This window comes from Gracilibacillus dipsosauri (genome assembly GCF_003176895.1).
GTDB lineage: Bacteria > Bacillota > Bacilli > Bacillales > Amphibacillaceae > Gracilibacillus > Gracilibacillus dipsosauri.
On the sequence record NZ_QGTD01000011.1, the window covers coordinates 115,343 to 230,685 of the forward strand.

Consider the following 115,343-nt stretch of genomic DNA (forward strand, 5'->3'; position numbering starts at 1 on the left):
TGACAAACGAATTAAATTTAAGAAAACGATACGAACTATTTTAATTTTGCCATGGGCCGTTCCTGGATTTGTCTCGATCTTAATTTTTGCAGCAATGTTCAACGATGAATTCGGAGCGATAAACCAGGATATCATTATTCCTTTGATAGGTGGCGAAGGTTTACCTTGGCTGACAGATCCTTTCTATACGAAAATTGTTTTAATTCTTATTCAAACATGGTTGGGATATCCTTTTGTTTTTGCATTATTTTCAGGTGTGCTTCAGAGTATATCCTCTGAATGGTATGAGGCAGCAGAGGTGGATGGAGCAACTCGTTGGCAAAAATTCCGTCACATTACCTTACCACATGTTTTATTTGCAACAGCACCACTATTAATTATTCAATATACAACGAATTTTAATAACTTTAATATTATTTATTTATTTAATGAAGGTGGACCAGCAGTGCAAGGTCAGAATGCCGGAGGAACGGACATTCTTATTTCATGGGTATATAAATTAACCTTTGAAACAAATGACTATAGTATGGCTGCAGCTATTTCCTTAATTATCGGTTTGATCGTTTCGATTTTTGCGATTTTCCAATTCAGAAGAACAAGCTCATTTAAAGAGGAGGGGAACATGTAATGAATCCAAAGGTAAAGTCAAAACTAGAAGTAGCAGGTATATATACGATTTTTGGCTTGATGGCTGTTATCATCATTTATCCCCTTGTTTGGGCATTTGGGATGTCTCTGAATCCAGGAAATAGTCTGTATTCTGCTTCCATCATTCCAGAGAATTGGTCACTCGAGCATTATAAATGGTTATTTACAGATCCAAATAGTGATTATTTACTTTGGTATAAAAATAGCATGATTGTTTCGGGATGTGCGGCACTATTTTCGGTGATTATGACTTCATTTGTTGCTTTTTCCTTTTCACGATATCAATTCGTTGGGAAAAAATCAGGACTCTACACTTTTTTAATATTACAGATGTTTCCGGTCATGATGGCGATGGTAGCCTTATATATCTTTTTACATCTAATTGGATTATTGGATACATTAACGGGATTAATTTTAATTTATATTGGAGGACAGATTCCGTTTAATGCATGGTTAGTAAAAGGTTACTTAGATACGATTCCAAGAGAACTAGATGAGGCAGCTAGAATTGATGGTGCAGGACATTTTACGGTTTTTGTTCGAATTATTCTACCACTTGCGAAGCCTATTCTGGCCGTAGTAGCACTGTTTAATTTTATGACACCATTGTTTGATTTTATCTTGCCATCAATCATATTAAATAGCCCAGAAAAATACACGATAGCATTAGGGTTATTTAATTTTATAAATGATCAATTTTCAAACAATTTTACTAGATTTTCAGCAGGGGCTATTTTAATAGCAGTACCAGTTGCGATTGTTTACTTATTCCTACAACGCTTCCTGATTTCAGGCTTAACTGCTGGTGGTACAAAAGGTTAAATAAAGCTTGGAGGAATAAATGATGACAGAAAAAAATAAAGAATTTCTAAAGGGTGTAGACCTATCCTTTGTCGATGAGGTAGAAAGTGAAGGTGGGGTTTATTACGAAAATGGTCATTCCGTTGATGTGATAGATTTATTACATCGATCTGGTGTGAATACGGTACGCCTTCGCTTATGGCATACACCTTCAGGGGGATATTGTAATATAGCGCGGACGATAAAAATGGCGCAACGGATAAAGGAATATAACATGCATTTTCTACTAGATTTCCATTATTCCGATTATTGGGCAGATCCAGGTAAACAAACGAAGCCAAAGGCATGGCAAGCTTTAACCTTTCCACAACTTACAGAGGAAGTGAAAAGGTATACCTATGATGTGATGCATGAATTGAGTCTTGCGAAGGCTTTACCAGACATGGTGCAGATTGGAAATGAAATAACAAATGGTATGCTCTGGGACGATGGGAAAATATATAAAGAAAAAAACGGAGTAGAAGTAGAAGAATGGGCAGGAATTATTGCCTTAATTAGGGCGGGGCTTGAAGGGGTCAAAGAAGCAACAAATGAGAAACAAGTAGAAACGATGATTCATATTGATCGAGGCGGAGACAATGAGGGGACTCGTAAATTTTTTGACAAGATGGTAGATGCATCTATGGAGTATGATGTTATCGGACTTTCCTATTATCCATGGTGGCATGGTCCTTATCAAGATTTCGTTACGAATTTAGAGGATGTTGCCAATAGATATCAAAAGGAAATTATCGTTGTAGAGGTCGCATATCCGTGGACGGTGCCAGCTGACTTGCCACAAGTAGATAATGAACCGGACATTCGAAAATATCTGGTAGATGGCTATCCTGCTACACCAGAAGGCCAAAAAGCCTATCTAACTAAATTAATCGAAACGATAAAAAACGTTCCTGGACAATTAGGTAGAGGTTTTTACTATTGGGAGCCATGTTGGATTCCTAGTAAAGAGAAGTGGTCAGTAGGACATGAAAACAATTGGTCCCACTTAACCTTATTCGATTACGAGGGAAATAAATTAATAGGCTTGGATGCCTTTTATGATAAAAATACAGAGAAGTAAGGTGATCATATGAAGAAATTCAATCCAGTGAGTGAGAAAATACCAAAAATGCTACATGGTGCTGATTATAACCCAGAGCAATGGGAAAAGTATCCAGAAGTTTTAGAAGAAGATATTCGTTTAATGAAGCTTGCTAATTGTAATGTGATGTCTGTGGGGATTTTCTCTTGGGCAAAGCTAGAACCAGAGGAAGGCAAGTTTAATTTTGAATGGATGGATCGATTATTAGATACTTTTCACGAAAACGGGATCTATGCCTTTTTAGCAACCCCGACAGGTGCAAGGCCTGCTTGGATGTCAGAGAAATACCCAGAAGTGCTTAGGGTAGGGGCTAATCGTGTCCGCAATCTCCATGGAATGCGCCATAACCATTGCTTCACTTCACCAGTATATCGTGAGAAAACTACGATGATGAACACAAAGCTCGCAGAAAGATATGCACATCATCCAGCTGTAATCGGTTGGCATATATCCAATGAATATGGTGGAGAATGTCATTGCTCTTACTGCCAAGATGCCTTTAGAGAATGGTTAAAAAAGAAATATCAAACTTTAGATGCACTCAATGATGCGTGGTGGACAACATTTTGGAGTCATACGTATACTAGCTGGTCCCAGGTAGAGTCTCCAGCACCTCATGGCGAAACAATGGTACATGGTCAGAACTTAGATTGGAAAAGGTTTGTAACAGATCAAACGCTAGATTTTTATCGCCATGAAATCAAGCCATTGAAAAAGGCGAATCCAGATCTACCTGCAACCGCCAATTTTATGGAGGCATTTGAAGGACTAAATTATGCGAAATTTGCGGATGATTTAGATATCGTATCATGGGATTCTTATCCAACCTGGCATGATGAGCAGGATGAATCGAATCTTGCAGCATGGACAGCAATGAATCATGATATGTTTCGCTCTCTGAAGGGTGGAAAGCCATTCCTATTAATGGAGAGTACACCAAGCTTAACGAACTGGCAGCCTATTAGTAAATTGAAGAAACCGGGAATGCATGTCCTTTCTTCTTTACAAGCTGTCGCACACGGATCGGATTCTGTTCAATATTTCCAATGGCGGAAAAGCAGAGGATCCAGTGAAAAATTTCATGGAGCTGTTGTAGATCATGCTGGACATGAAAATACACGTGTATTTCAAGAAGTATCGGAGCTTGGAGGGAATTTATCCAGACTTGATGAGATCGTAGGAACAACGGTGAATGCGGAAGTAGCGATTATATTTGACACAGAAAATCGTTGGGCAGTAAAGGATTCACAGGGCCCAAGAAATAGTGGTGTTCATTACGAAAAGACGGTTAGGGAGCACTATCAAGCATTTTGGGAGCAAGGAATTGCGGTAGACGTAATTGATATGGACAGAGATTTGTCAAAGTATAAACTTGTTATAGCGCCAATGCTTTATATGGTCAAGCAAGGTGTCGGTGAGAAAATAGAGAAATTTGTTCAAAATGGTGGAACCTTTGTCACGACGTATTGGTCTGGAATTGTAGATGAAAATGATCTCTGCTTCCTTGGCGGGTTTCCAGGTCCATTGCGTAAAACACTAGGCATATGGTCAGAGGAAATTGATAGTCTCTATGACAGTGAAGTGAACAAGGTGGAAACAATCGGAAATAATCGCTTCGGATTGGAAGGTGAGTTTGAGGCAAAAGAACTTTGTGACCTCATTCAACTAGAAGGCGCAGAAGCAATTGCACAATATACGAACGATTTTTATGCGGGTAAGCCCGCATTGACAGTGAATCAATTTGGAGAAGGTGAAGCGTATTATATTGCTTCAAGAAATAATTCGTCCTTCCACCAAGCCTTCTATAGTAATTTGGCGAAACAATTAGGATTGAAAAAAGCACTTGATGGTAGTTTACCAAAGGGTGTAAGTGCACAGGTTCGTACAGATGGAGAGAAGGAATTTATCTTTCTTATGAATTTTTCTAATCAAACTAAAAGTGTTGATCTAGCAGATAACAGGTATCAGGATCTGTTAAATGATCAAGAACTTACAGGGATAGTAACACTGGATGGCTTTAGTGTAAAGATATTAAAAAATTAGTTTATTTTAAAAGGGTACTCTCAATGTGAGGGTACTCTTTTTTTAAAGTTTGTTGAAAGAATTATGGTGAAGCTTGTTTTAAAAAGAACGCATTTTTAATGATCAACCAATACAATCAAATGTCGATAAAGAATATTTCAACATTTATGGGACTGATTCGAGGCAGATCCTCGTTGAACCGTCCTATATTTGAATATATTGGACAGAACGAAGCTAGGCGCACGTGGAAATGTCTGATATCGGATTAAATGGAACAGACAGAAGTCAGAAGAGTCAGAAGCACGCTGGAATGTCTATTGTATTGGGACTATAGAGAAACAACCTCCTCACATCATTAAGCTTGAAAAGTTTTCCTCCATTATAGGAAACACACGCTATGGAAAAGGTTTTCAAAAAGGTGTTGTAATAATAATAGGAATCTTTATACTATAAAAGGAGAACTAGAAAATAGGTAAAACTCCCTATTTTTATGAAAGGGGTTACAATATTGAGGAAATTATTATTCGTTTATCTCATTCTAATTGGTGTATTTGTCGTCTATGTCTATCAGTATCAATCAGAGAACACCTCCAATAATCAATGGTCAGAGCATGAATTACGAGGGACAATTGATGAAAATTATGTAATGGTCACCTTCCAATCAGGAATTGATTACTGGAAAAGGGCATTGAAAGGATTTGAGGATGCGGCAGAGGCATTGAATGTATCGGTAGAATATCGTGGTGCCACACAATATGATGTGAATGAACAAATAACCGTTTTAGAACAAGTTATTGCGAAAAAGCCTGCTGGTATTGCTGTTTCGGCAATGGATCCTGATGCATTAAATGATGTAATAAACAAAGCGGTTGAGGCAGGGATTCCAATTGTTGCATTTGATTCAAATGCACCTGAGAGTAAGGTGTTTTCCTTTTTAGGGACTGATAATTATTATGCTGGAGTGACGGCAGCCCATAAAATGGCGGAATTATTAAATGGCGCAGGAGAAATTGGAATTGTTACACATCCTAAACAATTAAATCATAAAGAACGAACAAAAGGGTTCCGAGAAACTATTGCAAAGGAATACCCAAAAATGAATATCGTTTCCATTCAAGATGGTAGAGGAGATCAAATGACTTCCAAAGAAGTAGTGGATGAAATGATCGGAAAGTTTCCTAATTTAAAAGGAGTCTTTGCCTCAGAAGCAAACGGAGGAGTCGGCGTTGGACAATCGATATTGGAGCAGCAAAAAAAAGGGGAAATACACATTATCAGCTTTGATACGGACAAGGGTACATTAGATATGGTGGATGAAGGGGTTATTTCTGCTACACTGGCACAGGGAACCTGGAAGATGGGATATTGGTCCTTGCAATACTTATTCCATCTGCAGCATGGCTTGGCAGAGAACATGGAGGTAGGTAGGAGCTTACCGCGTTATGTAGATACTGGTATCACGATTGTTACGCAGGAAAATGTAGAAGCATTTTATCCAAATGAATGATAGAGAATGGGTGAGGAAATTTTGAAAAAATGGACACAAATAAACAATATACCGATTCGATATAAGTTAATCACACATTTTTTATTAGTTGGTATTTTACCCATTCTTTGTCTAGGGTTACTCGTAAGCTGGACAGTTGAAAGGGTTCTAGAAGAACAGGCGAATGACAACACGATGCAACTAATTAGCAAGGTTAACCAAACGTTTGAATTCTACATTAATAACATGCAAAGCATTACCTATATGATTGCCTCCGATAACGAGATTCAACAGTTTTTCGATTCACCAGATGGTGCAGAGAATAAGTATGAGCTTCAACGTTATCTTCGTAGCTTTACGACTATCACTTCAGAGGTTGCAGGCATCATGGTAGTAAACAAAGATGGCGAGTATATTAGTAATGAGCTGTATGCTCCTTCGGTTATCGATTTAACCCAAAGCTTTTGGTATCAAGAGGCGGTAGAAAGTGATGGTATTTTCCATATCATCGGTAGACCGGATGGAAGAAGGCTTATTTCGATTGTGGATTATAAAAATGAGGATGTTGTATCTGTAGTTCGTGCGGTGATGGATCCTTTTACAAAAGAGGTAAAAGGAGTTATTCTTATTGATCTAAAATTACGTGTCATTGCCGAGACAGCACGAGATATTCAGCTTGGTAAAAGCGGTTATCTGATGGTAGTTGATAATAAAGGGAAGAATATTTATTTACCGAACCAGCCTATTGTTAAAGATATACCATTAGATTGGATTCATCGGCAAGCTTCTGGAAATTTTTCCAAGACGATAAACAAGGAAAAAATTCAATTTATTTATCAGCGTTCCCCTTTTGCAGACTGGACAACTGTTGGTGTTTTTCCTGCAGAGGAAACATTGTTTGAATTAAGGGAAATCCGATTTTATTTGATTGTCTTTATTTTTATCATTATGCTTTTCGGCATTCCAGTAAGCTATTATTTATCACGTTCTATCTCAAAGCCAATCGTTGATCTGATGAAATTTATGCGCAGGGCAGAAAGCGGAGATTTACACGTTCGCTACAAGGAAAAAAGGGAGGACGAAATCGGGCTGCTCGGCAGGAGCTTTAATACAATGCTTCAAAAAGTGCTGGAGCTCATGCGTGTTACAGAGAGACAGGAAAGACAAAAGCGTGATGCGGAATTTCGTAGTTTGCAGGCAAATATTAATCCACATTTTCTATACAATACATTGGACACCATTCAATGGATGGCACGTAAACAAAATGTAATAGATGTTGCAGAAGTGGTCGAGTCCTTAGCCAAGTTATTTAGAATTGGTCTAAGCAAAGGACGCGATATTATTACCGTATCAGCAGAGATGGAGCATATTGAGAGCTACTTAAAAATACAAAAAACACGTTATAGAGACAAACTAAATTATCAAATGAATATAGACCCACAAGTTCGGTCCTTTTATACATTGAAATTTATCCTACAGCCGATTGTGGAAAATGCGATTTATCATGGAATAAAGGAACGAAGAGGTCCTGGTACTGTCCTAATAAATGCTAGCATTGCGAGAGATGATCTTCTGATTATTATTGAAGATAATGGTGCAGGGATGACAATAGAACAGCTTCATGATATGAAGCAGGCGTTAGCAGAAGCTATGCAAAGGACAGAAAAGGTAGAGGATGGTCATAAGAAAAAGGGTTACGGCATATTAAATGTACAAGCAAGAATACAATTAACGTATGGAGAGAAGTATGGGCTATCGATCGATAGCGAAAAAGCCAAAGGGACAAGGGTAGAGATTCTGTTACCTGTTATTAGAGAGCAATATTCAGAAAAGGGGAAATCATCATGACAAAATGGAAAGTATTGATTGCCGATGATGAATTTATTATACGAGATGGTATTCGCACAGCAGTAGACTGGGCTAAATTTGATATGGAGGTCGTAGGAGAAGCAGAGGATGGAGAAGAAGCGGTTGAGATCGCCTTAGCCGATAGGATAGATATTTTGTTAATTGATTTGAATATGCCAATTTTAAATGGTATTGAGGCAATGAAAAAAATTAAAGCAGAAATAGATTGTCGAATGATTGTTATTTCTGGGTATGATGATTTTCAGTATGCGCAAGAAGCCATTCGTTTACAGGTAGAGGATTATATTCTTAAACCAGTAAACCCTGATAATTTGATCCATATATTACAAGGAGTTAAAAATGATTTAGAAAGGAGAGAAAAGCAAGAAGCTTATTTAGAGCAAGCCTCCAAGCAAATAAAGAAAAACCATTCGCAGCTCAAGGAACGATTCTTTTTTGATTGGATACACAATCGTCTCCAACCAAATGAAATACAATCACAGCTAGAGTTTCTGCAATTACCAACAGCAGTCCCAAAGCAGCTAGTATTACTTAAATGGTCGAATGATCAAGTAAATTATGATCTACTTTCCAACCAAGACCGAAAGATCTATTTGTCTGCTATTGAAAACATAGCAGAAGAAATTTTAGCAGACACCGTCAATGTTATCATCCATGATTCATCTCAATGGTTACAGATCTTTGTGTGGGAGGATGTGACAAAGGAGATAGCTGTTCCAATAGAGGAAGCAGTCAAACTATACTTGAACCAAACGGTCTATACTGGGATGGTGCGGGTGGAGGATGGTGACTATCAGCATTTAATCGTCGCCTATGAAAGGTGCAAAAACGAGATTAATAACTACATTCACCTCTCCCCTATTGTTAAACAAGCGTTAACGATTATGCGCCGAAATTACTGTAGGTCTGATTTAACACTAGAATTGGTTGCCGAAAACCTCCATGTTTCCACGGTTTATTTAAGCAAGATGATCAAACAAGAGCTCGGGCAATCATATGTTCAGATTGTTGCAAATATGCGAATACGTCGAGCAAAGGAGCTTCTGAAGGACTCCGATTTAAACATCCGAGACATCGCCGAAAAAGTAGGATTTGATTCTCAGCATTATTTCAGTACTGCCTTTAAGAAGAAGGAAGGTGTTTCTCCAAAACAATATAAAATGATCAAGTCATAGCAAACGTGATCGTACAATCAGCAGTAGGGTCTACTCATGAATAAAAACTATAATGTATTCGTGAGTAGATCCTATCATTCGTTTCATCTAGCCTCTTGGCCCCTCCTAAATCCTAAAAGAAGCTTCATCAAGTAATATATCAAAAGCCCAAGGAGAAAGGCTAAAATACACCCAAACCCGGTTGCTTCCGTAGAGAAGGTAGTTTCCTCTATTTCTATTATATACAAAGAGGATCCTAATAGAGTTGGCTTCGATACAATGTTGGAATATCCTAGTAACAACATAACGATTGGTGCAATGAAAACAGTTAGTACATATAAAAATAGAACACTTAGGCCAGTTGAAAATGCTTTTAAAAGCTGAGCCATGGTATTATTCCTCTCTTCCTTTATTAATAATTCTCAATGTATTATTGCTCCCCTGTTTCCTTCGTATGTCCCCCTAACAGATTTCCTTGAGTTTTTGTTTATTTAAACTGGAAAATTTTAACTAAATAAATCATGCCATATGATCAGAATGGAGTTCAATAAAGTTTTGAGGAACTTGTTTAAAATTTTATAAAAACTGTTTAAATAAGTGTAAAGCCTTTCCTTTTAATTATTGGTATATTAACGATTGTAACGATAATCCATTCTAATATTGAAAGGGGTTTCAATGATGAACAGAAAAAAATTAGGTTTTCTTGCAATTTTGTTTAGTCTTCTATTAGTACTAGCGGCATGTGGTGGAGGAGAGAAGTCCAGTGGTTCTGGAGAGGATGGTGAGTCATCCGAATCAGGTTTAATTGGAGTTGCGATGCCAACGAAATCATCCCAACGATGGGTAGATGATGGAAACAATATGGTCGAGCAATTAGAGGCACTTGGATATGAAACAGACCTTCAATATGCAGAAGATGATGTAGATAAACAAATCGAGCAAATAGAAAACATGATTGTAAAAGGTGCAAAGGTTTTAGTAGTCGCATCCATTGATGGTACTGCTCTTACCAATGTATTGCAAAAGGCAAATGATCAAGGAATAGAAGTAATAGCTTATGACCGTTTAATTATGGAATCAGAGCATGTGAGCTATTATGCTACCTTTGATAATTTTCAAGTAGGGGTGTTACAAGCATCCTATATAGAAGAAGCGTTGAATTTAAAAGAAGAAGCAGGTCCTTTTAATATTGAATTATTTGGCGGATCACCAGATGATAACAATGCCTATTTCTTCTGGGATGGTGCGATGAGTGTCCTTCAGCCATATATCGATGAAGGTAAATTGGTTGTTCAAAGTGGTCAAACAGACTTTGAGCAAGCAGCAACCATGCGTTGGGATGGAAATACAGCAAAATCACGAATGGAAAATATCCTAAGCAGCTCTTATTCTGGTGGAGAAACAGTGGATGCCGTGCTCTCACCATATGATGGTATTAGTCGAGGTGTCATTCAAGCCTTAAAAGGTGTAGGCTATGGATCTGGTGATCTATCATTACCAGTTATATCAGGACAAGATGCTGAACTTGCTTCCATCAAATCTATTATTGCGGGTGAACAAACCCAAACCGTTTTTAAGGATACTCGGGATCTAGCAGCTGTCGCAGTCAATATGACAGAATCTATTCTGAATGGTGAAGAAGCAGAAGTGAATGATACGGAAACATATGATAATGGAGTAAAAGTGGTTCCAACCTATCTAGTAGAACCAGTATCCGTGGATATAGACAATTACCAGGAAGTAGTCATTGATAGTGGTTATTACTCTGAAGAAGAGCTTCAATAAATAAGGAGATGAAGTGGTGAATTCGCCACTTCATTCCCCATGTTTTTTATGAAAGAGGTGATGGACATGTCTGCATATATATTGGAAATGGAGAGCATTACAAAGACCTTTCCTGGAGTTAAAGCATTGGACGATGTAAATTTACAAGTGGAGCAAGGTGAAATTCATGCACTTGTTGGTGAAAATGGAGCAGGAAAGTCAACACTGATGAAGGTGTTAAGTGGTGTATATCCATATGGAACGTATGATGGCAAAATCCTTTTCGAAGGTCAGGAATGCCAATTTAAAAATATCAAGCAAAGTGAGGAATTAGGCATCGTCATTATTCATCAGGAATTAGCGTTAAGTCCATTTCTGTCGATTGCAGAAAATATTTTTTTAGGAAATGAACGCCAATCCAAAAGTATGATTAAATGGCAGGAAACCTTTGCCCAATCCAAAAAGCTCCTAGAAAGAGTTGGCCTAAAGGAATCGCCAGAAACACCAGTAATGGAAATAGGGGTAGGGAAGCAGCAATTGGTAGAAATCGCCAAAGCATTATCAAAAAATGTTAAGCTTCTTATCTTAGACGAACCAACTGCAGCATTAAATGAAACCGATAGTGAGAATTTATTAAAACTATTACTTGAATTAAAAAATCAAGGCATTTCCTCTATTTTAATCTCCCATAAATTAAATGAGGTTTCAGCTGTGTCTGATTCGATTACCGTATTACGTGATGGTCAGACGATCGAAACAATAGATGCCACAAACGAGAAAATATCAGAAGATCGAATTATTAAAGGGATGGTTGGTCGTGAATTAACGAGCAGATTCCCAGAAAGAGTACCAAAGATTGGCGAAACCATCTTTGAAGTGAAAAATTGGAATGTTTATCATCCACAGCAGACAGATCGCAAGGTTATTCGGGATGTAAATATACATCTCCGCAGCGGGGAGATTGTAGGAATTGCTGGGCTTATGGGAGCAGGACGTACAGAATTTGCGATGAGTATCTTTGGAAAAAGCTATGGTAAAAAAATTAGTGGTGAATTATACAAAAATGGAAAACTGATTCAAGTGAACACAGTGAGTCAAGCAATAGATCATGGTATTGCTTATGTGTCAGAGGATCGTAAAACATATGGACTGAACTTAATTGAGGATATAAAGCGAAATATTACATTAGCCAATTTAACTAGGATCTCCAATGGATCGGTTGTTGATGAAAATAAAGAAATTATGGAAGCACAGCAATTACGAGAAAAGCTAAATATTAAAACACCAAGTGTAAAACAAATTGTAGGGAATTTAAGTGGTGGAAATCAACAAAAAGTAGTATTAAGTAAATGGATTTTCGCTGAACCAAATATATTAATTTTAGATGAACCAACTCGCGGTATCGATGTTGGTGCAAAATACGAAATTTATTCACAAATAAATGAACTCGCTGAGGAAGGCTTAGCGGTTTTAGTGATTTCATCAGAGCTACCCGAGGTTTTAGGATTATCTGATCGAATTTATGTGATGAATGAAGGTCGTATTACAGGAGAGTTAAGCAGTGCTCAAGCAAATCAAGAGAATGTTATGCATCTCATGACCGGAACAGGGGGGAACTAGTTCATGCAAACACTTATTCATTTATTTAGAAATAATATTCGCGAATACGGAATGGTTATTGCATTAGTATTTATTACCGCATTATTCTGGTTCTTAACAGATGGTGTGAATTTTAAACCATTAAATATAACGAACTTAATCTTGCAAAATGGTTTCATTCTTGTATTAGCCATTGGAATGGTACTTGTCATTATTACAGGTAATATCGATTTATCCGTTGGATCGATCGTTGCCTTTATTGGAGCAATAGCAGGTGTTTTAATTATTAACAATAATGTACCCGTTTGGCTAGCAGTAGCTATCGCTCTGTTAGCAGGCGCTCTGATTGGAGTATGGCAAGGCTTTTGGGTCGCCTATGTAGGGATACCATCGTTTATTGTAACCTTAGCAGGAATGCTTATATTTAGAGGATTAACCTTATATTTATTGGATGGTCAATCTCTCGCGCCATTCCCAGAATCCTTTCAAAAAATAAGTAGTGGTTTTATTCCAGATGTATTTGGTGGAGCATCCATTCATATTTTTACGTTAGTGTTATCCGCTGTCTTATCCATCGTTTTAATTTATTTGGATTTTCGAAAAAGAAAAATTCAGCTTCAATATAATTTTGAGGTGATTCCAATATGGATCACGATTGCAAAACTAGCATTATTGATTCTAGCAATCAATTGGTTTATGTATCAATTAGCATTAAATAAAGGTATTCCAACTGTTCTCGTTATCGTCATAGTGTTAATTATCGTCTACACATTTATTATGAAAAATACGATCATGGGTCGTCATATTTATGCAACAGGTGGAAACAAAAAAGCGGCGGATCTATCCGGTATTAAAACAAAGCGCGTCGTATTCTGGGTGTTCGTCAATAATGGGCTTCTAGCTGCGTTAGCTGGTCTAATGTTCGCAGCAAGGCTAAATTCTGCCACACCTGCTGCTGGTAACATGTTAGAATTAGATGCAATTGCTGCCGTATTTATCGGTGGTGCTTCCATGGCAGGTGGTGTTGGTACAGTCATTGGAGCAATCGTCGGTGGATTAGTAATGGGTGTGATGAATAATGGTATGTCCTTGATCGGTGTTGGTATCGACTGGCAACAAGCGATCAAAGGGATGGTTCTTTTAATTGCAGTTGGCTTTGATGTGTATAATAAAAATAAAGGTTAGAAAAGGCTCGCTTTGAAAGCGGGCTTTTTAGTGTGATGACGTAATTTTTACGAATAACTTTAGTAAAACTACAGATTTTTGTATTATCAAGCTTTCCCTTTTTATTTTGGCAATCTTCCCCCGGGAGAGCAAGATAACCAAGATATCAACTTATATCTTGGCGATCTCCCTACAAGAAAGCAAGATATCCTCCCCTCAGTCCGCCTGCATTAACCCTTCTTAAAAATTCATTTCCACTGGCAGAAAGCATGTATCTAATTCAAAGCCCAAAAATGTAAGCATTTAACGCGAAAAAGAGGAAAAAATGTAATCCTTTCCTTGATAAAATGAAGACAAGCTATAAAATTCATTAAGAAAGGGTGGTAATGGTAATATGAAAAAATTCATATTCATAATTACGCTATTGCTTACATTTTCCCTAATACTTGATGGAGTTTCCGTGCAGGCAATTAGCACAAGCGAAAATCCAGAAAACGTATTGGCCTTCCCTGGAGCGGAGGGGGGAGGGAAGTACACATCAGGTGGTAGAGGTCAGGATGTATATGAAGTTACAACAATAGAAGATTATGGAGAAGGAGAAGAACCGATTAAAGGTTCATTAAGAGATGCGGTTAGCCAAGATAATCGCACGATTGTCTTTCGGGTTTCTGGTACGATTCATTTGAAACAACCATTACGAATTAAACGAAAAAACATTACCATTGCAGGTCAAACTGCACCAGGAGCAGGGATTACAGTTGCGGGATATGGAACAGATATTGGTGGCTCGGAAAATATCATCGTCCGATATATGAGATTTAGACCAGGTAGCGACAATCTAGAAACGGAATTCGATGCATTTGGTGGGAGAGATATTAAGGATGCGATCATAGATCATGTTTCTGCAAGCTGGGGAATAGATGAAGCCTTTTCCTTCTATCGGAATGAAAATACAACGGTACAGTGGAGTATTATAAGCGAAAGTCTTTTAATATCTGGTCATTCTAAAGGCCGTCACGGATATGGTGGAATATGGGGTGGGGAAAATGCTACCTTTAGTAATAATTTAATTGCTACACATATTAGTAGAAACCCCGCTTTAGGTAATACGGGAAATGAAATGCACCCAGTTTCCCATGCAGACTTAGTGAATAATGTTATTTATAACTGGGGATTTAATTCCATGTATGGTGGGGAAAATCAACAAAATAATATTATCAACAATTATTATAAGCCTGGTCCAGCAACCTATGATCAAGTAAAACAAAGAATTATTAGTCCCGGAAGAGATGGAGAGCCAGGTTGGTTCTATATTGATGGCAATGTGATGCATGACAACGAAGAAGTTAGTAATAATAATTGGTTAGGCGTAGAGGATATTAAAGAGGATGTAACCTTTGGCGATAGTCCATATCCTGTATTAGGGCATGATACATTGAATATTAAACGAGCAGAAGAAGCCTATGATCTAGTATTAGAAAGAGCTGGTGCTACATTACCTCGAAGAGATGCAGTCGATGCTAGAGTCGTCCATGATGTAAAAAATGGAACAGGACGTATCATTAATAATGAGTGGGAGGTTGGAGGATTTCCAGAAATGGAGTCGGAGGAGCCTCCGACAGATTCTGATCATGATGGTATGCCGGATGAATGGGAAATAGCCAACAGTCTTGACCCGGATAACGCAGAGGATGGAAAACTAATAACAGAATCAGGGTATTCTAATCTTGAGCTTTATCTTCATTCCCTTGTAGATATGGAGCATGAAGCAGAAAATCCTTCTGTGGAATTAGTATCACCAAAAGCAAATAGTGTCCACAAAGCACATAAAAAAATCCAATTTAATGTAAAGCTTGAAGATAAGAAAAATATTGAAAAAGTAGAGTATTTTAAAAATGATGAAAAAATCGGAGAGGCGACAAGCGGTTCCTTCTCATTCACATGGGAGGATGCTCCTGATGGAACATGGTTTGTTTCAGCAAGGGCAACAGATAAGGAAGGAAATGCGACGCAAACAACCTCCACTGCCATTTATGTGAATAGTAAAAACCGAAGTGATTGGAAATCAAAGGATATTGGCTCTGTTGAGGTGAAGGGCAATGCAAGTATAAAGGATGGTTTATTAACGGTAAAAGGAACAGGAAGAATTATGGGGGAAAAGGATGCCTTTCAATTGGCCTATCAAAAGCTAGAAGGAGATGGATCGGTAACGGCTAAGGTGGAATCCATCACCAAACGAAACAATAATGCGATATCTGGTTTAATGATTAGAGATCAGTTAAGCCCAGATGCCAAAACGGCGATGATCAGTACTTCTGTCATAAAAGCAGATCGTCAGGATACATTATATGCGATACACTTTTCTTCAAGGGATACTAAAGGAGAAAGCATTGTGGCTCCTGGAGAGAATGATAGACCAGAGGAAAATGGTGTCCCGTCCTTATTAAATACAACTATTCCTTATTGGTTAAAAATTGAAAGAGAGGGAAATGAATTCATCGGTTATGCTTCTGCAAATGGAAATGAGTGGATCGAGGTAGGAAGAAAAGAGATAGACATGAAGAAGAAAGTTTATATCGGATTTGCCGTCGATGGGGCAAAGAATCCGAATGATCTTGTTCATTACACAACAGCAGCCTTCTCAAACATCCAATTGGAAGGTAATATTAAGTAACGTACTGCTCTCCATCCATTTAGCTGATGGAGAGATCTTTTTAATACTAGGAGTAACCCATTATGATCATTAACAATGCAGTAATCCAAACTGCTATCATTCCAACAGAAGAGATGACTTCTAGTTTCTTTAGCCCCTTCATTTTCCCTTTGAGTAACAGATACACGAGAAGTAAACTGGACATACACAATAGGGTAAGTAAGAGCGGATTATATTGTATTTCTATGCTCCAAAAAATGGTATAAAGTAATAACCATATGGCATTAAAAATGATGAGCTTTAAGCCTTCATACTTAGGACCGAATAAGTTGTGTATCCATCTCTTGTTCTCCAATCCACCATCCTCCTTTATGAAATGCTCCTACCGATTTTAGAACAAACAAAACCAACAAGTCCTCAACAAATTATTGATTATGCCTCGAAATAAGAATTGAATAGTAAATGTAGGAATGGTTGATTGTTTGTTAGATTAAGTTCACGATATGATTTTATCACAGTGATAGCTGTCTGCAACCTTCATTCTAAGATTAAATGAGGGATAACAGACGATAATATCCTGAAAAGTTTCGCTAACCATCGGTGGGAAACTATCAATCCTTTGACAAAAAGCCTAGTCCAACACTGGTGGGGGTCCCAATTTATCAGGATAGTTCACTGATCGAAAGTGAGGTTCAAAAAAGAGAAAGGGGGGAGTGCATGGAGGAGCATGTAGGAAATGAACAAGCTGTAATGAAAACAAATAGCCGGTTTGATCGATTGTTTCAAAATGGATTGATCAAAAATGTACGTAAATATTGGATGCTTTATTTAATGATTTTACCTGGTATTATTTATTATATTGTCTTTAAGTATATTCCGCTTATGGGTAGTGTAATAGCATTTCAAGATTATCAAATTTTCAATGGGATACTAGGTAGTCCATGGGTAGGTCTTGAAAATTTCAAGCATCTACTACATTATCAGGATTTTCATGAAGTATTGAGAAATACGGCATTGATTGCCTTATATCAATTGATATTTCAATTTCCAGCACCAATTATTTTAGCTTTACTATTCAATGAAGTAAGATTATTAATTGTGAAGAAAACTGTACAAAGCTTATTTTACCTTCCGCACTTCTTATCATGGGTTGTAGTTGGAGGTATTGTGTTTGAGCTTCTGGCAAGCCAAGGCTTAGTAAATGCAATAAGAGACCTTTTTGGACTGGAACCGATATTGTTTATGCAGGAGGAAGGTTATTTCCGATCGATTGTTATTATTTCTGGGATCTGGAAGGAAGTTGGTTGGGGTACCATTATATATCTAGCTGCCATAACTGGAATTAATCCAAGCCTATATGAAGCAGCAGTGATTGATGGAGCGAACCGATTTAAACAAACGATTTACATTACCCTTCCATTATTGTTACCAACGATTTCTGTCTTGTTCTTATTAAACATTGGTAATTTCTTAGAATTAGGCTTTGACCAGATCTTTAACTTATTAACACCGATGACGTACTCCGTTGGGGATATCATCGAAACTTATGTATATCGCGCAGGGGTTCTACAAGGACAATATAGTTTAACAACAGCCATTGGCCTGTTCCAATCGGTTATCGGTTTTGCGTTACTGTGGATATTTAACAGACTGGCAAGAAAATCAGAACAGGGGTTGTGGTAAATGAAACAATCAATTGGAGAAAGATTATTTCAAGTGTTTAACTACACGGTGCTTATCGTATTGGCATCCACGATGATTGCGCCTTTATTGCATTTATTGGCGGTTTCCTTTAGCTCCCCAATAGCCGCTGATTCGAAAAAAGTATTTTTAATACCGGTAGAATTTACACTAGCTACTTGGGAGCATATCCTTCAAAATGAAGTATTATGGAGAGCGTTCGGTGTCACGGTATTTATTACGATTGTCGGAACCTTACTAAGTATGCTGTTCACCATTTTGACAGCGTTTCCATTATCGAGGAAGGAATTTTTGCTTAGAAGACCGATTATGTTAATCATGGTGCTCACGATGATATTTAATGCACCGATGATTCCTTTTTTCTTGACCGTAAGAGAAGTGGGATTGATGGATTCGATATGGGCCTTAATTATACCAGGACTTGTTAGCACCTTTAATATGGTCATTGTTCGTACATTCTTTATGGGAATTCCAAAGGATATTGATGATGCAGCACGCATCGATGGCTGTAATGAATTTCGCTTATTGTTTCAAATTTATTTACAGTTATCCAAACCAGTATTGGCTACAATTGGCTTATTCTATGCTGTCGGGTATTGGAATACCTTTAAGACGGCGGTGCTTTTCTTAAGAAATCCAGAGCTTTGGCCATTGCAAATGCGTTTACGAGCATTTTTTACGTCAGAAGAGGAGCTTGCAGCTGTCGATTTAATAATGGGTGATTTTGATTTCAATACCACTACATTAAAAGCAGCTACGATTATATTTGCTACGATTCCCATTGTTTTAGTTTATCCCTATTTACAAAAATACTTTGTTAAAGGTGCGGTACTTGGGTCATTGAAAGAATAATGAAGGAGGAAAAGGGTATGAAAAAAAATCGTTATCATGTATTCCTGTTTTCTATAGTCGTGTTGTTCTTGTTGGTACTGACAGCTTGTTCTAGTAGCAATAATGAATCGACCAGTAAGGATGAAGGAAATAAAGAAGAAACAGCTGATGGATCTGCAACTGTAACGGTGTTTAAGAGTCATATGGGAAAAGGGACAATTCCTGGTAGTGATGATCCTCATGTTCAATATATAAAAGAAAAAACAGGTGTGGAATATCAATTGGAATCCACCCCTCCAGGCTCAGAACCAGCCGAATATATTAATCTAATGATTGCTTCAGAGGATTTCCCTGATATTTTAAGACCAATAGGCGGTGTGGAGCAAACGCTAATTAACCAAGGTGGAGCACTTGCATTAGATGAATTATTACCTAAACATGCACCAAATGTATGGGAGAGAATTCCTGAAGAAGCGTGGAATATCGTAAGATCTGCTTCTCCTGATGGGAAAATCTACTATGTGCCTAAAGTCTATTTAATCCCTGAGAGAGCTGCTTTATTACGACAAGACTGGCTAGACGCAGTAGGGATGGAGATGCCAAAAACACTAGATGAATATAAAGAAATGTTAATTGCTTTCCGCGATCAGGATCCGAACGGAAATGGAAAAAAGGATGAGCTACCGACAAGTGGTAGGGAGTTCGGTAGATGGATGGATCATTTATTCGCCATGTTCGGTGTAGCAATGTGGGAAGGCTATCCGGAATGGGATATTTATGATGGTGAAATCAACTATGCTGGGACTTCTGAAAACATGAAAGCAGCAATCGCATTTATACGTGAGCTTTATGCAGAAAAGTTACTCGATAATGAAACATTCTTGAACAAAGGGGATGTTTGGACAGCCAAAATTAATAACAATTTAGTTGGAAGCTGGTATCATCTCCCAGCAAACCTTCGTGAACGCTATGCGGCAATGAAGGAAGGAGCACCAGATGCCTATATTACAGGTATGCCTTTACCTGAGGTAGAAGGGTTTGATGGATTTATCACGCAAAAGAGTATGGGAGAACCTGAGTGGATGATCCCGAAAGCATCAGAAGATAATGCAATTAATGCACTGAAGCTTCTTGACTTTTTCTATGACCCGGAAAATGCAGAGTTTGTTCAGTATGGTATTGAGGGTGTTCAACACGAAGTAGTAGATGGCGAAAAAGTTCTTCTACCATCATCAGATGATAAACCACTTGCATTAGGAATGCTGAATTTAACGACAGATGAATCAATGAAGCTAAGAATCGAAAATTCCTTCGTTGAAGAGGAACAGCAGATGGTGAAGGATATTTTTGAAGTAAGTAAGGCAGATGCAAGAAGAATCGCAGGCGATGGATTACCAAGTACGGTTTATGAGGGCTATCCCGATATTCAATCACACAAGCTATTCCAAGAATATTTGACAAAAATTGTGATTGGTGAATGGGAGCTTGATAAGTTTGATGAATTCGTAGAAAAATGGAAGCAATCTGGTGGAGAGGAAGTAACGAAACAAGTACAAGAGTGGTATGAGAAAGTAAAATAAAGCTATAACTCCCCTGCCGTTGTGCAGGGGAGTAGAATCGTAAGATCCCACATCAAGATTTCGAGAGGTATAAAGCAACTATGTGGAGATCAGCCATTAAGTATTCTGATAGGTTCTGCTTGATAAAAATGCTTGGGGAGAGAAAAGCATGAAAAGAAATCATAATTATTTATTAACGGTTTGGATCTTATTTTTAGTGTTATTCACCGCATGCTCTACAAATGAGGAATCAACTAGTCAGAAGGATAATAATGAAGTAATAGAAAAAGACAATAAGGCCACTGTAACTGTCTTTAAAAGTCACTTAGGAAAAGGAACGATCCCTACTAGTGATGATCCACATGTGCAATATATTAAAGAAAAGACTGGAGTAGAGTATCAATTGGAAACAACACCGCCAGGATCAGAACCAGCAGAATACATTAACCTAATGATTGCTTCAGGAGAGTTTCCTGATATATTAAGACCAATTGGTGGTGTGGAACAAACATTGATCACCCAAGGCGGCGCACTAGCACTTGATGAATTATTGCCCAAATATGCACCAAATGTTTGGGAGAGAATTCCTAAAGAAGCTTGGGATATTGTTCGTACAGCTTCTCCTGATGGAAAAATCTATTATGTGCCCCAAGTATACATGGTGCCTTCACGTGCAGCATTATTACGTCAAGATTGGCTCGAAGCTGTTGGAATGGAAATGCCAAAGACGTTGGAAGAATATAAAGCTATGTTAATTGCTTTTCGAGATCAAGATCCGAACGGAAATGGAAAGCCAGATGAAATCCCAACAACTGGGAGAGAATTTGGAAGGTGGATGGATCACTTGTTTTCCATGTTTGGTGTGGCAATGTGGGAAGGTTATCCGGAGTGGGATATATATAATGGTGAAATCCATTATGCTGGTACTACGGAAAATATGAAAGCAGCTATTGGATTTCTTCGTGAATTATATGAGGAGAAATTACTTGATAATGAAACATTTCTGAATAAAGGAGATGTTTGGCAAGCAAAAATTAATAATAATTTAGTAGGAAGCTGGTATCACCTTCCAGCTAATTTGTTAGATAAGCTTAATGCCATGAGAGAAGAAGCACCTAATGCTTATGTGAGTGGAATGCCTTTGCCTGAGGTAGAAGGGTTTGATGGATTTATCACACAGAAAAGTATGGGACTTCCCGAATGGCTAATTCCTAAGGCTTCAGAGGCTAATGCTATCCATTCCCTGAAACTACTAGATTTCTTCTATGATCCAGCCAATGCTGATTTTATTCAATATGGCATAGAAGGTGCCCAGCATGAAGTGGTGGATGGTGAAAAAGTATTACTTCCAGCAACCGATGAGACACCATTGGCACTAGGAATGTTAAATTTCCAAACAAAGGAATCGATGGATATTCGTATCGAAAACTCTTTTCCAGAAGAAGATCAGCAAATGATAAAGGATATTTTTGACGTAGCTACTAGTGATGCAAGAAGAATCGCAGGCGATGGATTACCGAGTACGGTTTATGAGGGTTATCCCGATATTCAATCACATAAGCTATTCCAAGAATATTTGACGAAAATTGTAATTGGCGAATGGAAGCTTGATAAGTTCGATGAATTCATAGAAAAGTGGAAGCAATCTGGTGGAGAGGAAGTAACGCAACGAGTACAAGAGTGGTATGAGAAAGTAAAGTAATCATTGGGAGCTGTCGCTTCGCAGGACAGCCCCCCTAGAATAATCTTATCAAATGGTTGGACATATCATAGAATAAGGAGAAAAGGGAAGCAGGTGAATGTATGTCAAAGTTTTTTCCGTCAAGAATTAGGAATATGCTTCGAAAGAATCTTTCCGATACCCAGACAAGGTTGCTGCTCATATTAATGATACCTGTTCTTTTTATAATTTTAACGGTTGGTTTTTCTTCTTATTACACATCTAAGGATATTTTACAACAGGAATTAAACGAACCACAGCACCAAATGTTAAAAATTAATATGAATTATATTGATGAATATTTAGTTGAATCGGATAAAATAGCGGTTAAACTGGCGCTTGATCATAATATCAACCATTTTTTAACTAATCCATCCCCATTCTCGTATCAAAATATGAGGGAGATTTATGGTAAGCTGACAACCTTAACCCAAAACTCCTCCTTTATTAAGAGTATTTATATTTATAATATCGTAAAGGACAGCTTTGTAGCTATTCCTCAAGGCTATAGCTCAAGCAGTGCTAATTTTAATGATGCAAAATGGACTAATGTACTAGAGGAATTTAATGAAAAGTCGATGATCGTAAAATACCGAGAATTACCAGATGGGGCAAGACATAAAGGCTCTAACATTACTCTGTTTCGGAAAGTGAATGTAAAAGGAGAAACAAAAGGAATCATTGCGATTAATCTTAATCAAGGAGAGCTATTCTCCAAATTAAGGTCCTCGGATGATCCACAATCTAATAGCATGCAATATATTTTGGACCAAAACAATTCCATATTACATATGACAAGAAACCATACATTTGATGCAGATACCGTTCAATTTGTGAATGAGGAAGTTAGTAAAGGTAATCTTACTAATATTACGTATAACGATAAAATTTTATTAGCTAATCAAATCAAATCAGAATTTACTGGCTGGAAATATATTTCCGTAGTATCACAAGAGAGTATTCTCGCTAAATCAAAAACCATTCGTAATGTAGTATTTATCGTATCACTAGTTGCACTTATTATAGGCGGAATTGCCATTTTCTTTATCCATTCTGTTGAATTAAGGCCAATCAGACGTTTGAAGAAACTGTTCTTTGTTGATGATAACCAGCATTACAGACGGGATCTTCTTCATTTAGAAAATATTGTAGATGACCTAGTTAGTGACCATGCCCAGCTATCACGACTAATCCAGAAAATGAAGGTAGAGGCCAAATCTAAATTTCTATATGACATGTATATTGGAAAATTAGTGAACTCCTCCGAACAGAAGGAGAAGTGGCAAACCTATTTTGGGGAATGGAAGAGTGACCAGATTCAATTATTGGTCGTTTCAATCGATAACTACCCAGCCTGGAAGGAAAGTGTTACAGCTAATTACCGAGCAGTTGTAAAATCCGGAATGATTAATATTCTGACAGAGGTGCTATCCACCCATTATGAGGTAGAAGCGGTCGATATCGGTAAGGATAAAATGATGGTTATTATTCAACAATTAGAGGAAAAAGTACAGTTAGAAAACCATTTAAAGATAGCGCTTTCGAACATTGATAACATTCTAGGGTTTTCTGTTTCGATAGGTCTTCACCAAACGGGGGTGAAAGTACAAGACTTGAAAAATAAGATGAATGAAGCGGAGGAGGCACTGCAATATCGCCTTTTTGACGGTTACCGCAATATTTATACTAAGGTTCCAAAAGAAGAGGATAAGGATACGAAAAATATAGAGTTAATGGATCAAATCGTATCATCCATGACAATGGAGAACCCGATGCAAGCCATTGAGAATGTGTCGAAATTATTTCAATTAATAAAGAATAGTAGAATTAGTCCGAAATTATCTTTTTATTTTATCGAACAGGTGAGAAAGGTTATTTTCTCCAATGCTAATAATATGAATCCATCAACTTACTATTCATATGAAGAAATTCTAACAATGAATTTGGAGGATATCTACAAGCTGTTCCAAGATAGAATTTCCGAAAGAATAGAAAATATTAAGAAATTAAATGACACGAAAAGATATGTTCAATGTAGGAAAATGATTCAATATATGAATGATCATCTCGGTGAGCCGATTGGAATTCCAGAAATCGCTGAATCCGTTCAAGTGAGTGTTAGTCTCGCAAGTCAGTGGTTTAAGGATGAGATGGATGAGACGATTTATGGCTATTTTACTAGATTAAGAATGGAAAAGGCGCAGGAGCTTTTAACGAAAACAGATAAGAAAATTGCAGACATTGCCTCAGAGGTAGGCTATCAGCATGAGAATAGCTTTATTCGGAAGTTTCGCGAATATAAAGAAATGACACCAGGGAAGTACAGAAAATTAAACAAAGTATTAGAACACCCTGATGAAAACATTCGAGGAGGAGACTAATTTGAATAGAAAAAAAACCGTACAAAAGCATAATCCTAAAATACATGGTATCGAACCACTATCACCGTTGTCTATTGGAAACGGGGAATTTGGTTTTAGTGTTGATTTCACCGGCTTACAAACATTTCCCCATTTATATGAAACACCATTAGGAACTCAATCTAATTGGGGATGGCATGATAGTGGTGGCAAAGATTTATATACGGAGCAAGATATCGAATATCAAGCCTTTAATCATTATGGAAGAAAGATACCTTATCCAATGAAGCCTGGTGAACAAGCAAAAGCCTATCATTGGCTTAGACAAAATCCACATCGATTACAGTTGGGGCAAATTTCCTTTCAATTTCTGAACGATAAGGGAGAAGAAATAGATATAAATGAGATAAAAGAAATCGAGCAGGAGTTAGATCTATGGTCTGGAGTTATAAACAGTCGCTTCCTCGTCTGTGACGAAGAAGTAATCGTAACGACAATTTGTGATCCTGTTATGGATGCGATTGGAGTCAAGGTGGTGTCCAATCTCCTACAAAAAGGAAGGCTTCGAATTCTTCAATCATTTCCATCTCCTGATATTAGTCATAATAGTTGGGCGAAAGCAACAAAGCTTAACTGGGATCATCAAGATAGGCACGAATCGGAGCTAATTGATCAAAATGAGCAAGAAGCCCATATAAAACGAGTGATGGATGAGGACAGTTATTATGTGAAATGGGACATAAATGGTGCTAGCTTTACAAGGTTAGATAGGCATTTTTTTCAGCTCGTCCCACCAGCAAATGAAGAATATTCCTTCACAGTATCCTTTAGTCCGAAGAAAATTACAAATTCACATTCAGTAGAGGCAATAATTAAAGGCTCTGAGCGATACTGGGAAGATTTCTGGAAAAGTGGATCCTTTGTATCCTTTGAAGGTAGTACCGATACTCGAGCAACAGAATTAGAACGGAGAATCGTTCTTTCACAATATTTAACGAACATTCATAGTAGTGGATCGATCCCACCACAGGAAACGGGCTTGATGTATAATAGCTGGTTTGGTAAAGCACACCTAGAAATGCATTGGTGGCATGCAGCTCATTTTCCGTTATGGGGAAGATCGGAAAAGTTAGAGAAGAGTCTAGAATGGTATTCGAACATTCTACCACTAGCAAGAAAATTAGCTAGAGAACAAGGATTCGAGGGAGCAAGATGGCCTAAAATGGTTGGAATAGATGGAAGACAAAGTCCCTCTCCAGTGGCACCTGGACTTATATGGCAACAGCCCCATCCGATTATGCTACTAGAATTACTCTATAGGGCAAATCATGAAGAAGAGGTGATTAAACAGTATAAGGAGCTGGTATTTGAGACAGCAGATTTTATGGCAGATTTCGCAGAGTGGGATGAAGAGCAGGAAGTATATGTATTAGGGCCTCCTTTAATACCTGCACAGGAATGTCATCGTATGGAGGACTCCATTAATCCACCATATGAGGTCGAGTATTGGAAGTATGGCTTAGAAATATCGATCAAATGGTCAGAAAGGTTAGGAATCCATCCTAAAGAAAAATGGCTCCATGTTGCAGAAAATATAAAGGCTCCCCGTGTGAAGGATGACGTTTATTTAGCCCATGAGCGTTGTGACAATACCTTTACCGAAAAAAATCATGATCATCCTTCGATGGTGGCCGCCTTTGGTATTTTACCAGGATCATTGATTGATAAGGAAAAGATGAAACTTACACTAGATAAAGTGAAAAAGGAGTGGCAATGGGATACAGCATGGGGCTGGGATTTTCCGATGTGTGCCATGACAGCTGCTCGCTTAGGGGAGAAGGAATTAGCTGTTGAGTTCTTATTAATGGATGCCGTAAAAAATACTTATTTGCCGAATGGACATAATTACCAAAGACCTGGATTAACCGTATATCTTCCTGGTAATGGAGGCCTTTTAACTGCGATTGCAATGATGGTAGCAGGATCGGATGGAGTAGAGCAAAAGGAAGTAGTACCAGGCTTTCCTGACAATGGAAAGTGGAATATTCAAGCCGAAGGGTTCCAAGCCTATATCTAGTATAGGAAATGGGAGGAGGAGCATCATGTTTGACAATGTAGCAGATCGAAACAAGCTTGTACTTCAATACCCTGCCTCCTGGTGGAGAAATATGTGGCGTGAAGCATTGCCAGCAGGAAATGGTGAGATCGGTGCAGCTGTATATGGTGGAATAAAAAATGAAACAGTTTTAATCAATCATTCTCAATTATGGCATATGGGCGTGAAAGGGGAATTGCCAGATGTAAGCTATACTTTAAATGAAACAAGGGAACTTATGGATAAAGGGAATTTTCAAGAGGCTAATTGGCATTTAACAAAGGAAGTAAAAAAACGCGGTTACTTTTCCAAATTAGAAAGCCCCTTACCACTTGTTGATCTATGTCTTACAATGCCTTTCGAATCAGGATTTAGCCACTATAATAGAGGAATCAATTTAGAAACAGGCGAGGTTTCTGTATCTTGGCAGGAGAATGATACGAGCTTCACACGAAACCTTTTCGTATCCCGAGCTGACGAGATCATCGTTTATGAAATCTTTTCGGATAAAAGCAATGCCATTGATACAGATATAAGCTTTCAGCTCCATCCAACGGACTCTCCTCGTATGAAAGAAAGGCATGGGGAGTTAAGGAATACTGTTCAGGCGGAAACGGAGGATAATTTTTTGTTTTACAAGGCAACGAATCAGGATGGTACGGATTTTGGAGCCGTTGCTCGTATTATCACAGAGACAGGCGAAATTAGCTCTAGTGAGGAAAAAGTAGTTTGTACTGGTACTAATCGTTTATTAATCCTTGTCAAAGTCTTCGTCCAAGCGGATAGTCAAATAGAGTGGAAAAAATTAAAACGAGAATTAAGCGAAATAGAGAAAAACTATGAGCAATTACTAAATGAACATCTTATGATCTATCAGCCATTATTTTTTTCGTCTAGTTTGGAGTTATCGAATGATCCTAAGGAGCATTCCAATGAAGTATTACTTCTACAAGCATATAAAGAAAAGGCACCAACAAGACTAATCGAGAAATTATGGACTTTTGGGCGTTACTTATTCCTCTCTGGAACGAAAGTAAATGGTCAACCTTTTTCGATGTATGGTCTATGGCATGGCGATTATCAATTAATGTGGAGTCACCGAATGGCGAATGAAAATATTCAGATGATGTATTGGCATACGGCAGTGGGAGGGTTGAACCAATTACAATTGTCGTTTACCAAATATTATGAACAATTGCTTGATGATTTTCGAGATAATGCGAAAAAGCTCTTTGGCTGCCGTGGGATCTACATACCGGCTGGGACGACCCCAGGAATTGGGAAGCCGAATCAATTAGTACCCGTTATTATGAACTGGACCACTGCTGCTAGTTGGATAGCACAGCATTTTTATTCTTACTATCAATTTAGTGGTGATGAAACCTTTTTAAGGGAAAAGGCACTTCCCTTTATGAAAGAAGCTGTCCAGTTTTATCAGGATTTTTTAGTTATAGGAGATGATGGGTATTATCAGTATTTCCCGTCCGTATCTCCAGAAAATACGCCTGGCAATTTTATGCCGGACAGCAAAGAACCCATCGCTCACCCAATGCCAACTGCGATTAATGCCACAATGGACTTTGCCGTGATGAAGGAATTACTCACCAACTTGATCGAAGGAAGCGAGCTTGTTACCACAGAAGATACCTCTACTTGGAAGGCGATGCTTGAAAGAATTCCTCCTTATCAAGTTGATCAACAGGGAGCAATTAAGGAATGGATGCATGATGAGTTTGATGAAAATGATGAACATCGACATTTATCGCATATTTATCCGATTTTTCCTGGCCGGGAATTAGTAAAGGAAGCAGGGATTTTATTTGAAGCCTTTAGAAAAGCGGTTCGAAAAAGAAAGCTAGGTGCACAAACAAGCTGGTCTTTTGCTCATATGGCAAGTATTTATGCAAGGCTTCAGGAGGGGAACGAAGCCCTTCGTTGTTTAGAGCATTTAACCCGTTCTTGTTTATTAAATAATTTGTATACTGTTCATAATGACTGGCGTAACATGGGCTTGACAATGGAAATTGATACTGCCCCTGTGCAAATGGATGCTAACTTAGGAGTGGTAAATGCGATACAGGAAATGCTGCTTTATGTGTCGCCAACAATGATAAAGCTACTACCAGCCCTACCAGATGATTGGAAGGAAGGAAAGGTCAAAAGCTTTCATTTTTGTACAGGAACAATAAGCTTTCAATGGAATCTTTTACGAAATAGTTTCTCAGTAACCGTGAAAGCAGAGCGCGAGACTGAGTTAACAATAGGATTGCCTGTTCACTTTCATGATTATGAGTGGAAAGGAGAGGGAGAAGTTTCACGATCCAAATTAGGGGAGGCGTACGTTCACGTTAAGCTGGCACCGGAAGAAACGGTAGAGATGTTCACTAAATAAAGAAAGGTGATTAGGATGCATTATACAGGAGTATTGGGTGGTTTTTATACTGTAGCTGATTGGGTCTATAAATTCTTTTTTGTAAATATTATCTGGTTCTTCTTTAATTCACCGATTGTTTTCCTATTATTTAACCTTTTGATAGCAGATTCCCTTGCTGTCATCATTGGTTTATGTTGTCTGATTTTTGCCATACTTCCTTTTGTCTTTTATCCATCGATAATGGCATTGTTCTCGGTCGTCAATCAATTCATCCATAAGAACGAGACTAGCATATTTCGAGATTACTGTTCTTTTTTTAAAGAAAATTATAAAAAAAGTATGAAGCTGGGCACTATCTTCACTATTTTTTGGGCTATCTTCTTCATCGACTTTTTCTACATGTTAGATATAAAAAATACCTCACTAATCTATCTATTCTTGATTATCGGATTTTTCGGTTTTATTTATCAATTGCAGGTGTTTTCTGGTGCTATCTATATGAAGGGGAAGCTCCGTTCCATATGGAAACATGTAGCCATATTAATGTTCGGTCACCCATTTCTATCGATGTCTTTAGGTTTGATTAGTTCAATCTATCTTTATGTCATGATCGAATGGTTTGCTTTTCTGTTACCTATCTTTTCAGGGTCTATTCTAGTCTTTTTCTCTCTTCTTGTTTTTTTGAAGATATATAGAACAGAGGAAAGAGCACTGATCACTTAGTGATCAGTGCTTTTGGATAAGTTTTGTTTTTCTTTTAGTAATGCCTGGAATTCTTTTTCCAATGCCTCGGAAGGTTCGATGCTTAGTCTACTAAGTACATCGGTGATTCTTGTTTCTAAAACAAGCTTTTGTTCCGCTAAGGTATCTTTTGTTTTTACCTTTTTTCTATTTCTAAATTGCTCGTAGCTTCCTTCAAAATAGGTTATCTTTTGATTTTCGATGGAAATTACTTTTGTTGCTAACTTTTCGACAAATCTGCGATCATGCGATACAAAAATGATTGTTCCTTCATACTCGTTCAATAACCTTTCTAATGCTTCCATCGCTTCTAAGTCTAAAAAATTAGTTGGTTCATCTAGTATCAACGTATTACAATCACTGACAAACAGCTTTGCGAGAGTAACCTTTACTCGTTCTCCGCCACTTAGCACTTCTACCTTTTTATGGACTTGTTCACGATAAAAATGCAGTCTAGCAAGCACTGTTCGAACTAAAGTATCATCATGAACAGAGCCTTCCTGTACATTTTCTAAGATGGTTTTTTTCGGATCTAAAATGGATAGATCTTGTTTGAAATATGCCATCCTGCATGCTGGTGAAAGGTGAATACCTTCCTCATTTTGGATAATTTTTCGAATTAAGGTGGTTTTTCCTGTTCCGTTTGCTCCAATGATCGCGGCTTTATCGCCACCATGAATGAGTAGATTCGCTTTATCCCAGAGAGTTTTGCTACCGATTGTGCCAGGGAGATTTTCTACTTGAATAAGCTTGCGACCTTTTATTTTATCCTGCTGAGGTAGCTCCATTTTTATCGGTGTTTCTTCATATGGTTTTTCTACCTTATCCAGCTTCTCAAGTCGAGTTTCTATTGCTTTGGCTGTTTGCTGTAGCTTTTTTTGCTTTTTGGCAAAATAAGGCTTTGCCCCGGTGATTTTGGCTTCCGATGCACTTGTGTTCTTTGGTTTTTTAGTGGCTCTTGCAGCTTTTTCTGATTTTAATACTAAAGCATTTTCTAATTGCTGCTTTTTTGTTTGATATTTTTCATATTCTTGTAGTTGCTGTTGTTTTTCGAGCTCCTTTTGTTCCTTGAATCGCTGGTAATTTCCTTTATATTCCTTCAGCCGTCCTTGATCTATTTCCCATATCTTACTACAGGTAACATCTAAGAATTTACGGTCATGGGAAACTACCACATAAGCCCCTTGCCAATGCTTTAACGTATTTTCTACCCACTCAATATGATTGGTATCTAAATGGGTCGTTGGTTCATCGGCTAATAATAGGCTGCTTTGATTTGAGAAAGCCCGTTGAATGTATGCCTGTGTTATTTCTCCACCACTTTTATGTCCATCTGATAATTTAAGCTGGGGCAAGAGCTCCAAGGTGCCATGATAGGTAATGCTTCCCTTCTCTGGTGCAAGCTGTCCAGATAGTGTGTGAAGTAAGGTGGACTTTCCTGTTCCGTTTTTCCCAACAAGTCCGATCCTATCTCCTTCGAAAATCTCCAATAGATCAATCTCTAGTAATGTCCTTGCCTGAACGGAAATCGTAAGGTTTTTCGCTTGTAATAGCATAGGATTATTCACTCCATTTCTTGATGGAGACAAAAAAAGCCTCCTTATTCACATTCAGAATAGGAGGCATAATTCAGGTGTATAAAGACACCAAGACAATTTGTTTAACTAAGTCGATTAGTATGCCATATAAAGCTAATCCTATTCTGAACATTTACCATAAAGACAGACGTATCCCAATGTCGAACTTCAACAAGTCTGTATTATGGAAATATTGCATAAAAATAGGATTAATACTTCATTTTAAATGGCTCACCCTTTCAAATTAATTACTGTAAGTATATGCAAAATGGAGAAGAATGTCAATATCACTTTTGTTAACCTAGGCTAATATATAATGTGCACTATATTTAATTTTAAATTATATAATGTACATTATATAATATTTATGTTATTATAAATTCAACATAATTAATTTTTAGTACAACACAAAGGAAGGGATGGTGTAAATTGAAATCAAATAGACAAACAACGAAAATGGGTACCATTATTTGTGTGCATTGTAATAACGTTGTTGCATCGGTGGAAACGAATGGAGTAACTAAATATTATTCTTATTGTAATGCCGAATGCAGGAAGAGTAGACAAAATAAAATATAGCTTAATTATTCTGTCTGGATTCTTACGGGATCTAGGCTTTTTTATCTCCTTTTTAATCATTTCTCTCTGTTATTTCATCCTATATAAAGCATAAAATTGTTATACTTGTAACAATTGAAATCGTTTTCTAATGATATTATGTGCGAGGAGAGGTTATCGTGATTCATTCATTTATTCTAGACAATAATGTGTTGATAAAATACCCACAAAATCGTACAACACCCATTCAGCATGGAATTTCGATGTTTGAGCGAGATTTTAAAAAGGTATTCCAATCTTCACTAAAAGAAACGGAACAGGGGGATAATGCCACAATTGTTATTCGATATGCCGAGGAAGACGAGCCTGTTTTTCATAGACAGGAGTCCTATTCTATACGATTTATTAAAAGAGAAAAGACTGTCATGCATGTAGTCGGTAGCGATGACTTAGGTATTATTTACGGTTTGCTTCATATTAGTAACGAATACTTTGGTATTGATCCTTTCTGGTTCTGGGCGGACCTTGAGGTGGAAACGAAAGAGCAAGTGCGTATTCCGATAAAAAATTATGCTTCAATTGAGCCTGTTGTCCGATATAGAGGCTGGTTTGTCAATGATGAGGTTTGTCTGATTGGCTGGAAGCCTGAATATCCGCCAACTGAAGAGGTTTGGTATCCTGTATTTGAAGCATTGTTAAGATGTGGGGGGAACATGGTGATCCCTGGAACGGATTTACCGAAGCATGGTATTCACTTTCATTTAGCATCAGAGATGGGGCTATGGATTACGCATCACCATGCGGAGCCACTCGGTGCAGAGATGTTCCTCAGAGCCTATCCAGGAGAAAAAGCAAGCTATAAAGAAAACCGTGAACGATTTGAACAACTTTGGGAGGAAGCCATCATCAAACAAAAGGACAAAAAAGTCTTATGGATGCTTTCTTTCCGAGGTCAAGGAGACCAGCCTTTTTGGGACTTTGATCCGAGCTTTAATACACCTGAAAAGAGAGGGGAAATGATCAGCTATGTTATCAATAGACAGAAAGAATTGATCGAAAAGCACGTGGAGAATCCTGTCTGTGGTGTTGCTTTATATGGCGAGATCTCTGAGCTTTACAAACAAGGAGTAATGAAGCTACCTGATAATGTGATTAAAATGTGGGCAGATAATGGGTATGGGAAGATGGTTTCCAGAAGTCAAGGGAATGAAAACAACCGAGTTCCAGCATTGCCTGATCTCGATGATAAGGGATTACATGGTATATACTATCACATTACTTTTCATGATTTGAAAGCTTCTAATCACTTAACCATGTTTCCATCCTCGTCTACCTTCATTTTAAAAGAGCTACAAAATGCTTTTCATCACCAGGCAGATAAGTATCTTTTGCTCAACAGTGGAAATATTCGTCCACATCTATATCAGCTGGATCTTGTCAGTGAAATCTGGAAAAATGGCACTACAGACATCGATAGCCACTTAGATAGCTTCATAAATCGCCTATTTTCTACTTGTCAAGAGGAAATTGGAAAGATTTATAAGGAGTATGCTACCTGTACGGTTTCATTTGGTGGATATGCAGATGAAAAGGCGGGGGAGGAGTTTTATCATCATCCTGCAAGAATCATCATTGGTCATTGGCTAACCGGAAGCATAGCAAAACGGGCTGAAAAACTAGGCTGGGTTCCGGAAAATAGAACATTCGATGAACAGGTAAGCTTTTTTTATCAGAAATGTACAGAAGGCTTGGAAAATTGGGCTAAATTAAAGAAAAAATGCTGGAAGGTTTTGGCACAATTGTCAGACAAGGAGAAAACTCGTTTTCGTGATCAAGTTTTATTTCATGTAGAATTACATGAATCAGGCTGTCTGGGGTTTGTTCGTTTATGTAAAGCTTTTTTCTCTTTTAAAGAAGGGAATTATCCTGTTGCTTTTGTATGGGCTTCAAAGTCAATGGCGGCATATAGCATGGGTGTGGATACATTAAGAAAATCAGAGCACGGAAAATGGAAGAACTTCTACCGGGCAGATTGGTTGACGAATATTCAATCAACCGTAGACAATTTAGACACATTGCGAAAATATCTTCGCGTGTTTGGAGATAGTCCTGACTTCTTCTTATGGTATAAGGAATACATTATGCCAGAAACAGAAAAATATATTTATCTAGAGAACACCCATAGAGAGCCTCTATCTGATGATGACCTAGCTCAGAAACTAGAAGAGAAGTTTTTAGAAAATGGAACCATATAGCGTGGAATGCAAAACATCACCACTTTAAAAGCCTGTCTTTAAAGTGGTGATGGTGTACCATGAAATCATACCTTTAAAGCTACCTCGTCTGAAAAATGAACGCTAAACTTACAGTGATTGTCTCCTTCTGCTCTACATTGCACTCTTTCAACTTGATCGGTAGCCAACACCTGCTTAAACATATTGGTCTCACATTGACAGGCGATATGATACTCGTTTGCAACGGCAAATATAGGACAGTTGTATTCTGTCATTTCATATTGATTTTCATTAATCTGTCTTAGCTCCGCCATATAGCCTTTTTCATTTTGAATCTTCACCATTTCCTCAACTTTTTCTTTGTTTGTTGCTCTTGTAACACGTTTTTTGTAATCATTAGTAAGTCGTTCTTCCCGCTTTTTAAAGAGCTGATTTATCGACTCATCCCCATGTATTGCTTGAATATCTTTTAGAAATTCGACACTAATAGATTCATAATTGTTAGGGAATAATCGATTTCCTTTTGAGGTTAAACAGTACCTTTGTATTGGTCTACCGATAGATTGTTTATGATGCTCACTTCTAATCAGGCCATCTTTTTCTAATCTATGAATATGTTTGCGAACAGCCATATCTGTCATGTTTAAAAAATCGGTTAATTCTTTTACAGACATGGAGATTTCTTTTTTAAATAATTCTAGTATTTTATCTTTCGTTGTTTTAACGGATGGCATCTTCAGAACCCTCCTATTTATAAATGAATGTCCTTTCTTTATTATACAAATGATAAAAAAAGATTGGAAATATTAAGAAACAAATTAATTGAATCCTAGAAAAATATGGTTTATGATTATATTATACTTTTTATACCCAAAAGTATAATAATTAATCTTGGAGGTAGGAAAAATGGGAAAATTCACGTTACCTGCATTAACTTATGCCTTTGATGCCTTAGAACCACACATTGATCAAAAGACAATGGAAATTCATCATGGAAAACATCATCAAACCTATGTAGACAAATTGAATGCAGCACTGGAAGGTCAAGAGGGATTTGCTAACAGTAGCTTAGAAGAGCTTCTTGCTAATATAGACAACGTACCTGAAAGCATTCGTACCGCTGTGAGAAATAATGGTGGAGGCCATCTTAATCACACATTGTTTTGGGAAGTGATTGCACCAGGATCGAAAGCAGATAAACCAGAAGGAGAGCTTGCTAAAGCGATTGATCAACAGTTCGGAAGCTTTGATCAATTCAAAGAGGAATTTTCCAATGCTGCTGTAACAAGATTTGGTTCTGGTTGGGCATGGTTAGTTGTTAACTCGGATGGGAAGTTAGAAGTGACAAGTACGCCAAATCAAGATAATCCTATTTCAGAAGGGAAAACGGCTATCCTTGGGATTGATGTCTGGGAGCATGCATACTACTTAAAATATCAAAACAAGCGTCCAGATTACATTGCTAACTTCTATCAAGTCATTAATTGGGACGTAGTTGCAGAAAAATATCGACAAGCAATTAAATAATTTTAAATGATCGGATGGAAAGATACTAATGGTTATCTTTCCATCTTTTTATGTGTTAAGATTCTGTTAAAAGTGTAAGGATTCGATAATTAAAAAAGGAGCGATAATGATGGATCAGTCCTTTCAATCTTTAGTTGTGGATAAAGATCAAGATCAATTTTCAGTGAAAATTCAGGAGCTTTCCTTAAAAGACTTACCAGAAGGTGAAGTATTAATTAAAGTACACTATTCAAGTGTAAATTACAAAGACAGTCTTGCAGCCATTCCAAATGGTAACATCATTAGACACTATCCTATGGTTCCTGGTATTGATCTAGCGGGAATTGTGGAATCATCCACAGATCCACGCTATAAAGAAGGTGACAAAGTAATTGCTACTAGCTATGAGATCGGCGTGAATCATTTTGGTGGCTATAGTGAATATGCGAAGATTCCAGCTGATTGGCTAATACCTTTACCTCCACAGCTTTCACTAAAGGAGGCAATGATTATAGGGACTGCAGGTTTTACTGCAGGATTGTCAGTAAAACGTTTAGAGGAAAATGGTTTTCCTTCTAAAAAGGGAAAAGTCCTGGTTACTGGAGCAACAGGTGGTGTAGGTAGCTTCGCTATATCGATTCTGTCTAAACTAGGCTACCACGTGGAAGCAAGTACAGGCAAAAAGGCGGAGCAATCTTATTTAATGGAATTAGGGGCAACATCTGTTATTTCAAGAGAAGCGGTTTATGATGGGCAAATTCACTCTTTACATAAACAAAAGTGGACAGCAGCAGTGGATCCTGTTGGTGGTGAACCACTAGCATCCCTTTTAAGTCAAATCGAGTATGGGGGATCTGTTGCGGTAAGTGGGCTAACTGGTGGAACAAAAATACCTACAACTGTATTCCCGTTTATTTTACGAGGAGTTAATCTTCTTGGTATTGATTCGGTGTATTGTCCTATGGAAGTGAGAAGAAAGGTATGGGAGTGCTTGGCTACTAATTATAAACCAAAAAATTTGGGGGCACTTCTTCAACAAGAAGTAACACTCCAGCAATTGCCAGAAGTTTTACCAACATTATTAAAGGGACAAGCAAGAGGAAGAATAATCGTGAGACTTTAATCGATCGTTTAAGCCGATTTTTCTTTATGGAAAATCGGCTATTTCTATTATTTATATCCAACGATTGAAAAAAGATATTCAACGACCGAGTGGGCAATGGCAATTAGAATAATAAAATGAGCGGATTAAAGCTAGCCCTAGCAATTATGTTGCTAGGGCTAGTAAGCTACAATAGTTTTCTTGTTACATGTCCCCTCATCATTCCTCTTCAAAGAAAAAGATGATTTTCGATAAGCATTTGCTATTTTTCTGTTACAATAATATGGATATGTATGGACATAATTCTATACGTCTTAGAATAGATAGGTTAGAAAGAGAAAGGATGTTTTATAGAAAATGACATCAACAGAAACATGGACTCCAATCACTCCAAAGTTTGACCCTTGGGAAGCTTATATGGATGTGGATGAATATGGGGAAATGACGTTAACCAATATAGAATTTACGACAACACATCTTTGTAATATGAGGTGTGCACACTGTGCCGTAGGATATACATTAAGAGATAAAGATCCGGAAGCTCTACCTTTTGAATTATTAAAACAACGTCTAGATGAAATTCCACATCTTAGAACATTGAGTATCACTGGTGGGGAACCGATGATGTCGAAAAAGTCAATTAGGGAATATGTCGTCCCATTGTTGCGATACGCCCATGAACGAGGTGTCAGGACCCAAATTAATTCTAATTTAACCTTACCCTATTCTCGTTATGAAGCAATTATTCCTTACTTAGATGTTTTACATATTTCACATAATTGGGGCACACCAGAGGAGTTTGCTGAAACAGGATTTGCGAATATGGACAGAAAGCCATCCGAAGAAAATCGCAAAAAATATTTTGAACGAATGGTAGAAAATTCACAGCGTTTAGCTGCTGAAGGTGTTATGGTATCAGCAGAAACGATGCTGAATAAGCGTACTTTTCCTTACTTAGAGTCCATTCATGATCATATTATCAAAATGGGCTGTGCTAGACACGAAGTACATCCTATGTATCCTGTTGATTTTGCTAGTGATCTCCAGACATTATCATTGGAGGAAATGCAGGAAGCGATCGAAAGGCTATTAAATCATCGCGATTCATCGATCTGGATGCTTTTTGGTACCTTACCTTTTTACCCATGTAATAAAAATGAAAAGGAGCTAGCACTATTAAAACGTCTCTATCAGGAGAAAAATGTCACTATTCGAAATGACCCGGATGGTCGTTCCCGTCTCAATGTCAATATTTTTACAGGAGAGGTTATTGTAACAGATTTCGGTGATGAGGAACCATCATTAGGAAATATTCAGCATACAACCTTACAGGAAGCCTATGATCGTTGGATGAATTCGAAGACTGCTCACTCTCTCAATTGTCATTGTCCTAAGGTGCGATGCCTTGGTCCAAATATTTTAGTGAAGAATACGTATTATCAAGGTGTAGATTTTTCGGAGAGAGTTAGTAATATCTCGAGATAAATATGACATTTGTCATATCGAAATACTGACAGCTGCCTCTAATAATTATCCTGAAAAATTCGTAAAATACTAACAAAGAAGCTACGAAAGTAGGGATAAGATGAGTAAACAAAAACAGGCGCAGCTCCGAAAAGATGTAATGCCATACGCTACATCACATACTAAAAAGAGTGTTTTTCAAATATTAAATACCATTTTACCTTTTTTTCTACTATGGTTTTTGGCATATCAAAGTCTATCCATTTCCGTTTTCTTAAGTATTGGAATTTCAGTGATTGCTGCAGGCTTTATGGTCAGGACCTTTATTATTTTTCATGATTGTGCTCATCAATCATTTTTTAAAAATAAAAAATGGAATCGTATATTAGGTACCATTACGGGTGTAATTACTCATTTTGCTTTTGAAAAATGGAAAAGAGAGCATGCCATCCATCATGCGACAAGTGGGAACCTTGACCAACGTGGTATTGGTGACGTATGGATCATGACAGTAAAGGAATATAAGGAGGCATCTAAAGGGCTTCGATTACAATATCGTCTATACCGTAATCCACTCATTATGTTTGGACTTGGCCCATTGTCCTTGTTTCTATATTCCAATCGTTTTAATCGGAAAGATGCAAAGAAGAAGGAGCGCTGGAATACGTATCTAATCAACGTTTTACTTCTATTAATTTATACCGTAATCATATTAACACTTGGTTGGGAAGCTATTTTGTTTGTACAGCTACCAATTGTTTATGTTGCGGGAATGCTAGGAATTTGGTTATTTTACGTACAGCATCAATTTGAAGATTCTTATTTTGAAAATGAATCAGAATGGGATTATGTCAAAGCAGCGGTTGATGGGAGTTCTTATTATAAATTACCTAAATGGTTAGAATGGCTAACAGGAAACATCGGCTACCACCATGTACACCATTTAGCACCAAGAGTTCCAAATTATAATCTAGACAAAGCACATCAACAAACACCGCCACTTCACAATGCAACCACTATTACGATATGGACTAGCCTAGAGTCAATACGTTTTCGTCTATATGATGAAGAGAAAAAAACCTTTGTTAGCTTTAAAGAAGTGAAAAGGGAATGGAATAGGGAAAATTCGATGTCTATTTCTTCAACTGCTAAAGGATCTCAAACGCTTCGATCTTAATTCGAAGCGTTTTTTTCTACTGCTAGGAACAGGATTCCTCAGGAAAAGGTCGAACTTATTAGTAAAGATAATTTTTACTAGGAGGGAATCTTTTGCAAAAGAGAGAGCAGCTAATGAAGGAATTTTCGGAGCTCATTCAGTTTGTTGAATCATTAAGGGAGTTAGACCAATTAACTTGGATTACGCCGCTAGCTGAAGGGAAGTGGACATTAAGAGATGTGGTCGCCCATATCATGCTTTGGGATAAATATTTTCTGGAGGAAGGAATCCAAAAAATAACAAATAACCAACCGGTAACAGTTCAGCATCTAAACTTTGATCAATTTAATCAAAAAGCTGTAGACTATGCCAAAAGAACGAGCCGGCAGGAAATCATCGATAGGACTATTCAATATAGGTCTGAGTTGATCAATCAAATACAATCCTTATCAGAAGAAGCGTTTATAGAAGAACGCGTGGATGGAGATGGGAATAAATTCTCCGCCTATCAATACTTATTAGACTTTATCTGGCATGATCATCATCATATTAATCAATTAAAAACCTTCTTGTCAAAAAGGGAAGCATAACAGAACAATGATAGAAAAAGGTATGGATTCCTTGTGAATGCATGCCTTTAAATAGTTTTAGGTTAAGTAAATCGGTTATACTGGAAAAAGCGATGAGAGGTGACTATTTTGCAAAATTGGTATCATTTATTCCCTAAAAATACTGGTTTGAGTTTATACATATGGATTATTTTTTGTGTATTGCCATTTTACTTTATTTTTCGTTCTACGGCATTGTATGAAATTATTTTTGGTATTGCTGTCACTTTAATTTTCTTTATTACCTACTGGATTTCATATACTTCTAGAGGAAGACTTGTGTACATAGGATTAAGTATTGAATTTGTGATCAATATTGCGATGACCCTATTATTTGGTTATGTTTATTTCGCTTTGTTTTCCGCTTTTTTTATTGGGAATATTAAGAGAAAGGCAGGGTTTGTTACTTTTTACGTGATCCATCTCGTTACAACGGTAGCGGCGATGGCACTTGCCTTCTGGTTAAACTATGATTTAATTATAAGACAAATCCCATTTCTTGTGATGACAATACTAGGAGTTATCCTTATTCCGATTAATCGATATAGTCGCTTAAAGCAAGAGGAGCTAGAAGGGAAGCTAGAGGATGCTAACCGAAAGATTGCTCGGTTAGCGATCGTCGAAGAAAGACATCGAATTGCTCGTGATCTACATGATACATTAGGACAAAAGCTTTCTTTAATCGGACTGAAAAGTGAACTTTCTCGAAAATTAATGAAAAAAGACCTCATGGCAGCAGAAAAAGAGATGCAGGATATTCAACATGTAGCTCGTCAAGCTTTAAAGGAAGTACGAGAAATGGTCTCGGAAATGAGAATGATAAAATTAACGGACGAGCTCGACCATGTTCAGCAATTGTTAACAGTAGCAGGAATCCAAAATCATGCAGAGATGAAGGTGAACATTGACCATATTCCATTACTTATTGAAAATGTGTTAAGTATGTGCCTAAGAGAAGCAGTAACCAATGTTGTCAAACATAGTGAAGCAAGCCATTGTACTATTTCCATTATCGAAAAGCAGGATAGTTTTCAACTAGAGGTTACGGACAATGGTGTTGGGACAAATCAAACGATAGCTTTTGGTAATGGTTTAAAAGGAATGAGAGAAAGATTGGAATTTGTAGAAGGCAAAATAAAGTTATTAAAAAAAGAAACAGACTTTACTATCCAATTAACAGTACCAAAAGTAATTAAGCAGATGGAGGTGGATGAGGTTTGATTCGAATTGTATTGGCTGAGGATCAACAGCTTTTATTAGGAGCGCTTGGTTCCCTGCTTGACTTGGAGGAGGATATGAAGATTGTTGGCAAAGCAAGCAATGGGGATGAAGTTCTGGCATTAGTAAAAAGGGAAGATCCTGATATTTGTATTATGGATATTGAAATGCCAGTTAAAACAGGGCTAGATGCAGCGGAGGAGCTGACTGATCATCCGTGTAAGGTGATTATCTTAACAACCTTTGCAAGACCGGGTTATTTTGAACGGGCAAGAAATGCAGGGGTAATGGGCTATCTATTGAAGGATAGTCCAAGTGAAGATTTAGCACAATCGATTCGCCAAATCATGAGAGGGAAAAAAATTTACGCACCAGAATTGATTGACTTAGCGTTTGCAGATTGTAATCCATTAACGGAGAGAGAATTGGATGTCATGAACCTGATGGCAGAGGGCAAAACTACTAAAAATATTGCAAAGGAACTTTTTTTAACAAATGGAACCGTTCGAAATTATATATCGATTATTTTGGATAAATTAGAAGTAGAAAACCGAATTGAAGCGATTGCAAAAGCAAAGGATAAAGGGTGGCTAAAATAGGGACATGAACTCGAGTTCCTATTTTTTGCTTTTTTCTATGAAAAAGCATACAATAGCTTTCGTGATTATACGTGAAAAAGGAGTGAAAAGATGACTGCATCGACTCAGAAGAGAAGTACTATTGTAGCATTACTATTAGCTGGAGCATTTATTGCGATCTTAAATCAAACGTTAATGATTACCGCTATACCACCAATTAAAGATGAAATGAATATTACAGCCAATTCTGCACAATGGTTGACGACCATTTTCATGCTGGTAAATGGTATTATGATTCCTGTTAGTGCATTTTTAATTGATCGTTTTACAACAAGGCAACTATTTATTACGGCAATGAGTGTTTTCACTCTTGGTACTTTAGTTGCAGCTATTGCGCCAAACTTTGCCATGCTCCTTGCGGGACGTGTGATTCAATCTGCGGGTGGGGGGATTATGCTACCATTAATGCAAACAGTGTTTTTAATGATTTTCCCTGTAAATAAGCGAGGCACTGTAATGGGGCTAGTTGGTTTAGTTATCTCTTTTGCTCCTGCTATTGGACCAACATTATCTGGTTGGATAACAGAGCATTATTCTTGGAGGATGTTGTTTTATATTATTCTTCCTATTGCGATTATCGATATTATCATCGCTTATTTTGTTATGAAGAATGTGACAGAGGTTTCTAAACCAAAAGTAGATATATTATCTATTATTCTATCATCATTCGGTTTTGGAGGATTATTATACGGCTTTACGAGCGCGGGTAACAGTGGCTGGAGTTCACCAGTTACGATCATCGTTATAACCGTTGGCGTATTATCGCTTATCGCCTTTATTCTCCGTCAATTCAAACTAGAAAACCCTATGTTAGAGTTTAGAGTGTTTAAGTATTCCATTTTTCCATTAACCGTTAGTATTGGTATGATTTCGTTTATGGGATTGATTGCAGTAGAAACACTAGTCCCTTTATATATGCAGGATGCTAGGGATTTTTCAGCTGTAGATTCTGGCTTGGTTATACTACCGGGGGCCTTAATTACCGGTTTGATGTCACCGATCACTGGACGTATATTTGATAAAATTGGTGCAAGATGGCTCACAATTACTGGACTTTTCCTAATGACTGGTGCCACCTTCTTCTTTTCGTTCTTGGATGATAAGACATCGATCACTTACTTAACACTTGTTTTTGCGATAAGAATGCTTGGAGTTTCCATGGTCATGATGCCTGTTGCTACTGCAGGGCTAAACCAGTTACCAAAACGCCTAATTGCCCATGGTGCAGCTATGGATAATACTTTGCGAATGGTGTTTGCTTCTGTTGGTACTGCAATTATGGTATCCATCATGACAACTGCCCAACAAAAAGCCCAAACAAGTGGAGAAGCTTTTCCTGGAATCGTAGGAGCTAATACAGCATTTTTAGTATTATCATTTGTTACACTTGCTGGCTTTATTGTATCGCTATTTATTAAAAATAGTAAACCTTCAGATATTGATCAAGAGTCATATGAAAAAGAGGATTAAATAGAACAAAGGGATAAAGGAGTGTTATTACTCCTCTATCCTTTTTTTATTTAATGATATTTCCTATGCTTCGGGATTGCTTTTTCAATAAAATTGTCGGCAAGCTCTTCTAATTCTTCTTGCATTTCTTCTCCATCCATCGGTAATCCGTGCCCTGCTATTACAATGGAAGGCTTTAGCTCGGCAATCTTTTTGACGGAATTGCCTGCTTCCACCCAGTCTTCTGTAAAATAGGCTGGAGGTCCATAAATATGTTGGATCGGAAAGAGAATGGACCAAGAGGATTCGGGTTTTTCGGTGGAAATGGCATCACCCGCAATAAGGACACGATCCTTCTCGCGGAAAAAGCTTATATGTCCCTTTGAATGTCCTGGTGTCTCAATATAATGCCAATCTTCTAAAAATGGAACAGATCCATCACTTGGTAATGGTTGAACGAATTTTTCTAAATGCTCTGGTTGAGTAGGGAAGATGACCGATAAAATAGAGATTATCCCACCACCAACTGTTGGATCTCCTGGTGGATAAGATTCTTTTCCAGTGACATAATCCATTTCCTTTTCATGAACATAAATCGGTACATTCCAATATTCTGCTAGCTTTCTTGCCGATCCGGAATGATCGAAATGACCATGTGTAAGGATGATAGCCTTCGGTGGTTTATTTCCATAACGTTCCTCACAGGCATGAATGATTCTCTGTTGATATCGTTTGAGACTTGTATCGATTAATACCCAATCCTGATCTGGTGCACCAATCATCACCACATTTGTCAAAAGAGTACGATAATAAGCGATATCATCGGTCACTTTCTCTGGTACGGCATGTTCATAGTTTTGTTCCATTTCTTCTAATTGTTTTAAACGTTCATGTTCCATGTCGATTCCCCCAATCTATTGATCATAATGCTAAAAAACTCCTGTGATTAGAAATGATAAAATGTAGATGATAGAACTCTCTCCTTATATCTTGATAATATTGGACGTATTTTATACAAATCAACAGTGTTGGCCGATGAATATGTTTTAGTAAAAAATGTGTAAAATGAGAAAAATCGCTTTACACATATAGACAAATGTAGGAAACATGATAAACTTTTATATAAGATGAAGTGAGGGAGCTCGGTTACAATGAAAATGTGGACGAAAAAAATAATGGTATGGTTAGTGGCGATTCTAACACTTGGTTTATACGTTCCCCCAATATATTTGGATGCAGATATCGATAAAACAGATAAAGGTGAGATTACACCTAATGAAGAGAATGATTCGACTTCCATAGAGCAGGTAGCGGTTCTAGAGCAAGTAGAAGAGACTTTATCGAATGAGGAACTGTATTTAGAGGCTTTGAATCATCAAGCACAGGAGCATTTATTTTTAAAGCTAGGTAACAAGATCTCCCATCAAATTGATGAGGAAATAGAAAGCGCTATTGTACCTCATTTAGAATTGGTTTTGGAACAGCTTTATGACCAGCTCGGTGAAGAAAGAAGCCAATACTTAATCATTTCAGAGGGTCCATCGTCGGGATATGGAGAACGTATATTTAATTTATATGATACGGTCCAAAAACAAAATATAGCAACCTTCCATGTAAACCGTGTGAAACGACCGCAATCTGGTTATTATTTTCAATTCCACTATCATTTACAACAAGATAATTTTGAAGAACACTATCCAATCGGGGATGTTTATTGGGGAAAAAATACACCCCCAAGATGGATGTCCTAGAAGAAGTAATAAGAGATGCCTTCTGTAGTAAAAGGGCATCTTTTTTGCCATAGTGAGATCATTCTTTTATTACAAAGAGAATTATAAGAAAATTTAGAACTTTTTTCTTTATTTTATCGAAAGAAATAGGTACAATAGAATCTATCGTGTTAAATGATTAACAAGGAAGAAGAGATCAAAGAATATTCATCATAAAGGAGTATTGTCAATGCCTATTAAAGTGCCAGATTTATTACCAGCAAAAAGTAAATTGCAGGATGAGAATATTTTTGTCATGGATGAGAGCCGTGCTTTTTCGCAAGATATTCGTCCACTTAAAATTCTTATATTAAATCTGATGCCATTAAAGCAACAAACAGAGACACACTTGTTGCGTTTATTAGGCAATAGCCCGTTACAAATCGAAATCGGGTTGCTTCATACGAATACACATACTTCAAAAAATACATCACCAGAGCATTTAAAGCAATTTTATAAATCGATTGATGATGTGAAAGCAAATAAATATGATGGACTAATTATAACAGGTGCCCCGATAGAAAACTTAGCATATGAAGACGTTAATTACTGGGAAGAGTTGACACAAATCATGGAGTGGAGTAAGAAAAATGTCACGTCAACACTTCATATTTGTTGGGGGGCAATGGCTGGTTTATATTATCACTTCGGTGTAGACAAATATATGATGGATAAAAAATTATCTGGAATCTATACCCATACATTGAATGATCCTAGAGAGAAGCTTTTAAGTGGATTTGACGAAGAGTATTTGGCGCCACATTCTAGGCATGCAGATATACGAAGAGAAGATATTGAAAGTGTTCCAGAACTCAAGATACTAAGCGAATCTGATGAAGCAGGGGTTTACCTGGTTGCTTCCAAGGATGGTAAACAAATTTTCATTACGGGACACCCCGAATATGACTCCTATACCTTAAAGAAGGAATATGATCGTGATGAAGCAGCTGGTTTGAATCCGATGTTGCCAATAAATTATTTTCCAAATGATGATCCAACACAACAGCCAAGGCTGCGCTGGAGAACACACTCCAATATTCTCATCTCTAATTGGCTTAATTATTATGTGTATCAAGAAACACCTTACCAATTGTAAAAACCTTTAAAACCCGGGCTTATCTGTAAAAGATGTCCGGGTTTTTTCTTAAATTAATGCAACTTTTGCTCGTAATGATGATACGTATCCATTGCAAGGGTTACGGCTTGGGCAAATGCTGCTCCCCCGCCTAATGCTGCACTTATCGCTAATGTCTCCATTATTTCTGTTTCGTTTGCTCCATGCTCTACTGCCCCTTTTGTATGATAAATGATACAATATTCATCTTGAGCATAAATGCTTATCGCCAGGGCCATTAATTGTTTGTTTTTTTGATTAATCTCTCCAGCTTTAAATGCCTCTTCTGTAAAATGAAAGAAGCCCTTTGTCATTTCGGGTAATTGTTCTTGCATTCTGGTAGTACCACGCTTGTAGTCCTCTATTGCCTGATCAAAATAATTAATATGATTATCCATTTTATTTTCTACCTACCTTTCCTTATTTAATCTGAGTATTATGCCACATTTTATACAAAAACGTTGAACACAAGCCTATCTAAATTTTTCCAAAGTTTTAAATTTTCATAATAGGGGTAATATTTAATAACTCGAATTCGAGAGGAGTGGTCATCTTGGATGAAAACAAAGAAGTAGAGGTTGAAAAGAAAGAGAAGAAATCTGATTCAAGTAAGGTTGGCGTAGCAGCAATCAAATATATAACTTATTTAATTATTTTCTTCGGTATTCTTTGGTTCCTAATCAATTACGTATTTGGGCAATTATTATAACTTTTCACAAGACAAGTCTCCTATAAAGGAGAGCTTGTCTTCGCTATTTACGCTATAAAATGCTTGTTAGTTTTCTTTTTCTACAACACCCTCTAAGATAGAGATATGGAGAAGGGGGTGATTCATATTGCGTGTAAGACAACAAGAAATATTGAAGGAACTTTTATTTACAGAAAAGGATACGCTTTTGATTCATCATTTCGCAACCGAATTTAATTGTTCAGAGAAAACGATAAGAAATGATTTGCAAGAGATTGAGAATGATTTAAAAAACTTTAAGAGTGCCAATTTAATTAGAAAACCTGGTGTAGGCATCTCTTTACAAATATCAAAAGAGGACAAAAAGCGGTTAATCGCTTTACTGTACTCCAATCAATCCAACTACCTTGAAAAGCTAGAACTAACAGGAGCAGAAATACAAGAAGTTACTTACCGACTTTTAATGGAAAGAAATCTTACGGTAAGATCATTATCTCAACACTATTTTGTTTCTACTCCTAATATGCGAAGAGAATTAGAGAAAATCAGAAATTGGTTAACTACAAAAAATATTAAATTGAAAACTAAGCAACGTGTCGGATTAATGATAGAAGGTATGGAACAGGATATTCGTATGGCTCTAATCAGTTTGGATGAAATATTTCCTAAGAGTGATAGGAAACCATTCTTATTTCAGACAATGCATTCATATGAAATATCGAGGATTGAATCCAGTGTTTATAAACTGCTGAATGAGCAGAGAATTCCTATAACAGATGAGAGTATTATACACCTAATATTTTATGTGATGGTGATGATTAAGCGAATTAAGACTGGTCATACCCTAGAAATAAAAGAGCAGCAACGAGCGTTAATCCAAGGGAAAAGAGAGTTTAGCTGGATGAAGGAAATTGGTCAGCAATTAGAGCATGAGTTTCAATTAACCTTCTCTCAAGATGAAATCATCTATCTGACAATGCAACTACTTGGCGCAAAGCTTAGTGACAAGCATGGAGCATTTTATTCTTATGATATAGAAACAGAGAAACAAGCGGAAAGAATTACAGATATTCTCAGCAAGCGGCTAAGTATTTTAGCATTAATGCCATTTAATCAGGATGCCCGCCTAAAAGAAGGATTGCATACACATTTCTATTCCGTGCTACATCGTTTAAAATATGATCTGCCACTAAAAAATCCGCTAGTCTCTGATATTAAACAGATGTATCCTTTTATGTTTGATGCAATTATAACTACCTTAGCAGAGATGAAAGAAGAATTACCATCTGCATTACCGGAGGATGAGGTTGCTTTTTTAACCTTGCATTATCAAGCGGCAGTGGAACGGATTCGTTCAAAAAATAAAAAAATGAAACGTGTTGCCATTGTTTGTCATATGGGTGTTGGTGTATCAGAGATTTTACGTTCCAAATTACAGGGGCTTTTTCAAGATATAGAAATAATCGCAACATTGTCACAGAATGATTTAAAAAAATATTTGAAGCATAAGCAAGTAGATTTCATTATAACAACGATGTGGACAAAGGATATTACGATCCCACAAATTATCGTATCTCCACTGTTAACAGACGAGGATAAACAGAAATTGAGAGTAGCATTTTCTAAAAAAGATTCAGTGAACCATGAAACAGTTCCGATATTAAAACAATTGATGGATGAAAAGTATATCTTTATTCATGGCCAGTTTGAGCATCGTTTTACTTTGATTGAGAAAATTGCGGACAGATTGCATCATGATGGAATCGTTGAAAGAGATTATGGACATCAAGCATTGTTAAGAGAAAGAGCTGCAGCGACAGCAATCGGTGGGGGTATTGCCATTCCACATGGTAGTCCAGGCCTTGTAAAGGAATCTAAAATTGTTGTTGCAACATTGGACAAACCTATGATGTGGGGAACGGAAATGGTGACTTTGGTATTCTTCTTAGTCCTTAAACACGAGAATTCGGATAAAAGGAGGAGACTATTCCATCAATTATCCAGACTTGCTGGAAATCCAGAAATGGTAGCAAAGATTACCGCACAGACAGATCGAGAGCAATTAATCGAATTATTAATCTAATCCTATGACAATACTGTGATAGGATTTTTATCTTTTTACCACAATTTCCGGTAATAAATAAATATTTTGAAATGGTTATATAGGGGTATACTAAAGAAAATAAAAGGAATAGAGAGGTGTGAACAGATGAAGCTATTAGCCATAACATCTTGTCCTAATGGTATCGCACATACGTATATGGCTGCAGAAAACCTAGAAAAAGCAGCAAAGGAAATGGATATAGATTTAAAAGTCGAAACACAGGGGTCTATCGGCGCTGAAAATCAACTGACTGCAGCAGAAATTGAAGAAGCAGAAGCTATCATTATTGCGGCAGATAAAGCAGTAGATAAGAGTCGCTTTATCGGCAAAAAGTTGATTTCAGTAGGAGTACAAGAAGGAATTAGAAACCCAAAAGATCTCATCAATAGAGCGATCAGTAACAAAGCTCCCGTTTACCAAGGAGAAAAGGGAAATAAGGACAAAATGCCGACTTCCTCTGAGACTACAAAGCAAAATCCAATCTATCGTCACTTAATGAATGGTGTTTCCTTCATGGTACCATTTATTGTTGTTGGGGGATTATTAATTGCCATTTCTTTAACACTTGGTGGTGTTCCAGGTGAGGGCGGAATTGTTATTCCAGAAGATTCCTTTTGGAAGACGATTGAACAGATTGGAAGTGCTTCCTTCAATTTTATGGTTCCGATCTTAGCAGGGTATATTGCTTATAGTATTGCGGACAGGCCTGGTTTAGTACCAGGTATGATTGGTGGATACATTGCAGCAAATGGTAGCTTTTATGGAAGTGAAGCAAGTGCAGGTTTTCTAGGTGGGATTATTGCCGGCTTTCTTGCGGGATATGTCGCACTTTGGATTAAGAAAATCAAAATTCCTAAGATGATGCAGCCGATTATGCCGATCATTATTATTCCGGTACTATCCTCTTTAATTGTCGGACTCTTATTTGTATTATTAATTGGAGCACCAGTAGCACAAGTGTTTGAAGCTCTCACATCATGGTTAAAAGGAATGCAAGGAACCAGCTCGATTCTACTTGCCCTTATATTAGGTGCGATGATTTCTTTTGATATGGGTGGTCCTGTCAACAAAGTAGCCTTCTTGTTCGGTTCAGCGATGATTGGTGAAGGAAACTACGAAATCATGGGTCCGATTGCGGTTGCGATTGCAGTGCCTCCTATCGGCCTAGGACTAGCAACCTTAATATTCAAAAATAAATTTGAAAAGGCACAACAAGAGACAGGTAAGGCGTCCTTAACTATGGGACTATTCGGTATTACAGAAGGTGCCATTCCCTTTGCGGCCCAAGATCCTTTACGAGTTATCCCAAGTATTATGGTCGGATCGATGACAGGATCAGTTATTGCCATGCTAAGTGGTGTAGGTGATCGAGTGGCACATGGTGGCCCTATTGTTGGTGTATTAGGTGCTGTAGATAATGTACTGATGTTTTTTGTGGCGATCATTATTGGCTCTATTGTTACAGCATTAATGATTAAGCTATTAAAAAAGGATGTTGTTAGCCCAGAAAACAACCAAGCATCATCACAGCAAGAACCAGAAGTGACGACTGAAAAGCTTGAAGGTATAAATAAATTAACAGATATAACAAATCTAGATTTGATGGATGTTAACCTTCAAGGAGACACTCGAGATACAGTAATAGATGAATTAATTGAAAAGCTTTACGAAGAGGATATACTAACTTCAAAGACAGAATTTAAGCAAGCAATTCTAGAGCGTGAGGCAGAAAGCTCAACAGGGATAGGTATGAATGTGGCAATCCCTCATGGAAAATCTGATGCTGTGAAAACTCCAAGGGTAGTCTTTGGGATAAAAAAGGATGGCATTGATTGGCACAGCTTGGACGACTCATTAGCTAAATTAATTTTTATGATTGCTGTTCCAAAACAAGCGGAAGGGGATGCACACTTAAAAATATTACAAATGCTTTCCCGAAAATTAATGGACGAAGAATTTAGAGAGCAATTATTAAGGGCGAAATCAGATGAAGAAGCATTTCAATTATTAGAACAAATTCAATAAAAACTTTTACAGTCACCAGGGTAACGCCCCCTGGTGATTTTTGTGCATTCCGAAGAAGTTTTACTATTGTGAACCTCTTCCTTTAGAAAAAGCATGTAAGGAAACCTTACATGGAAATGGTGTGCTTTCTAAAATCAGATTACACTATGTTTAACAGTTGATGTTAATACTTTTTACAAGGAGAGAGAAATCAGATGGAAACTGTATTGATGGATAATGTATGGGTTATTATTGGGACTTTTTTAGTTTTATTAATGCTTGGTGGTTTTATTTTATTAGAAGCTGGTTCCACTAGAATGAAGAATGCCGGTCATATTGCCGGTAAAACAATCTTTACAGCAGGAATAGGTTCACTCGTCTTCTGGGCAGTAGGATATGGCTTTATCTATGGAGACGGCAACTGGTTTATTGGACTTTCTAATTTTTTCTATGGGGATACAAGCTTTAGTGAAGAAGGACTTTCACCAGCGGTAGACTTTATGTTTCAGATGATGTTTGCCCTTATCGCTTTAACGATTGCATTTGGAGGCTTTGCTGAGAGAGCGAAATTATCGGCTTATGTCGTATTTGCAGTTTTATTCTCTGCTATCGTCTATCCGGTTGTAGCCCATTGGATATGGGGTGGAGGATGGCTAGCAGATCATGGAAAACAGGACTTTGCAGGATCTACTGTTGTCCACTTAACTGGTGCAATGGCGGCCCTTGCTGCAACGATTATTTTGAAGCCACGTATAGGTAAATATAATAAAAATGGTTCCACAAATAATTTAGCTGGACATAACCAAGTGTACACTGCTTTAGCTGTTTTGCTTTTGTGGGTAGGATGGTTTGGCTTTAATGGGGCAAGTACATTCGGAGTTTCTGAGGCTTTCTTTGGTTACGTTATTTTAAATACACAACTAGCAGCAGCAGCTGGTGCACTTGCCGCCATGTTTACAGTTTGGGCAATTACTGGTAAAGCAGACGTACCGACAACACTGAATGGTGCATTAGCAGGATTGGTTGCCATTACCGCTTCATGTGGCTTTGTAGAACCTTGGGCAGCAGTGGTGATAGGTGCAATTGGGGGCATAATCGTATATGGAAGCATGAGATTCTTCGATCGAGCAAGAATCGATGATCCGATTTTTGCCTTATCTGTTCATGGAACTGTAGGAGTATGGGGAACGATCTCTACTGGTTTCTTCGCAACAGAATCCTTATCAATTGGTGCTGACTGGGGCTTGCCTGGGTTGTTTTATGGAGGAGGCTTAGAACAACTAATGGTACAAATTTTAGGTGTTGTAGCAAGTGGTGCCTATGCATTCATTGCTTCCTTCATTATTCTTAAGGTAATGGATAAAGTCATGGGCGGTTTACGTGTAACAGAAGAAGAAGAAATAATTGGTCTTGACTTGAGTGAGCATGGTAGCTATGGCTATCCAGAGAATATCTCTCCATTAAATGAACAACAGGCTAAATAATTCGGAAAAGGGGATGACTTCCGACATGAATTATGAAGCGATCCATCTTATGCGGAAGCAAGAAATCCATAAGCAAACCACATCAGAACACTTGAATCAATGGCATGATGAACTGATGAAAAGAGTAGTCCATCTTGCCATTGAAAAAGTAGAAGCAGAGCAGGGGAGAATACCTGCTCCCTTTGCCTTTTTTGTCATGGGGAGTGCTGGACGAAGGGAGCAATCCATTTGGAGTGATCAAGACCATGGGATTGTATTTGATGGAAAAAAAGAGCATAAACGATACTTTCTAAGGTTAGGAAAGGAGATTGTGACTGGACTTGAGCTAACAGGCTATCAACGCTGTGATGGTAAGGTAATGGCTTCTGAATCAATGTGGACTCAAACTCTTGCTAGCTGGAGCGAACAAGTAATTGGATGGCTAGAGCAGGCTTCCTGGCAGTCATTAAGGCATTTTTCTACCTTTTTTGATTCAAGAGTATTAATTGGTCAAAAAAATTTATTAGCAAAGGTTAAGGTTACGACCTTCTGTTATTTAGAAAACCATCGACAGCTTTACAATAGATTTATTGATAATTTTGACTTTATTCGAAAAGGCACAAATATCTTTGGAAAGCTTCTAACAGAGCAATCTGGACCAATGTCTGGAAGAGTTCCGATAAAAACTACGACTATCCTTCCTTATGTTAATGCGATGCGTTTATTAGCGCTTCACCATCAAGAATCGCGAGCCTCTACACTGCAACGCATGCAAGAGCTAAAAACAAAGTATACCTTTTTACAAGAATATGAAGCAATTTACCACCAATTGATGGAATTTAGATTTGTTCATACAAAAGCAGCGGAAAATTATGATGCCGTTCATTACATTCCTTTGCATCAATTATCTAAGGATGACAAGAAGGAGCTGAAGCAATTCATGAAGAGTGGTTCAGAGCTATTTCAATTGGCTAAAGAGGCGATCGAAACTGAGTGTTCCAAATGGTAATGAATCAAATGCTACAATTTCTGAAGCAAATCTATGGGAATCAGGTTACTTCCATGTCTAGTGAGACAGATCCAAATAAAATTGCTTATATTAGGAGCCTGCAACGGGAATTAAAGAAGAAGGATGTACTGAATTTACCCATATATGAACTACCAATGGTTGTCTTTGATTTAGAAACAACTGGCTTTTCTCCATACCATGGTGATCGTATCCTATCGATTGGGGCAATCAGGATGGTGGGGCCAAGGGTGTTAACTGATCAACTCTTCTATAAAACGGTGAATCATGAATGGCCTCTTTCAAAGGAGATTGAAGCATTAACTGGTATAACAGCCTTTGAACTAAAAAAAGCGGCACCACTCGTCACAGTGTTACGACAATTCTATCAGTTTGTGAAAAGTGATACGTTAGTAGCACACCATTCCAGTCATGAAAAGCAATTTATGAAGCATGCCAGCTGGACCGAGTTAAAAACTAGCTTTCAGCACCGCATACTGGATACGACGTTTTTAACAAAGGTGGTGGCAAATGGATGCAATTATGTTAGTCTGGATGACTGGTGTAATCATTACGGGATAGACATTGGAATTAGGCACCATGCTCTTTATGATGCAGTTGCGACAGCAAGAATTTGGTCTGCATGCATAAGACAAGTGGAAGCAATGGGATTTCAAAGCTTAAAGGAAGTGTATGCTCATATTGCTAGACAATCATAATATCTGAAAGGAGCAAAACAAGTTGAGTCATGATATTCCTGAATATAAAGCCACCTTTCCAATAAGTGTCGTAGAGGAATTGACCGAATTATCAGGACGACAAATTCGTTATTATGAAAAGCAGGGTCTTATTTCACCGAGGAGGAATAATGGCAATAGAAGAATGTTTTCCATCCACGATATTCATCAACTAAAGAAAATAAAAGCATATATTGATCAAGGTATTAATATTGCAGGGATAAAAGCAATGCTAAAGGATTAACACCCTTCGCTGTTACAAGAGGTAGCGAGGGGTGTTTATGCTTACACTATTCATTAAACAGATTAAATACACCGCCAATTCCACCTTCCCCTTTGTTTCCACCTTTTTGAGGAAGAGCAGCAAATACTTTACTAGCTAAACGACTAAATGGCAAGGATTGAATCCATACTGTACCAGGTCCAGATAATGTAGCGAAAAAGATCCCTTCTCCACCGAATAGTGCTGTCTTAATGCCACCAACAAATTCGATATCATATTGGACGTTACCTGTCATCGCTACTAAACAGCCTGTATCTACCTTAAGCCTTTCTCCTGGTTGAAGTGTTTTTTGGTGGATGGTACCTCCAGCATGGACAAAAGCCATACCATCTCCTTCAAGCTTTTGCATAATAAATCCCTCCCCACCAAAGAATCCAGTTCGAATCCTTTTCTGGAATTCGATACCTACAGATACACCTTTTGCAGCTGCCAAAAAAGCGTCTTTTTGACAGACGATTTTTCCTCCTTGCTCACTCAAATCCATTGGTACAATTCTTCCGGGATAAGGAGAGGCAAAGGATACACGTTTTTTTCCCATTCCTTCATTAGTGAAGGTAGTCATAAATAAGCTTTCTCCGGTAACTACACGTTTACCTGCCCCGAGCAATTTACCTACAATTCCACCATGATGGGAGGATCCATCTCCAAAAATCGTTTCCATTTTAATGCCATCATCCATCATCATCAAACTACCAGCTTCCGCAACTACTGTTTCATGAGGATCTAGTTCTATCTCGACAAATTGCATATCATCTCCATGAAGCTCATAGTCAATTTCGTGAGTATTCATATTATCCACTCCTTATAGATTTATCCTTTCTAACTAAGCATACGTTAAATAGGTTGAAAAAGTTTCAACTATAGAAAAACAGATATAACAGAAGATTCAGAAAAGTATGTGAATAAATATTCAAAAATTTTATAAAAAATTCGAGGTCGTTTCTTCTATTTTTAGGGGTAAATCATGAGTATTTGAGGATTAATAAGAGTATTAAAAAGAATTATAAAGAATTTCGAAAAATATATTTACAAATTAAAAAAATATGGTACGATATAAGTGAATTCATTAATAAATGGATAAATTTTATTGGGAAAGGGGATAGTTGACTATGGTGACATCTTTATACATGGTTTCTTTAACTATTCTACTAACTTTTCTGGTTTTGTCTGTCGTGGAAAAAATCTCTTCACGTCGTAAAAAGCTAAAAGTAGAGATAAGTTTAGACACAACAGAACAACCCAATCCACAGGTCCAACCAGTCATTGCTGGAAAAAATATGAGATAATCCAAACTAACCTTTTCGTAAGGATAGATAATGCGAAATAAAACCTCCTGAAAAATTCAGGAGGTTTTTTGTATGAATATATAAGAGAGCGAGACGATATTTTAGAATTCCCATTCTTCTTTTAAATGTAAATAAAGCAAAAGAAGGATATCTTCATCGCTTCGATGAAGACTAGCTACTTCTGATTCAATCTTAGGAAGTAGGATATCTGCAATCTGTCTAGTTAATTCGGTACGCTCTTCCTGCTTGATATCAGGTAGACGAGAACAATAAGTAGAAAGTAAGCGCCAATCCTTGTTAGTGAACTGTTTTAAGTGGAAGGCATCGATCGCTAGTTCTTCTTTTTGTAAATTCTTCTTCTGAATATATTTTTCTAATGGTGATAGTCTGTTCGATTTATTTGCTCGTTCATGAACGACAATGGTGCCTGCTGTTAAATCTCCTAATCTTTTATGCTTTTGGTGAGAAAAAATCATAATCATTCCAACGAGATAGCCAAAAGGGAGCATATCTACCACTCGCAAAAAGTTTCGAATAATACTCGATAAAAAGGTAATGTTATGACCATTTTCTTGTATTACGCGAATATTTAACATCCTTTTTCCGATAGTTCGCCCACTCCAAAAATACTCCAAAAAAATAAAGTAGCCGAATTGAAGGAGTAGGGTGATGATAAGATAAAAGGCGATGGCATACCCAATTCCTTCATCAAACAAAATAAAATCATTGATACCGGAAAAAATGATTAGGAGAAGAAGGATGATCTCAACAATTGCAATAATCGTATAGTCAATGATTTGTGCAGTAGCTCGAGATCCTAATCCAGCCAATTGAAATTGTAATGAGACGTATTCAGGGGTTTTGACATTAACCTGTTCCTGTGCCATAAGTATTCCTCCATGAAAAAATGTGATCTGTTCATTTGCTGTTCGTTGCAGTATAATGTAGTAAAAAGTTAGAAAATTAGGTGAATATATGCAATTAAATCAATTTATGAAACAAAACCGTGACGACTGGAGAAACTTAGAAAAGCTTATCAAGCTAATCCAATCAAAAAAAGATCCAGAAACGATCGATTCGTTTCAACTAACCTATCAAAAGGTAGCAAGGCAGTTGTCGTATAGTCAAACCTATTTTCCTGATGAAGAGATTACTCGTTATTTAAATGAGCTAGTTGCAAAAGCACATAATGTCTTATATAAATCTGAGCAAACCTCTGGAAAGCAAATCTACCATTTCATAAGTTCAAAATTCGTAGGTTTGCTCTTAGGACAGTGGAAGGCTATCGTGCTCGCGATGCTATTGTTTGGATTCGGATTTTTGGCAAGCTATTTGGCCGTAATAGAAAACTCCACTTATGTATATGCTATTCTTCCACAAGAAATGGTACAATCGGTTGAGCCTGAAACTTTAGGAGAAGAGCCAAGAATGGAAGTGGATTCTGCCTCAATGTCTGCAGAGATTATGGTCAACAATATCCGAGTAGCAATATTGGCATTTGCTGGTGGAATTACGTTTGGCATCTTGACAGTATATGTTTTAATATACAATGGTATCATTATCGGTGCTTTAGCAGGTCTATTTTATCAGTATGATAATTCCTATGCATTTTGGGCATATATTGTTCCACATGGTGTAATCGAATTGTTAGCGATATTTATAGCAGGTGGAGCGGGCTTGCTGATGGGATATAAATTATTTGTCCCAGGTGCTTATACAAGAGGATACCAATTAAAACTGCAGACATTAAGATCTGTTCAACTTTTATTAGGTACCATCCCGCTCTTTGTTATTGCCGGTATTATAGAAGGATTTATTACACCTGCTAACTTATCATTAGAAATGAAATATGCAGTTGCTATTTTAACAGGATTAGGCTTAATCTTTTATATGATATTCGGATATTACCATATGCAAAAAAGAGCACTACAGCAATCCTCTATTTAATGTATCAATATATTGAGAAACTGCGGTTACCGCAAGGTCTTCTGCAGGGGATTCTAGCATGGGCAAACCATGCTTCTCCCATTTTCTCATTCCTTTCTTTTGAAGGAGATACTGCTTTTGTGCCACGCTTTTTTCCATTGCCAGCTTTACTGTTGTTGGTTTCTTTTCTATTTTTTGATGTAATAACAGATCTTTTATTCCTAGCATCAAAAATAAGTGCTTCCTCCGGAGCTCCTTCAAATAAAATAAATGATGGTCCTCATGGATAAATGTTTGGATGTCACTAAATAAAATAATCATACTCCGTTTGTTTTGAACGGATTGTATATATCTTATCGCTAGTTCATAATTCGATTCCTGAGGATCTACTTGAAGTGAGTATATTCCTTGAAGAATCGTATTTAAATGATCCAACCCTTTTCCTGATGGGATAACTGTCTTAATATCTTTAGAAAATGCAATCACCGAGACATGATCACCATTATCTAATGCAGCAGTAGCTAGCGTGATTGCTGCTTCGATCGATTTTTCTAAGCGATTTCCTTCCTCGAGCTCCACCCCCATCATTCTTCCACAATCAATTAATATGGTAAGGTTTTTTCCATGCTCAGGCTCATATTCGTTTGTCATCATCTCTTGAAGTTTGGCAGATTGCCTCCAATTCATTTTTCGAGGATCATCACCAACCACATAGGATCTAACCTTAGAAAATTCACCCATCCCACTTTTCATTTTTCTAATTTTAATTCCTTCATGTAGTAAATAATTTTGTGCACTTGCTAAATATTTCTTTGTTTCTGATAGGTTAGGAATGACCTTTAACTCATCTTTTTGGTTAAAAGTTAATTGTCTCTCCCATAATCCAATCTTACTCCTATATCTTGTATAAAGCTTATCAATCGTGTATTTCCCTCGTATTAGTGGTTTTATCTCATAAGAAAGCATGGTTTTTTGAAGCTTTGGTATCGATTGATTTTCAGGGAAAGTAGTCTGAAACGATACAGGAAAGCTATCCTTTATTCTAATGATACAGTCAAAGCTTGATTTATTTTCGATCGTCATCTTTACTAAGTAATTTTCATAGCGCTCCATTTCTTTTGTCAATTCGCGTGTAATTGTTAGTTCCTTGCGTCCTGGCATTAGATATAAATCTATGATACTAAGACAAAGAAACAGGATTGTTGCAAACATTAAAAATAACCAACTGAAACGCCAAAAGGATAAGAAAAACAAAGCGATGATGAATAAGCTAAAATATATAATAAAGGTTTTCGTTGGTAATACACCTTTATCTTGGAACAGCAATCGATCCCACAAGGGCTTTAATCGTTTCATCAATATCAGATCCCTCCAATTCTGCATAGGGAGACAGTTGGATTCGGTGTCTTAGACTCGGTACTGTCATTAATTTCACATCATCTGGAGTTACATAATCTCGATTGTCTAAATATGCCCATACTTGAGCAGTTTTGGCGATAGCGATAGCTGCACGAGTGCTTGCTCCGTGTTGAATTTGTTCAAGCTCTCGTGTTTTCCTCACTATTTTCAAAATATAATCGGCTATACTATCACTAATTTTAACCTGTTGTACTTCTGTTTGTATGGAAGCAAGCTCCTCTTTGGTAAACATTGCCTTGAGCTCCGTTGGGTGTAGCTGTTCAGTTATCACCATTTGTAATACTTCGATCTCCTCTTCTAATGAAGGGAAATTGATTCTAAGCTTGAACAAAAAACGGTCCTGCTGTGCTTCCGGTAAAGGATATGTACCTTCAAATTCGATCGGATTTTGAGTTGCTGCAACGAAGAAAAAATCTGGCAATGGATAGGTTTCTCCTTGGATCGTCACTTGTTTTTCTTCCATTGCTTCTAATAATGCCGCTTGAGTTTTAGCCGGTGTACGATTAATCTCGTCTGCAAGCAAAACATTGGTGAAAATAGGTCCTTTTAAGGTTTGGAAGGCTTGCTCCTTCATGTTATAAATCGAGCTACCAGTGATATCACTTGGCAGTAAATCGGGAGTGAATTGGATTCGATTAAACTCCCCGTCCACTAACTTAGCCAATGTCTTGACCATTTGTGTTTTTCCTGTCCCTGGTACGCCTTCAATAAGTACATGGCCACCAGCCAATGCTGCGGTTAATAATAATCGAAGATTTTTTTGTTGGCCAATAATACGTTGTTCATATTTTTCTAATAGATTGATCATCGTTTGACTCATCTAGTTTCCACCTCTTCTCTTATTTTTTCGATACTTGCTGATAGAGTTAAGAATTCGTATTTATTTATTTTATCCTTATTCAGTACTGTTTCTAATTCTTGAGCGAAGTAAGTTGCGTCCTTCGTAGATAAGGATTCTAACGTAGGAACTAAATGTTCCATTCTTTTTTGCCAGGAATTGTCGTATGGTATACCATATCTTTCTCGTATAGCCTCTTTTAAATAGTCCACTTGATGAAGAATCGCCGATTTGTAATTTTTCCCTTTCAAATGCCAAATGGCAACAGCATTTAATCTTTCATCACCTAATCGGACATGTTCCTCTCTGGCTATTCGAATAGGTCCAAAACGTTTTCCTTGATACCACAGTACAAAGAGAGCAAAGATAATTCCTTCTACGAATAAAACATATGCCCACCCAGGGAATATTTTCAATGGAGAGACAAGGCCGTTTGATGAATGAAAATGGAATTCATCAAAGGTAATGGATGGAAATCTCTCGAAGGACAGTGTATCAAAAATGATTTCTGTATGCTCATAATCGGTAATTTGGTCATTCGTCAACCAATTTGGTTCTGTTATGACAATCAAATGCCCATCACCGATACGTCTTTCTAAGGCAAGTACACCATAGGAATCCTCTAATAGCACATTATCTTGTTCCGTTGATTCAAGTCGATAGGCGCTATTTATAACAGCTTCATAACTATTGTTAGGGCTTTGCACCTGACTTGGTTGCTGCGTTTGTTTGGTATAGGGATCCACTTGTAATGTTGCTTCTATACCGAACAAATCATTAGGATTTTCTTTCCATATCACAAGCGTATTTCCCTTTTCGATATATTCCAGATAACTTTCTTCTGCTACTTTATCTGTTAATACAGGAGGATTTATCATCATGCGTAATTCCTCTGTATTCGTTTCCTCATGTGGTAGTGATGTTACTCTTGTGACATCATCTGATTGTTGCCTTAAATAAGTATATATTGCTTTCGTTCCTGTTAAGGAAGGAGATTCTGTTAAAAAACTGGGATATTGCTTGGGTGAATCACTTGTAGAGAAAAAACTTAACAAAATAAGCAGTAAAAAGAACACTACACCAACTATCCATGTCTTTTTATGAAATTTGCTAGAATTCATGATGAATCACCCGTTCCTTCGTTTGGAAACCCTTCTATTATCGCTGAGATCAATTCATTGATCGTTGTATAATAAGTCTGATAATCATTTTCTTCTACTTTCCGCTCGCCATAGGTTGCTTGCTCGAAAAATAGAGCAGCTTGATAGAAGTTATTTGCCAGATCCTTATCTTTTTTTCTTAATTCATCGTAATACTCCCAATTCGTTTTCCACCTTTTAACTTCTAGTAGATTTCTTTCACGGAGTATTAGTAGTAAAGCTAAAAAATGATGTCTAGTAGCAATACGAAATTGGCCTTCATTTGCTTGCTTTTCGGCTTCACGTAAATGTTTCTCATAGCTCCATTCAAGCTCCCTATTAGACTGGAGTGGTTGGGAACTCCTTAGCTTTCGACGTCTTACAATATTCATAATAACCAGAAGGAATAGAAGGATTATCGCAATAGCAAGAATAGCCATGACGGTAATAATGATAGTATTACCGATTGCTGAGTCACTGGAGACAGGTATGTTTAGCTTTGATAATAAATCTGTAAACCATTCCTTAATATTAGACCAAATGATTTCTAGTAAGCTACGATTATCCTCATAATAGACTTGGTATTCTTCCTGATTGAGTATTTGATTCATTTCTTCTCTTGCGTTCGTATAAGCTGACATCGACAAGTCTCCTTTAAGGTCTCTCCGTCACGTCATATTCATCGATCATATCTTTAAGATCAGTAGCTTCCTGTCTTACTCTAGCATCAAAATACATCACCGAATAACCAACCGTAAATATGATGGAGGTGATCATGGTAAGGAAATTGTATAACAATTGGTATAGTACGCTGTCTCCCAACCAACCTAGAAGTAATTCAAATATGGAGCTAAAGATCCCAATAATAATGGCTAAAACAATAAACATCCCAAAAAATTTCCATGTTTGTCTTTTCGTTAATCTCCAGCTCTTTGCCAGACCAGGAGCAACTCTTTCAAATAAAGTGGCAGGTAGATACAAGCTCCATCTTGTAAATAATAGCCCTGCACCTAATATAAAACCAATAATTAAAAGAATTAAAATAGGAATACCTGCAATAGGCTGTAGTGGGATCATCACGAGTAGTGTTAAGAAAACGAACATAAAAAATGCAAACATGATACCAAAGATAATAAGGCCAAGTAAGAACGTACCACCTAATAAAGGCCAATATCTTTTAGAAGCTTTTTTTAACATATCCTTTGCCATGAAGGACTCTCCATCACGGGCATGCTTCACACCCCAAACAGTGGCACCAGCAATCAACGGTGTGGCAAAAATAACTAATAATGAGGAAAGTAAAATTAATGATTCCTGAAAAAGATCTCCTGCAGCATATCCTAGCTCATATCCCTGTACATACGGATCATTCAAAATCTGGTCAAAAAAGCTCTCATTCGGATCAATACTTGAGAATAAATCTCGACCACTTAGGGCTAACATAATGGATTGGATGATCAAAATCGGTGCCATGACAAGAAAAGAAATCATAAATAATGACCCGAAATTCGTTTTTACAATTCGAAAGGTTTGGTCTAAAATCTCTCCAAAACTTAAAGGTTTTTTCATATTATTATTCATTAAATCGGTCCCCCTTGATAAATACTACATAGTGACTATTTTAACATGATTTAGACGATATGGAATAATTTTTAATAAAATAGTGAAGGATTGGAAGGAGGATAGAAAAGGACATAGGGAGGTCAACTCCAACCTGAAAAAATCAGTGGGGTATGGATCAGCCCCACTGAAAGGATAATTAAGCAATTTTTTCTTGTTGCTCTTTTGTTTTTGGCTTGGAGCTTAAGAAGAAGGAAAGGGCTAATCCAACGATTGATAAAGCAGTAGCAAGCCAAAATGCTGTATTAAATCCGCTCATCGATGCATTGTTAGCAACCTGCAAGATTGCCTCTTCTTCAGATAATCCGGCTAATGCTGCTTGCTCTGGCTGGTAATTTTTAGCTGCTGACGTCATTACAGTTATGAGAATCGCAGTTCCAATCGAGGCAGATACCTGTTGGAAGGTATTTGCCATCGCTGTACCGTGTGGATGCCATTCCTGTGGAAGCTGATTCAGTCCTGCAGTCATAACTGGCATCATTACTAAGGACAAACCAAGCATTCTAATGGCATAAACAACGACAAGCAAGGTATAGGAAGTATCCATAGTTAAATTGGTGAAAAAGTATGTTGTAATCGTTACAATGGTTAACCCAATTGCAGCAAGCCATTTAGCTCCATATTTATCAAAAAGCATTCCTGTAATAGGGGACATAATCCCCATCACAATAGCACCTGGTAGCATCATCATACCAGCTTCCAATGCAGAAAACCCTCTTGTGTTTTGCATATAGAGTGGAAGCATTGTTTCAGCCCCGATTAGTGCCATTAGTACAATCATCGTAATGACTAATGATAGGGAGAAGATGGGATAACGAAAAACCCGAAACTCTAGCATTGGTTTTTTCAATTTGATTTGGCGAATAATAAACAATGCTAAAATGATTGCTCCTCCAAGAATGATGAAAAGAGCGGTTTGGCTCAAGCCATCAGAAGACTCGCCACTATGTCCACCAATTGTACTAAAACCGTAAAGTAATCCTCCAAAACCTAAAGAAGAGAGAAGAATAGATAGAATATCAATCTTGGGATACGTTAATTTGGTCACATTCTTCACAAACATAGAAGCAACGATAATCGCAATCACGACAATTGGTAGGACGACATAGAACAAGCCTCTCCATGAGAAAAATTCAAGTAACCATCCTGATAACGTAGGGCCAATTGCTGGTGCAAAGGAAATAACAATCCCCGCCATCCCCATGGCAGCTCCCCTTTTTTCGACTGGGAAGATCGTTAACATAACCGTCATCATTAATGGTAGCATAATCCCTGAACCAGCTGCTTGAACAACTCTGGCTACTAATAACAGCTCAAAGGTGTGGGAGATAGCTGCAATCAATGTCCCTAATGCAAAAATACTTAATGAGGTTAAGAATAATTGTCTTGTTGTAAATCTTTCAATAAGAAAAGCAGAAATGGGGATCATCACCCCATTTGTTAACAAAAAGGCGGTAGTTAACCATTGAACTTGGTTTTCTTGAATTCCAAAATCATTCATGATACTTGGTAATGCTGTAGCAAGAAGTGTTTCATTTAATAGACCAACGAAAGCCCCAATTAACATCACTGCCATCATTGGTATTCGTCTCACTTCCTCTATATTAGGTTGCTGTGTCATTATATTTCCTCCTGTAAAATTAATTGTTCTAATTGCAAAATATCAAAGCAAAGCGTGTTTTCTGATTTCAAATAATGAAATAAAATTTCGAGTAACGTTTTATTTTTGTTTGTTTTTTGCCACTCTAATTGTATTAAATGAAGCGTCTCCTCATACTTCCTTTTTTGGTTCTCATCAGGCCATACCTCTATTTGTTTCTTTAAATTTTTAAAAATGTCTTCTACACTTTGAGTTTTTTCGTGTAGTAGAGGTTGTTTTTCTTGTAAGTGCATAACAATGGAATGAATTAGGTGACCGATCCATTCACTTAACTCGTGCGCATGGATGCTTCTATTATTTATCTCTACGTAGAAGGTATATTCTTTCACCAGTCCTTGCATAATTACGATCAAATCCGTGTAATAAGACTCAAATTCCTTTCCATAGATAAGCCGAAAAATATTTAACTGATTATTTGTTATCGTTATTTGTGTTTCGTCCATCCACTTGGTTACTTGTTCATCTGCTTTTGGCGGAAACTCCTTGAATACAACATAGAAAAAAGATTGATGTTCAAGCAATGTACGAATTTCGAGCTCTATATAACTTGCTAATTGCTGCCAAGGTGAGGCATTCTCTAATAATTGAAATTGACTTGCTTGATCGATGATTTTGTCATGGTATTCTTTAATCATTTCAAGCATTAGGCCTTTTTTGGAAGAGAAATAGGTATAAAATCCGCCTTTGGATATATGTGCTTCATTTGCAATTTCTTGAACCGAGGTTTCATTAAAGCCCTTTTCAGAAAAAAGCCTTAGTGCAGCTTGTAAAATTTCTTGCTTTTTATCCAATTTGATCACCACTTTGACTTTATAGTCATTATTATGACTTATTGGTCATGTTAGGATTTTATAGGATGAGAGAAGGATTGTCAATGAAATAAAATTTAAGAGATTGTAAAGTTTAGTGCAGGGTTGGAAGGATTATTTTATAAAAAAACAAATAAGAGGACGATCTAATTTTGAATCGTTCCTCTTATTTGCCTTAAAATCCTAATTCTTTGTAGCTAATTCAGCAATTTTTGTAATCGTGTGGACGGCTTTTTCCATATTTTCAATAGATATATATTCATATTTTCCATGGAAGTTTTCGCCTCCAGTAAAAATATTCGGTGTAGGTAAACCCATGAAAGAGAGCTGTGATCCATCTGTCCCCCCACGAATTGGTTTCACATTAGGGGTAACACCTGCTTCAGTCATTGCTTGATAAGCCAAATCAACAATATGCTTTACTGGTTCGATTTTTTCAGCCATATTATAATATTGGTCTATCATTTCTAATGATATTCTTTCTCTTCCATACTTCTGTTGAAGTACTTCTACCATATCATTTAAATTCTGCTTCTTTTGATCAAATTTTTTTCGGTCATGGTCACGGATAATATAATAGAGCTTGGCTGTTTCTACATCGCCTTCAAAAGATAATAAATGGTAGAACCCTTGATATTCCTCCGTATACTCAGGTGCTTCTTGATTTGGTAGTAAGGAATGGAGTTCCATCCCAATCTTTATAGCATGGATCAGTTTCCCTTTTGCAGTACCTGGATGTACATTGTTGCCTTTAATTGTGATTTTTGCTGCGGCAGCATTAAAGCTTTCATACTGTAGCTCTCCGAGAGGGCCACCGTCTATTGTATAGGCAAAATCTGCCCCGAACCGTTGCACATCGAATTTATGTGGTCCTCGTCCGATTTCCTCATCTGGAGTGAAAGCCACTCTTATATCTCCATGCGGAAGCTGAGGGTTTTTGATTAAGTATTCCATTGCAGTCATAATTTCAGCAGTTCCTGCTTTATTATCTGCACCAAGTAATGTCGTTCCATCTGTCGTCATCAGTGTATGGCCAGTATAATTTTTAAGTTCTGGAAACTCTTTTGGTGAAAGAATAATATTTAAGGCCTGATGAAGAATAATATCCTTACCATCGTAATTTTTTGTTAGTTGTGGATTTACACCGTTACCTGTAAAATCGGTTGCAGTATCCATATGCGCTAAAAAGCCTATGACTGGTAGTTCTTTATCTGTATTGTTTGGTAAGGTTGCCATCACATAGCAGTTTTCGTCAATAGTGACATCCTTCATACCAATAGATTTTAATTCATCAACGAGGAGGTGTGCTAACTCCCATTGCCCATCAGTAGAAGGACAGCTCGAATTATTCTCATTAGATTGGGTATTGATTTTCGCGTAGGTGGTAAGTCTTTCTATTAATTTATTTTTCATATAAAAATCCCCTTCTTTGCAATTAAGAAAATCAAAAAATATGATAATAATATATAGTATATATCAAATTGGATACACTTACACATTGGAAGCAAAAGAGATAAGAAAGGAAGGATCAGATGACAGACTCTATTCATCGTAGAAAACAAGAACATATAGAGCTGAGCTTGTCAGACGAGGCACTAGGCCGTAATATCACTAACGGATTCGACCGTTATCGTTTTAAGCATAATGCATTACCAGAGATTGATTTTAATCAAATAGATTTGGCAACAAGTTTTTTTCATCACCTACTTCCTACCCCTTTTTTGATTAGCTCCATGACTGGAGGAGCAGCGCTTGCTGAATCGATAAATCAGAATCTGGCCATTGCAGCAGAGGAACGGGGATGGATTTTTGCCCTAGGATCTACTAGAGTGATGCTAGAGAGTGATAAGTATCGAAGCTCCTTTCAAGTGAGAAGATTTGCACCGACCATTCCAATTATTGCAAATATCGGTGCTGTACAGCTTAATTATGGGATAGAAATTAAAGAAGTAAAACAAATTTTAGAGTGGACAGAGGCAGATGCGCTTGTGTTACACTTGAATTCCATTCAAGAGATTATTCAACAAGGTGGTGACGTTAATTTCTCTTATCTATTACCGAAAATCGAAAGGCTCGTAAAGAATCTTCCGGTTCCAGTAGGGGTGAAGGAAGTTGGATTCGGGATAGATGAGGATGTAGCCAAACGTCTCATCGATGTTGGGATAGCTTTTGTTGATGTAGCTGGTGCAGGAGGAACCTCCTGGAGTCAAATCGAAAAATTACGTTCCAATGAACCGATAAAAAAACAAGCCGCAGAAGCTTTTGCAAGCTGGGGCAATCCGACAGCAGAGTGTTTATTTAATATTAGTGAAAAATTGCCGAATCAAAAGCTTATGGCAAGTGGTGGTATTCGAAATGGTTTAGATGCTGCTAAAGCTCTAGCGCTAGGGGCTAGCCATGTAGGATTTGCTCGCTCGGTGTTAAAGGAAGTAATAAAATCTCCGGAAGCATTAATGGAATGGATGCAAACGAGAGAGCTAGAACTGAAGATAGCGATGTTCGGAATCGGAGTGGAGAATATTTCTGAATTAAAGGCTACGGACAGATTACAAATACTTTCATAAAAAAGGAAGAGAATTTATGGGGAAAAGAGTAGAAGAGTGCGTTGATTTAATTATCATTGGTGGAGGAACGACAGGACTTTTTGCTGCTTACTATGCAACAATGAGAGAGATGAAGGTTATGCTCATAGAGGCACAAGAGCAGCTTGGTGGCAAGGTTATGCAATTTCTTCCTGAAAAGATCATTTATGATGTCGGTGGCTTTCCCGATATTTCTGGTGAAGCATTAGTAGAGAATATGATTGAACAAGCAAAACGTCATCAGCCTGAGGTGGTAATGGGGGATTTTGTAGAGAAGCTAACGAAAGTCAATCATTTGTTTCAGCTAGAAACAGCTAAAGGTCATATAGTTACCGCCAAAACCGTTTTAATTGCGACAGGTTCAGGGACGTTTCATACGAAAAGACCTTCTGAATGGCCTAATTTACCTCATTCTGTCTTTAAAGAATCCGTTCCTACAACGCTAATGCATAAAGCTAACTATGAAGGGAAAAAAGTCGTGATCTCTTCAAATAGCAAAGTAGGTGTTGGTTGGGCATTGTTTTTAGAAGGCTTAGCGAAAGAAGTGACACTGATTAATCCTGCAGACAAGTTTCTACAAGTGAAAGATGAAGATATAGACAGCCTATATAAGAGTAAGGTGAAGGTATATTACCAAGTAGAAATGACGGATTTCATCGTCGAGGGACAAGAGCTAACCCATATAGAGATAAAAGAGAAGGGGCAACGTATTGTGATGGAGGCGAATAAGTTGCTTACTTATCATGGTTTAGAGCTTCAAGCAGTGCCTTTTGAACAATGGGGAATTCAAATCGAAAAGGGAAGGATACCTGTAACGCCTTTAATGAAGACAAACCTTGAAGGGGTTTTTGCTGCAGGTGATATTGTCCAATATCCAGGTAAAACCACCTTAATCGCTTCGGGATATACAGAAGCAATCACTGCTGTGAATCATGCTCATCTAATGATTGATCCTAAAGCGACCGAGCAATTGTATAGTACCGTTATTTACCGATAATTGCTAGTGCCCATCAATTGTTAATGCCGCAGACTTTAGAGCGCGATGTCAACGTGAAAGTAACTCCTAATGATAGAACTTCAGAGGGGCATATAGAACATCACGCTCTATTCATCTAAAACATCGCTTGGTCTTTTTCCTCTTTGTAGGTCGCGAATACTCAAGCCGAAATCCATCTGCAAGTGAGGGTAATCTTTAAAACGAGTAAAATCGCCACCCCAGCTAAACCCTAAATCCTTCGCTATTTCAACTACCTCCATCCAGTCACTCTTTCCATTATTGTTCCCATCATATTCCATGTCCCAGCTTGCTTGATCCGGCTGTGGTAAGAGGGCAAAGTCAATAGCTAACCCATAATTATGGTAAGATTCTCCTCCCTTTGCGTAAGTGACAACACTGCCTTCTGTTGTCCTTCCTTGTTCATAAATTTGGTCTTGGTCTGCAATGGAACGGAAATCATCTGTAATTAAAATCGGTATTCCGATGGATGCTGTCCTTTTTATTAAATCATCCCTTGCTTGCTTGACTAGTGGATGAAGGTCTGTAGGCATAGGTCTGTCTTGATATTTTTGGTATAAATAGTACTGATAGCTTCCAAATAATACTAAAATCAACAATAAAAAAATAAAAATTTTGCGAATTTTCATTATTTTCTCCTTTATGAGACATTTCGTATATCCTAAATATATGATACTATATCTGTATTGAGATTTGATAGAAATAGATTTCTATATATTTTCGAAGATAATGGTTGGGAGGCAAAAGGTATGGGGAAAGATTTACGTATCAAGAGTAAAGTGTTTGATGATTCCAAGCGTGCGCCAAACCGTGCTATGCTTCGTGCGGTAGGTGTAACAGACGAGGACTTTAAAAAACCAATGATCGGGATCGCTAGTACATGGAGTGAGGTTACACCTTGTAATATTCACTTAGATGATCTAGCAATTAGTGCAAAAGAAGGGGCTAAAGCTGCGGGCGGTGTGCCTATGATCTTTAATACGATTACCGTTTCTGATGGTATTTCAATGGGGACGTCTGGCATGCGCTATTCTCTTCCGAGTCGTGATGTCATTGCAGACTCTATCGAAACAGTAGTAGGGGCGGAGAATCTAGATGCATATGTAGCGATTGGAGGCTGTGATAAAAATATTCCTGGATGCTTAATCTCGATTGCTCGTTCCGATGTTCCAGCAGTATTCGTATATGGTGGTACGATTTCACCAGGCTTCCGCAATGGTGAAAAACTGGATATCGTTTCTGTTTTTGAGGGCGTTGGGAAACATAACAATGGGGATATAGATGACGAGGAATTAAGAGGAATTGAATGTGCTGCTTGCCCGGGAGCTGGGTCTTGTGGTGGTATGTATACTGCGAATACAATGGCCACAGCGGTAGAGGCGCTTGGAATGAGCTTACCTGGTAGCTCCTCTAACCCTGCTGAATCCAAATTAAAGGCAGAGGATTGTCGTAAAGCGGGAGAAGCTGCCTACAAACTATTAGAACAAGGCATATATCCAAAAGATATTTTAACGAAAAAAGCCTTCGAAAATGCGATTACTGCTGTAATGGCATTAGGTGGATCAACGAATGCGGTACTCCATTTATTAGCTATTGCGAATGCTGCGCAAGTGGACGTAACAATGGATGACTTTAATCGTATCCAAGAAAAAGTACCTCATTTAGCAGATTTAAAGCCAAGTGGAAAATACGTTATGGAGGATTTACACAATATCGGTGGGGTTCCGGCTGTTATGCGTCTCCTACTAGACAACGGATTTTTACATGGAGATTGTTTAACGGTAACTGGCAAGACGATTGCCGAGAACTATGAAGATGCACCGGTATTATCTGATGACCAAGATATCATCCATCCATTAAGTAATCCATATCGTGAAAATGGACCACTCGTTGTGTTAAAAGGAAACCTCTCACCAAATGGTGCTGTAGCAAAGGTTTCTGGTGTTAAGGTTAAACGTCACACAGGTCCTGCTCGTGTATTTAATACAGAAGAGGAAGCAACAAATGCAGTGATGAACAATGAAATTAAAGAAGGCGATGTTCTAGTAATCTGTTATGTGGGGCCAAAGGGTGGGCCTGGAATGCCTGAGATGCTCTCTATTTCTGCGATTCTAGTAGGAAAAGGCTTAGGGCAAAAGGTTGCTTTACTAACTGATGGTAGATTTTCAGGTGGTACCCATGGACTCGTTGTCGGTCACATTGCACCAGAAGCACAGGTTGGAGGGCCAATTGGCCTATTAGAAGAAGGGGATATGGTAACCATTGACTCTGAATTGAAAGAGATTACTATGGATGTTTCCGATGAAGAATTAGAAAAACGCCGTGCCAATTGGAAAGCTCCAGAACTTTACAAACGCGGAGTACTTGGGAAATATGCTCATAATGTCTCCTGTTCCTCACAAGGTGCTGTCACTGACTTTATTAGAAGAAACGATCAATAAAAACATAAAAAGTGGAGAAGCCAATTTGGTTTCTCCACTTTTTCATTTTAACAGTAGGATAAATAGCTTGGGAATAACCGAATTACTGTACGATAAAGCCAAGATAAAAGTACATATCTTGGCAATAGCACAGGAACCGAAGAAATTAACTATCTGTTTATTCAGAAGATTTTATAATGGAGTGAATCGGGTAATCTTTCGCATCTAAAATCCCATCTTTTCTTAATATCATTTTGGCGAGCTCTCTTCCGATAAAAGGACCAGTAGTTAGACCAGAGGAGCCAAGGCCATTGGCAGCATAAATTCTTTCATAACCAGGGAGCCTGCCGAAGACTGGTAAAAAATCTGGAGCAACGGGTCGAAATCCTACATTTACCTTTACTAAAGCACTGCTTAATAAAGCAGGTGCTACCTCTCTCAGATCCGAAAAGATTTTTTGTAAACCTATTGGCGTCACATGTGTATCCCAACCAACATCATCCTCATGTGTAGTACCTGCTGCAATTTGCCCGTGTTCAAAAGGAACAATGTAGTGTGTTCCTCTTGGCATAATTACTGGCCAATCACCTGTGTCATCCTCCTTCCATTTTAAGGAGACAATTTGGGCTTTTTGTGGTCTGATCAATCCATTTAACCCTAAGGACTCCACAATAGTGGAAAACCAGGACCCATTGGCTAAAACAATTTGATCTGCTTCAATAAGAGTGTCGTTCACTTTGATATTTGCATGGTTGGCTGTTTTCACTAAGCTTGCTTCTCCAGTGATTATTTTTACTCCATGGTTCATGCAAGCTTCTAGTAAGGATTTTCGCAATTTTCCACCGTTTACTCTAGCTGCACCACTAACGTAAATGGATTGATACTTTTCATCAAGTAAAGGAAATCTTTGCTTTGTTTCCGCAACATTTAATCGAGTAACCTCCCCGATTTCAGGAGCATCGACCAGGCGCTGCTGGGTCATCTCATATATTTTTTGTAGTGTTTTCTCTTCCTTACGGATAACAAGAGCTCCCGTCTGTTTATATCCTGTAGTGGAAATACCTTGATTCTTCAGTTCATCGATAAGTGTTGGATAAAAGCTAGCACTGTTTTTGGCAAGCTGATACCATTTTTTATTTCTACGCTGTGAAACCCACGGGCAAATGATTCCTGCTGCAGCAGTAGTTGCCTGCCCAGTATGGTCAGCATCGACAAGGGTTACTTCAACGTTTTCTTTTGCTAGATAATAAGCAACCGATAAACCTACAATTCCTCCACCAATTACTATAACATTAGCCATCTATTCATCACCTTTTTCTGTATGCACCTATCCATAGTTTGCAGTATTTTGTCGAACCAAGCAAGAATTCCATTAATTTCACGCGTAAAATCATAAAGAAAGTATACTATTGGACAAAAACATATGCTATAATGTATCATAACTATTTTTGCTGTTCATTTAATGAAGAAATTGGGGGAAATAAATAAAAATGATGAAAAAAGGGATTTTGTTACTGTTGGTAGCAATGGCTATGAGTGTTCTAGCAGCTTGTGGAACAGAAGGAGAAAGTGATTCGTCAGGAGATGGAGAAACATACACAATCGGTGCAACACAAATTGTAGAACATCCGTCTCTAGATTCAGCATATGAAGGATTTCAAGCAGCAATTGAAGATGCTGGTTTAAACGTAGAATATGATTTCCAAAGTGCTCAGGATGATCAAAATAATGCTATGACCATTGCGAATAACTTTGTGGCAGATGGAGTCGATTTAATCTTTGCTAACTCCACACCAAGTGCACAAAGTGCTCTACAAGCCTCTAATGGTATTCCGGTTCTATTTACATCTGTAACAGACGCGGCAGGAGCAGGGCTAGTTGAGTCAATGGATCAGCCAGGTGAGAATATTACTGGTGTACTTGATCTTCACCCAGAGGCCATTACGAAGACCATTGAATTTATTGATCAAAATTTTAAGGATGCCACTATTGGATTAATTTATGATTCTGGTGAAGCTAATTCTATTGCTCAAATCGAAGCTGTGAAAGAAGCGGTGGAAGGAACTAGCTTGAGCACTGCTGAAGCAACCGTTGGTAACTCTTCAGAGGTACAGCAAGCGGCAACTTCCTTAGTCGGAGAAGCAGACTTATTTTACATTATTACCGATAATACCGTTGTTTCTGCGTTAGAAACGGTTGTTGGAGTAGCAGAAGAACAAGATCTTCCGTTAATCGTAGGAGAGCCAGATTCAGTGAAACGTGGAGGCTTTGCAGCTTACGGTTTTGAATATTACGATATCGGTTATCGTACTGGAGAAATGGCAGTAGAAATTTTAACTGGTGAGAAAACTCCTGCAGATATTCCTGTAGAATATCCACCAGAAATCGATCTATATCTTAATAAAGATGCAGCAGAAGCCCAAGGTATTGAATGGAATAGTGCCTGGGAAAAGGATGCTGAGCTAGTAGAAGTCAACGAAGAATAGAATGAAGAAAAACCTCGACATGAAGTTGGTGTCGAGGTTTTCTCACAAAATGCTTGTTATAGGATAGAGAGGAAGATAGACATGTTTATATCAATTTTTACGGCCTTTGAGTCAGGAGTGATTTATGCACTAATGGCTTTAGGTGTCTATCTTTCGTTTCGTATTTTAGATTTTCCAGATTTAACGGTAGATGGGAGCTTTGTAACAGGTGGAGCAGTTGCGGCTGTGTCGATAGTGAATGGTGTACCACCTGTTTTGGCAACCTTTTATGCTTTAATTGCTGGATTTATTGCAGGGATGATAACTGGAATTTTGAATACGAAAGGGAAGATAAATCCCTTGCTATCTGGGATTTTAATGATGATAGCTTTATATTCGATTAATTTACGGATAATGGGTGGAAAATCAAATGTTGCACTGTTGAATGAGCCCACCTTATTTAAGCAAATCGAAGGATTTTGGGGCACATTAGGTATTGATACGTTGCTAAACGATATGTTAGCTGCACTAAATATAGACCCTTTACCTAGTACTTGGGCTGTTCTAATTATTATGATTATCGTTACATTACTAATCAAGCTTTTAACAGATTACTTCTTGAAGACAGAAGTAGGACTCGCCCTACGTGCAACAGGTGACAATGAGAAAATGATTCGAAGCTTCTCGGCAAATACTGATATTTTAACCATCGTAGGATTAGGTATTTCGAATGGATTAGTAGCATTGTCTGGTGCGTTTATTGCACAATACGGTGGTTTTACCGATGTTGGAATGGGTATCGGTATGATCGTAATTGGATTAGCCTCTGTTATTATTGGTGAAGCACTCTTTGGTACAAAAACCATTGCCAGAACAACATTAGCCGTTGTCTGTGGAGCGATTGTCTACCGGATTGTGCTAACATTAGCGTTAAAGGCGAAGTTTTTGGAAGCTGGAGATACGAAGCTGATTACAGCAATTATTGTTATTGCGGCATTAGTTATGCCAAAAATAATAACAACTCGAAAAGAAGCTGTCCGAAAAAAGAAAAAACGACGGATGCTTGAAAATGGAGAGGAGGGTAAAGGTGCTTAGTTTAAACAACATCTCCATTACGTTTAATGAAGGAACTTTAGATGAGAAAAAGGCATTACAAACTGTGAACCTTCAATTAGAAAAAGGCGATTTTGTTACAGTAATTGGTAGTAATGGTGCTGGAAAGTCAACTTTGATGAATATGATCTCAGGTTCGTTAAAGCCTGATGTCGGATCTGTTAAAATTAATGAGAAAAATGTAACTTTGCTACCAGAGTATAAACGTTCTCGTCTGATTGGACGTGTATTTCAGGATCCTATGGCTGGAACGGCTCCAACGATGACGATCGAAGAGAATCTTGCAATGGCCTATGCTCGGAATAAAAAGCGTACATTGAAGTATGGAGTAAGTAAGAGAAGAAAGTCTCTTTTTAAAGAGCATCTTGCTACTTTGCATTTAGGATTGGAAAATCGTTTGAATGCAAAGGTAGGTTTACTATCAGGTGGGGAACGTCAAGCACTTTCTCTTTTGATGGCGACTTTTACTGAGCCAAATATTTTATTATTAGATGAGCATACAGCAGCACTGGATCCGTCTCGAGCAGATTTAATAACCAAGCTTACAGGAGAAGTAGTCGAACAATTTGGATTAACTACTTTAATGGTCACACATAATATGCAACAGGCATTAGACCTAGGAAATCGACTGATTATGATGGATAAAGGTCAAATTATTCTAGAGGTTTCTGGTGAAGAAAAACAAGCACTTACGATCGAAAAATTATTAGCAGAATTCCAACGGATACGTGGAAAGCAAATGGATAACGATCGAGCGGTGTTAGGTTAATATTAATTTTAGGCAGTTACTTTACAAAAGTAGCTGTCTTTTTAACATGATAAGGAGATTTTAGCAGGGAGTAATGCACGTAGCTGAAATCGAGACGAAATGTAACTCGTTTGTTCCCTTCATAGGATTTCGTTTTTTAATTCATAGGAAATGAAGTATCTAAAACTAAAAAAATAAAGAGCCCGAAAAGGGACATCTTTACGCTAATAGACGTGGTAAACCTTAGCTTAACACGAATAAAAATATTACTTCTCTATAATAAACTTAAGTTCTTTACTTTAAGTAAAAGAAAGCAAGTTTTTGATGATAAGTTAGTTGTTTGCTACTTTATCTAGTAGTACTCTTTCACCAGTCTCATTTGATTGTGCTGCTGCTTGATTAATAAGGGTAAGATGGTAGAAATCTTCTGCTTTCAGACTTGGTTCTGCTGTCTTATTGATGGCATGCACCCATTGCTCCATTGGCATTGGTTCATAAACAGTGTCTGTCACATCCACCCAGTCTGTATCTGTTTTTAAACGAACAGATTGCTCTTCTACCAATAAAGTACCCTCTGTACCATATAATTCTAATTGGAATGGACTTCCACTAGATAAAAAGCTAGTCTCTAGGATACCAATTGCTCCAGATTCATATTCTACTAAGACTACCGAATTGTCATCCACATCGTACTGATCGCTAGTTGATTGTAACATTGCTGATAAAGATCGAGCAGGCCCTGCTAAACGATTAGTTAAGTAGATAGGGTGTGCACCTAAATCAATTAATGCCCCACCTCCGCATTGCACTTTATCAAAGAAATGTGCTGGAAGCCAGCCTGTTGCACTATTTTTTGATGGAACGGCACCATTATGTGCAAAGCGGCAACGAATCGTTGTAAGCTTACCTAAAGTACCATCATCTAACACTTTCTGTGCGCGCAAATAATAATCATCTGTTAATTTCGGTAAAGAAACCATTAACACTACCCCAGCCTCTTCAATTGTCGCAACAATCTCTTGATAATCCGATACCGTAATTGCTAACACTTTTTCTGTAAAAATATGCTTTTTATTTTTCGCTGCTTTCATGATGACATCTTTGTGCATATTAGTTGGTGTATCTACAATTACCCCATCAATATCTGATTGAGATAATAATTCGTCTAAATCTTCATAAAATGGAACATCTAATTCATCTGCCCATTTCTTACCACGTTCAAGGTCTTCATCCCATACGGCACTAATATTTATTCCATCATTTGCTTTTGCTTGTTGTGCATAATCATCAGCATGTACGTGCCATCTACTTAATAATGCTACGTTTAACATGTCTCTCACTCCTTATTCGTATGTATGCGCTTTCCTTGTAGTATATCAAATCCCTATATTTTTGCATAATAATTTAATACAAGTAATATTTAACGGATATCCGATAGAAGTATCTCTTCGATCATTAAGGAATGTAAAAGGACATTGAGTAGATGGAGATGAATTTTGGTATGCTTAAGCCAAAGCCTATGATATAATCAGTCATAAGAATTCTCTACGATACTTCAAATATATCAAAAAACTGAACAGTTTATGCAGAGATCTCGTGAATAACATGAGAGGAAAGGTTTACACTACAAGCAATAATCGATGATAATGTAAGCTACTGGGTTTCTATATGAACAGTATACTCTTAAATGAAGACTGTTCACTAGAATAGTTTGAAATATCTAAAAATTTCAACATAAATAAGAGGCAAATAATTAAATAAGTCTTTTTATAGGTCTTAACATCATATACGGGAGAGTGAGTGGGTTGAAGTATGGTTTCTCTGAACGCGTAAAATTTTTAAAATCATCTGCTGTAAGGGATATATTGAAGGTAATTAATGAAGGCAATATTATTTCATTTGCTGGCGGATTACCAGAGGAAAGTCTTTTTCCTGTAAAGGGAGTAGATGAAGCATTTCATAAAGCAATAACAACCAGTAGTAAGACATTACAATATGGAGAAACAGAAGGTGTACCTGCGTTAAAAAATGCTTTAGCTGAGCAGATGCGAAAAAAAGGTATCGATAGGGATCCGGGAAATATATTGATCACCTCAGGGAGCCAGCAGGCAATCGACTTGTTTTCTAGAGTGATGTTTAATAAAGGGGATATTATTTTAACGGAAAATCCAACTTATCTAGCTGCATTACAGGTTTTTGAGTCATATGAAACAAAGGTTGTAGCAGTAGACTCTGATGAAGAAGGTATGGTCATTTCAGATTTGGAGGATAAAATAACGAAGCTTAAACCGAAATGTATCTATGTTGTTCCAACTTATTCTAATCCCACTGGGAAGGTGTGGTCCTTAGAACGACGAAAAAAATTATTAGCATTAGCAGAAAAATACCATGTGGTTATTTTTGAGGATGATCCCTATGGCGAATTAAAATTTGATACAGATGTGGCACCACCTTCTATTGCCTCCCTTGATCAAAATGAACTGGTTCTATATACAAGTACTTTTTCTAAAACCGTTGTACCTGCTATGAGAATTGGTTGGATTGTTGGTCCACATCAAATTATTCGAATTATGGCGCAAGCCAAACAAGCAACGGATTTACACACAAACTCCATTAGTCAGCATGCATTGGTTCATCTTTTGGAAGATTTTGATTTGGATGCCCATATTCAATTAATCCGAGAGACGTATTATGAACGAATGATTGTGATGAAAGAATTATTGGATTCTGTAAAAATAGAGGGTTTATCGTATATCGAACCAAAGGGCGGGATGTTCTTCTGGGTGACCTTACCAGAATATATAAACACGACTAAGCTTTTAAATGAAGCGGTTAAAGCAGGTGTTGCTTATGTACCAGGAGCACCGTTCTATGTATCTAATCCAGAACAAAACACCATGCGTCTTAACTTTACTAATTCTAAACCAGAACTCATCCAAACAGGGATGGAGAGATTAGTACACATACTTGAATCTACTCAAATGAATGTTTAAAGAAGAACCCAAAGATTTTGGGTTCTTCTTTTTATAGGCCGAAAAGCTTTTTCCACCATGGTTTATTAGCTTTCGTTAATTGTACCGGCTTTGTTTCCTGTAAAAAAATATCCTCTTTATCAATGGCATGGTCGGAAGTGAGAACGAGGCCATAGTCACTGGAAACATTTTTGTTCGAGACAGAGGTATAATGTATTTTTAAAGTTCCAGCTAAGTCACGGTAAGGTTTAAAATAACGAAAGCTCATATTTCCATTCATGAGCATGGTAGCTTTAGGGTAGGTTTTTGCTAGTTGTTGCATTTCTTTTATTCCCTTACCACTGCGCACTTCTGATTTTGTTAAAGCAAGAATAACACGTTCCCTAATTGTACCGAGGAACTTCTTTCTTTCATCTAGTTTAATCGTTTTTGGACCATATACACCTTCTTGAATATAATCCTGAACATCCTTCTTAGGCATCTTTCCACCTCTCATAGATTCATCCTTCTTATAAGGAGATTACTACAATATCTATATGTTCTATATTAGAAAAACTTGCATTCGCTTGTCTTTTAGCGGATACGTTAGCTTTTCTTATACTTTGTACATTTCAAAACCACTACGTCGAGTTTCTCCTTGCTAAGATTTTATATTTTCCTAACGTGTAAAAGTAGTAGAAGATACATTATTTTTAACACTAATTATATAGAAAGAGCAAGAAAAAACTCCTCAAATTTGAGGAGTTTTCGGATAAGAATGTTATATCAACAAAAGAACTGGGGTTGTTCTAGTCAATTATTAATCTTCATCAACTGGATAAACACCATTTTCATCATGAACCTCTTTACCTGATAATGGTGGATTAAATACACAAACCATACGCATATCGGTTTTTGCTCGTAATAGATGTTCATCATGTTGATCAAGTGCATATAGAGTGTCTTTAGTGATTGGCCATACTTTATTATCACTCAATGTGACAACTTCGCCTTCTCCTTCAATACAATATACTGATTCCAAATGGTTTTGGTACCAAATGTGAGTTTCTGTACCTGCTTTAATAATTGTATCATTAACGGAATAGCCCATTCCATCCTTTTTATTGATTAGACGGCGACTTACCCAAGTACCTCCATCTACATCATGTTCTGTACCTAATACATCTGCTAGTTTTACTACTTTCATAAAAAGTATTCCTCCTGTTAAAATTTCTATATATTTAAGGCTTCATCATAAAAGCCTTTTACACATATTTAATTTGCTACTGGATCTTTTACTAATTGTTTAATGCTTTCTTCAATTATAGCTAACCCTTTTTGTAAGTCCTCTGTTGGAATATTTAGAGGTGGGAATAGCTTAAATACTTCATCATTGGGACCAGCCGTCTCCATAATTAAACCTAAATCAAAGCATTTTGCCGTTACTTTTGCAGCAAGGCCTTCCACTTCTGAAGCAATTCCTACCATGAATCCACGACCACGAACTTCTCCTTTGATCTCTGGATATTTTGAAACAATATCCTCAAGGAAGCTATAAATAACCTCGGATTTTTGATGAATTTCTTTTTCAAAGGATTCATCCTTCCAGTAATCAAGAGCAGCTGTAGCTGTTACAAATGCATGATTATTTCCACGGAATGTTCCATTATGCTCACCAGGCTTCCAAATATCAAGCTCAGGCTTGATTAACGTTACGGCGAGTGGAAGTCCATAACCACTTAATGATTTAGATAGACAAACAATGTCTGGCTTAATTCCAGCAGCTTCAAAGCTAAAGAATGTACCAGTTCGTCCAATTCCTGCTTGAACATCATCAATGATTAATAAAATACCCCAGCGACGGCAAAGGTCCTCTAGATTCTTCAACCATTCAAATCGAGCAGCATTAATTCCGCCTTCACCTTGAACGGTTTCTACAATCATAGCAGCTGGAATCGCAACACCACTACCGTTGTCTTCTAAGAATCGCTCTAAATATACTAGGGTATCGTGATCAACATAGTTATCATAGGCCATCGTTACCGTATTTTGAAGTGGAATACCAGCACCTTTACGTTTCATGGAGTTTCCAGTTACGGATAAAGAACCAATTGTCATACCATGGAAACCACCTGTAAAGCTAATAATATCTGTTCTACCAGTTACTTTACGCGCTAGCTTTAATGCACTCTCCACACTGTTTGTCCCCGTTGGACCTGGAAACATGACTTTATAATCTAATTCACGTGGTTTTAAAATAACGTCTTGAAATTTCTCAAGAAACTCTGCTTTTGCATTAGAGGCCATATCCAAGGAATGAGTAATGCCGTCATTCATAATATAATCTACTAGTTGCTTTTTCATGTGATCATCATTATGGCCATAATTTAAAGCTCCGGCACCTGAAAAGAAATCAATAAATTCTTTGCCATCTTCGTCCCACATTAGATGTTTTTTTGCTTTCGTAAAGACTGTTGGAAAGTTGCGTACATAACTACGTACAACAGATTCATGTTCGTTAATAATATTAATATGTTTACTCATTAATCATTTCCTCCTAATTTATAAATAAGAATGATGATTGAAAAAAATCCTACTGAATATCTGAAAATTCAAAATATTCAGATGATTTAATGCTGAATTGGCCCCACGACGAATCTCCATTCTTCCTCATGTTCATCTCCAGGAAAAATATCTTTCGTAAAGAACTCGTCGGAGTGAATTTCAGTATGAAAATCACGTGCTAGCTTTTGAAATAAGGATTGTGATGCACGATTTGTAGGTGTGATGGTTGCTTCCACAAATTGAATGGATTGACATGCTTCGCTTTCTAATAAAAAATGTAACATTTTGGAAGCAATTCCTTTTCCACGCTGATTGGTGTCTACACCTACTTGCCAAATAAAAACGGTATTTTGCTTTTTAGGGGGGATAAATGCGGTTATAAAACCAATTACTTGGTCATTTTGTTTTGCAATAACACAGGTTTCATTAAAGTATTCACTCATCAAAATATACTTGTAAGATGAGTTTGTATCTAGAGTTGATTTGGTTACTAATTCCCACATCGCTGCTCCATCCTTTTTGGTAGGATGTTCTAAAATAATATCAGCAGCATTACTAGTATGATTAACTGTCACAATGAACTCCTTTCTTATTTGGCCAAGTTTCCTTGTTCAAATAGTACATTGTTAATAATAAAGGGAACTGGGCTTTATCGCAAACTGCCTATAAAGTGATTAAACAGTTTTAATCTGCTTGAGTTAGGGTGAGCGCCATTCAATTCGGCGTAGGTTTATAAATCCTTCGATATTGTCACGTATCCTTACAAATGAGCAGAATTTGTTTTTGACACAGTTCTTTTTAGTTATAACCTTTTTATCTAAATACGAAACATAAAATAATGAGAAAATGTTAGCTATAGAAGAATAAGTTTACTACATGAAATGATGTGATCTAATTCATACTATTGAAAGGAGGAATTTTTATGATGACAATTATAGCAGCTTTTATCGTATGGTTTTCGCAAGTCATTGTTCAGAATGAAGTAATCGTGACTTTTGATGGTCAGCAGGTGGCGAGTGCTCAAAAATCTGACTTTACGGTTCCTTTACTGGAAGAACAAATCATTGATACAAGGAATTATACACAATTTATAAAGAGGATTAATGAAAAGATTTATCAGAAGCCTTTGAATGCTACAATTAATGACCAAGGGTCCATTGTACCTGGAAAGGTGGGAATTCAATTACATCAGGAGAAATTTAAAGAACAATTTTATCGCCATTTTTTTGAAAATAGTACTACGCAAATAGAAGCACCAGTCGTAGAGATCCATCCAAAAGTAGACACAGAGCTTTTAGCGAATATAAGAACACATAAAATTGGACAATATGTTACGTATTTTAATCAAAATAAAAAAGCTCGTGCTCACAATATATCTCTTGCTGGAGAAGCAATTAATAACCATGTTGTTTTTCCTGGAGAAACATTTTCTTTCAACGAAGTAGTAGGGAAAAGAACGAAAGAAAAAGGATATCTTCCTGCACCTGAAATTGTGAAAGGTGAGTTAACGGAGGGGATAGGTGGCGGGATTTGTCAAATATCTTCCACTTTATTTAATGCAGTCGACAGGGCAGGAGTAAAAATTTTAGAACGATATTCCCATAGTAAAAGGGTACCCTATGTCCCTCCAGGACGGGATGCAACAGTAAGCTGGTATGGACCTGATTTTACCTTTAAAAATAGTCTGAATCAGCCATTGTTAATTCAATCTAAGACACAAAATGGGCAAGTAATCATTGAAATTTACTCTTCAGATATAGTAGAGAATCGTAATGAATAAAAAGGAGCATTAAATGTCACCATTCAATGCTCTCTTTTTTACGTTATTATTTTTTTAAATGTGCTGGAACTTCTACATTTAATTTTGCTGCGATTCTTTCTGCTAGCTCTGGATCTACTTTATAGAAGTTTTCCAATTGACGTTCAATAATACCTTCGCGTGTTACTCCACTCATGTGATCAGCAAAGTTTTGAACTAAATGTTCGCGTTCTTCATCATTCATTACATCACGGAATAATGCACGTGGTTGAGAATAGTGGTCATCACTATCGTAAGCGACACTATCAGCAAAACCACTTACTTCAAATGGAGTAATATTATTTTCCGGTGTTTCTTTTGGTGTTTCGCTAAAGCTATTAGGCTCATAGTTTGGCGCACTACCACCATTGCCATCAAAACGCATCTGTCCATCACGTTGGTAATTGTTTACCGCAGATTTAGCTCGATTGATCGGTAATGCTTCATGATTTGCTCCAATACGATAACGATGAGCATCAGAATATGCAAATAAACGACCTTGAAGCATTTTATCTGGAGATGCTTCAATGCCAGGTACAAAATGTCCAGGTGAGAAAGCAGCTTGTTCTACTTCTGCAAAGTAGTTTTCAGGGTTTCTGTCTAACACCATGCGTCCTACCTCAATTAATGGATAATCAGCATGTGGCCATACCTTTGTCACATCAAAAGGATCATATCGATAGGTTTTAGCATCTTCAATTGGCATAATTTGTACTTTTAATGTCCAAGAAGGGTAATCCCCTTTGGCAATAGCATTAAATAGATCTGCTGTATGATAGTCAGGGTTTTCTCCAGCGAGTTGGTCGGCAACTTTTGGATCTAGTCCTTTAACACCTTGATCGGAGATAAAGTGATATTTTACCCAAACAGCTTCTCCGTCTTTATTTACCCACTTAAATGTATGGCTTCCATATCCGTTCATATGACGAAGAGTTGCTGGAATACCACGGTCAGAGTGTAAATACGTAATTTGGTGTAGAGATTCTGGAGATAATGACCAGAAATCCCATACTGCGTTCGGATCCTTTAGGTTTGTTTGTGGATTACGTTTTTGCGTATGAATGAAATCTGGGAATTTTATTGCATCACGAATAAAGAAGATGGGCGTATTGTTTCCAACTAAATCGTAATTTCCTTCTTCTGTATAGAATTTCACAGCAAAACCACGAGGGTCACGAACTGTATCTGCTGAACCTAATTCCCCAGCAACAGTGGAGAAACGAATAAACATAGGTGTCTTTTTGCCAACTTCTGATAAGAAATCAGCTTTTGTATATTTTGATACATCATTTGTCACTTCAAAGTAGCCGTGTGCACCTGCACCTTTGGCGTGCACGACACGTTCAGGTACTCTTTCGCGGTTGAAATGTGCAAGTTTTTCGAGTAAATGTACATCTTGGATTAAAGTAGGACCTCTATGTCCCGCTGTAATTGAATTTTGATTGTCGCCAACAGGAGCTCCTGAGGCTGTCGTTAAGTATTTTTTATCTTCACTCATTAAAAAGCACCTCTCCTTTATAAATAATTCATCTTTTATTATAATACAAGTTTTATAAAAATCAATATTTATTTAAAATAATTTTAATTAAAAAAGTAAAAAAAAAGAGAGGCACCTATGTAAAAATAGTTGCGCTCCATGGATTGGGAAACATCCTTAGTAAAAAAACAAAGGCTTCTACCCTAAGGGAGCGGGAAAGAAGCGTTTGTTTCTCTTTTGTTGATTGGGGGTAACAAAAGATATGTGTAAAGGGAATGTTTCGGGCACATGTGAGTGTGCTACGATTTCATTATATCGATAATGAGAATCATTTTCAATAGTTTTGGTGAAAAAATACAAAAAATTTGTGAAATGGACAATTTAAGTTTATAAAAGAAGGATAGAGCTATTTAGGTGAGGTGAAGGAAATGATACTAGACTTAGAGAAAGTCGGATTAAAGAAAAGTGGAAAATGGATTCTTCATGATATTGATTGGACCATTAATCAGGGAGAGCACTGGGTAATACTCGGATTAAATGGTGCGGGAAAAACAGCGCTCTTACATATGCTTTGTGCTTATTATTTTCCGACAATCGGAAAAGTACAAGTAATTGGGAAACAATTTGGACAAGATATATTAGGAGAACAATTACGTCAGCAAATTGGCATTGTTTCATCCAAAATAAAGGATCGGATGTATGGATCAGATAGTGCTTATCAGGTTGTGCTCAGTGGTGGTTTTGCATCGATCGGTCTTTATGAAGAGCCTACGGATGAAATGAGAGCAAAAGCTCAGCAATTATTGAAAGATTTGAAATGTTTTCACTATGCTAATCAAACATTTCAGACCTTATCACAAGGGGAACAACAGCGGGTATTAATTGCTCGAGCACTCATGGGCGATCCGAAGCTCTTAATTCTCGATGAACCAACAAATGGATTAGATTTTATTGCAAGAGAAGCATTGTTAGAATCCATTGAGAATATTGCAGCAAAACATTCTCCTACCATTATATATGTTACCCATCATGTAGAGGAGATTTTACCAGAATTCAATAAAACTCTTCTATTGAAAGAGGGTACTGTCTTTGGGAAAGGAGATAGTCGTGACATGATTACTTCGACAAGGTTATCAGAGTTTTTTGGTATATCTGTGGAAGTTAGCTGGAACGGCCAACGTCCATCCATCCAAAAAAAATAGGAGCCATTCTTTATGTTAAGACAGCTTAATCAACTATTACAACGAATTATGCCTTTCATAGCACCTTCAAGTGTTGTGTTAGGTGTTAGCTTTTCTAGCTTTTTTAGCCATTTTGACGCAATGGTTATTTATATTTTTGCCTTTATGACCTTTGCTGGAAGTTTAAGCTTAAACTTTATTACACTACATCGAGTCTTATCTCATCCACTTTCGATCATTATTGCTCTTATTTTGTTGCATTTTATTATGCCACTATGGGCATGGCTAGTTGGATGGATAGTATTTACAGAGGATGTATTAACGATTACGGGTTTTGTTATTGCGATGATTATTCCAACAGGTATCACTAGTTTTATATGGGTATCCATGAATAAAGGAAATGTTGCTTTAACTTTATCGATTATATTGATCGACACGATTTTATCCCCTTTTATTGTTCCATTGAGTTTATCCTTTGTGGTTGGTCAATCCGTGGAGCTTGAGGTTTGGTCGATGATGAAAGGACTCTTAATTATGATTGTCATTCCATCTATTTTAGCGATGATTTTACATGAATGGACAAAGGGAAAGATTCATGAGGTGTGGAGTCCAAGACTTGCTCCATTCTCCAAATTGGCATTAGCGATCGTTATTATGATTAACAGTGCGGAGGTAGCTCCTTATTTACAAGCAATAGACTGGAAGCTTTTGAAGATTGCACTATGTATGTTTTTCATTGCAGCAACAGGCTATTTACTTGCATGGCTTGTAGCTAAATGGCTAAAGCGGTCAGGTAAGGATGTGATCTCGTTAACATTTAGTGGTGGAATGAGAAATATAAGTGCAGGTGCTGTTATCGCAGTACAATACTTCCCTGGTCCAGTAGCGGTACCAGTAGTTGTTGGTATGTTATTTCAGCAGGTGCTTGCCTCCATTTACAGCAAGCTACTCATACGAAAGTAACATTCGAATTAGTCATCTTTTGGGCAAATCAAAAATAAGATAGTAAAAAAAGGAAAGTAGGTGCCCAATTGATCACTTGGCTCTCTTTTGTATTATTATCACTAGCTTCTTTTAGACTTACACATCTTATTGTCTATGATAAAATCACTGGTTTTATCCGAGCACCATTTTTTGAAAGGGAGGAAAGGCCTTTATCAGATGGTACGGTGGAAGAGATTATCTCTTATAAGGGGACGGGTTTAAGACGATGGATAGGAGAACTATTAAGCTGCCATTGGTGTACAGGGATATGGGTAGCTTGCCTTTTATTTATCGGCTTTCACTTTTTTACTTCATTGTTCATGCCGATTCTAATCATTTTGGCTGTTGCAGCAGTGGCAGCAATCATTGAGGTCATTATTTCCTATTTTATTTAAACACTATTTTCTTTCACCTCTTAAGGAACTCAAGCAACCACATGACTTTCTTCTTCTGGATTTTTTATTCGTATTGACCTTTTTCGTAGACTTTTCATATCCCATAAATCTCTCTCCTTTATGTTTGATTAAAAGGTATACCATGCTTTAAGATATGTAAGTCGCTAATATTAAGTTCGGGAAAGTAGAAAAAATGTGTTCCTGCTGGATTGGGAGATTCTTAGCTCTAGAAGGTATGTTATAATGATGGAAAATGACGAATGATGGGGGATTTACTGTCATGTGGATAATATTAATCATTTGTATCGTAATTGTGATCGGAGTATTGTTCCTATCTGTTGCGACATTAAGTAAAGGTTACGCCTACAAGCATACTATTGATCCGTTACCAGAGGAGCAAAAGAAAGAAAGTCAATCCGTACAGGAATAACCGAGGATGTTTTGTCGTGTTAATCAGAGCAATGGAAAGAACTATTTTCAAGATAGAGGAATATATCCTGGTAAAGAGAGAAACATGAGAGCGTTTCGCCAAGATAAAAAAATATCTCTTGGTAATCTAAGCAATTCAATGTACTGTTACCAAGATGAAAATTCTGGCTTTTACCATTATATAGAAAGCATCCATGTATACATTCCTCAAAAATTCACGGCACATTGTAGGATAACTTGATCCATACAATGTGCCGCATTTGTATTTATAGTGATGCTTTATAAATGGCTATTGCATCAGCTCTGTTTAATTTTTTGAAATTGCCAAATTCACTTTTTGCGATGACTGTTTTGTCTGCCATTACGTCGATGGAATCGTCTGTTATACCATAATCTCCAAGTGTGGAAGGGGCATCAATGCTGTTCCAAAAGTCTCGAAGCTTGTCGATTCCCTCTAGTCCAATTTCTTTATCAGATTTTCCTTCTGGATCCACGTCAAATACTCTTATCGCTAATTGCTTGAACCGTCCTACATTCTCGTCAATAGCATATTTCATCCAATTAGGGAAAAGAATCGCTAAACCTCCGCCGTGCGGAATATCATGGACGGCAGAAACGGCATGTTCTAGATTATGGGTTGCCCAGTCGCCGTGATATCCCATATTTACCATTCCATTAAGAGCCATTGTTCCATTATAAAGAATGGTTTCTCTATGATCTGTATTTTTAAGATCCTCTAGTAATTTAGGGGCTGTCTCGATCACCGTTTTTAAAATGCCTTCTACCATTCGATCCTGTAGAAGAGTATTTTCTTCATGATGAAAATAATGCTCTAATGCATGGGACATAATGTCTACCATTCCATATATGGTTTGGTCCTTAGGTACAGTTTTTGTGAAATCTGGATCTAAAATAGAAAAAGTAGGGAATGAATAGGGGCTACCCCAACCATGCTTTTCATTCGTTTCCCAATTCGTAATAACAGACCCTGAATTCATTTCAGATCCTGTTGCTGCAAGGGTGAGTACTGTTCCGAAATCTAGTGCTCCATTTGCAGTTTCTTTCTTCGTTACAATATCCCAAATATCTGTTTCAGATTTAGCTCCTACCGCGATGGCTTTCGTACAATCAATTGTACTGCCTCCACCAACAGCGAGAATGAAATCTATCTGTTCTTTTTTACAAATTTCAATACCTTTCCTTGCTGTTGTCACTCGTGGATTCGGTTCAACACCACTAAGTTCGAAAATTTTCTTACCTGCTTTATGTAATATCTGGGTAACCTGATCATATAAGCCATTACGCTTAATGCTTCCTCCACCATATACAAGTAAAATATTTTCTCCATACTTCGTTATTTCATCAGATAGATTAGTGAGCTGCCCTTTACCGAAATAGAGCTTTGTTGGATTGTAAAATGTGAATTTTTGCATGATTTTTCCTCCTATTCACCATAATAGAAACCACATCTTTAAATATCGCAATAATCTTAATTTATGTAAAGAATTTTGTTTTATCCTTAGCCACGAGCTAGTAATGTTTAATATTTGGAGAAAAAGGAATAGTATTGGTAGAATATAAATGTAAGCCATTAATGGTTTTATATACTATCATAAAATTGGTTGATAGTATAAGTAAAACTTAGGCTTTCGTCATTACTTGCACCCAAAGGGCACAAGTCATTCTTTAGCAAGTAAAATACTCTTGCTAAGTAATGCTACGACGATAAGCCAAGTTTTCTAATTAAAAAAAGGAGTGGATAAGTATGAGTAATGTATTATTTACATCAAAAGCAACTGCTAAAGGTGGCCGCGATGGTCATGTAAAGTCAGATGATGGGTTAATTGATTTAAATCTAGTGAATCCAGCAGGTGATAGTAGTGGTACAGGCTCCAATCCTGAACAATTATTTGCTGCAGGATATTCAGCCTGCTATGATGGTGCATTAAACCTAATGGCTTCTAAACAAAAAAAGGACATTGATTCCTCTATTACTGCAGAAGTAAGTCTCCTTAAAGACACTGATGATGGTGGATTTAAAATTGGTGTTGTTTTGAATGTAGAGATTAAAGGTGTATCTCAAGAAGAAGCAGAAGAGCTTGCAAAAGCTGCACATGATTTCTGCCCATATTCCAAAGCAACTAGAGGAAACATTGACGTGGAGTTAAAAACAAAAGCAGTTTAAAAAACATAATAAGAGGCCCTCACCACATTAGGTGAAGGGCCTTTTTAGTTATTGTTTATTTTGAAAAAGATCCTGAAATGCATGGAAAACCTCTATCCCTTGATATACAAATAGGGAAATAGCTGTTATAGAAAACATTCCGATCATAATAAAACGCGCCCAAAGCATGAAACCTCCTCCTCTCCTTCTTAAACTTATCCTTTAAGAGAGAGGTGGGTGATCAAATAATTTGATTGACACATTTTTGGAATGAGTTTTCTTTCTCTTATCTCTGTACTCGCAGTTCCGTTTGAAGTTAATACAATCGAAATCAGAATCGAACTCCAAATAAATGCTGATAGAATGAATAGTGAATTATCTGGTTGAAAATCAGTCTTCGAAACCGAATGATCTGCGACATCCATACTATGCTCCATCACGAGCACAGGGTGCATCGCTCCTGTTGAAATCGGGAGCATGCCATGAATAAGAATAGTGAACAAGAAGATGAGGGCAACATATTTTTTCAATTCTAATCCCTCCATTTTTAAACCATTCTCATTATATGTTCATTATACGCTTCAGATGACAATTCGTAAAGCAAGTGAAAGATCGGAGTCTAATCAATTAGATAAGCTTCACCTTATAAAACATATTTGTTGCGACTAGCACCAATACCAAAGCCAATCATTACGATCGTTACAAGGATAATGGCCATAAGAGAATTATCCCAGCTTCCAGTAAGATCAAATAATAATCCAACGATAATTGGTCCTACAGAAGCTAAAAGGTATCCAAATGACTGGGCCATCCCTGATAACTCTGCAGCTTGTCTGGCATTTTTTGTCCGTAGACCTAGAAGTGCTAATGCTAAGCTAATACTAGAGCCTAACGTAAAACCGATAAGCGTAATCGAAATTGTTGTTAGGATAATGGATGAGTGAAATAGTAACCCAATATAGCCGATAACTCCTGCACTACCGAAACCAAGAACGAGACTTCTTTGATTCTTTAATTTACCAGCAATAATAGGGGTAAGAAAGGTTGCTGGAAGACTTATAAATTGCATATAGGCGACAAACCAACCGGCAGTTGATGGTAAAAATCCATCTGCGATCAGAATCTCAGAAAGCCATGAAATCGTCACATAAAATAAGAAGGATTGAAGCCCCATAAATATGGTAACCTGCCAAGCAATACCAGATTTGAGCATCTTTCTAGCACTAGGCTCATATAGTTTTAAATCCTTTTCAGCTGGGGTGTTCTTCATCACAAATAGCCAAATAGCTATTCCAATTATTGTTATAACACTCCAGCTTGCCAGGGACAACTTCCAGCCGAGATCTATACCAGATGTTAGTGGGACACTGAGACCAGATCCAGCTGCTGCAAATGTAGACATACAGGTTGTATATAATCCTGTCATGATACCAATTTTACTAGGAAAGCTCCCTTTTATGAGACTCGGAAGAATAACGTTAATGATCGCAATACCAACGCCAACCAACGTGGTTCCGAGATAGAGAAGAGCGATTGTTGCAATGGATCGGATCCAAATTCCACTCATTAAAATAATTAATCCAATCAGTAATGCACGCATATTTCCAATTCGATTTGCTAACCTTGGTGCAATTGGAGACATGAAGGCAAATGCCAGTAGTGGTAGACTAGTAATGAACCCTACGCTCCAGTTACTAAGGGATAAATCATCACGAATCATACCTATTATAGGTCCAACCGATGTAATGGCAGGACGTAAATTGAAGGAAAGTATAATAATTCCAATGATTAAAAGCACTGTCTTTTTTTTAGTTAACTGCATTGATTTTCACCTGTTTCATAAGTTTTAATATCTATTCACATACAAATTATGTTAATATAATAGAAGAACACCTTATCTATCTTCGTAATTCATAGATAGAAAAATGGTAAGCTAATACCCTATAAAGGATAGCACAAAAACTTTATAAAAAAAATTTCCTTAGTTCAGACGAAAGAAGGTTACCTATGGATAACAAATTTATATCAGAATTACTCTCATGGTTAAAAGCACTATTAATAGCAGTAGTTATTGTTCTAGTTTGTCGCCATTTTTTATTCACTCCATCTATTGTTAAGGGTGAGTCCATGATGCCTAATTTACAGGATGGGGATCGCATTATTTTAAGTAAGATAAGTGAAATAGAGCGATTTGACGAAATAGCTTTCGAAGCCCCGGACTCTGAAGATAATTATGTTAAAAGAGTAATTGGTATTCCAGGTGATAGTATCGAAATGAAAAATGACCATTTATTCATAAACGGCAAGGAATATAAAGAAGATTACTTGACAGCATACAAAGAAACGCTACCTGAAGGGGAAAGCTTAACGAATGATTTTACCCTCTATAATTTGACAGGTGAAGAAACAGTTCCTGATGGGAAATTCTTTGTGCTTGGAGATAATCGTCGTGTGAGCAAGGATAGTCGCTCCTTTGGATTCATTGATGAGGAATCCATTATTGGAGATGTGAAAATGAGAATCTGGCCACTCGATTCGATTGGGTGGATCAACTAGACATATATATCGCTTTCTTGACAGAATGGAACTCACATGTTTTATTAGAATTAATTGAATACAAAAATTCCACTAGGGGTGCCATCGGAATGGCTGAGATAAGAATAGTTCTTCTTGATCCCTTTGAACCTGAACTAGTTAAAGCTGGCGGAGGGAAGTGGAGTCGGTCAAAAGTGATAGATTGATGTAATAAATAACCGCTCCATTTATATAAGGGGCGGTTTTTTTATTTCCCTTCATTTCGTAAAAAGAGAGGAGAAAGGTTTATGTCCAATCAAATAGTAAGTGCAGTAACGATAGCCGGTACAGATCCTTCTGGTGGTGCAGGGATCCAAGCAGATCTAAAAACATTTCAGGAAAGAGAAGTCTATGGAATGAGTGTCATTACATCGGTTGTCGCACAAAACACTAAGGGGGTAAAGGCAGTAGAGCATCTCCCCATTGATTTTATAGAAAAACAGTTTGATGCGGTATGGGAGGACATTACCCCACATGCCGTCAAGACTGGAATGATTGCTACCATTGAGATGATGGAGCTCATTGCAAAAAAACTTACAAACAGTAAAATCCCATTTGTTATTGATCCAGTGATGATTGCTAAAAGTGGTGATCCATTAATGGAAGAGAAGTCTCGCGAGGTTATTCGGGATATACTCCTACCACTTGCAACGGTTGTTACGCCAAACGTACCAGAAGCAGAGTTTCTAGTAGGTTTTTCCATCAACTCACAAAAGGACACTGAAAAAGCAGCCAAAGTGTTGGTCCATCAATTAGGGGCAAAAGCGGCTGTAGTGAAAGGTGGACATCTTGATGGCGATGCGAAGGATGTATTATATGATGGGGCTCAATTTGATTATTTCAGTACGAAAAGAATCGATACACCTCACACCCACGGAACAGGCTGTACGTTCTCAGCAGCCATTACGGCCGAGCTAGCTAAAGGTAAATCAATTAATGAAGCGGTGGGGCTTGGAAAAGAATTTATTACAGATGCTATTCAACATTCTCTGTTACTGGGCAAAGGGAATGGCCCAACTAATCATTGGGGATATCGACTAAAAGGATTACCAAATAGAGGAGAAATGGAATAATGAAGCTAACACAGATTCAACTATTACAGGAAAAGCAACCATTAATTCATAATATTACCAACCAAGTAGTGATGAACTTTACAGCAAATGGCTTATATGCAATAGGTGCATCACCTGTTATGGCGCATGCTAAAGAAGAAGTAGAGGAAATGGCTCAAATAGCGGATGCGGTCGTTTTAAATATTGGTACATTGACGCAAGATCAGGTGGATGCCATGATCCTTGCAGGTAAATCAGCTAATAAAGCGGGAGTGCCCGTCGTTTTAGATCCAGTAGGTGTAGGAGCAACTACATTTCGCACATCCTCTGCTTTAAGAATATTAGACGAAGTAGATGTAACGATTATAAGAGGAAATGCTGGTGAGGTTGCTAATTTAGCCGGTATGGAGGTAAAAGTGAAGGGGGTTGATGTGACGGGTGACCTTCAGAACGAAAATCTTGCAACACTTGCTGCTAAAAAATTTAATACAAATATTGCGATAACAGGGGAAGTGGATGTAGTGACAAATGGGCTATCAAGATATAGGATCACTAATGGTCATCCATTGCTAACAAAAGTCACAGGTACAGGCTGTCTATTATCCGCTGTGATTGGGGCATTTTTAGCAGTAGAGAAGGATGTCTTAACCGCAGCTACTACAGCCATCAGCTATTATGGGGTTGCTGCTGAAGAAGCTGCCCAACAGTCCAATTTGCCAGGCAGTTTTCAAATCAACTTCTTGGATCAACTGAATCATTTAAACATGGAGGCTTTTGAGAGAAAATCACGTATTTCAATGGGAACATTCGGGAGTGAACATTTTTGATGAAGCCGTCTATTTTGCAGGTTTATTTTATTTTAGGAACGAATAATACAGAACAAGATCCATTAGAGGTATTGGAGGAAGCCCTTCAAGGAGGAGTGAGCCTTTTCCAATTTCGAGAAAAAGGGAAAGGAGCACTCATCGGAGAGGAAAAGAAGCAGATGGCTTTGAAGATGAAAGGGCTTTGTCACCAGTACGATGTCCCATTTCTGATTAATGATGATATCGATCTCGCGCTAGAAATCGGGGCAGATGGTGTTCATGTTGGGCAGGAGGATGAACCTTTTGTACAGGTGAAAAGCAGATGCCCGGATCATTGGATTATTGGTGTTTCTGCAACGAATGAAAAGGAAGCAATTAAAGCAAAAGAGGATGGAGCAGATTACATCGGAGTTGGCCCCATATATGGGACGAATACAAAGGAGGATGCAAAGCAGCCAATAGGAGAAAATGGTTTAAGGAATATTCGTGAGCAAGTCGGAGATTTGCCAATTGTGGCGATTGGTGGAATTAAGTTGGGCCATATATTCGGACTAAGAAAAGCTGGCGCGGATGGCGTATCTATTATTACGGCCATTAGTCGTTCGAAAAAACCAAAGGAAATGGCTCACTTATTTAGAAAATTTGCTCATTATCAATCAAATTGAATTAATAGCCACTTGCTTGGGTTGTCTGATAGACTAATATATAGAGGAGGCAGATAGGATGCGTTTAAAGGATAAGAAAGTGATTGCATTATTAGAGGAAGACTTTGAAGATTTAGAATTATGGTATCCTGTATTAAGATTGCGAGAAGAAGGCGCAATCGTAGATTTAGTCGCAAAAGAAGCGAAGAAAAAGTATTTCGGAAAATACGGAGTACCGGCAGAATCGGATTATAGTTTTTCACAAATCGATGTAAATGACTATGATGCGATACTCGTACCAGGTGGTTGGGCGCCTGATAAACTTAGGCGTTATCGAGAAGTGTTAGATATGGTGAGATCTATGAATGAGCAGCAAAAGCCAATTGGTCAGATTTGCCATGCTGGCTGGGTACTTATTTCTGCTGGCATTTTGCGAGGGAAAAAAGTCACCAGTACCCCAGGAATCAAGGATGATATGACTAACGCTGGTTCCTTATGGTTTGATGAAGCTGTCGTAACGGATGGACACATTGTTTCTAGCCGCAGACCACCAGATTTACCCCCATATGTAAAAGCATTTGCTGATCTACTAGCAGCAAATTAAGGAGGAGCCGCAGAAGGCTCCTTTTTTTACACGTTAGAAAAGTATAAAATCTTTACACAGCAGAAGTTCGACGTAGCGGAGATTTTAAGGTGCCAAGTATAAGCAAAACTAGGCATTCTCCAAAAGACGAGCGAATGCGAGTTTTTCTAACATTATTTTTTGGTGAAGATGTGCTTATCTAGCATTTTTAACTTGAAATGATGAAGAGATTTGATACAATGAAGCTTATCGTTTTTGTTAAAGTACTAGCAGAGTAAATGCTGGAAAAAAAGCAGTAGATGGAATGGCAATGGGTACACTACCTACATTTTAGCCAGTAGTTAGGGGCGGAATACGAAGTGAAGCAAATCAATGTATCATCAAAGATAGTCTTAGCAATCTTTATGATTGGTACCTTTTCTGTTGGGATGACAGAGTATGTTGTAACAGGATTACTGACACAATTTGCAAACGATTTAGATGTCGATGTTTCAACAACAGGATTACTATTAAGTGTTTATGCGATAAGTGTAGCAGTGTTTGGACCAATTCTTAGAATGGTTACATTAAAATTCTCCCCCAAGCCACTCCTAGTTGGACTGATGGCTTTATTTGTTATCAGCAATATTATTGCTGCAACAGCACCAAGCTTTGAAGTATTATTACTATCTAGATTATTGTCTGCTGCTATGCATGCTCCGTTTTTTGGCCTGTGTATGGCGATAGCTGTGAATATATCTGCACCACATAAAAGAACAGGTGCGATTGCAGCTGTGCAAGGAGGACTTACCATTGCCATTATGCTAGGTGTACCTTTCGGCTCCTTTCTAGGCGGTATGTTAGATTGGAGATTGGTTTTTTGGTTTATGGTAATTCTAGGAATAATTACCTTAACGGCTCTTGTAATCGTGACACCCAATCAGGAGACAACAGATGTACCAAAATTGAAAAAAGAGCTTAAAATATTCCGTAATAAAAATGTCCTGATGGTTATATTCATTATCGTCTTTGGTTTTTCAGGTGTGTTCACTGCATATACGTTTATGGAACCAATGATTAGAGAGTTCACAGGCTTTGGAGTTACAGGTATTACAGCTACTTTATTTTGCTTTGGTGTAGGATCCGTTATTGGGAATTTTGCTTCTGGAAAAATTCAGGAAGCACGCTTAACAGAGTATCTTATGCTAGCATTAGCTAGTTTAGCAGTTGTTTTGTTGATTTTTGCGTTTACTGTTCAATTTGCTGCACTAGCACTGATTGCCAGCTTTTTATTTGGTGCAGGGACGTTTGGGACATCTCCAATCCTGAATTCTAAAATAATTTTGGCCGCAACAGAAGCTCCATTACTATCAGGAACTATTGCAGCTTCTGTTTTCAACTTAGCAAATTTTATTGGAGCAACACTCGGAACCGTATTATTAAAGAATGGCTTCTCTTATGTCATGATTACAGTAATTGCTGCAGGTATCATCGGATTGGGTTTCATTTTAGCCATTGTGACACATTTGGTGGAAGACAAGGAAGTATTTCGGGTAGTGCGGTCTGATTCATGAGTAGGAATGATGTCTTTCAGGATGTATAGTGTCAAAAATTGTTTGATAATGTTTGAAAACGGGCATAATATAGAGACTGGACGTGGAATAGGGGTTGAGTAAATGAGAAAATACAATGCTGTTTTTTGGATAGCACTTTCCATCTGTGCCCTCATTGTTTTATGGGGCATGATTGATCCAAAAAATTTGAAGGATTCAACACAAGCAATCACTACATATATTTCTGAATATTTTGGTTGGTATTATTTACTTATCATCATGGTTTTCTTAGCTTTTTGTATTTATCTTATTTTTTCTCGTATAGGGAAATTGCGGTTAGGTAAAGACAATGAAAGACCTGAATATTCAACCGCTTCATGGTTTGCCATGCTTTTTAGTGCAGGTATGGGAATGGGGTTAGTATTTTGGACTACAGCAGAGCCTATCTCACATGCTTTTAAAAGCTCACCAAATGCAGAAGTAGGATCGAATGAAGCGATTCGCGAGTCATTACAATATTCCTTCTTTCATTGGGGAATTCACGCATGGGCGGTATATGCTATTGTCGCCTTAGCACTCGCTTATTTTAAATTTAAAAAAGATTATCCAGGACTAATTAGTGCTACCCTTACACCTGTTTTTGGGGAGAGGGCAATGAAAGCGACTCCTGGTAAATTAATTGATATCTTAGCCATTTTTGCAACAGTCGTCGGTGTGGCATCCACGCTAGGCTTTGGATCTGCTCAGATTAATGGTGGTCTAGCTTATCTATTTGATACACCTAATAATTTTACGATGCAGCTTGTTATTTTAGCTGTGGCGACTGCCCTTTTTATTTTATCTGCATGGTCAGGGATTGGTAAGGGGATCAAATACTTAAGTAATATTAATATGGGGCTAGGATTTTTCTTATTACTTTTGTTATTTATTGTAGGTCCTACACTTTATATTCTGAATATGTTTACTGCTACATTAGGAAGCTATATCGCTAATTTTTTCGATATGAGTTTTCGTCTTGCCCCATTAAATGAAAAAGGACGTACTTGGATTGATAACTGGACGATCTTCTATTGGGCATGGTGGATATCATGGGCTCCATTTGTCGGTATATTTATTGCAAGAATATCTCGTGGTCGAACGATTAAACAATTTATGGTCGGTGTATTATTCGTACCAGCCCTAGTCTGCTTTATTTTTTTCGCAGTCTTTGGGGTATCTGCGCTAAATATTGAACAAAATGGAATAGAGGCAATTTCTGAATATACGTTAGAGACCACAACTTTTGGGATGCTGCAGCATTATCCATTAGGTGACTTTATGGCTTTAGTTACGGTCTTTGTGATCGCGATTTTCTTTATCACTTCTGCCGATTCTGCTACCTTTGTCTTGGGAATGCTTAGTTCTAATGGATCGATTAATCCAGCAAATTCGATCAAAATTGCTTGGGGGTTAGCAATGTCAGCGATGGCTGCCATTATTGTATACTTTGGTGGAACAGCGGGACTACAGAACATGTTAATTATTGCCGCACTCCCATTTTCGGTAATTATGATTCTGATGTTAGTATCCTTTCTTAAGATAGTAAAAAAGGATGTTAGAAAGGATAAAAAACCAAGAAAAAGAGTGAGTTAATTTATTTTGCTGATTACTGAATATTTAAGAAAAGAACCTCCGGACTATTTTATTCGGAGGTTTATGCTTTTGCTGATAAGGAATATAGTCAATATAAAGGCTTTGATTGCATAAATTCTCCTAAAATCATTTGTCTTTTGCTACAATAAATATAACAAATGGAAGAAAATTGTGGAGATTGTATCTAGATTAGATGGGAGTATGAATATGGATATTTTATGGTGGATATTAATTATTGCTTGTTTTGTGCTGGCATTTGTAGGGATTGTTTTTCCGATTATACCGGCAGTGTTAGTAATCTGGGTGGGATTTTTTCTGTATCAATTTTTATTGACAACAGACAATATTGGCTGGGTCTTTTGGATTGCAATGGCCATTTTAACGATTATATTAATCCTGTCTGATATTATTGCAAATAGCTACTTTGTCAAAAAATATGGTGGCTCCAAGTGGGGCGAGCGGATGGCGGGTTTAGGAGTGATTGTCGGTTCCTTTATCATTCCGCCGTTTGGGATTATTATCGTTCCATTTATCTTAGTCATTATCACAGAATTAATACAAAAAAGAACGAGTGGTGATGCAATGAAGGCAGCATATGGTTCCTTACTTGGTTTTTTAGGTGGGACAGTTGCTAAAATCGTCATTCAACTAATTATGATCATTTGGTTTTTCATCGCCATTTAAATACATCGAGGTGTTAGCAATGGAAAGAGTATTGACGATTGCAGGTGCTGCTGCACAAGGAAGTGCAGGAATTCAAGCAGATTTAAAGACGTTTCAGGAAAGAAACGTCTATGGAATGTCTGCAATCACAGCAACAGTAACAAATCAATCAAGAACAGAAAAGAAAATTTTTTTGCGTACGATAGAGGAAATCGAAGCACAGCTATATACAGCAGTAGAAAAGGTAGGAATCGATGCGATCAAAACTGGAATGCTTTTTTCTACTACTATTATTGAAAGGGTAGTGACATTCATAGCGCGAAACAAGTCCCCTTATTTAGTAGTAGATCCAGTCATGATTGGCAAAATGGGCTCTCAATTATTAGCAGATGATGCGATCGAAGTATTGAAAAAGCAATTAATTCCTTTGGCCACCATTATAACGCCAAACCGATTAGAAGCAGCAAGGCTTTTAAATAAAAAAATTCCCGAAACGGTAGAGGAATTAAAGGCATATGCCGTTCAATTACATGAGCTAGGCGGTTCCTATGTATTTGTAAAAGGTGGGAAAATGGAAGGGAAGGCAGTAGATGTATTGTATGACGGAGAAAGCTGTCACATATATGAGACAGAATTTGTTGATACGATACATACAAGTGGTGCTGGATGTAGCTTTGCGGCTTGCTTAACTGCTGAATTAGCAAAAGGAGTCGAGATAAGGGATGCAATCGAGATAAGCAAATCTTATGTCTATTATGCGATTAAGCATAGCTTATCCTTTGGAAAAGGGGTGGGCTCCGTTCAACCAGCAGCCTACCGCTTGTTTCATAATTCTAGTCAATAAAGGAAGTGGTGGGGTCATAATAATTATATAAGGTGAATGAGAATCCGAACAATCCTCTGATTGAGCGTAGTCAAAATACGGAGACTCCTGTGGGAACAGCACGAGCTGAAGATCCACTTTGTAAAGTGGTTTTCTTTGCAAAGTTAGCAGACCGCCATGCCCACTGTAAAGGAAACACTGCGAAAGTTTACTTGAGCAGATGTTGACTTATGCCCGATGGGTAAAAGCGGAGTATTTTGACGGAGCGGTTACAGTGCAGAAATACCAACGTTCGGATTTTCTCTATTTTATTACTCTTTTGTCCCAATCTCTTTTCTTTTTTTGTTTAAATAAACAGAAATTTGGAAAAAAGTGAAACCATGTTTATTTTTGGACGTATATATTAATAGAGGTAAAAGTATTTAATGGAGGTGTCTGCGTGCAACCAGCAATGCAGTTAAAGAATGTGAATAAAAGCATTGGTAAGAAAAAAATTATTAAAGACTTAAGCTTTGAGATTTATCCAGGTGAAGTTTTCGGATTTTTAGGACCAAATGGGGCCGGAAAAACGACAACGATTAGAATGATGGTAGGTCTAATGAAGATATCGGCAGGGGATATCCTAATTAATGGGGTAAGTGTGAGCAAAAATTATAAACAAGCAGTCCGACAAGTTGGGGCTATTGTGGAAAATCCAGAAATGTATCCATTTATGAGTGGATGGAAAAATTTAAAGCATTTTGCTCGAATGATACCTGGTATTACGGATGAACGTATCAAGGAAGTGATTGCATTAGTAGGTTTAGAGAAGGCAATTCATGAAAAAGTAGGAAAGTATTCCTTAGGTATGCGTCAGCGTATTGGAGTGGCTCAGGCATTATTACATAATCCTTCTATTCTTATTTTAGATGAACCAACCAACGGACTCGATCCTGCAGGAATAAGAGAAATAAGACAGTATATTAGAAAACTTGCAGAGGAAGAAAATGTTGCGGTCATTGTTTCTAGTCACTTATTATCAGAAATTGAGCTTATGTGTGATCGAATTGGTATTATTAAAAATGGAGAGCTTGTAACAGTGGAAAAGGTTGCAGATGAGTCAAACGAAGATCAAGATCTTCAAGTATTGATAGAGGTCTCTCCTATTGATACAGCAGTTAAAGTGATAGAAGATGCCTTTAACATATCGGCATCCATAGAAGAGAACAAATTAGCTATCAAAACAAAGAAGGAAATCATACCTCAGATCATTCAAGAACTAGTGAAACACCAGCTAGAAATCTATGAAGTAGTAACAAATAATGCTAGCCTTGAAGATAAATTCTTTGAAATGATTGGAGAGAACACGATTGCGTAACTTTTTTTCTTTAATAAATAATGAACAAATCAAGCTCTATAGTCGATTTTCGACATGGTCGATGTATATAATCCTTGCTGGTATTATCCTAGCATCAGGATTAATTACCTTCTTCTTTTCAGATGGACTTGAGGAATATGGAGATAATTGGCGAGAAGAATTACAAGCAAAAAATGAAGAATATTTAGAAATGCAAGCAGAAGATGAAGTGTTTGGTGATTTGTATGCATATGATATTGCAAAAAATGAATATTACTTAGAGAACGATATTAAGCCCTTGTCTTATGATGCATGGCAATTTGCCCTGGAGAACGCAGGCTTAACCATGTTAGTTAGTTTATTTACGATCATTGTTGCTGCAAGTATCGTATCAAGTGAGTTTAAATGGGGGACGATTAAGCTTTTATTAATTCGCCCAATTTCTCGAGGTAAGATTTTATGGACAAAATATGTGAATGTATTAATCTTTTCTATTTCGATGCTTATATTCTCCTTTTTAATTAATTTAATCATTGGAGCTATTCTATTTGGTATAAATGGATTAAGCCCTAATATAGTAATAGAAGGGGCAAATGGGTTTGAACAAGTAAGTGTTGTTTCTGAAATATTGACAAAGTACGGCTTAAATATGGTAAATTTAATCATAATGGCTACATTCGCTTTTATGATCTCCACTTTATTTAGAAATAATAGTATGGCAATTGGACTTGCGATTTTCTTGATGTTCGCAGGGGATATCATTGTGAGTTTCCTGTCTAAATACGATTGGGCGAAATTTATATTATTTGCAAACACGAATTTAAATCAATATATGGGGAATCAAAGCCCTGTAATTGATGGAATGACCTTAGGCTTTTCCATAACCGTGCTTGTTGTATACTATATTATCTTTTTACTTGTTTCATGGTTATCCTTTACAAGAAGAGATGTAGCTGGACATTAAAGAGAGGAGAATGAAAATTGAGAAGAACTGCTGAAGTAGTATTAACCTTTATTGGAGCATTTGTTTATTTAATTGGCGCTTTTTTAGGAGGTATGTTTACGATGTTCGAAGACCTCCTAAACCAACAAGAGTTTGTTGATCAAGTAGAACAAACCGACCCTAGTCTTAACCCTAAAGATATTGAAATGGTGTTAGAAAGTGCAAGTAGCTTCGGTGTATATATTCTAGTCATTTCGATTGCTGCTATCGTTCTAGGAATTGTTTCCATGTTCTTGTTTAAAGGAAATAATAAACCAAAGGCTGCAGGTATTATTCTGATCGTAGTTGGGGGATTATCCACTTTACTTACCATTGGCTTTGGTATCTTTGCAGGAATATTCTACATCATTGCAGGTATTATGGGAGTTGCCCGTAAACCAAAGCAGGAAGTATCCCTCGAACAGTATTAATAAAGATCACAACGTTCCACGATATATTTTGGAATCAAAGCCAGACATTAATTCGTGTCTGGCTTTTTCTTCTTTCTCCGTTTGAGAAGAACAATGGTGATAACGAAGATTATCAATAAAAGAACGATAATCGGTGCATTACCAATTAAAAAAACAAAAATGGTAGATACCAATGTGACTAGAAATTGAATACTTTCTTTAAATTGTTCCTTCGTTTTTTCCCAGGTACTAGCCGACTCGTTTTGTACGGATGGTAAAGAGGTATTATTTTCTTTGATAAAGAGATCAATTGTAGCAAAGTCTGATTGGTTTTCTAAATATTTAATTTTACCCGTTAGTTGTTCTATTTCTTCTTGTACTTCCGCTAAATCGGCAGATATTTTTAGTAAATCCTCTGTTTTCTCTGCCTTTTCCATAAAGGAAAGCAAGCGTTTTTCCACTACCTCTTTTGCTTCTAGTCTTGCGGTTAAATCCACATATTGCTCTGTTACATCCTCCCCGCTAACAGCTTTCTCCTGCACCTTCATATTCCCTTCATCTAAAATCGTCAAAAAGGATTGAAATTGCTTTGCCGGGATTCTTACGGTCATGCTTCCTTGTTGGGTTTTTTCTTCTTGATGCTGAGAAGCTTGAGACGAAACGATATAGCCACCTTTTTTTAAGGTTTCCTCTTCTATAAATTTAGTTGCTTCAGTGAAATTAGAAGTTTCAATGGTTAGACTGGCATTATAGATGATTTTTCGGTTAGCAACCTCTGTTTCTGTGGCATTCGAAGAATCGTTAGCATTCTTATCATTCTCTACAGCCGATTCAGTTTGTAGATTGTTTGCTCGACTATCTTCTTTATTGGCCATACTGAAATCCTGTGGAGCTTCAGCTTGCTCGTCCGCTGTACTCTCCGCTAATTCACTACTATCATTGTTCGAACAGGCTGTGAGAAATAGAATCAAAACAAAAATGAATAAGCACCATTTTTTAAACATAGGAACCCCCTTTTTTTAGATTAGACGTCCGATCTGTTGATTGGTTACAAGAAATTGAAATTAATAATTATTCATTTCCTTGTATGATTTACGGCACTGTCCTAAGCAAAACGTATTTATGTAAATAATACTTTTGTTAGTTAGCGTAATAATTCAAACGACTTTTTAAAAAAATAAATTTTTTTCAGCATAACTATTGAATTAATATACTGAATAGTGCATAATAATACATAATTACTTCAAACGAATAGGAATTAATAGATATTAGACTTAAGGAGAGATTATTAATGAGTAAAGAAAAAGTAGTATTAGCATATTCTGGGGGACTTGATACTTCTGTTGCTATTAAATGGTTACAGGATAAATATAATTATGATGTGATTGCAGTAGGCTTAGATGTAGGGGAAGGTAAGGATTTAGAATTTGTTAAAAATAAAGCGATCGATGTTGGTGCGATTAAATCTTATTCAGTTGATGCAAAGCAATTGTTTGCAGAAGATTTTGTATTACCTGCACTTCAAGCGAACGTCATGTATGAAAATAAATACCCGTTAGTTTCCGCACTTTCTCGTCCACTAATTGCAAAAGTATTAGTAGACATTGCAGAAAAAGAAGGTGCGGTTGCCGTTGCGCATGGTTGTACTGGTAAAGGTAATGACCAAGTTCGTTTTGATGTGGCATTTACAGCACTAAATCCAGAACTGAAAATTGTAGCACCAGTTCGTGAATGGAAAATGACTAGAGACGAAGAAATTAAATATGCAGAAGAAAACGGTATTCCTATTCCAATAGATTTAGATAGTCCATATAGTGTTGATCAAAACCTGTGGGGACGTGCGAACGAATGTGGTATTTTAGAGGATCCGTGGGCAGTTGCTCCGAAAGATGCCTTTGAGCTAACAGTTGATCCTATTGATGCACCTGACCAACCAGAAATTGTCGAGATTGAGTTCAAACAAGGAAAACCTGTTGCCATTAATGGTGAAGAATATCCATTACACGAATTAATCTTAAAATTAAACGATATAGCTGGTAAACATGGTGTTGGAAGAATTGATCATGTCGAAAACCGCCTTGTAGGTATTAAATCACGTGAAATTTATGAAGCACCTGCAGCGATCACTTTAATTAAAGCACATCAAGAGATCGAATCCATCACTTTGCCAAGAGAGGTGACGAAGTTTAAGCCAGTGGTAGAACAGCAATTAGAGCAGGCAATTTATGATGGTTTATGGTTTACCCAGCTAACCGATGCGTTAAAAGCATTTATTACAGAAACACAAAAATATGTAAATGGTGTAGCAAAGGTTCAACTATACAAAGGTCAAGCATTTGTTGTTGGTCGTAAATCGGATAATTCACTGTATGATTTCAATTTAGCGACATATAACAAGGGTGACGCATTTGATCATGAAGCAGCACTTGGCTTTATCAAGCTTTGGGGCTTACCAACAAAAGTGCATTCAACCGTGAATGATGTTCATGCAGACAAAGCAAAAATTATGGAAAAAACGAAAATTGATATAAAGGAATCAGTGACACAATGAAATTATGGGGCGGACGTTTTACAAAACCAACAAATGAATTAGTAGATGAGTATACAGCATCCATCAGCTTCGATCAAAAGCTTGCACAATATGATATTCAAGGTAGTCTTGCACATGTAGAAATGCTAGCAAAATGTGAGATTATACCGAAAGAAGATGCAGAGAAGATTAAACAAGGCCTACAGGTAGTTGCAGAAAAAATAGCAACAGGAAAAGCAGAGCTAACCGAAGCAAATGAAGATATTCATATGAACGTAGAAAAACTTTTAATCGATGAAATAGGTGCTGTCGGTGGTAAGCTACACACCGGGAGAAGTAGAAACGATCAGGTGGCATTAGATATGCGTCTGTATCTAAGAGAGGCACTAGTAACATTAGTGGAGCTTTTAACCAAACTACAGGATGCTTTAATTAAGCAGTCTAACGAGAACCTTGATACGATTCTTCCTGGCTATACACACCTACAACGTGCGCAGCCAGTATTGTTCGCCCATCATATGATGGCATATGTCTCCATGTTCGAGCGAGATGTAGAGCGGCTAAAAGATAGCTATAAACGTGTCAATCGTTCCCCATTAGGAGCAGGGGCGTTAGCAGGTACGACCTTTCCAATTGATCGCCATTTCGTAGCAGAGCAATTAAATTTCGATGGTGTGGTGGAGAATAGCTTAGATGCCGTGAGTGATCGGGATTTTGTTGTCGAATTTTTGTCCAATGCATCCTTAGTGATTATGCACTTATCTCGCTTAAGTGAGGAGCTCGTGCAATGGTCAAGTGCAGAATTTAATTTTATTGAATTAGATGATGCCTTTTGTACAGGAAGCAGCATGATGCCACAAAAGAAAAACCCAGACGTAGCAGAGCTTGTTCGTGGTAAGTCTGGTCGAGTTTATGGACATTTAATGGGCATGTTAACAACACTAAAGGGTTTACCAATTGCGTATAATAAAGATATGCAAGAGGACAAGGAAGGTATGTTTGATACAGTAGAAACAATCAAAGGCGCATTGGCATTATTTGCACCAATGATTGAAACAATGGAAGTGAAAAAGGATAATATGTATGCAGCAGTTGCGGAGGATTTTTCGAATGCTACAGATTTAGCAGATTATTTAGTAAACAAGGGTTTACCTTTCCGTGAGGCGCATGCAGTAGTTGGGCAAGTGGTGCTTCATTGTATCCAAGAGAACAAGTATTTGTTAGACCTTCCGCTTGAGGCGTTCAAACAGTTTTCTGACCTTATCGAAGAGGATATTTATCAAGTACTTTCGCCAAAAACGGTTGTCAATGCAAGAGACATTGTCGGAGGAACCGCGAAAAACAGAGTAGAGGATCAAATAAAGCTTGCTAGCAGTCGATTAGAAGAAAGCAAGCATTGGATAGCAGTTTTTGCAGAAAAAGTAAATGTACTAAAGAAAAACTAAGTCCCTTCCTTATAAGAGGCTTAGTTTTTCCTTTCCTTTATCGAACAAAATGAAATGAGAAGTAAAAGTTCTCATTTTTTTGTAAAAATAAATGCATAAATATAAATTTTATAGTATAATTATAAGAAATTGAAAATTCATCTTTAAATGAATAGATACAGTTTCTTGGTTTGACAAGGAGGAGATAATATTGCAGCAAACAAAAGGTTATCTTGTTTTAAATACTGGGGATGTTTTAGAAGGTAAATGGCTAGGAGCCCCGAAAAAAATGGAAGGTGAGCTCGTATTCAATACTGCAATGACAGGCTATCAGGAAGTGATGACAGATCCATCCTATGCAGGACAAATTGTTACGATGACTTATCCATTGATCGGAAATTATGGCTGGAATGAAATCGACTATGAAAGCTTAAAGCCCTCTGTCGCGGGTTTTATTGTATCAACATTAAGTGAAAACCCCGAGCATTATGAATCGAAAAATACAATGATTGAGATTCTTGAAAAATATCAGATATCTGCATTAGCTAATATTGACACACGTGCACTAACTAGGATTATTCGAGAAAAAGGGGAAGTGTATGGCAAAATTACGGACGATCCGGCTGACAAACCAATACTGAATGATGTGGATCCAGCAGTCGTATCCAGTGTATCAACGAAGGAAAAGCTTTTCTATAAAACAAGTAATCCTGCAAACCATCCAACCCCGCACGTTGTCGTGATGGATTTCGGTTATAAGCATTCGATTGCCCATTCATTACTAGAACTGGGCTGCGATGTTACAGTTGTACCATATGATACGGCTTTCCTTGAGATTCAACGAATAGCTCCAGATGGTGTATTATTATCCAATGGACCTGGAGATCCAAAAGCATTAAAAGATTTATCTGAAAATATCAAGCAAATTTCCGAGAGTTTTCCGACATTAGGAATTTGTTTAGGCCATCAGTTGATAGCTTTAGCACATGGTGCGACAACGAAGCGCCTTCCATATGGACACAGAGGAAGTAATCATCCAGTCAAAGATTTACAAACTGGTAAAGTCATGATTACCTCACAAAATCATGGCTATGTTGTAGATTATGATTCTGTTAATAATACGAATTGGTATGTATCTCATATCAATGTTAATGACAAATCGGTGGAAGGATTAAAACATAAATCACTGCCTTTAATGACCGTGCAGTTTCACCCTGAAGCACATCCAGGACCAATTGACACACACCATTTATTTGTAGATTTTATTCAGCAGTTTATTACTAAGGGAGAGAGACAGCATGCCTAAGTTGACAGATATAAAAAAAGTATTAGTAATTGGCTCCGGACCGATCGTTATCGGTCAGGCAGCCGAATTTGATTATGCGGGTACACAAGCATGTCTAGCTTTGAAAGAGGATGGAGTAGAAGTTGTTCTTGTTAATAACAACCCAGCAACCATTATGACAGATGAAAATATTGCCGATAAGGTTTATCTAGAACCATTAACGTGTGAATCGATAACGAAAATTATTGAAAAGGAACGACCTGATGGAATTTTGCCAACATTAGGTGGGCAAACCGGCTTGAATATGGCAGTACTCTTAGATGAGGCAGGAGTGCTAGAAAAATATCAAGTTACCTTATTAGGAACACCGCTTGAAACTATACAAAAAGGGGAAGACCGTGAAATATTCAAATCAATGATGAAGGAAATTAAAGAGCCAATTGCCGAAAGCTTGTCCACTTCTTCTGTTGATGAAGCACTCGATTTTGCTAGGAAGGTTGGTTATCCAATGATTGTACGTCCTGCATATACACTGGGCGGGGCTGGTGGTGGAATAGCGGATACAGAAGAAGAGCTCCGTCAAATTGTGAAAAACGGCCTTCATTATAGCCCAATTAATCAGGTATTAATTGAACAAAGTGTAAAGGGATGGAAAGAGATTGAATACGAAGTAATGCGTGATTCCAATGATACTTGCATTATTGTTTGTAACATGGAAAATTTTGATCCAGTTGGTGTGCACACAGGGGATAGTATTGTTGTAGCACCTTCTCAAACGTTAACAGATCGCCAATATCAAATGCTCCGAACTTCTTCTGTAAAAGTGATCCGTGAATTAGGTGTGATTGGGGGGTGTAATATTCAATTCGCTTTAAATCCGGAAAACGATGATTATATTATTATTGAGGTAAACCCTAGGGTTAGTCGTTCCAGTGCTCTTGCATCCAAAGCAACCGGTTATCCAATAGCTCGGATTGCTGCTAAAGTTGCTCTTGGCTACCACTTAGATGAGGTCATTAACCCAATTACTGGTGATACATATGCCAGCTTTGAACCAGCGATCGATTATATTGCAGCCAAAATTCCGCGTTGGCCATTTGACAAATTCACACAAGCAGACCGATTACTTGGTACACAAATGAAAGCAACTGGTGAGGTGATGGCTCTAGCGCGCAATTTTCCAACTGCTATCAATAAAGCGATTCGTTCATTAGAGATCGGTCTCGACTCTATTTATCTACCTGGTATAGAGAAATGGACAGACGAAAAGCTTGTGCTAGCTTTAGATAAAGCAACTGATGAGCGATTGTTTGTTGTTACGGAAGCATTAAGACGTGGAAAGACAGTGGAGGAAATCCATAACATTACCCAAATTAATAATTATTTTTTGTATGAGTTAGAAGCAATGGTTAAAAAAGAGAAGGAGCTTGCCACAAAAGAATGGGATCAAATAAAAGTAGAGGATATTAAAGAGGCGAAAAGCTATGGCATATCTGACACTGCTCTTGCCAAAATATTAAATGTTTCAATTGAACAAATACAAGAAAAAATAAAAACAGAGAAATTAGCCCCATCCTTTAAGATGGTGGATACTTGTGCGGCGGAATTCTCTGCTGAAACCCCATATTTTTATAGTTCATGGAATGAAAGAGACGAGGTAGAAGCTCTAAGTGGTGAGAAGAAAATGATCGTACTGGGGTCTGGTCCAATACGGATCGGACAAGGGGTAGAATTTGATTATTGCTCCGTTCATGCGGCTAAATCATTACAAGATCAAAAGATAGATGCCATTGTTATTAATAACAATCCAGAAACCGTCAGTACGGATTTCAATACAGCAGACCATTTGTATTTCGAGCCACTAACAGTGGAGGATGTTTTACATGTTGTTAGAAAGGAACAGGCTGAAGGAGTGTTAGTACAGTTTGGAGGCCAAACGGCGATTAATCTAGCAGACGGATTACAAAAAGCTGGTGTGAAGATTACAGGTACAGCTCTTGAAGCAATTGAAGCAGTGGAGGACCGTGACCAGTTTTATCAATTATTACAGAAATTAAACATCCCTCATATCCCAGGTGATACGGTAATGGCAGTAGAGGATGCAAAGGCAGTAGCCGAAAAAATCGGTTATCCTATCCTCCTTCGTCCATCGTATGTAATCGGTGGTCAGGGCATGGTCATCCTTTATAGTGAAACACAACTAGTCAATTATTTAGCAAATCTTGAGCAAAGCTCTCACGATAATCGCATCTTTCCACTCTTAATTGATCGTTATATTGAAGGCTACGAGGTCGAAGTGGATGCGATTTGTGATGGAGAGGATATTTTAATACCAGGTATTTTTGAACATGTAGAAAAAGCAGGAGTTCATTCAGGGGATAGTGTTGCTATTTTCCCTTCCCCTACTTTAACGGAAGCACATAAACAAACGATAGAAGCATATACACAGCAGATATCAAAGGCATTACATGTAAAAGGGATCATGAACATTCAATTTGTCCTAAGTGAAGATCGAAAAACAATTTATGTCTTGGAGGTAAACCCTCGTGCATCACGTACAGTCCCTATTGCAAGTAAGGTAACAGGAGTTCCAATGGTGGATTTAGCTACTCGTGTTCAAATGGGTGAAGCATTACAGGATCAAGCATGGAAATTAGGACTTCACCGTGAGGTCCCATACTACGCAGTAAAAATGCCAGTATTTTCCACAAATAAATTACCTGGTCTTGATCCGATCCTCGGTCCTGAGATGAAATCAACTGGGGAAGCAATCGGAATTGGAACAACCGTAGATCAAGCGATGGCTAAGGCATTTGGTTGGAAGGAAAATAGCTTAAAAGCTCTTACTGTAAATGATGTAATCTTCTTATCCTTAACAAAGGTAGATAAGGTACTAATGGAAGCATTACAACTACTCAATATACAGATTGAGGTAGATCCAAAAACAAAAGCCTTATTAGAAACGGAAGGTGTAACCATAAGTAAGGTAGTTAGTTTAGAAGTTGCGACCAACAATTGTCTTGATGAAAAATATGCCCTGATTGCTGATACGAACCGTACAGGAGAAAAAGATGAACATGTTGTTCTAAGAGAGGCAGGCTTGAAATCTGACACATTATGCTTCTCATCTAATGAGACATTAGTAGCCTATTTAAACGCAACAGAAGAGGCTTTAGAGGCACCTCAATCCATCCAGACCTATCGAAAAGACAAGAACCAAGTGAATAAGAAGGAGCGTGTGATCGGATGAGTTATAAAGAAAAGTTAAAAGGCAGAGATTTACTTACATTAGCGGACTACTCAAAAGCAGAAATCAGCTATTTATTAGAATTAGCTGACCAAATTAAGCAAAAAAGAAAAAAGGGCGAGATTTATGAACCTTTAAAAGGAAAAACATTAGGCATGATCTTTGAGAAGTCATCAACTCGTACACGCGTTTCCTTTGAGGCAGGTATTTATCAGCTTGGTGGAACTGGTCTATTTTTAAGTGCCAATGATATACAAATTGGTCGTGGGGAACCAATTTCTGATACAGCTAAGGTTTTGTCAGGTTACTTGGATGGTATAATGATTCGTACTTTTTCTCAACAGGATGTAGAGGATTTAGCCGAGAATGCTACGATTCCTGTTATTAATGGTCTTACAGATGAGTATCATCCATGCCAGGTTCTTGCTGATTTGCAGACAATGAAAGAAATAAAAGGTAAGCTTGAAGGCTTAAAACTCGCCTATATTGGAGATGGGAACAATATGGCACATTCCTTAATGATTGGCTGTGCCAAGATGGGCTTAGACGTAGCTATCGCAGCGCCAAACGGTTACCAGCCGAAAGACGAAATTACAGCAGTGGCTAAATCATTTGCTGAAGGAACGGAGGTATTAGTGACAGACGATGTTATCGAGGCTGTAAAAGATGCTGATGTCATCTATTCAGACGTATGGGCAAGCATGGGGCAGGAAGCTGAGCAGAATGAACGGGAAAAGGCATTTGCTGCTACTTATCAAGTAAACACGGAGCTTTTCTCCCATGCAAAGGAAGATGCCATATTCATGCATTGCCTTCCAGCGCACAGAGGAGAGGAAGTAACGTCAGAAATTATTGATGGGCCACAGTCTGTCGTATTCCAAGAAGCAGAAAACAGATTACATGCACAAAAAGCATTGATGGTTGCATTGATGGGTAGCTAGATTCCAATTAGGGATCTAGCTTTTTTCCTCTTCATTTGCAGTTCATATTTCATTATTGATATAATAGAATGAATTGTGAGTTATTTTCACAATAGAATAATAAAGGATTGAATCTACATGAACAAACAAACTGTTATCTCAGAATTGCAGGATATTTTGGCAAAAGACCATATTTTAATAGATGAGGAATTAAAAAATCATACTTATACAAAACTTGGTGGAAAGGCAGATTTTTTTATTACACCAGGTACGATAGAAGAAGTACAAGAAGTCATTCGTTATGCAATTAGAAAGCAAGTTCCTTTTACTCTGCTCGGTAATGGCTCGAATGTCATCGTGCGTGATGGAGGTATTCGAGGAATTGTATTAAGTCTAAAGAAATTTCGTGCGATTAGACGAGAGGGCAATAAAGTAGTTGCAGAGAGTGGTGCGAGAATTATTGATGCATCACGATTTGCTTTGCAAGAAAAATTAACAGGCCTTGAATTTGCTTGTGGCATTCCTGGAACCGTTGGTGGTGCCTTATACATGAATGCAGGTGCATATGGTGGGGAGATTAAAGATTGTCTAGAGCATGCATTAATTGTCGATCGCGGGGGCGATGTGCATCAAGTATTGGCAGAGGAGTTTGATCTAGATTATCGAACGAGTAATATCGCAGAAAAAGGATATATCGTTTTAGAAGCAACCTTTCAGTTAAAGGAAGGACATTATGAGGAGATTAAGGCTGTGATGGATGATTTGACTTTTAAGCGTGAGTCAAAGCAGCCATTAGAGTATCCATCCTGTGGTAGTGTGTTCAAACGTCCACCAGGCTATTTTGCAGGGAAACTGATTCAAGATAGCGAGTTACAAGGTAAAGGTGTTGGAGGGGCAGAAGTATCCACCAAACATGCTGGATTTATTGTGAATAAAGATAATGCAACGGCAAGTGATTATATTGCTGTGATTGAGATGGTACAGCAGACGGTGAAAGCGAAATTTGGTGTAAAATTGGAGAGAGAGGTTAGGATTTTGGGAGAGGATGAAGAGATGGCTTAGGTTGTTTTGTTAATCTGGATTTGTAACAAACTGTGTAGGTAAGAAAGGCGTAGGTACTGACCCAGTGAAAAATCTAACTTTCGTTGGTTACCATCTTACTCACTCAGCTTTTTATTTAGATAACTCTTTTATTCAAACGACTTTAATTCTCCTTTTTTAGATGAATTCAATAGATGTAGTTAAATAGTGGCTGGGACATAATTAAATAGGGTGAATGAGAATCCGAACAATCTTCTGATTGAGCGTAGTCAAAATACGGAGACTCCTGTGGGAACAGCACGAGCTGAAGATCCACTTTGCAAAGTTAGCTGAAGCCGTGCCCACGGAATGCGGAGTATTTTGACAGAGCGGTTACAGTGCAGAAATATTAATGTTCGGATTTCCTCTGTTTTATTACTCTTTTGTCCCAGTCTCATTAAGTTTTTACGTATGAAAACTTAAACGTAGTCTTACTCTATTGCCATTTTTCTCTCTATACTATTAACCCTAGTATTTTTCCATTATTTGAGCCAAATATTTTTTGAAATTATTTCTGATACTTTGAGGCTCGATAATTTCACATTTATCCCCAAACTGTAGGAGAGCATTGTATCCGTGTTCATTATCAACTATGGGATACTTTGCAATATAACCATTCTTATGTTGAGATATAACATAATCTTCTCCAAATCGTTCAATGATCTTGTCTTTGATAGATTTATCAATTTTTATAATCACTGGAACGGTTTCTTTTGTCATCCAGTTAGATCCATCCATAGGTAGGGAAACAAATTCCTTAGGTGAGAAGGATTCTACAGACATACTTACATCGTTCATTCTAGCTATCTTAAATGTGCGATAATCCTTTCTTTTAACGCAGAAGGCTTGTAAATACCAACTACTTTCTTTAAAAATGACTTTGTAAGGCTCTACTTTGCGAGAAGTATCCTCACCATTTTTATCGATATATTGGAACACCAAATATCGATGATCCTCCATAGCAGTTTCGATTAACTTCAAGCGATCTCGAAGGAATCGATTACCCTGATTCAAGGTAAGATCAACCGAGAAATGTCCATCGTTTTTCCATTGCTGTATTAAATCTGTTTCACTTTCCATACTTTGTACTTTTGCTAACGTATTTGCTATTTCATTTTTTTCCAGTAATTGATTATAGCTCTCTAAACTTGTTATTAAGCTTCGAACATCTTTTGGAGTGAATAACTTTTTGTCTACTTTATAGGACTTCATTAAGCTTACTCCACCATCCGACCCTCTAGTAGTGAAAATTGGTAGCCCAGCCATAGTTAAGGTATCAACATCCCTAAATATTGTTCTTCGGCTAACCTCTAATCTTTCAGCCAATTCGCTAGTAGTTACTACTTCTCGATCCAACAGCAGCATGATAATGGCAACAAGTCGATCAATTTTCATAGTAATCTCTCCCTTTAACTATCATTATGACATACAGGTGTCATAATTGACATTGTAAAATAAACTTGTACTCAAAAATAAAGAAATACAGGGAGGTAATTTCAATAAGTAATTACAAGATTTTAGAAAAAGACGCATTTCGGTTCATAGGTTTCAAAACAAAATTGGAAGGTTCGGTAAATATCCATGCAGAAGAATTTTCTAGCCAGAAAACCGAATTTTTCAAGGGAATCATTCATGATGGAAAGATGGCACTATTACAACCTCTTTCGGAGAGTAAATACGGGTATGGGGTCGTCACAACAGACAAAAAAACTGCCTATTACTACGCGGGTGTACGAACTACTCAAAAGGGAATAGCAGGAACAGAGGAAGTGCTATTTTCGGGAGGTAAGTACCTCGTGCTTAGTGATGAGGGTGGCTTATCCCGTTTAGCCTTTGATAAGCTAGAGAATCAAGCATTTAATCAAATTCTTACTAATGACTTTGAGTATACCTATAATGGAAAGCCAATTGCCGAAGTGCTATTAAATGGAAATCCAGCAGATGCTGAAGTGGAAGTATGGATACCTATTGAGTAACATTGTTTTAGCAGGGGATAGTATAAGCTATCTCCTGCTATTTTTTATACGATTTTTTGCTCTCAGTGCAAGGCAGACTCTCGTCTATATAGACAATCCCATCTGTAGCCCCCTCCTTTTGATTGCAAATTTTACTTTACCTGTCGTAGTAATCATGATAAAATAAAATTACTACGACAGATAAAGTACGGCAGTCGTAGTAAAATCAATCGCTGACATAGTAGAAGGGAGGATCAGCTTTTGATTAGTAGTGATGTAATTCGTGGCTATAATGACACCATCATTCTTTCTCTCTTATTAGAGCAAGAATCATATGGATATGAAATTTCCAAGAAAATTAAAGAAATATCAGAGGAAAAGTACGTTATCAAAGAAACAACCCTATATTCGGCATTTAATCGACTTATGAAAAATGGATATATCGAAGCCTTTCATAAACAACAAACCTTTGGCAAAAAAAGAACGTACTATAGAATGACAGAAGCAGGGTTGCTTTTTTA

At 37.5% G+C, this 115,343-nt stretch carries 101 protein-coding genes and 1 riboswitch (2 of these 102 running past the window's edge); of the genes, 73 read left to right on the top strand and 28 right to left on the bottom strand.

The annotated features are described in order from the left end of the window. The 11 genes from DLJ74_RS12625 to DLJ74_RS12680 all read left to right on the top strand — a co-directional run. On the top strand, positions 1-628 hold the end of the coding sequence (locus DLJ74_RS12625; RefSeq protein ID WP_245902334.1) for a carbohydrate ABC transporter permease. It extends 680 nt beyond the left edge of the window; the window shows 628 of its 1,308 coding nt (coding positions 681-1,308); its start codon lies off the left edge, out of view; its stop codon occupies positions 626-628. After that, a complete protein-coding gene (locus tag DLJ74_RS12630; RefSeq protein ID WP_109984742.1) occupies positions 628-1,470 on the top strand; it encodes a sugar ABC transporter permease in 843 nt (280 codons plus the stop codon). Before DLJ74_RS12625 ends, DLJ74_RS12630 begins: the two co-directional genes overlap by 1 nt. Before the next feature lie 22 nt (positions 1,471-1,492). After that, the gene (locus DLJ74_RS12635) at positions 1,493-2,569 is read left to right on the top strand and encodes a glycoside hydrolase family 53 protein (protein WP_109984743.1); all 1,077 of its coding nucleotides are present in this window, start codon (positions 1,493-1,495) and stop codon (positions 2,567-2,569) included. Positions 2,570-2,578: 9 nt separating this feature from the next. Continuing rightward, positions 2,579-4,633, top strand: coding sequence for a beta-galactosidase (locus DLJ74_RS12640; protein WP_109984744.1), 2,055 nt, complete (start codon positions 2,579-2,581; stop codon positions 4,631-4,633). Between the two features lie 487 nt (positions 4,634-5,120). After that, positions 5,121-6,119, top strand: a complete 999-nt coding sequence (locus DLJ74_RS12645; RefSeq protein ID WP_181397554.1) for a substrate-binding domain-containing protein — start codon at positions 5,121-5,123, stop codon at positions 6,117-6,119. Positions 6,120-6,140: 21 nt separating this feature from the next. Beyond that, positions 6,141-7,946: a cache domain-containing sensor histidine kinase gene (locus DLJ74_RS12650; RefSeq protein WP_109984849.1), complete on the top strand. Its 1,806-nt coding sequence runs from the start codon at positions 6,141-6,143 to the stop codon at positions 7,944-7,946. Continuing rightward, complete coding sequence (locus DLJ74_RS12655; protein WP_109984746.1) at positions 7,943-9,142, top strand: response regulator transcription factor; 1,200 nt, start codon at positions 7,943-7,945, stop codon at positions 9,140-9,142. The genes DLJ74_RS12650 and DLJ74_RS12655 overlap by 4 nt, the downstream gene beginning before the upstream one ends. Positions 9,143-9,799: 657 nt before the next feature. Next, positions 9,800-10,906, top strand: coding sequence for a multiple monosaccharide ABC transporter substrate-binding protein (gene chvE / locus DLJ74_RS12665; protein ID WP_109984748.1), 1,107 nt, complete (start codon positions 9,800-9,802; stop codon positions 10,904-10,906). A 66-nt stretch (positions 10,907-10,972) separates the two neighbouring features. After that, the gene (gene mmsA / locus DLJ74_RS12670; RefSeq protein ID WP_109984850.1) at positions 10,973-12,505 is read left to right on the top strand and encodes a multiple monosaccharide ABC transporter ATP-binding protein; all 1,533 of its coding nucleotides are present in this window, start codon (positions 10,973-10,975) and stop codon (positions 12,503-12,505) included. Between the two features lie 3 nt (positions 12,506-12,508). Continuing rightward, positions 12,509-13,669, top strand: a complete 1,161-nt coding sequence (mmsB, locus tag DLJ74_RS12675; RefSeq protein ID WP_054860697.1) for a multiple monosaccharide ABC transporter permease — start codon at positions 12,509-12,511, stop codon at positions 13,667-13,669. Positions 13,670-14,042: 373 nt separating this feature from the next. Then, positions 14,043-16,322 (top strand): Ig-like domain-containing protein, encoded by a 2,280-nt coding sequence (locus tag DLJ74_RS12680; RefSeq protein WP_181397556.1) that lies wholly within the window; start codon positions 14,043-14,045, stop codon positions 16,320-16,322. 46 nt (positions 16,323-16,368) lie between these two features. On the opposite strand, the gene DLJ74_RS12685 is transcribed toward DLJ74_RS12680, so the two are convergent. Then, entirely contained in the window at positions 16,369-16,656 is a 288-nt protein-coding gene (locus tag DLJ74_RS12685; RefSeq protein WP_054789211.1) for a hypothetical protein, read from the bottom strand. Positions 16,657-17,051: 395 nt separating this feature from the next. On the opposite strand from DLJ74_RS12685, the gene DLJ74_RS12690 reads away from it, so the two are divergent. The 8 genes from DLJ74_RS12690 to DLJ74_RS12725 all read left to right on the top strand — a co-directional run bounded on the left by DLJ74_RS12690 (position 17,052) and on the right by DLJ74_RS12725 (position 29,664). Beyond that, on the top strand, positions 17,052-17,984 hold the full coding sequence (locus DLJ74_RS12690) for an ABC transporter permease (RefSeq protein ID WP_245902340.1): 933 nt from the start codon (positions 17,052-17,054) through the stop codon (positions 17,982-17,984). Continuing rightward, positions 17,985-18,854 (top strand): carbohydrate ABC transporter permease, encoded by an 870-nt coding sequence (locus DLJ74_RS12695; RefSeq protein ID WP_054860692.1) that lies wholly within the window; start codon positions 17,985-17,987, stop codon positions 18,852-18,854. It begins immediately after the preceding gene. 17 nt (positions 18,855-18,871) lie between these two features. Then, positions 18,872-20,413, top strand: a complete 1,542-nt coding sequence (locus tag DLJ74_RS12700) for an extracellular solute-binding protein (protein WP_109984750.1) — start codon at positions 18,872-18,874, stop codon at positions 20,411-20,413. 148 nt (positions 20,414-20,561) lie between these two features. Further along, the gene (locus DLJ74_RS12705) at positions 20,562-22,094 is read left to right on the top strand and encodes an extracellular solute-binding protein (RefSeq protein WP_109984751.1); all 1,533 of its coding nucleotides are present in this window, start codon (positions 20,562-20,564) and stop codon (positions 22,092-22,094) included. Between the two features lie 101 nt (positions 22,095-22,195). Then, the gene (locus DLJ74_RS12710; protein ID WP_109984752.1) at positions 22,196-24,493 is read left to right on the top strand and encodes an AraC family transcriptional regulator; all 2,298 of its coding nucleotides are present in this window, start codon (positions 22,196-22,198) and stop codon (positions 24,491-24,493) included. A gap of 1 nt (position 24,494) precedes the next feature. Then, positions 24,495-26,549 carry a glycoside hydrolase family 65 gene (locus tag DLJ74_RS12715; protein WP_245902335.1) on the top strand — a complete coding sequence of 685 codons (2,055 nt, stop codon included), beginning with the start codon at positions 24,495-24,497 and terminating at the stop codon, positions 26,547-26,549. Positions 26,550-26,574: 25 nt separating this feature from the next. Continuing rightward, the gene (locus DLJ74_RS12720) at positions 26,575-28,959 is read left to right on the top strand and encodes a glycosyl hydrolase family 95 catalytic domain-containing protein (protein ID WP_109984754.1); all 2,385 of its coding nucleotides are present in this window, start codon (positions 26,575-26,577) and stop codon (positions 28,957-28,959) included. Positions 28,960-28,974: 15 nt separating this feature from the next. Next, positions 28,975-29,664, top strand: a complete 690-nt coding sequence (locus DLJ74_RS12725) for a DUF624 domain-containing protein (RefSeq protein WP_109984755.1) — start codon at positions 28,975-28,977, stop codon at positions 29,662-29,664. On the opposite strand, the gene DLJ74_RS12730 is transcribed toward DLJ74_RS12725, so the two are convergent. After that, positions 29,661-31,238: a Vga family ABC-F type ribosomal protection protein gene (locus DLJ74_RS12730; RefSeq protein WP_109984851.1), complete on the bottom strand. Its 1,578-nt coding sequence runs from the start codon at positions 31,236-31,238 to the stop codon at positions 29,661-29,663. The genes DLJ74_RS12725 and DLJ74_RS12730 overlap by 4 nt on opposite strands. A gap of 477 nt (positions 31,239-31,715) precedes the next feature. Here DLJ74_RS12730 and DLJ74_RS21035 point away from each other — a divergent pair, with 477 nt between their 5' ends. Continuing rightward, positions 31,716-31,838, top strand: a complete 123-nt coding sequence (locus DLJ74_RS21035) for a GapA-binding peptide SR1P (RefSeq protein ID WP_425454586.1) — start codon at positions 31,716-31,718, stop codon at positions 31,836-31,838. Between the two features lie 158 nt (positions 31,839-31,996). Next, positions 31,997-34,072, top strand: coding sequence for a glycosyl hydrolase 115 family protein (locus tag DLJ74_RS12740; protein ID WP_245902336.1), 2,076 nt, complete (start codon positions 31,997-31,999; stop codon positions 34,070-34,072). A 65-nt stretch (positions 34,073-34,137) separates the two neighbouring features. Here the strand turns inward: DLJ74_RS12740 and DLJ74_RS12745 are convergent, their stop codons facing one another. Beyond that, on the bottom strand, positions 34,138-34,785 hold the full coding sequence (locus DLJ74_RS12745) for a helix-turn-helix transcriptional regulator (RefSeq protein WP_109984757.1): 648 nt from the start codon (positions 34,783-34,785) through the stop codon (positions 34,138-34,140). A 172-nt stretch (positions 34,786-34,957) separates the two neighbouring features. On the opposite strand from DLJ74_RS12745, the gene DLJ74_RS12750 reads away from it, so the two are divergent. The 8 genes from DLJ74_RS12750 (at position 34,958) to DLJ74_RS12785 (ending at position 43,213) form a co-directional block, all read left to right on the top strand. Beyond that, positions 34,958-35,578, top strand: coding sequence for a superoxide dismutase (locus DLJ74_RS12750; protein ID WP_054789132.1), 621 nt, complete (start codon positions 34,958-34,960; stop codon positions 35,576-35,578). A gap of 109 nt (positions 35,579-35,687) precedes the next feature. Further along, the gene (locus DLJ74_RS12755) at positions 35,688-36,680 is read left to right on the top strand and encodes an acrylyl-CoA reductase family protein (RefSeq protein WP_109984758.1); all 993 of its coding nucleotides are present in this window, start codon (positions 35,688-35,690) and stop codon (positions 36,678-36,680) included. A gap of 336 nt (positions 36,681-37,016) precedes the next feature. Next, complete coding sequence (gene yfkAB, locus DLJ74_RS12760) at positions 37,017-38,144, top strand: radical SAM/CxCxxxxC motif protein YfkAB (protein ID WP_109984759.1); 1,128 nt, start codon at positions 37,017-37,019, stop codon at positions 38,142-38,144. Between the two features lie 100 nt (positions 38,145-38,244). Further along, positions 38,245-39,300, top strand: a complete 1,056-nt coding sequence (gene desA / locus DLJ74_RS12765; protein WP_054860686.1) for a Delta(5) desaturase DesA — start codon at positions 38,245-38,247, stop codon at positions 39,298-39,300. Between the two features lie 92 nt (positions 39,301-39,392). Further along, on the top strand, positions 39,393-39,869 hold the full coding sequence (locus tag DLJ74_RS12770; RefSeq protein ID WP_109984760.1) for a DinB family protein: 477 nt from the start codon (positions 39,393-39,395) through the stop codon (positions 39,867-39,869). A gap of 108 nt (positions 39,870-39,977) precedes the next feature. Further along, entirely contained in the window at positions 39,978-41,108 is a 1,131-nt protein-coding gene (locus DLJ74_RS12775) for a sensor histidine kinase (RefSeq protein ID WP_109984761.1), read from the top strand. Further along, positions 41,105-41,704, top strand: coding sequence for a response regulator transcription factor (locus DLJ74_RS12780; protein WP_109984762.1), 600 nt, complete (start codon positions 41,105-41,107; stop codon positions 41,702-41,704). The genes DLJ74_RS12775 and DLJ74_RS12780 overlap by 4 nt, the downstream gene beginning before the upstream one ends. Before the next feature lie 90 nt (positions 41,705-41,794). Next, the gene (locus DLJ74_RS12785) at positions 41,795-43,213 is read left to right on the top strand and encodes a DHA2 family efflux MFS transporter permease subunit (protein WP_109984763.1); all 1,419 of its coding nucleotides are present in this window, start codon (positions 41,795-41,797) and stop codon (positions 43,211-43,213) included. 50 nt (positions 43,214-43,263) lie between these two features. On the opposite strand, the gene DLJ74_RS12790 is transcribed toward DLJ74_RS12785, so the two are convergent. After that, the gene (locus tag DLJ74_RS12790) at positions 43,264-44,091 is read right to left on the bottom strand and encodes an MBL fold metallo-hydrolase (RefSeq protein ID WP_054789128.1); all 828 of its coding nucleotides are present in this window, start codon (positions 44,089-44,091) and stop codon (positions 43,264-43,266) included. 252 nt (positions 44,092-44,343) lie between these two features. On the opposite strand from DLJ74_RS12790, the gene DLJ74_RS12795 reads away from it, so the two are divergent. After that, positions 44,344-44,943: a YpjP family protein gene (locus DLJ74_RS12795; RefSeq protein ID WP_109984764.1), complete on the top strand. Its 600-nt coding sequence runs from the start codon at positions 44,344-44,346 to the stop codon at positions 44,941-44,943. 208 nt (positions 44,944-45,151) lie between these two features. Next, entirely contained in the window at positions 45,152-46,057 is a 906-nt protein-coding gene (gene metA, locus DLJ74_RS12800) for a homoserine O-acetyltransferase MetA (protein WP_109984765.1), read from the top strand. Between the two features lie 53 nt (positions 46,058-46,110). On the opposite strand, the gene DLJ74_RS12805 is transcribed toward metA, so the two are convergent. Beyond that, a complete protein-coding gene (locus DLJ74_RS12805; protein ID WP_109984766.1) occupies positions 46,111-46,473 on the bottom strand; it encodes a carboxymuconolactone decarboxylase family protein in 363 nt (120 codons plus the stop codon). 155 nt (positions 46,474-46,628) lie between these two features. Between DLJ74_RS12805 and DLJ74_RS20480 the strand changes: the two genes are divergently transcribed. The 7 genes from DLJ74_RS20480 (at position 46,629) to DLJ74_RS12835 (ending at position 54,321) form a co-directional block, all read left to right on the top strand. Then, a complete protein-coding gene (locus DLJ74_RS20480) occupies positions 46,629-46,784 on the top strand; it encodes a hypothetical protein (RefSeq protein ID WP_181397558.1) in 156 nt (51 codons plus the stop codon). A gap of 127 nt (positions 46,785-46,911) precedes the next feature. Further along, positions 46,912-48,846: a BglG family transcription antiterminator gene (locus DLJ74_RS12810; protein ID WP_109984767.1), complete on the top strand. Its 1,935-nt coding sequence runs from the start codon at positions 46,912-46,914 to the stop codon at positions 48,844-48,846. Between the two features lie 126 nt (positions 48,847-48,972). Continuing rightward, entirely contained in the window at positions 48,973-50,892 is a 1,920-nt protein-coding gene (locus tag DLJ74_RS12815) for a PTS fructose transporter subunit IIABC (protein WP_109984768.1), read from the top strand. Between the two features lie 194 nt (positions 50,893-51,086). Continuing rightward, a complete protein-coding gene (locus DLJ74_RS12820) occupies positions 51,087-52,355 on the top strand; it encodes an ammonium transporter (RefSeq protein ID WP_109984769.1) in 1,269 nt (422 codons plus the stop codon). Between the two features lie 25 nt (positions 52,356-52,380). After that, a complete protein-coding gene (locus tag DLJ74_RS12825) occupies positions 52,381-53,343 on the top strand; it encodes a DUF294 nucleotidyltransferase-like domain-containing protein (protein WP_109984770.1) in 963 nt (320 codons plus the stop codon). Further along, positions 53,337-54,059 carry an exonuclease domain-containing protein gene (locus DLJ74_RS12830; protein WP_109984771.1) on the top strand — a complete coding sequence of 241 codons (723 nt, stop codon included), beginning with the start codon at positions 53,337-53,339 and terminating at the stop codon, positions 54,057-54,059. The genes DLJ74_RS12825 and DLJ74_RS12830 overlap by 7 nt, the downstream gene beginning before the upstream one ends. A gap of 22 nt (positions 54,060-54,081) precedes the next feature. Next, positions 54,082-54,321 carry a MerR family transcriptional regulator gene (locus tag DLJ74_RS12835; RefSeq protein ID WP_054788226.1) on the top strand — a complete coding sequence of 80 codons (240 nt, stop codon included), beginning with the start codon at positions 54,082-54,084 and terminating at the stop codon, positions 54,319-54,321. A 46-nt stretch (positions 54,322-54,367) separates the two neighbouring features. Here the strand turns inward: DLJ74_RS12835 and DLJ74_RS12840 are convergent, their stop codons facing one another. Next, positions 54,368-55,150, bottom strand: coding sequence for a TIGR00266 family protein (locus DLJ74_RS12840; RefSeq protein ID WP_109984772.1), 783 nt, complete (start codon positions 55,148-55,150; stop codon positions 54,368-54,370). 319 nt (positions 55,151-55,469) lie between these two features. Between DLJ74_RS12840 and DLJ74_RS20485 the strand changes: the two genes are divergently transcribed. After that, positions 55,470-55,646: a hypothetical protein gene (locus DLJ74_RS20485; RefSeq protein ID WP_181397560.1), complete on the top strand. Its 177-nt coding sequence runs from the start codon at positions 55,470-55,472 to the stop codon at positions 55,644-55,646. A gap of 101 nt (positions 55,647-55,747) precedes the next feature. Here DLJ74_RS20485 and DLJ74_RS12845 read toward each other — a convergent pair whose 3' ends face one another. Next, entirely contained in the window at positions 55,748-56,533 is a 786-nt protein-coding gene (locus DLJ74_RS12845; protein ID WP_109984773.1) for an RDD family protein, read from the bottom strand. A gap of 88 nt (positions 56,534-56,621) precedes the next feature. On the opposite strand from DLJ74_RS12845, the gene DLJ74_RS12850 reads away from it, so the two are divergent. After that, on the top strand, positions 56,622-57,593 hold the full coding sequence (locus tag DLJ74_RS12850) for a stage II sporulation protein M (RefSeq protein ID WP_109984774.1): 972 nt from the start codon (positions 56,622-56,624) through the stop codon (positions 57,591-57,593). Here the strand turns inward: DLJ74_RS12850 and DLJ74_RS12855 are convergent. The 8 genes from DLJ74_RS12855 to pepT form a co-directional block, all read right to left on the bottom strand. Beyond that, entirely contained in the window at positions 57,573-58,928 is a 1,356-nt protein-coding gene (locus tag DLJ74_RS12855) for a DUF58 domain-containing protein (RefSeq protein WP_109984775.1), read from the bottom strand. The two genes, DLJ74_RS12850 and DLJ74_RS12855, sit on opposite strands and share 21 nt — an antisense overlap. After that, complete coding sequence (locus DLJ74_RS12860) at positions 58,882-59,811, bottom strand: AAA family ATPase (RefSeq protein WP_109984776.1); 930 nt, start codon at positions 59,809-59,811, stop codon at positions 58,882-58,884. The genes DLJ74_RS12855 and DLJ74_RS12860 overlap by 47 nt, the downstream gene beginning before the upstream one ends. Beyond that, a complete protein-coding gene (locus DLJ74_RS12865; protein ID WP_109984777.1) occupies positions 59,808-60,950 on the bottom strand; it encodes a DUF4350 domain-containing protein in 1,143 nt (380 codons plus the stop codon). The genes DLJ74_RS12860 and DLJ74_RS12865 overlap by 4 nt, the downstream gene beginning before the upstream one ends. Then, positions 60,947-61,609, bottom strand: a complete 663-nt coding sequence (locus tag DLJ74_RS12870; protein WP_054860676.1) for a DUF4129 domain-containing protein — start codon at positions 61,607-61,609, stop codon at positions 60,947-60,949. The genes DLJ74_RS12865 and DLJ74_RS12870 overlap by 4 nt, the downstream gene beginning before the upstream one ends. 13 nt (positions 61,610-61,622) lie before the next feature. After that, entirely contained in the window at positions 61,623-62,549 is a 927-nt protein-coding gene (locus DLJ74_RS12875) for a DUF7847 domain-containing protein (RefSeq protein ID WP_109984778.1), read from the bottom strand. 178 nt (positions 62,550-62,727) lie between these two features. Next, complete coding sequence (locus DLJ74_RS12880) at positions 62,728-64,209, bottom strand: MDR family MFS transporter (protein WP_109984779.1); 1,482 nt, start codon at positions 64,207-64,209, stop codon at positions 62,728-62,730. After that, entirely contained in the window at positions 64,209-65,039 is an 831-nt protein-coding gene (locus DLJ74_RS12885; protein WP_181397562.1) for a TetR/AcrR family transcriptional regulator, read from the bottom strand. Before DLJ74_RS12885 ends, DLJ74_RS12880 begins: the two co-directional genes overlap by 1 nt. Positions 65,040-65,240: 201 nt before the next feature. Further along, on the bottom strand, positions 65,241-66,470 hold the full coding sequence (gene pepT, locus DLJ74_RS12890; RefSeq protein WP_109984781.1) for a peptidase T: 1,230 nt from the start codon (positions 66,468-66,470) through the stop codon (positions 65,241-65,243). 119 nt (positions 66,471-66,589) lie between these two features. Between pepT and fni the strand changes: the two genes are divergently transcribed. Next, a complete protein-coding gene (gene fni / locus DLJ74_RS12895) occupies positions 66,590-67,621 on the top strand; it encodes a type 2 isopentenyl-diphosphate Delta-isomerase (protein WP_109984782.1) in 1,032 nt (343 codons plus the stop codon). 16 nt (positions 67,622-67,637) lie between these two features. Continuing rightward, positions 67,638-68,636 (top strand): NAD(P)/FAD-dependent oxidoreductase, encoded by a 999-nt coding sequence (locus DLJ74_RS12900; protein ID WP_109984783.1) that lies wholly within the window; start codon positions 67,638-67,640, stop codon positions 68,634-68,636. A gap of 107 nt (positions 68,637-68,743) precedes the next feature. Here the strand turns inward: DLJ74_RS12900 and DLJ74_RS12905 are convergent, their stop codons facing one another. Next, the gene (locus DLJ74_RS12905) at positions 68,744-69,283 is read right to left on the bottom strand and encodes a M15 family metallopeptidase (RefSeq protein ID WP_109984784.1); all 540 of its coding nucleotides are present in this window, start codon (positions 69,281-69,283) and stop codon (positions 68,744-68,746) included. Positions 69,284-69,403: 120 nt separating this feature from the next. Here DLJ74_RS12905 and ilvD point away from each other — a divergent pair, with 120 nt between their 5' ends. Next, positions 69,404-71,095, top strand: coding sequence for a dihydroxy-acid dehydratase (gene ilvD, locus DLJ74_RS12910; RefSeq protein ID WP_109984785.1), 1,692 nt, complete (start codon positions 69,404-69,406; stop codon positions 71,093-71,095). Between the two features lie 157 nt (positions 71,096-71,252). On the opposite strand, the gene DLJ74_RS12915 is transcribed toward ilvD, so the two are convergent. Beyond that, positions 71,253-72,374, bottom strand: a complete 1,122-nt coding sequence (locus tag DLJ74_RS12915) for an NAD(P)/FAD-dependent oxidoreductase (RefSeq protein ID WP_109984786.1) — start codon at positions 72,372-72,374, stop codon at positions 71,253-71,255. A gap of 193 nt (positions 72,375-72,567) precedes the next feature. On the opposite strand from DLJ74_RS12915, the gene DLJ74_RS12920 reads away from it, so the two are divergent. The 3 genes from DLJ74_RS12920 (at position 72,568) to DLJ74_RS12930 (ending at position 75,421) form a co-directional block, all read left to right on the top strand. After that, positions 72,568-73,560: an ABC transporter substrate-binding protein gene (locus DLJ74_RS12920; RefSeq protein ID WP_054860749.1), complete on the top strand. Its 993-nt coding sequence runs from the start codon at positions 72,568-72,570 to the stop codon at positions 73,558-73,560. Positions 73,561-73,641: 81 nt separating this feature from the next. Further along, a complete protein-coding gene (locus tag DLJ74_RS12925) occupies positions 73,642-74,634 on the top strand; it encodes an ABC transporter permease (RefSeq protein WP_109984787.1) in 993 nt (330 codons plus the stop codon). Then, a complete protein-coding gene (locus DLJ74_RS12930) occupies positions 74,627-75,421 on the top strand; it encodes an ABC transporter ATP-binding protein (protein ID WP_054788236.1) in 795 nt (264 codons plus the stop codon). The genes DLJ74_RS12925 and DLJ74_RS12930 overlap by 8 nt, the downstream gene beginning before the upstream one ends. Positions 75,422-75,732: 311 nt before the next feature. On the opposite strand, the gene DLJ74_RS12935 is transcribed toward DLJ74_RS12930, so the two are convergent. Beyond that, positions 75,733-76,731 (bottom strand): Gfo/Idh/MocA family protein, encoded by a 999-nt coding sequence (locus tag DLJ74_RS12935; RefSeq protein WP_109984788.1) that lies wholly within the window; start codon positions 76,729-76,731, stop codon positions 75,733-75,735. A gap of 474 nt (positions 76,732-77,205) precedes the next feature. On the opposite strand from DLJ74_RS12935, the gene DLJ74_RS12940 reads away from it, so the two are divergent. Beyond that, entirely contained in the window at positions 77,206-78,393 is a 1,188-nt protein-coding gene (locus DLJ74_RS12940) for an aminotransferase-like domain-containing protein (RefSeq protein ID WP_109984789.1), read from the top strand. 31 nt (positions 78,394-78,424) lie between these two features. Here DLJ74_RS12940 and DLJ74_RS12945 read toward each other — a convergent pair whose 3' ends face one another. The 4 genes from DLJ74_RS12945 to ectA all read right to left on the bottom strand — a co-directional run bounded on the left by DLJ74_RS12945 (position 78,425) and on the right by ectA (position 81,491). Continuing rightward, positions 78,425-78,853, bottom strand: a complete 429-nt coding sequence (locus DLJ74_RS12945; RefSeq protein ID WP_054788235.1) for a YueI family protein — start codon at positions 78,851-78,853, stop codon at positions 78,425-78,427. A 318-nt stretch (positions 78,854-79,171) separates the two neighbouring features. Further along, on the bottom strand, positions 79,172-79,558 hold the full coding sequence (locus tag DLJ74_RS12950; RefSeq protein ID WP_054788215.1) for an ectoine synthase: 387 nt from the start codon (positions 79,556-79,558) through the stop codon (positions 79,172-79,174). Positions 79,559-79,626: 68 nt separating this feature from the next. Further along, positions 79,627-80,895 carry a diaminobutyrate--2-oxoglutarate transaminase gene (gene ectB, locus DLJ74_RS12955; protein WP_054860669.1) on the bottom strand — a complete coding sequence of 423 codons (1,269 nt, stop codon included), beginning with the start codon at positions 80,893-80,895 and terminating at the stop codon, positions 79,627-79,629. 86 nt (positions 80,896-80,981) lie between these two features. Further along, a complete protein-coding gene (ectA, locus tag DLJ74_RS12960; RefSeq protein ID WP_277678205.1) occupies positions 80,982-81,491 on the bottom strand; it encodes a diaminobutyrate acetyltransferase in 510 nt (169 codons plus the stop codon). Between the two features lie 347 nt (positions 81,492-81,838). Between ectA and DLJ74_RS12965 the strand changes: the two genes are divergently transcribed. Next, positions 81,839-82,696 (top strand): VanW family protein, encoded by an 858-nt coding sequence (locus tag DLJ74_RS12965; protein WP_109984790.1) that lies wholly within the window; start codon positions 81,839-81,841, stop codon positions 82,694-82,696. A 46-nt stretch (positions 82,697-82,742) separates the two neighbouring features. Here DLJ74_RS12965 and DLJ74_RS12970 read toward each other — a convergent pair whose 3' ends face one another. Next, a complete protein-coding gene (locus tag DLJ74_RS12970) occupies positions 82,743-84,212 on the bottom strand; it encodes a catalase (RefSeq protein ID WP_054860668.1) in 1,470 nt (489 codons plus the stop codon). Between the two features lie 407 nt (positions 84,213-84,619). On the opposite strand from DLJ74_RS12970, the gene DLJ74_RS12975 reads away from it, so the two are divergent. The 4 genes from DLJ74_RS12975 to ytzI all read left to right on the top strand — a co-directional run bounded on the left by DLJ74_RS12975 (position 84,620) and on the right by ytzI (position 87,181). Next, positions 84,620-85,393, top strand: coding sequence for an ABC transporter ATP-binding protein (locus tag DLJ74_RS12975; protein WP_109984791.1), 774 nt, complete (start codon positions 84,620-84,622; stop codon positions 85,391-85,393). Positions 85,394-85,405: 12 nt separating this feature from the next. Beyond that, positions 85,406-86,335 carry a bile acid:sodium symporter family protein gene (locus DLJ74_RS12980; RefSeq protein WP_109984792.1) on the top strand — a complete coding sequence of 310 codons (930 nt, stop codon included), beginning with the start codon at positions 85,406-85,408 and terminating at the stop codon, positions 86,333-86,335. Between the two features lie 68 nt (positions 86,336-86,403). Further along, positions 86,404-86,751, top strand: coding sequence for a DUF1360 domain-containing protein (locus tag DLJ74_RS12985; protein ID WP_054860665.1), 348 nt, complete (start codon positions 86,404-86,406; stop codon positions 86,749-86,751). A gap of 280 nt (positions 86,752-87,031) precedes the next feature. Continuing rightward, complete coding sequence (ytzI, locus tag DLJ74_RS12990; protein ID WP_109984793.1) at positions 87,032-87,181, top strand: YtzI protein; 150 nt, start codon at positions 87,032-87,034, stop codon at positions 87,179-87,181. A gap of 265 nt (positions 87,182-87,446) precedes the next feature. Here ytzI and DLJ74_RS13000 read toward each other — a convergent pair whose 3' ends face one another. Further along, complete coding sequence (locus DLJ74_RS13000) at positions 87,447-88,613, bottom strand: iron-containing alcohol dehydrogenase (protein ID WP_109984795.1); 1,167 nt, start codon at positions 88,611-88,613, stop codon at positions 87,447-87,449. A 332-nt stretch (positions 88,614-88,945) separates the two neighbouring features. Between DLJ74_RS13000 and DLJ74_RS13005 the strand changes: the two genes are divergently transcribed. After that, a complete protein-coding gene (locus DLJ74_RS13005) occupies positions 88,946-89,365 on the top strand; it encodes an organic hydroperoxide resistance protein (protein WP_109984796.1) in 420 nt (139 codons plus the stop codon). A 194-nt stretch (positions 89,366-89,559) separates the two neighbouring features. Here the strand turns inward: DLJ74_RS13005 and DLJ74_RS13010 are convergent, their stop codons facing one another. Both DLJ74_RS13010 and DLJ74_RS13015 read right to left on the bottom strand, forming a co-directional pair. Then, positions 89,560-89,874 (bottom strand): hypothetical protein, encoded by a 315-nt coding sequence (locus DLJ74_RS13010; protein WP_054861623.1) that lies wholly within the window; start codon positions 89,872-89,874, stop codon positions 89,560-89,562. Between the two features lie 113 nt (positions 89,875-89,987). Then, positions 89,988-91,166 (bottom strand): CynX/NimT family MFS transporter, encoded by a 1,179-nt coding sequence (locus DLJ74_RS13015; protein ID WP_109984797.1) that lies wholly within the window; start codon positions 91,164-91,166, stop codon positions 89,988-89,990. Positions 91,167-91,351: 185 nt separating this feature from the next. On the opposite strand from DLJ74_RS13015, the gene lepB reads away from it, so the two are divergent. The 12 genes from lepB (at position 91,352) to DLJ74_RS13075 (ending at position 102,402) form a co-directional block, all read left to right on the top strand. After that, positions 91,352-91,900: a signal peptidase I gene (gene lepB, locus DLJ74_RS13020; RefSeq protein WP_054788213.1), complete on the top strand. Its 549-nt coding sequence runs from the start codon at positions 91,352-91,354 to the stop codon at positions 91,898-91,900. 64 nt (positions 91,901-91,964) lie between these two features. Continuing rightward, a riboswitch (TPP riboswitch) is annotated at positions 91,965-92,073 on the top strand. Between the two features lie 93 nt (positions 92,074-92,166). Beyond that, positions 92,167-92,991, top strand: a complete 825-nt coding sequence (gene thiD, locus DLJ74_RS13025; RefSeq protein ID WP_109984798.1) for a bifunctional hydroxymethylpyrimidine kinase/phosphomethylpyrimidine kinase — start codon at positions 92,167-92,169, stop codon at positions 92,989-92,991. Continuing rightward, complete coding sequence (gene thiM, locus DLJ74_RS13030) at positions 92,991-93,797, top strand: hydroxyethylthiazole kinase (protein ID WP_109984799.1); 807 nt, start codon at positions 92,991-92,993, stop codon at positions 93,795-93,797. Before thiD (DLJ74_RS13025) ends, thiM begins: the two co-directional genes overlap by 1 nt. Next, the gene (gene thiE / locus DLJ74_RS13035; protein WP_109984853.1) at positions 93,797-94,441 is read left to right on the top strand and encodes a thiamine phosphate synthase; all 645 of its coding nucleotides are present in this window, start codon (positions 93,797-93,799) and stop codon (positions 94,439-94,441) included. The genes thiM and thiE overlap by 1 nt, the downstream gene beginning before the upstream one ends. 58 nt (positions 94,442-94,499) lie before the next feature. Then, positions 94,500-95,024: a type 1 glutamine amidotransferase domain-containing protein gene (locus tag DLJ74_RS13040; RefSeq protein WP_109984800.1), complete on the top strand. Its 525-nt coding sequence runs from the start codon at positions 94,500-94,502 to the stop codon at positions 95,022-95,024. Between the two features lie 383 nt (positions 95,025-95,407). Then, positions 95,408-96,556, top strand: coding sequence for an MFS transporter (locus tag DLJ74_RS13045; RefSeq protein WP_109984854.1), 1,149 nt, complete (start codon positions 95,408-95,410; stop codon positions 96,554-96,556). 102 nt (positions 96,557-96,658) lie between these two features. After that, entirely contained in the window at positions 96,659-98,167 is a 1,509-nt protein-coding gene (locus tag DLJ74_RS13050; protein ID WP_109984801.1) for a glycine betaine uptake BCCT transporter, read from the top strand. A gap of 207 nt (positions 98,168-98,374) precedes the next feature. Further along, positions 98,375-98,851 (top strand): DUF456 domain-containing protein, encoded by a 477-nt coding sequence (locus tag DLJ74_RS13055; protein WP_054861635.1) that lies wholly within the window; start codon positions 98,375-98,377, stop codon positions 98,849-98,851. Positions 98,852-98,870: 19 nt separating this feature from the next. Then, entirely contained in the window at positions 98,871-99,674 is an 804-nt protein-coding gene (gene thiD, locus DLJ74_RS13060) for a bifunctional hydroxymethylpyrimidine kinase/phosphomethylpyrimidine kinase (RefSeq protein WP_109984802.1), read from the top strand. 430 nt (positions 99,675-100,104) lie between these two features. Continuing rightward, a complete protein-coding gene (locus DLJ74_RS13065) occupies positions 100,105-101,010 on the top strand; it encodes an ABC transporter ATP-binding protein (RefSeq protein ID WP_054788231.1) in 906 nt (301 codons plus the stop codon). Further along, positions 101,003-101,953: an ABC transporter permease gene (locus DLJ74_RS13070; RefSeq protein ID WP_109984803.1), complete on the top strand. Its 951-nt coding sequence runs from the start codon at positions 101,003-101,005 to the stop codon at positions 101,951-101,953. The genes DLJ74_RS13065 and DLJ74_RS13070 overlap by 8 nt, the downstream gene beginning before the upstream one ends. A gap of 17 nt (positions 101,954-101,970) precedes the next feature. Then, positions 101,971-102,402, top strand: coding sequence for a DUF4064 domain-containing protein (locus DLJ74_RS13075; RefSeq protein WP_109984804.1), 432 nt, complete (start codon positions 101,971-101,973; stop codon positions 102,400-102,402). A 47-nt stretch (positions 102,403-102,449) separates the two neighbouring features. Here the strand turns inward: DLJ74_RS13075 and DLJ74_RS13080 are convergent, their stop codons facing one another. Continuing rightward, positions 102,450-103,385 (bottom strand): DUF4349 domain-containing protein, encoded by a 936-nt coding sequence (locus DLJ74_RS13080; protein WP_109984805.1) that lies wholly within the window; start codon positions 103,383-103,385, stop codon positions 102,450-102,452. Positions 103,386-103,672: 287 nt separating this feature from the next. On the opposite strand from DLJ74_RS13080, the gene DLJ74_RS13085 reads away from it, so the two are divergent. From DLJ74_RS13085 to murB, 6 genes are all read left to right on the top strand, one after another. After that, positions 103,673-104,932 (top strand): argininosuccinate synthase, encoded by a 1,260-nt coding sequence (locus tag DLJ74_RS13085; RefSeq protein WP_109984806.1) that lies wholly within the window; start codon positions 103,673-103,675, stop codon positions 104,930-104,932. Continuing rightward, on the top strand, positions 104,929-106,356 hold the full coding sequence (argH, locus tag DLJ74_RS13090) for an argininosuccinate lyase (RefSeq protein WP_109984807.1): 1,428 nt from the start codon (positions 104,929-104,931) through the stop codon (positions 106,354-106,356). The genes DLJ74_RS13085 and argH overlap by 4 nt, the downstream gene beginning before the upstream one ends. A 190-nt stretch (positions 106,357-106,546) precedes the next feature. Continuing rightward, positions 106,547-107,641, top strand: a complete 1,095-nt coding sequence (locus DLJ74_RS13095) for a carbamoyl phosphate synthase small subunit (RefSeq protein WP_109984808.1) — start codon at positions 106,547-106,549, stop codon at positions 107,639-107,641. Further along, positions 107,634-110,870, top strand: coding sequence for a carbamoyl-phosphate synthase (glutamine-hydrolyzing) large subunit (gene carB / locus DLJ74_RS13100; protein ID WP_109984809.1), 3,237 nt, complete (start codon positions 107,634-107,636; stop codon positions 110,868-110,870). The genes DLJ74_RS13095 and carB overlap by 8 nt, the downstream gene beginning before the upstream one ends. Then, entirely contained in the window at positions 110,867-111,808 is a 942-nt protein-coding gene (argF, locus tag DLJ74_RS13105) for an ornithine carbamoyltransferase (protein WP_109984810.1), read from the top strand. The genes carB and argF overlap by 4 nt, the downstream gene beginning before the upstream one ends. Positions 111,809-111,925: 117 nt before the next feature. After that, positions 111,926-112,849 carry a UDP-N-acetylmuramate dehydrogenase gene (murB, locus tag DLJ74_RS13110; protein WP_109984811.1) on the top strand — a complete coding sequence of 308 codons (924 nt, stop codon included), beginning with the start codon at positions 111,926-111,928 and terminating at the stop codon, positions 112,847-112,849. Positions 112,850-113,335: 486 nt separating this feature from the next. Here the strand turns inward: murB and DLJ74_RS13115 are convergent, their stop codons facing one another. Further along, positions 113,336-114,262, bottom strand: coding sequence for a helix-turn-helix transcriptional regulator (locus DLJ74_RS13115; RefSeq protein ID WP_054861631.1), 927 nt, complete (start codon positions 114,260-114,262; stop codon positions 113,336-113,338). Between the two features lie 65 nt (positions 114,263-114,327). Between DLJ74_RS13115 and DLJ74_RS13120 the strand changes: the two genes are divergently transcribed. Continuing rightward, positions 114,328-114,843, top strand: a complete 516-nt coding sequence (locus DLJ74_RS13120; protein WP_219987229.1) for a GyrI-like domain-containing protein — start codon at positions 114,328-114,330, stop codon at positions 114,841-114,843. Positions 114,844-115,083: 240 nt separating this feature from the next. Beyond that, a protein-coding gene (locus DLJ74_RS13125; RefSeq protein ID WP_054861632.1) for a PadR family transcriptional regulator crosses the window boundary here: on the top strand, positions 115,084-115,343 show its 5' portion. 73 nt of this gene lie beyond the right edge of the window; only the first 260 of its 333 coding nucleotides appear in the window; its start codon is at positions 115,084-115,086; the stop codon falls past the right edge of the window.

Coding starts and splice junctions, on each gene's coding strand:
- DLJ74_RS12795 (WP_109984764.1), top strand. CDS start 44,344: ATGAAAATGTGGACGAAAAAAATAATGGTATGGTTAGTGGCGATTCTA.
- DLJ74_RS12880 (WP_109984779.1), bottom strand. CDS start 64,209: ATGACACAGCAACCTAATATAGAGGAAGTGAGACGAATACCAATGATG.
- mmsB (WP_054860697.1), top strand. CDS start 12,509: ATGCAAACACTTATTCATTTATTTAGAAATAATATTCGCGAATACGGA.
- murB (WP_109984811.1), top strand. CDS start 111,926: ATGAACAAACAAACTGTTATCTCAGAATTGCAGGATATTTTGGCAAAA.
- DLJ74_RS12820 (WP_109984769.1), top strand. CDS start 51,087: ATGGAAACTGTATTGATGGATAATGTATGGGTTATTATTGGGACTTTT.
- DLJ74_RS12855 (WP_109984775.1), bottom strand. CDS start 58,928: ATGAAACGATTAAAGCCCTTGTGGGATCGATTGCTGTTCCAAGATAAA.
- DLJ74_RS12850 (WP_109984774.1), top strand. CDS start 56,622: ATGCAATTAAATCAATTTATGAAACAAAACCGTGACGACTGGAGAAAC.
- DLJ74_RS12750 (WP_054789132.1), top strand. CDS start 34,958: ATGGGAAAATTCACGTTACCTGCATTAACTTATGCCTTTGATGCCTTA.
- DLJ74_RS12865 (WP_109984777.1), bottom strand. CDS start 60,950: ATGAATTCTAGCAAATTTCATAAAAAGACATGGATAGTTGGTGTAGTG.
- argH (WP_109984807.1), top strand. CDS start 104,929: ATGAAATTATGGGGCGGACGTTTTACAAAACCAACAAATGAATTAGTA.
- lepB (WP_054788213.1), top strand. CDS start 91,352: ATGGATAACAAATTTATATCAGAATTACTCTCATGGTTAAAAGCACTA.
- DLJ74_RS20485 (WP_181397560.1), top strand. CDS start 55,470: ATGGTGACATCTTTATACATGGTTTCTTTAACTATTCTACTAACTTTT.
- DLJ74_RS13055 (WP_054861635.1), top strand. CDS start 98,375: ATGGATATTTTATGGTGGATATTAATTATTGCTTGTTTTGTGCTGGCA.
- DLJ74_RS13065 (WP_054788231.1), top strand. CDS start 100,105: ATGCAGTTAAAGAATGTGAATAAAAGCATTGGTAAGAAAAAAATTATT.
- DLJ74_RS12655 (WP_109984746.1), top strand. CDS start 7,943: ATGACAAAATGGAAAGTATTGATTGCCGATGATGAATTTATTATACGA.
- DLJ74_RS13000 (WP_109984795.1), bottom strand. CDS start 88,613: ATGCAAAAATTCACATTTTACAATCCAACAAAGCTCTATTTCGGTAAA.
- DLJ74_RS12905 (WP_109984784.1), bottom strand. CDS start 69,283: ATGAAAATTCGCAAAATTTTTATTTTTTTATTGTTGATTTTAGTATTA.
- DLJ74_RS12845 (WP_109984773.1), bottom strand. CDS start 56,533: ATGGCACAGGAACAGGTTAATGTCAAAACCCCTGAATACGTCTCATTA.
- DLJ74_RS13040 (WP_109984800.1), top strand. CDS start 94,500: ATGCGTTTAAAGGATAAGAAAGTGATTGCATTATTAGAGGAAGACTTT.
- ytzI (WP_109984793.1), top strand. CDS start 87,032: ATGTGGATAATATTAATCATTTGTATCGTAATTGTGATCGGAGTATTG.
- DLJ74_RS12815 (WP_109984768.1), top strand. CDS start 48,973: ATGAAGCTATTAGCCATAACATCTTGTCCTAATGGTATCGCACATACG.
- DLJ74_RS12925 (WP_109984787.1), top strand. CDS start 73,642: ATGTTTATATCAATTTTTACGGCCTTTGAGTCAGGAGTGATTTATGCA.
- DLJ74_RS13005 (WP_109984796.1), top strand. CDS start 88,946: ATGAGTAATGTATTATTTACATCAAAAGCAACTGCTAAAGGTGGCCGC.
- DLJ74_RS13080 (WP_109984805.1), bottom strand. CDS start 103,385: ATGTTTAAAAAATGGTGCTTATTCATTTTTGTTTTGATTCTATTTCTC.
- DLJ74_RS12700 (WP_109984750.1), top strand. CDS start 18,872: ATGAAAAAAAATCGTTATCATGTATTCCTGTTTTCTATAGTCGTGTTG.
- DLJ74_RS12755 (WP_109984758.1), top strand. CDS start 35,688: ATGGATCAGTCCTTTCAATCTTTAGTTGTGGATAAAGATCAAGATCAA.
- DLJ74_RS12725 (WP_109984755.1), top strand. CDS start 28,975: ATGCATTATACAGGAGTATTGGGTGGTTTTTATACTGTAGCTGATTGG.
- DLJ74_RS12980 (WP_109984792.1), top strand. CDS start 85,406: ATGTTAAGACAGCTTAATCAACTATTACAACGAATTATGCCTTTCATA.
- DLJ74_RS12840 (WP_109984772.1), bottom strand. CDS start 55,150: ATGAATACTCACGAAATTGACTATGAGCTTCATGGAGATGATATGCAA.
- DLJ74_RS13115 (WP_054861631.1), bottom strand. CDS start 114,262: ATGAAAATTGATCGACTTGTTGCCATTATCATGCTGCTGTTGGATCGA.
- yfkAB (WP_109984759.1), top strand. CDS start 37,017: ATGACATCAACAGAAACATGGACTCCAATCACTCCAAAGTTTGACCCT.
- DLJ74_RS12920 (WP_054860749.1), top strand. CDS start 72,568: ATGAAAAAAGGGATTTTGTTACTGTTGGTAGCAATGGCTATGAGTGTT.
- fni (WP_109984782.1), top strand. CDS start 66,590: ATGACAGACTCTATTCATCGTAGAAAACAAGAACATATAGAGCTGAGC.
- DLJ74_RS12745 (WP_109984757.1), bottom strand. CDS start 34,785: ATGCCATCCGTTAAAACAACGAAAGATAAAATACTAGAATTATTTAAA.
- mmsA (WP_109984850.1), top strand. CDS start 10,973: ATGTCTGCATATATATTGGAAATGGAGAGCATTACAAAGACCTTTCCT.
- DLJ74_RS12950 (WP_054788215.1), bottom strand. CDS start 79,558: ATGAAAGTAGTAAAACTAGCAGATGTATTAGGTACAGAACATGATGTA.
- desA (WP_054860686.1), top strand. CDS start 38,245: ATGAGTAAACAAAAACAGGCGCAGCTCCGAAAAGATGTAATGCCATAC.
- thiM (WP_109984799.1), top strand. CDS start 92,991: ATGAAGCTAACACAGATTCAACTATTACAGGAAAAGCAACCATTAATT.
- DLJ74_RS12825 (WP_109984770.1), top strand. CDS start 52,381: ATGAATTATGAAGCGATCCATCTTATGCGGAAGCAAGAAATCCATAAG.
- DLJ74_RS21035 (WP_425454586.1), top strand. CDS start 31,716: ATGGGTACCATTATTTGTGTGCATTGTAATAACGTTGTTGCATCGGTG.
- DLJ74_RS12875 (WP_109984778.1), bottom strand. CDS start 62,549: ATGAATAATAATATGAAAAAACCTTTAAGTTTTGGAGAGATTTTAGAC.
- DLJ74_RS12860 (WP_109984776.1), bottom strand. CDS start 59,811: ATGAGTCAAACGATGATCAATCTATTAGAAAAATATGAACAACGTATT.
- DLJ74_RS12935 (WP_109984788.1), bottom strand. CDS start 76,731: ATGTTAAACGTAGCATTATTAAGTAGATGGCACGTACATGCTGATGAT.
- thiD (WP_109984798.1), top strand. CDS start 92,167: ATGTCCAATCAAATAGTAAGTGCAGTAACGATAGCCGGTACAGATCCT.
- DLJ74_RS12720 (WP_109984754.1), top strand. CDS start 26,575: ATGTTTGACAATGTAGCAGATCGAAACAAGCTTGTACTTCAATACCCT.
- DLJ74_RS12710 (WP_109984752.1), top strand. CDS start 22,196: ATGTCAAAGTTTTTTCCGTCAAGAATTAGGAATATGCTTCGAAAGAAT.
- DLJ74_RS12805 (WP_109984766.1), bottom strand. CDS start 46,473: ATGGATAATCATATTAATTATTTTGATCAGGCAATAGAGGACTACAAG.
- DLJ74_RS12945 (WP_054788235.1), bottom strand. CDS start 78,853: ATGCCTAAGAAGGATGTTCAGGATTATATTCAAGAAGGTGTATATGGT.
- DLJ74_RS12640 (WP_109984744.1), top strand. CDS start 2,579: ATGAAGAAATTCAATCCAGTGAGTGAGAAAATACCAAAAATGCTACAT.
- DLJ74_RS12790 (WP_054789128.1), bottom strand. CDS start 44,091: ATGGAACATGAACGTTTAAAACAATTAGAAGAAATGGAACAAAACTAT.
- DLJ74_RS13015 (WP_109984797.1), bottom strand. CDS start 91,166: ATGCAGTTAACTAAAAAAAAGACAGTGCTTTTAATCATTGGAATTATT.
- DLJ74_RS12690 (WP_245902340.1), top strand. CDS start 17,052: ATGAAAACAAATAGCCGGTTTGATCGATTGTTTCAAAATGGATTGATC.
- carB (WP_109984809.1), top strand. CDS start 107,634: ATGCCTAAGTTGACAGATATAAAAAAAGTATTAGTAATTGGCTCCGGA.
- DLJ74_RS12680 (WP_181397556.1), top strand. CDS start 14,043: ATGAAAAAATTCATATTCATAATTACGCTATTGCTTACATTTTCCCTA.
- DLJ74_RS12695 (WP_054860692.1), top strand. CDS start 17,985: ATGAAACAATCAATTGGAGAAAGATTATTTCAAGTGTTTAACTACACG.
- ectB (WP_054860669.1), bottom strand. CDS start 80,895: ATGAGTAAACATATTAATATTATTAACGAACATGAATCTGTTGTACGT.
- DLJ74_RS13045 (WP_109984854.1), top strand. CDS start 95,408: ATGATTGGTACCTTTTCTGTTGGGATGACAGAGTATGTTGTAACAGGA.
- DLJ74_RS12900 (WP_109984783.1), top strand. CDS start 67,638: ATGGGGAAAAGAGTAGAAGAGTGCGTTGATTTAATTATCATTGGTGGA.
- pepT (WP_109984781.1), bottom strand. CDS start 66,470: ATGAAAAATAAATTAATAGAAAGACTTACCACCTACGCGAAAATCAAT.
- argF (WP_109984810.1), top strand. CDS start 110,867: ATGAGTTATAAAGAAAAGTTAAAAGGCAGAGATTTACTTACATTAGCG.
- ilvD (WP_109984785.1), top strand. CDS start 69,404: ATGGGGAAAGATTTACGTATCAAGAGTAAAGTGTTTGATGATTCCAAG.
- DLJ74_RS12965 (WP_109984790.1), top strand. CDS start 81,839: ATGATGACAATTATAGCAGCTTTTATCGTATGGTTTTCGCAAGTCATT.
- DLJ74_RS12975 (WP_109984791.1), top strand. CDS start 84,620: ATGATACTAGACTTAGAGAAAGTCGGATTAAAGAAAAGTGGAAAATGG.
- DLJ74_RS12785 (WP_109984763.1), top strand. CDS start 41,795: ATGACTGCATCGACTCAGAAGAGAAGTACTATTGTAGCATTACTATTA.
- thiD (WP_109984802.1), top strand. CDS start 98,871: ATGGAAAGAGTATTGACGATTGCAGGTGCTGCTGCACAAGGAAGTGCA.
- DLJ74_RS12705 (WP_109984751.1), top strand. CDS start 20,562: ATGAAAAGAAATCATAATTATTTATTAACGGTTTGGATCTTATTTTTA.
- thiE (WP_109984853.1), top strand. CDS start 93,797: ATGAAGCCGTCTATTTTGCAGGTTTATTTTATTTTAGGAACGAATAAT.
- DLJ74_RS13050 (WP_109984801.1), top strand. CDS start 96,659: ATGAGAAAATACAATGCTGTTTTTTGGATAGCACTTTCCATCTGTGCC.
- DLJ74_RS12870 (WP_054860676.1), bottom strand. CDS start 61,609: ATGTCAGCTTATACGAACGCAAGAGAAGAAATGAATCAAATACTCAAT.
- chvE (WP_109984748.1), top strand. CDS start 9,800: ATGAACAGAAAAAAATTAGGTTTTCTTGCAATTTTGTTTAGTCTTCTA.
- DLJ74_RS12730 (WP_109984851.1), bottom strand. CDS start 31,238: ATGCTATTACAAGCGAAAAACCTTACGATTTCCGTTCAGGCAAGGACA.
- DLJ74_RS12970 (WP_054860668.1), bottom strand. CDS start 84,212: ATGAGTGAAGATAAAAAATACTTAACGACAGCCTCAGGAGCTCCTGTT.
- DLJ74_RS12635 (WP_109984743.1), top strand. CDS start 1,493: ATGACAGAAAAAAATAAAGAATTTCTAAAGGGTGTAGACCTATCCTTT.
- DLJ74_RS12915 (WP_109984786.1), bottom strand. CDS start 72,374: ATGGCTAATGTTATAGTAATTGGTGGAGGAATTGTAGGTTTATCGGTT.
- DLJ74_RS12830 (WP_109984771.1), top strand. CDS start 53,337: ATGGTAATGAATCAAATGCTACAATTTCTGAAGCAAATCTATGGGAAT.
- DLJ74_RS13085 (WP_109984806.1), top strand. CDS start 103,673: ATGAGTAAAGAAAAAGTAGTATTAGCATATTCTGGGGGACTTGATACT.
- DLJ74_RS12630 (WP_109984742.1), top strand. CDS start 628: ATGAATCCAAAGGTAAAGTCAAAACTAGAAGTAGCAGGTATATATACG.
- metA (WP_109984765.1), top strand. CDS start 45,152: ATGCCTATTAAAGTGCCAGATTTATTACCAGCAAAAAGTAAATTGCAG.